The sequence below is a fragment of the Pedobacter montanisoli genome (assembly GCF_022809115.1).
Taxonomy (GTDB): domain Bacteria; phylum Bacteroidota; class Bacteroidia; order Sphingobacteriales; family Sphingobacteriaceae; genus Pedobacter; species Pedobacter montanisoli.
The window spans coordinates 1-115,343 of record NZ_JALGBH010000002.1 but is presented as its reverse complement, the minus strand read 5'-3'; the positions used below and the strand labels follow the sequence as shown (position 1 = coordinate 115,343).

Genomic DNA, 115,343 nt, shown 5'->3' with positions numbered 1-115,343 from the left:
TTGGCATAATATAAGGTAAAAGGCACCAGCAAGAAGGAAAATGCCAGCAAAGCAATTACAATATCCCTGAACCATTTTAGCCTGAGCTCTTCTGACCTGGCATAGGTCTGATTTATTTTTTTAAGGTAACGGTTAATCACATTTATACTGGCCAACAGATATACGGTAAAACATAGTAACATGCCACACAACAACAGTACATTTATAGAGGTATAACGTTTTGCTTCTGCTGTACCTGTATAATAATAATCGGCAAGGCTCTCTCCTTTTTTAGAGAACAGCAACATTAAAAGGTGTATAACTGCCGGTAAAACAATAAGGAGATGAAAAGCATCTTTTTTTACCAAAGGCTGTGCCGTTAAAGCACGTGTATAAAAATAGAACAGCGGGCCCAACCCACTTAAAATAACACCACACAAAGGATCGAAAAATGGTATATGACTTAACCAGCCCATCTGTAACAGTACATGTTGCACATGTATAAATGAAAAGCAAAAAAGAAAAAGTGCCAAAAACCGATTGGCCGTATGGTTATTTCTTTTTACTGCCAAAACCACAGCAAAAAACCATAAGTGCGCCCAGCAAAATAAAGACAGGTAGAATGAAAATGACGGAGACACGTTGCTATACATCTGTTCTGGTTATTGAATTTAAAAGTACAAAAGTTTATGTTCATTTTTTCATGTATCACTTTATAAAATGAGCCGGTTTTGTACTTACAGGCTTATAATTTTGGTTTCATAAAACCGACTTAAAACAAAAAAACATGAAAAAATTATTCATTCTAAGCTGTGCATGTGTGTTACTTTTTACGCTTTCATGCAAAAAGAAAAAAGATAACGTTGAGGAAGTGTACGTATGTACCTCATGTTCTCAAACCCCTGAAGGTGTGGCTGCTAATGACAACAGCAGTAAGGGTATTTATAAAGGCGTGATCATAGGCCCATCTGGAACCATTAAGTTTGATATAGCCAATACCAGCAGTAATTCTATTACAGCAAGTATGGTTATAGATGGCACAAAGGTTACTTTAACCTCTACCGTAGCCTGGGTTGCAGGTCAGCTTTATGTAGCACCATTTAAAGGTACCTTAAACGGACAGGAAGTCTCTGTTACCTTTTCGGTTAGTGCTTCAGGAACCGGAGCTACCATTGTTGCGGCAAGTATTCCCGGCCATTCAAATGCCATATTCAGTATAGCCAAAGAAACCTCTACCGCATTGGTAAGATGCTTTGAAGGTACTTACCAAACTTCTACCAATAAAAAAGGCACGTTCAATATCATTGTCTCTACCCTATTAAAAGGCTGGACAGGTAAAGCAAGAGAAGATGGCGCACAATCTACTGAAGATATATCCGGAACTTATGTAAACAATATTCTGATTGATGCATCGGGAGCTACCATAGCACCTATTAACGGTGATGAGTTTTCGGGTTCTTTTAAAGACAGGAGCAATACCACCATTACTGTAAAAGGGAAAAGGACTTTGTAAGAAGATAGAACAGGTTCATAAATTCAATTAAAAAACGATGAAAACAAAAACCCTTTTTAAAATCTTTCTGGTAGCCGTATTAATGGTTACATGCAAATTGGCTACCGCACAAATATACCTTACAAGTAGTTCCAGTAGCACTTTTGAATTTCCAAATGGCCCTACAGAATGGTCTAAGCCAGTATTATTAAAATTAACCTCCGAAAAATTTGAAAAGAAAGGCTTGGAAGGCGTTCCACTTGAGTTCAAGATCAAAGTGACCAAAAAGGCCTCGTCTAAACTTGCTCCCTGCAAATATGAAGTTGAGGTAAAAAATTTATCCGATAAACAAGGAATTTCTTTCGAAGCCAGAAATGATTATACCGACCCATCTAACAAATACATCTACCACAAAGTAAAACTCAAAGCAGGCGAAACCGCAACTTTTGATATTGCCTATTGGCATTTGGGCTGGGATGTAAAAACCATGGAAGGTTGTACCACCTGCAGTTGGAACTTTGTTTTTGTAGAGGTTAAGCCTAATTAACCTCTACATGAAAAGATTTATAAAAATTTCAGGTAAAATAACGTTAGGGTCTGCTATCGTAGCAATTATTGGCGGAATCTGTTATGAATTATTAAGGAATACTTCACTAAATAAAGGAAATGCCTTAAATGTTATTTTTATAATCTCTTTTTACTTTATGTTATTGAGCATTTTAGGGTTGATTATTTTTTTAATTTCATTATTCATCAGTCTAATCCAGAAAAAAACACTTTAGCAATTCATATAAAAATCTAACTCTTAAATTATCTAGAAAGAAACTAATGGCTAATCCATAAATAATAAGATTGTGCCTATTAAACCCTGTCAATTAGTTTAGATCGATTGTATTTTTCCCGGTATTCTAAAGGCGACATCCCGGTATTTTTTCTAAATACTTCTCTAAAAGCTTTTGCATCTGAATAACCCACATCGTACATCACTTCATGCACGGTTTTGCGATTGGTTTCAAAAGCCTTTTTAGCTGCTTCAATTTTTACCCTTTGCGCATATTCAAGCGGCGTATTACCTGTGGCTTTGATAAATCTCCTGTCAAAGTTACGCCTGCTTACTGCAAAATTAGATGATAAGGCTTCAACAGAGATCCTTTCTTGTAAATGAGTTTCAATATGCAATTGTGCCCGTTCTACCATTTCATCACCATGCAGTTTTTGCCCGGTAAAAATGGCAAATTCAGATTGACTGTTCCTGTCAATTTCAATTTGAAAAACCTTTGCACAGAAAACTGCAGTTGAACGGTCGTAATATTTTTCTATCAGATAAATCATAAGATTTAAAAAAGAATAAGCCCCTCCATTGGTATAAATACCATTCTCGTCTGTAATTAAACGGTCGGTTTGTAAATTTACCTGCGGAAACATTTTTCTGAAATGATCTGCAGCAGCCCAATGTGTAGAACAGCTTTTGTGATTAAGCAATCCCGATGAAGCCAATAAAAAGGCTCCCGTACAAATACTGGCTACTTCTGCCCCGTTTTTATATTGTTTTTCAATCCAGTCTGTAAGTGCACTATTTTGTGACAGGGCCTGTTCATAATTGTGATTTAATGAAGGAATAATGATCAGGTTGGTTTTGCTGATTGCTGAGATGTTTACATGTGGTTTTACAGCAAATAAGCCTTCATAGTAATCTACCTGTTGCGAAACCCCTGCCACTTCAATTTTATATAGCTCATCTTTTCCTGTACTTTTACAATAAGCATTAGCCCGCATAAACAGCTTATACGCACCTACAATGCTGCTCAGGTTATTTCCTTCTCCCTCGGGTACTACTATGGTTATATGTTTCATCAGCTCTTTTTTACAAAAATAAGAAGATATAAAGTCCAAATCAACCCGTCATAAAGTCTTATTTACACACCAATCAATTCATTTTTAGCCAGCATCTTTGTTAAACAAATATTTTATTTATTCTTAAAAAACTGAGTTATGACAGCTATTCTCCACAAATTATCTATAAATGCTCCCATAGAAAAGGTTTATGAAGCCATTACCACTCAAGAAGGTTTATCTGGTTGGTGGGCTAAACAAACCACAGCCAAACCTGAATTAAATTTTATCAATACATTTACTTTCGGCAACAGCCTTACAGAAATGAAAATCGTTCAGCTTATTTCCAATAAAAAAGTAGAATGGTTATGTATCAACGCTAATGAGGAATGGATGAATACCCACATTTCTTTTGATCTGGAAGAGAAAGATGGAAAAACCATTGTACGTTTTTCTCATGGAGGCTGGCAGGCGGCCACAGATTTTTTTGCCGATTGTAATTTCAATTGGGCAAAATTTTTGTACAGCTTAAGACTATTATGTGAAACAGGCTCAGGAAATCCAGTTTAAAAATTATATAAATCATGGAAAACAAGAATTACACAGCAAGCTTTCTCGTAGATCAGGATGCAAAGACTACTTTTAATGCCATCAAAAACTTTAGAGCCTGGTGGTCTGAAGACATAGAAGGAAACACGGATCAACTTAACGAAACATTTTTCTATCATTATAAAGATGTTCATTTGTGCAAACTGAAACTGATTGAAATGATACCCGATCAAAAACTGGTTTATCTGGTATTGGACAACCAATTCAACTTTATTGATGATAAAACCGAATGGGTAAATACCAAACTTATTTTTGAAATCGATAAAGAAGGTGAACAGACAAAAGTGGTTTTTACGCACGAAGGACTTACACCTGCAGAAGCTTGTTATGAAATCTGTAATGAAGCCTGGAGCAATTACATTAACAACAGCCTATTTAAATTGATTACCACAGGTAAAGGCTTACCCAATCCAAAGGAGAAAGAGGGTTTTAATGCAGAAATCGTTAAAAAATGGCAACTTGAATAGTTACTTATTCCCGCTCATCATATCTATCATTTTTTCAATTTTATTTTAACCGGTGTTAATTCACCGGTTATTTTCTGCATTTGGCTGGATTTTTAAAGGCGTTAACTTAAAAATTCATTTTCTTTTCATGCAAAGCTTCTTACTTTTACAGGTATGAAAAATAACCGTGCTATAATTAGCGTAAAAAACTTGGTTAAAAACTACGATGCCTTTGAAGCTGTAAAAGGTATCAGTTTTGAAGTTTATGAGCATGAGATCTTTGGTTTATTAGGTCCTAACGGTGCAGGCAAAACCACTACACTCGAAATTATTGAGACCTTACGTGAAAAAACATCAGGAGAAATTCTGGTTGATGACTTAGATGTTGACAAAGATGCCAGCGCCATTAAACGCATTATAGGCGTACAGTTACAGGCTGCAGGCTATTATCCTAATCTTAACCTTACTGAACTTTTAGAGCTTTTTGGCGGCTTGTACAATGTAAATATCAACCCGGCAGAAATGCTGGCTAAGGTAAACCTTCAGGATAAAGCTAAAGCCAAGTACAAAGAACTTTCTGGTGGACAAAAACAACGTTTCTCTATTGCCACCACTCTCATCAATTCTCCTAAAGTTATTTTTCTAGATGAGCCTACCACTGGATTAGATCCACAGGCCCGTCGCAATTTATGGGATCTTATTATCGAGATCCGCAATAATGGCACTACCGTTGTAATTACCACCCACTACATGGATGAGGCAGAGCAGCTCTGCGATAGAGTAGCTTTTGTAGAATCGGGCGAGATCATTGCTTTAGATACGCCTGATCATTTAATTGATAATTTGGTTGCCAGTGGATTTGAACGCAAAAAAGAAGTGAAGAAAGCCAATCTGGAAGATGTATTTATCAACTTAACCGGCCGGGCATGGCGTGACAATTAATCCTTAAAAATCAAAAGACTGAAAAAGAATGCAACAAAAATACAATAACACCAAAGCAACCCTAGCACTAGCTAAAGCCAGTTTCCGTTCCATTACCCGCAGCCCTTCGGCTGTAGTGTTTACACTGGCCTTTCCCTTAATCTTTATCCTGGTTTTTGGATTCTTAGGGAGCGGAGGCACTAAAATAGATGTAGCCGTAGATCCTAAATCTGATATGCAAAATCCGGTCATAGCGGCTTTACAGAAGATTCCGATGATAAGGTTAGCCACCAATGATACCGAACAGAATATTAATAGCAGCTTGCAAAAAGGCAATTACGATGCAGTAATCAATATACAGAAAAATCCTTCGGGCTTACCTGCTTATTTTACCAATGTAACCTATACATCTGCTTCTTTAGATAAAGGCAACATCTTAAAATCGGTATTAAATGAACTTACCTATCGTTTAAATATGGTAAATCAGGTACCTGCGGTTACCGAGATCAGAGCCAGCACGGTTACAGGCCGAGAATACCGTACAATTGATTTTATCTTACCCGGACAATTGGGTTTCTCTTTACTGAGCACAGGCGTTTTTGGTACTGCTTTCGTGTTTTTTAGTTTGCGCCAAAACCTAGTGATCAAACGCTTTTTTGCTACTCCTGTAAAACGTTCGAGCATTGTTTTTGGCGAAGGTATTGCCCGTATAGGTTTTGCCTTATTGGGTGCCTTATTTATCATTTTGATAGGTCATTTTCTCTTTAAATTTACTTTAATAAACGGGGCGGTCACTGTGATCAATATGCTAATCATGGCTTTGCTTGGGCTCATTGTTTTTATGGGATTTGGTTTCGTTGTATCGGGGCTTGCCAAAAATGAAAGCACCATACCTCCTATTTCAAATATCATTACACTGCCTCAGTTTTTGTTATCAGGCACGTTTTTTTCAATCAATGCTTTTCCTAACTGGCTGCAACCTATTAGTAAAGCCTTGCCATTAACCTATTTAAATGATGCCATGCGCAAAATTGCTTTTGAAGGTGCAGGCTTATGGGATGTAAAACACCAGATCTTAATTATGTTAATTTGGGGTGTGGTTATTTATGCCGTAGCCGTAAAAACATTTAAATGGGAATAAACTTGTGTATTAATCCATATGTTATTGTAATTTAAGGGTATTAAATTACAATAACATAAAATATGGAAAGTAAACACATCTTAATCATATCTGCCAGTGTACGTAAAGGCCGCCGTAGTCATAACGTTGCCTTATTCTTTCAGAATTTTTTACAGGAGAAGTATCAGATAAAGGCTTCTATAGCTGATCTGAAAGATTACCATTTTCCCATCTTTGAAGAACGTTTAAGGTTTTTAGAAAATCCTTCAGCGCAAGTTCTTGAATTATCTGATCGGATAAAACAGTCCGATGGACTGATCATTGTTTCACCGGAGTACAACGGCGGTTATCCTGCCAGTTTAAAAAACGTTATTGATCTTTATTATGATGAGTGGAAACGTAAACCCATTGCTATTTCTACGGTATCAGATGGAGGTTTTGGTGGTGCGCAGGCACTTACTTCCTTACAATTTCAGTTATGGAAAATCGGAGCACTCACTATACCGGCCATGTTTCCAGTACCTAATGTAGGGAACAATTACAATGATCAAGGCGAGCCCACGGATAAAGAAGGCGCACATAAACGAGCCACTAACTTTATCAATGAGCTTTTTTACTGGATCGAAGCTAAAAAATTGAAAGAGGCGAACAGTTAGTTATTTAATAAGATACTGTCCGTTTTGCTGGCTTATTTGCAGCAAACGTTTATGTTGGTTAAAATAATCATAGCCTTTTTTAAGATTTTGCCAGAATGTTAGATTTTGCGGAAAGCTTTTAGCATACTTCTGCATATTATCATCTTCCATTTTAAATGGGAAAATATAAACTGGAATATTTTCCTGTCCGGCATTTTTGGCCTCTACTGCCAACACATATACCTCTCTTATTTTATCGTCTGTTAAAGGTATGCAACCTACGGTTTCGCATGCGCCATGAATATAAATATCTCCTCCCGGTTTACGGTCTTTTCCTGTACGGGCAAGATCAACCTGGTTAGGGTAATCAACCCCTAATGATAAGTGAAAACTACTTAATGGATTAAATACATTGATGGTATAAAAACCTTCAGGTGTTTGCAGGTCACCTTCCATTACTTTAGGGCCTAAAGTACCCGAGAATTTGCAAAAATCATATGTTTTAAACAGCCTGAACTGCTTTTCATCTCTTGATTTAAGCCATAATTCCAGTTTATTTTCTTGTTTATAGGCAATCATTAACAACTGGAACGAGTTACCTGCTTTGAATTGTTTCAGTTCATTACTTAACATGTTCCATTTTAGCTCATAAGCAGTCTTTACACGGTCAAAACCGATTTGATAGGTTTTAAAACTGTTTTGGGCATCAACTTTCATAGCCAACATTAAAATATAAAGGAAAACAATAACTTTTTTCATCTTTTTAGTGAACTTACCGATAGGCAATTTAGTTTAAAATTAGCATCTTTACGCTAACGGCTATGAATAATTTTTTTACGGCAGGTACAGCTTTAGCAATTTTAGGATGCCTGATTTTAGGTAGTTTGTACGCATGGTTAATGTATTACAGTAACCGTCAACTCGACCATCGTCTTAAAATAGCTTTGACCATAGCCAGAGCTTTGGCCGTAAGCTTAATTGCTTTCCTTCTATTTGCACCCTTAATTAAAAAGGTATCTCATACACTTGAAAAACCACTGATTGTAATTGCGCAAGATAATTCACTTTCGGTAGTGCAGGCAGAAGCACCTTCTTTTAACGCAAAAAAATACCAGAATGACCTGCAGCAGTTAAGTAAAAAATTAAGCGAAAAATTTGAAGTAAAAACTTACAGCTTTGGCGATAGTGTAAGGCAGGGCCTAAACTTTTCTGGAAAAGACAAGACTACCAATGCAAACGCACTTATTACTCAGATTAACGATGAGTTACTCAACCGTAATGTAGGTGCTATCATATTGGCTACCGATGGTATTTTTAACCGCGGCGGAAATCCGGCTTATGAGCTGAATAAAATTAAAAGTCCGGTTTACACCATAGCACTTGGCGATACGCTTCCTAAAAAAGATGCTTTGGTGGCCAATGTAAACTACAATAACTTGGTTTACCTTGATAACGATTTTACTTTGGATATACAGGTGCAGGCTACAGATAGCAAAGGTGAAGAAACCCGACTTACCATTTTAGAGGATGGAAACAAAATAAAAGAAGAACCTATTAGTATCAATTCTTCTGCTTTTGTAAAAGATATTGCTGTTAAATTAAAGGCAAGCAAGATGGGTATGCATAAATATACCATCAGCATTGCCCCGCTCAAAAATGAAATTACCACCCGCAATAATAGCCAGACCATTTTTGTAGAGGTTATAGATGGCCGACAGAAAATTCTTCTTGCCGCAGCTTCGCCACATCCGGATCTGGCTGTAATCAGGCAGGCCGCAACACAGAATAAACATTACGAAGTAGATGTAGTTTTAGCTGATGAACTAGATAACATCGATCTCAGCAAATACAATTTGGTCATTTTACATCAGCTACCAAGTGCAGTATTTAACAACAATGCTTTTTTCAATAAGTTACAGCAAAGCAAATTATCCTGCTGGTTTATTTTAGGCGCACAAAGCAATGTCAATGCTTTAAATCAGATACAAAAAAGCGTACAGTTTGTCAGGTCGTCTAACAATACACAGGAAGTTTTTGGTTACCTGACCAATAACTTTACCTTATTCAATATTGAGCTACCTGATGTTAAACAGCTTCAGCAGTATGATCCACTGATCAGCCCAACTGCTAATTTCCGTATTAACGGAGCAAATTATACGGTTTTAAACCAACGCATTGGTAGGGTAAATACCGAAAGTCCTTTATGGTTCTTCATGACAGATGATGATAAAAAACTAAGCTTTTTACTTGCAGAAGGCATCTGGAAATGGAAACTGGAAGAAGCCAAGAGCGAAAAAAATTATCCTTTTGTAAATGAGCTGATCAATAAAACTATTCAGTATTTATCTGTTAAAGATGATAAGCGAAAATTTAAGGTTTATCCCGCCAAAAGTACTTTTGAAGAAAATGAGAACATTGTATTAAATGCAACTTTATATAACGATGCTTATGAACCAGTAAATACACCTGAAGTAAACGTGGTTTTAAAAAATACTGAAGGCAAAACATTTAATTATGCTTTCTCTAAAACTACCAATGCCTATCATTTAGATGCAGGCATGTTACCTAAGGGAACTTACAGCTATACGGCTTCTACCACATTAGGTGAGAAAAAATATGAAGCCAAAGGATTAATTTATATCAATGAAACAATTGTTGAATATCAGCAGACCACCGCAAACCATCAGTTACTGAGCCAGATTTCTGTGCAGAGTGGTGGAAAAATGTACCTGCCTGATAACCTGCTTAAGATTGCTGATGAAATAGAGAAAAGTGATAAAGTAAAAACAATAAGTTACGAAGACAGAAAGTTTGAAGAACTGATCAGTTTAAAATGGCTTTTTATACTGATATTGCTTTTACTAAGTGCCGAATGGTTTTTGCGTAAACGTAATGGAGAAATTTAATGGAGATCACAACCACTTATACCATTGAAACTTTAGGTACCATAGCCTTTGCTATCTCAGGTACATTTGCGGCCATGCAAAAGCGCCTGGATCCTTTTGGTGTGCTGATCATTGCCTTTGTAACCTCTATTGGTGGCGGTACTGTACGCGACATGCTTTTGGGAGACACTCCGGTAGCCTGGATGCGTAACGTAAACTACTGTCTGTTGATCTTGTTCACTTCAATTGCTACCATATTTTTTAAAACTCATATCAAAAAATTCAAGGTAACACTTTTCCTGTTCGACTCGCTGGGATTAGGTTTATTTACGATGGTTGGTGTAGAAAAAGGATTACTTTTTGGCCTGAGCCCAGGTATGTGTGTGGCTTTAGGCACCATTACGGGTTGTTTTGGCGGGGTTATTCGTGATACCTTATTAAATACTATTCCACTTATTTTCAGGAAAGAAATCTATGCAACAGCCTGTATCATTGGGGGGGCACTTTATTTTGCGCTTGTCTATTTTAATGTAGAAAATAATTTAGCCCGCTTTATTGTAATCGCTTTTATTTTTAGTTTACGTGTAATTGTAGTGAGGTATAAATTAGCACTACCTAAATTTACGTACTGATAGTTATCGATCTATTTGTTTCAGAAATTCAGCAGTTTTATTCTGCTGGTAAGCATCATTTAACTGCCAAAGCAGGTTGGGCCATCTTTTTTTATCACTTTCTTTATTCAGATAGGGCAATACAATATTAACGGCCCCAAGAGTCTGCTCGTTTTTATCTTTTATCTGCGGATGTTCAAGCATAAATTTAGTAAGCGCAGCCATGTACATTAACAGTATATCAGAATCGAAACCAAAAAGATTCATCTCTCTGTCTTCAACATAAAAAGTGTAATCGGTTGTACCATTCATCCAGCGGATCAGAAAATTACCGGCTTCAATGCGCTGCTGGTTTCTCCTTTCTATAGAAGTAGCAAAAAGATAGTTACTTACTTTTAAAGCTGTAGGTTCGGCAGTTTTATAGTTTGCACTTTTATTCAGCTTTACAGCTTTGAGATTAGGCAGCTCCTGTGCCCGGCAAATAGAAAATCCTAACAGAAATACAGTTACCAAAATAAAAAGCTGTTTCATGCTATTCTTAAACATATGCCTATTGTAATGTTAAAAGCAGGCTTTGCTATCGCTTATTTTTTCTCTTCAGCTTTTACAACCACAAAAACATCTTCATTATCTTTTTTCATGAAATATTTTTCGCGGGCAAATTTTTCAGCTGTGGTGAGATTGCTGTCTAACTCTTTCAGATCTTTTTTTACCTGGTCTGTTTCTTTGGTATAAAAGTCTTTTTCCTGTTTAAGTTTATTCAACTGTGTACTGTATTCATATTGTGAAATCACATCGTTTTTATCAAAAAACAACATCCACACGGTAAAAGCCACCACAGCTATGAAGTACTTATTTTTAAAAAGATCTAAAAGCTTTTTCATTCAAAACAAAGATATAAATAAAAAACGTTCGAAGATTTTATTTCTCCGAACGTTTTGCAAATCTGTTTTTCAACATATTAACTTTTACTTTCTGGCATATTTAAAGTTTTTACCGATAAATTTTGCCGCACTACCCAATTCTTCTTCAATACGCAATAATTGGTTGTATTTTGCAATCCTGTCGCTACGCGATGCAGAACCGGTTTTAATTTGTCCGCAGTTTAAAGCCACTGCTAAATCTGCAATGGTTGTATCTTCAGTTTCTCCTGAACGGTGGCTCATTACTGAAGTATAGCCGTTGGTTTGTGCCAAACTAACCGCATTAATGGTTTCTGTTAATGACCCGATCTGGTTTACTTTTACCAGGATAGAGTTTGCGGTATGTGTATCAATTCCTTTTTGTAAACGCTTAACGTTCGTTACAAACAAATCGTCTCCTACCAATTGTACACGGCTTCCGATTTTCTCTGTTAATAATTTCCAGCCATCCCAGTCATTTTCATCCATTCCATCCTCAATAGAAATGATCGGATATTTTTCACTTAACTGAGCCAGATACGCTGCTTGTTCTGCGCTGGTACGAACGGCACCTTTATCGCCTTCAAACTTGGTATAATCGTATTTTCCGTCTTTGTAAAACTCAGATGATGCACAGTCTAAAGCCAGGCAAATATCTGATCCCGGTTTATAACCTGCTTTTTCAATCGCTTTAAGTACAGTTTCAATGGCATCTTCGGTACCTTCAAAAGTTGGTGCAAAACCACCTTCGTCACCTACAGCAGTAGATAAACCTCTGTCGTGTAAAATAGCTTTCAGGTTATGGAAAACTTCTGTACCCCAACGCAAAGCTTCAGAAAACGAAGCTGCACCTACCGGCATGATCATAAATTCCTGGAAAGCAATAGGCGCATCTGAGTGCGAACCTCCGTTAATAATGTTCATCATCGGGATAGGTAAAGTGTTGGCATTTACCCCACCAATATAACGATATAGAGGCTGCCTGCTTTCTTTTGCCGCAGCTTTTGCCACTGCTAAAGAAACACCAAGAATGGCATTAGCTCCTAAATTTCCTTTATTTTCAGTTCCGTCTAAATCAATCATTAACTGATCGATCAGGTTTTGTTCAAAAACATCAACACCCTGCAAAGCCTGGGCAATTTTTGTATTTACATTTTCTACCGCTTTTAACACGCCTTTACCTAGGTAAGTGCTTTTATCTCCATCACGTAACTCTACCGCTTCGTACTGCCCGGTACTTGCACCCGATGGTACGGCTGCACGTCCCATGAATCCGTTTTCGGTCATTACTTCAACTTCGATTGTTGGATTGCCTCTCGAATCGAGAATTTGCCTTGCATGAACATCAATAATTAAACTCATATGAAAGATTTTTTTGAATAATTAACTTAGTGTAAAAAGTACAATTAGTAAGCTTTACCCAAAGTTAAACTATTTTTTAAATTTTGCTAAGCAAACCTAAATATTTTTGCATTAACAATGCATAAAAAAAGCGGAAATCTTTGTGATTTCCGCCTGTATATCTGTTGGTTCTGTTTTAAAAATTTTAAAGCATACCTCCACAAACCGATAAAGTCTGTCCGGTAACGTAAGCGCTCATATCTGAAGCCAGGAATATGCAAACATTAGCTACATCATCCGTTTCGCCAGCACGTTTTAAAGGAATTCCTGCTTCCCATCCTTCAACTACTTTAGGATCTAAAACATCTGTCATCTCTGTGCGGATAAATCCTGGAGCAACTACATTTGCACGGATATTACGTGAACCCAATTCTTTTGCTACAGATTTGGTAAATCCAATGATGCCTGCTTTTGAAGCCGCGTAATTGGCCTGTCCGGCATTACCCTGCACACCTACTACAGAACTCATGTTAATGAAAGTACCCTTACGGTTTTTCATCATAATTTTTGAAGCCGCTTTGGTAACATTGAAAACCGATTTAAGGTTTACATTGATCACTTCATCCCAGTTTTCTTCTGTCATGCGCATCAACAAACCATCTTTAGTGATACCTGCATTATTTACCACGATATCAATTGTTCCAAAGTCTGCTACAATATCGTTGATCAATTGTTCTGCTTCTGCAAATTTAGAAGCGTCAGAACGGTAACCTTTTACTTTTGTACCAAAACTTTGCAGTTCTTGCTCTAAAGCCTGTCCTTTTTCTACTGATGACAAATAAGTAAAAGCCACATTTGCACCTTGCTCGGCAAATTTTTCAGCAATTCTTCTTCCTATTCCTTTAGATGCACCTGTAATTAAGGCGGTTTTTCCTTCTAATAATTTCATTTATAAAATGTTTTTATTTGGTTTTGTCAGGCTGACAATATTATTCATTTATCCTTCGACAAACTCAGGATGACAGCGGCAATCGTTTGTCAGGCTGAGTTTGTCGAAGACTGTACAAAGTTATTATTTCTTTTTAAGGTTGGATAATCTTTTTATCTCGTTCCAATCTTCATTAAAAAGCGCCTCTTTCTTTTTTCTATTCCAACCTTTTAATTGCTTTTCAAATGCTATGGCTTGCTCTATGAATGTAAAACGCTGATAATACCTCAGAATTACTGGGCGTCGATTAAAAGTATAAGCCGTTGGGTTATAACCCGAATTATGTTCTTCTAACCTTCTTTCCAAATCATTTGTTACGCCTACATAATAACTTCCATCAGTACATTCTAAAATATAGACAAAGTAATTGTGAATGTTAGGCATAGTTTAATTTTAGTTAAAGCTTGTGCTGGATTTATCCTTCGACAGGCTCAGGATAGCACCTATTCAAGGAATTGGTTCTCTCCGTGTCAGTCTGACTCTTTGCAACTTACTATTCAATCAAAATCATCATTAAAAACACCTTCAGCCTAAGCTTGCCAAGCCTTTTTCAATGTACCCTTCGACAAGCTCAGGATGACACATAATCCGAACTTGTCAACTTCAAGCTAAACCGCTGGTTCTTGCTGGCTTAGACAATGGAAACTGCCTAAACCCCAAATGATGTCGGTTGAATCAATACCGATCACATCTCTGTCTGGAAATGCTTTTTGTATAATCTCTAAAGCAATTTTATCGTTCACATCTTTAAATGTAGGCACAATTACGGCAGCATTGGCAATATAGAAATTAGCATAAGAAGCCGGTAATCTTGTGTCTTCATAAATAACCGGCGATGGCATGGGCAATTCAATGATATTCAGTTTTCTGCCATCCAATAACGTCATTTTTTTTAAACGTTCCAGATTTTCCTGCAACAGCAGATAGTTTTCATCCAAAGGATTACTTTCTACTACTGTAAGCACTGTATCTTCATTCACAAAACGGGTAATATCATCTATATGCCCATCCGTATCATCTCCAACAATACCGTCGCCCACCCATAAAACCTGTTCGGCTCCATAGAATTCTTTAAGATAGCTTTCTATTTGTTCTTTATTAAGATGAGGATTGCGGTTTTCGTTCAACAAACAAGCTTCGCTGGTTAAAATTGTACCTGCGCCATTAAATTCTACCGAACCACCTTCCATTACAATATCCGGTGTAAATAAAGGTAAGTTGAAATGTTTTGCAATTTTGGTCGGAATAACATCATCCAAATCGTACGGAGGATATTTGTCTCCCCAGGCATTATAACCCCAATCTACTACCGCTTTCTCGTTTCCTTTTACCACGAAAGCAGGTCCGTGATCGCGACACCAGGCATCATTACTTTCGTTAAAATAAAATTCGATCTGACTCAAGTCTGCTTCTACTTTTTCTAATTGAGAAACTGCAAAAGCTTTCATGGCCTCATCTTTTACATTGATACGTACTTTTTCGCCTTTTGCCACTGCTTTAATGAACAGGCAATAAGGTTCATAAATAGTTTCTATTTTTCCCGGCCACGAAGCTTCTTTATGTGGCCAGCTTAACCAGGTTGCCTCATGCTTAGCCCATTCTGCAGGAAAAGTGTAACCTTGAGCTTTTGGGGTGTTAGAAAAGTCGGATGTCTGATGTCCGATGTCCGATGTTAAATCGTTCATATTTATTTAAGTGTTTTTATTAGTGCTGATAGCATTGCTAAGATTTCTTCGCAGCTAGCATAATATTTATCGAAAATCTCTTGTGAGATATAACCTCTCTTTAAAGCCAGGTGAAGACAGTTGACTACTTCTATATCGCTTCTTAAAGCATAACTCAAAAATCTTTTAAATTCGGGATTACTTTGTCCGGTACTACCTTCGGCAATATTGAGTGAAATCGAATCAGCAGCTCTTTTCATTTGAGAAGTTAAAACATAAATCTCATCCTTTGGAAAAGTCTTGGTCAACTTATCTATCTCATCAGCCAAATCAATTGATTTTTGCCAAACTTTTAGTTTTTCAAATTTAAACGACATAGATTGTAATTTAGATAAACCTGAATATACAACTTTGCCTTGAAAACTCTCTTATGACTTACGGACTAAAAACTTCCCGACTCTAATCATCGGTCTTCCGCCTATAAACTAATCCTCATCAATATATCTCTTCGTAATGGGCTGATAAGAATCAATCCTTCTGTCTCTTAAGAAAGGCCAGTGCTTGCGGATATAGTCACTTTGTGTAAGGTCTATATTCACTACTTCCGTTTCTTCATTTTCATGCGACGCCAGGTACAACAATTTACCTTGTGCATTGGTAGCAAAACTACCTCCCCAGAATTTCATGCGCCCTTCTTGTTCAAAACCAACACGGTTTACACTGATTACTGGTAAGCCGTTGGCCACAGAGTGCGAACGCTGTATGGTTTGCCATGCATTGTACTGATCTTTGTTGGTCTCTTCATCCTGATCGGTAGCCCAGCCAATAGCCGTTGGATAAAATAATATCTCTGCTCCCATCAATGCGGTAATCCTTGATGCCTCTGGATACCATTGATCCCAACAGATCAAGATGCCGATTGTAGCGAATTTGGTTTTAAAAACTTTATAACCCAAATCGCCCGGAGTGAAATAAAACTTTTCGTAATAAGCCGGATCATCAGGAATGTGCATTTTACGGTATTTACCTAAATAACTACCATCTGCATCTAATACGGCGGTTGTATTGTGGTATAAGCCTTCTGCTCTTTTTTCAAAAAGAGAAGCCACGATAACTACGCCCAGTTCTTTAGCTACAACCTGCAAAGCATCTGTAGAAGGTCCCGGAATACTTTCTGCAAGTTCAAAATTATCGTAATCTTCTACATCACAAAAATACAGAGAAGTGAACAGCTCTTGTAAACATACAATCTGTGCGCCTTTTGCAGCGGCTTCTCTAACTTTTACAATTGCTTTCTCTAAATTTTCCTGTTTATCTTTAGTACAGCTCATCTGTACCAAGCCAACTTTTACCTGTTTCATTTACAAAAAATTTAAATGCAAAGGTAGGCAAAAAGGGGGATAGTTTAATATAAAGATCGCCAAACAGGTAATTGCCCACAGGGTAATCTCTCGGTTTTACTTTATCCTTTCTTTAATTTTCTCTTTATAAGATGATCCGCCTATGGATATTGGTATTTGATTTACATATAACCTGTTTTTTTCTACAGAAGTTAGGTAATTTATGTTGATCAAATAAGACCTGTGAACCCTCAAAAACTGATCAGCAGGAAGCAATTCTTCAAGATGTTTCATGGTCATATAAGTTATAATGTTGCCTTTAAGCGTATGCAGCAAAATGTAATCTTTTACCGATTGTGCATAGTACAACTCATGATGTTCTACTTTAAGCAACTTGCCCGACGCTTTAAAATAAGTATAAGTTTTATCTGACTGTTCATTTCGGGGTTGTTGCTTTAAAACCCTCTCCATACTACGATTAAATCTTTCGAGTGTAATGGGCTTTAACAGATAATCTATTGCATCTAATTCATAGCTCTGTACTGCATATTCTGAATAGGCAGTGGTAAAAATAACTGCCGGCGGATTTTTTAAAGTCTTGATAAAATCTATGCCGCTGATAGAGGGCAGTTTAATATCCAAGAAGATCAATTGAATATCATGCAGATGCAAAACTTCAAAAGCTTCTAAAACGGTACTGCATTTCTTGATCAGATTTAACTGTTCATATGCATTAATGTAATGTTCCAGTACATTCTGGGCCAAAGGCTCATCATCTATAATCAGGCAGTTGATCATAATTGTATGCTTAAATTAACATAAAAAGCCAATTCATCTGACTGTACTGTTAAAGTATATTTATCCGGATAAAGCAGAGCAAGGCGCTTTTTCACGTTCACAAGCCCTACTCCTTCTCCTGTATGTTCTTTTTGTGCTATGCTGTTCTCTACTTCCAAAATCAGCTCATTGGCAATCTTACATATTTTTATGGTAATGTATCCTGTAGTCACTTCTTCCTCTACACCATGTTTAAAGGCATTCTCTATAAAAGGCAAAAGTAATAAGGGTGCTATAGTTGTATGTTCATCAATTCCCTGAATATCTAAACTGATATTGATGTTAGAGCGGTACCTGATCTGCTCAACCTCCACATAATTTTTCACAAAAGCAATCTCATCTTTTAATAACACCAAAGGCCGATCTGTTTTATAGAGTATATAACGCATCATATCTGCCAGTTTAGCCACCAGAGGTGCAGTATCTTCAGACTGTTTTAAAGCAAGCGAATAAATATTATTTAAGGTATTGAAAAAGAAATGCGGCTGTAACTGACTTTTCAGATAAGTCAATTCTGACATGAGCTGCTGCTCCTTAAGTTGTCTTACTTTTTCATCTTGCTTCATAGAATGGATTACAAAAGCCAGACAACCCACTGCCAGAAATTCTTTAAACATATAAGCGAAACTATAGCCTATAGATTTAGCTCGATAAGCATTCGTTGCTAAGCGTCTGAATTCATCTGAAAGAAAAGGCAATTGACTGTAGGTATAGTTTACAGCTTTCTGATACAAAGCATAAGCTACAAGAAATAAAACAAGGCAAGCAATCAATCTGAAGAATTTTCTATTAACTAAATAGAATTTGATGATCTGATAAAAAACAATAAAAGCCAAAAGGCCCGAAGTGCCGTATAAGAAGGAAAACTCTATATCAATCCCTGAAAATCCTTTCAATTTTCTTTCCCAGAAATTATATTCTAGGTTACTCAGCAATTTAAAAACATAAAAATAGACGATAAAAAAAGTTAGCTCTATTTTTGCGTACTTATCTAATTTCATGATCTGCATCTAAGGTAAAAAATTATGCAATCTTGTCATGTTTATGCAACTGGTTTTAGACAAAGGTTATCTTTTTTTCGACAAAAATACATTTACAGGTATTCTTCTAATTTTAGATCTGCTACATCTAAATTGCTTTGTATATAAATTGCAATCTCCCTATGTTTGGTTAAAAATACGGATATGAAAAAGTTCATTCTTTTGGTTTTTATGACAACGGCTTACCATGGTTTGTCGTTTGCACAGAGTTTTAAAATTAATGGCACCTGCGAAGGTCTTGCAGATGGCACCTGGCTCTATTTGAAAGAGGCAAACACCAACCGAACATTAGATTCTACCCAACTCCTAAAGGGTAATTTTGCTTTAAAAGGCAAAATGAGTGAAGAACCTGCCAAAGTATTGTTGCATACCGATAAGTTTAGTAATTATGTTTTTTTCTGGTTAGAAAGCACTCCGCTAAGTATGCATCTAAAAGCAGGCGAATTTAAGAAAGGAAGCATTAAAGGTTCAAAAACCCAGGATGAAGATCATAAGCTGATGTCGATCATACAACCTATAAAGGATGAACAGGAATCATTAACTGCATCGTTAAAGAAAACTACTGATTCTAATGCGCAAAAAGTCCTTAAAAATCGCCTCAAACAAACCAATGATAGCGAAAAACAGGCCTATATGAATTATGTAAAAAATAATCCCGGCTCTCTCATAGCCGCAAATATTCTAAACATCTATGCTTCTACATGGGGCAAAAAAGTAACTGAAAGCCTTTATGCAGCATTTACTCCTCAAATAAAACAAAGCAGATTTGGCAAAGACATTAAAACATTTATCAGTCTTAACCGCGAAATTAAGATTGGAAGTAAGTTTGTTGATTTTGAGCAAAGCAATGCTGCTGGCAAGAACATTAAACTATCTGACATTAAAGGAAAATATATTTTATTAGAATTTTGGGCTTCATGGTGTGGTCCATGTCGTGAAGAAAACCCTACGCTGGTTAATACCTTTAAGGAATTTCAAGACAAAGGTTTTAATATATTAGGTGTTTCGGCAGATAATGATAAAAACAACTGGCTCAATGCCATAAAGCATGACGGTTTGTTATGGGAAAATGTAAGCGACTTACAGGGCGATAAAAATCATGCTGCTTTAATGTATGGCATTAGTGCTTATCCTACTAACTTTCTCATTAATGATAAGGGAATAATTATTGCAAAAAACCTGAGAGGAGATCAATTAAGAAAAAAATTACTGGAATTATTACCTTAAAAAAGACCTGTAAAATTAAATAGAAAATAATTTCTCTCACAGCTCTGTTTAACTTTAAAGGCATTATATTTTCACGTATTTTTGATATAGTTATTAAAGTCTTTTTACTTCATTAGCTATGATCAATTTCAAAGATAATTTTTCAAAACAGGCTGATATTTATCGCCAATACAGACCTTCATACCCAGAAGAGTTGTTTAATTACCTGCAATCGCTTACTCCAGAGCATGATCTGGCCTGGGATTGCGGAACAGGTAACGGACAATCTGCGGTAAGCCTTGCCAAATACTTTAAACAGGTTTATGCCAGCGATCCGAGTGAAAACCAAATCAGCAATGCCACTCTTCATGAGCGTATTACTTATAAAGTTGAAAGAGCTGAACATAGCGAATTAAACGACCATTCTGTTGATCTGGTAACCATTGCACAGGCCATACATTGGTTCAACTTTGATCAATTTTACAAGGAGGTAAAAAGAGTACTCAAGCTCAAAGGCATTATTGCTGTATGGACATACGGGCTAACTTTTATTACCGATGAAATAGATGCGGTTACACAACATTTTCATGACCATGTGGTTGGCGATTTTTGGCTACCCGAAAACAAACTGGTAGAACAGGAATACAAAACCATTCCTTTTCCTTTTAGGGAAATCACTCCACCTTCGTTTACAATTGAATCAACTTTAAATCTCGATGATTTATTAGGTTATTTCAGAAGTTGGTCTGCAACCCAAAAGTTTATGGATAAACACCATAAGAACCCTCTTGAACAATTAAAGAAAGACCTATTACCTCTGTGGGGTGAAGAAAATACCAAGAGAAATGTTACCCGAAAGCTGATTTTAAAGGTAGGACAAGTTAACTAGCATATAACATGGCCTATTACGACCTATCTAAAGAACAACGGGCAGACTTATCTGCTGCCATTAAAGCAAAACTATTAGAAGAGCTTCAAAATAGCCAATATGAACATGCTATTACCTATTTCGCAGATGAAGATACTTATATCAGAAAAGCCGCTTATTTAGCAATAGGCCGTATCTATTTAGAAAACAATAAGCTAAGAACAGAAATTGTTAAGTTGTTGGAGGCTTTATTAAACCACGATGATTTTAAAGTAAGGCAAACAGTGATCAATGCTGCCGGAGAAATTGGCAAAAAATATTTTGAAGAAGTTTCTCCTTTCTTTGATAAAGGCCTATTTGATTCGCATCATTCGCCCCGAAATGCAGTAATTGGCTCAATTAAAAAAATGGGTGAGGTAAATCCCATTCCGGTTCTAAACTGGGCAAAGAACTATCTTCACCACCCCGATAAAGAAATAAGAAGAGAAATTTGTCATGGCATAGAACTGCGGGGAAGAAAATATCCCCAAGATATTTTACCCCTGCTCAAAGAGCTCGAACACGATAAAACAGCCCGGGTACGTAATACGCTTGTTCATGTAATTGGCCAGATTGCTTACAAGAAAGGTTGTATTGAAACGGTAATTGCACATCTTAAATCATGGCAAAACAAGCCTTTAGTTGCCCAGGCCATAGAAGAAATTATTGATGTGCACCATCGTTACCGTAATTTTTCGGTATTAACCCAAGATCAGGCCCGTCAATATATTATAGACCATTACCAGGAACATAACAATAGTTAATCCTAGAAGAGATTGCTATAACCATGAATTATGAAAACAATCCCTTAAAAGATATTGTTAGTTAATGCATATGTCTTTTTCAGTATCATAATTTATAACCATGAAAAAATTATTCTTGTTAGGCGGTCTGGCTATAGTTTTACTTGCTGCCTGCACTTCAAATACCAGGAAAGAAACTTCTTCTACTCAAGATACCACAGCTATTGCAACGGATACCGTACATACCTCACAAAATTCTTTGGATTGGAGCGGTACTTACAAAGGTATTCTACCCTGTGCAGATTGTCCGGGTATTGAAACCACAGTAGTTTTAAATGCTAACGATACCTTTAGCTATATGGCTAAATACCAGGATAGGGATTTTAAAACAGAAGATAAAGGTAAGATCATGTGGCACGACAACGGTAGTGTAGTACATTTAAAAGGTCAGGAAACCGACTTGAAATACAAAGTTGGCGAAAACCAATTGATCCAGTTAGATACCGAGGGTAAAGAAATAACAGGAGCACTCAGCAAATACTATATTTTAGCGAAACAATAGCATGAGCCCTATAAAGCAACAGCCCAGGCATATTGCCCGGGCTGTTACTATGATTTTCATTTGTATTGAGTATTATTGACCCATTCCGCCCATCTGGCCACCACCCTGTTGCTGCTGCTGGTCTTGTTTAATATCATCATTTTTGATCTTTTTCTTCTCAGTAAACTTCAACTTACCAAAACTGTAGCTAAAGTTAATGCCGAACGATCTTAAAGGATAGTAAATATTCTGAGTTTGGTAACTATCTGCAGAGGTAGTTTCCATTTTTATATGTAGATTTTCTGTAAATGGATTAAGCACATTTAAGCCAATAGAACCTTTTTTGTTCAGAATTTCTTTTTTCACTGCTGAACCATAAAAAATCATACCATCTGTTTTACCTTGCGATGTTCTGCGAGGTGAAGTAGCTACCCCAAAGAACTCCAGGCTCCATCCTTGTTTAAAGGAAGTAGCAGATCTAAGGAAAAAGTTGTAGTTATAAAACACATCTGATTTTACATGTGTAAGCTTGTTATCGATCTGGTATGTATTTAAACCTACGTTACCCATTAAAGTCCATTTTGGCAACGGATTGTATGAACCAAAAAGGTTAAATCCATAACTATCAGAAATACCTACGTTTTCATAAGTGGTTAAGATCTTGGTTGGATCTTTGTCGTAAACCAAGTTATAATTTTCAATAATTCCGTTTGTACGACGATAAAACACCGAAGCATTGATCATAGAACCTCCTTTTAAGAAAGTTGAATAACCTAGCTCAACGTTATCACTCAATTCAGGGTCTAAAGTTGGGTTACCTTTCATTACGCTGAACTGATTAGCCTCATTTAAAAATGGGTTCAGATAAGCTAAACTTGGGCGTTGTACCCTGCGGTTGTAGCTCAATTTAATTGAACTCATTGGGCTAATTTCTTGTGATAAGATTACACTTGGGAACAAGTTAAAATAATCATTCTTATCGTTTTCAAAATCTATGGCAGTGTACTCTGCTCTTAAGCCACCTTTAAGTTTCAATTTTTTGGTCAAGTTAAATGCAATGGTACCGTATGCCGCACCTACATTTTGATGGTAGTTAAAATCTTTAGCCGAGTTTACACTGTATTTACTCAAAATATTTCTGAAAATACCTTTAGCTCCGGTTTCAAAAATTACGGTTTTGCTAAACGGATAAATATAATCTGTTTGCGCGGTGTACTCGTAGTTTTTACCTACGTTTGAACTGGCTGAAATAATACTACTTGGAAAACCTACAACTTGATAATTGTTATCAAAATCATTGGTATTTCTTCCACTGGTTAACTGACCTGCAATAGAAAACTCTTCGCCTTGGCGTTTAGATGTTTTTCTATAATCCAAGTTCCAGTCTAAGTTACCCATACTTGCATCTGTTTTAGAAGTAATGGTAGCTGCAGTTCCATTGTTATCTACCTGCGAATGGCCAGGACCGCCATTGTAAAAACGGTTATATTTAGCGTTAGTACTAATATTGTTATAAGCATTAAAATCATAATCCAGACCTAAACTACCGTTAAACATTTCGCGTGTCCAGTCTGAAGTACCATCTTGCAATACGCTATTGGTATTGCCATTAGATTGTGTACGGTTGTAAAATACCACTCTTGTACCCTGAGGATAAGCATACATAGCACCTATAGCCGTATTCATACTTAAACGTCCGGTTTTTGCGGTAAGGTTAAAGTTACCTGTATTTTGACGGGTACCTGCAGAAACGTTTGCCGATCCACTTACACCCTGAGCATTTGATTTTTTAGTAATGATGTTAATGATACCTCCCGAACCTTCTGCATCATATTTAGCAGATGGGCTGGTAATTACCTCTACACTTTTAATCTGATCAGCCGGGATCATTTTCAAAGCATCGGCAACACTGTTTGCCATAGTACCAGAAGGTTTACCGTTGATAAGCACTTTTACCGCACTTCCTCTTAATTGAACGTTTCCGTTAATATCAACAGATAACATCGGCACTTTACGCATTACGTCTGTTGCATCGCCACCAGCATTGGTTGCATCGGCTTCGGCATTGTAAACCATACGGTCGATTTTATTTTCGATCATGCTCTTTTTACCTTCAATGGTAACCTCGCTAAGCGTATTGGCAGTACCTTTCAATTCAATATTTCCTGCATTGCCATCAGGTTTTTCAGGTGTGGTTTTAATTTCTACGCTTTTTGCAGTATATCCAATAAAACCTATTACAAGCTTATATTCATCAGGTGTGATATTTTGTAAGGAAACCTTACCTTTTGCATCAGTTACCGATCCGTTTACAGTTTTATTATCTTTTTTCTTTACTAAAGAAACGGTAGCATACTCAATAGGTTGCTTAGTAGCTGAGTCAATAACGGTCGCACTTATTCTTCCTGTAATCTTCGGGGCGCCACCACCTCCTGCCATCGGGAATTGGGCTTTTGCACCTAAAATCATAAATACTGCAACAAATAGAAGTATTAGTCTTTTCATATAAAATGGTTGTCTTTTTGTGTTATTATGAATTAGTCTGCCAAAATTAAATTTTGTTACATCATCTTTAAATCATTTTCTAAAAACCACCCTAAAATTATCGGTGAACGCCTGTTTTTATACGGTAAAAACAATTCTGCTTTATTTACAATTAATAAATAGTAATTTCTGCCGCAAAAGAAATTTAAATCGGCTAATTTTGAACGCATCATAAAAATCAATCGCCCTACCTATGAAATCTGCATTTTTATGGATTATCCTTTTATCATCCTTTAGCTGTAATAAAGAAAAAGAGACACCTACGGACCATGCCAACAATGGCAACCTCGTAAACACCGCCATTCCTTTTAAAAATTACCTGGGCATTAATCTCTTTGAATGGGATTATGTAGAACCCCAACAGGAAAACCTGATCAGTGAACGAAAAATGCAAATCGTTAAAGCATTTGGAGGCATACGGCATTATCTAGATTGGGAAAGAATAGAGCCCGATCAGGGAAAATTTACCTTTAACCCTTCTCATTTTGGCAACTGGCGTTATGATCTGATGTACGATCGTACCCGAAAAGAAAATATAGATATTCTAACCTGCTTAAAAACTATCCCGTCATGGCTCATGAACACCTATCTTGAAAATGAGCGTGATTATGAAAATGTTCCTATGCCTTACGGTGCAGATAAAAGTGATCCTGCATCTTATATTTTACAGGCAAAAGCAGCATTCCAATTTGCAGCAAGGTATGGTTCTAATTCTAATGTAGATAAGAGTCTAATCCAGCTAAACACTAAGTTACGCTGGCCCGGCGATGAACCCAATACCATTCAAACAGGTTTGAATCTGGTTAAATATTTAGAATGCGATAATGAGCGTGATAAATGGTGGAAAGGCTCGCAGGCCGAGCAAAGTCCCGAAGAATATGCTGCCAATCTTTCTGCTTTTTATGATGGGCATAAAGGTAAACTGGGCAAGAATGTGGGCGTAAAAAATGCCGATCCTTCCATGAAAGTGGTTATGGCCGGTTTGGCTGTACCCAATATCGATTATGTGATAAAAATGATCGAGTGGTGCAAAAAAAACCGGGGATTAAAGGCCGATGGAACCGTAGATTTATGTTTTGATGTGATCAACTATCATATTTACCCTAACGATTCGGATTATAGCAAAAACAGTGTTGCTACCGTTGGCGTAGCGCCTGAGCTTTCTCTAATTGGTAAAATAGCCGACGATTTTCTAAACATGGCTAAAAAATATGCAAATGGCCTAGAAGTATGGATGACAGAAACCGGTTATGATATTGGCGAAAAAAGCCGACAAAGAGCTGTACCTGTAGGCAATAAATCTGCTCTGATTACCCAAGCCGACTGGAACTTGCGTACAGCCTTGTTGTATGCCAGACATCAAATAAACAGGGTAATGTTTTATATGCTGGATGATGTAAATGCCAGCAACGATATACAACATCATTCATCCGGCTTTGTCAATCCCGATTTTACCCCGAGACCTTCATGGTATTATATGCAACAAGCCAAAACCATTTTGGGCAATTACCATTATACCAAAACCCTAAGTGATGACCCTGTTGTTGATCTGTATAAGTTTAACAATAAAGAAATGTATGTACTTACCATTCCTGATCAGAAAGACAGAAAAGCCAGCTATGTCTTAGATTTAGGCAATGCCAAGCAGGCTGTGATCTATGATCTTCAAACCAATAAGGACAAAGCAAATGCTACTACAGTTAATACCAATGATGGCAAGTTAACTATAACGGTTAGTGAAACCCCTCTTTTTGTAGAAAAGTTATAAAAGAAAAAGGCTGTCTGGAAACCTTACGTCATTCCGTACTTGATACGGAATCTTTAAAAGCATTTGCTTTGTTTTAAGATCCTGAAATAAATTCAGGATGACGAAAATAACTCTTCAGACAGCCTATTAAATAAGTTTTATCAGGCTTAAACTACAATATTTACAATTTTGCCTTTTACAAAAATAATCTTCTTAGGTTCTTTATCTTCTAAGTAACCCTGTATTTGCGTATTGCTCAATACAGCTTCTCTTACCTGTTGCTCATCTAAAGTTAAAGCAAGATTAAGGTTCATCTTCATTTTACCGTTTATCGAGATTGGGTAGGCAAATTCATCTTCTACAAGATAAGCAGCATTAAATACAGGATAAGCAGCATAAGATAAAGTTCCTGCCGCATTACCCAATAAGCTCCACAATTCTTCACAAATGTGAGGCGCATAAGGAGATAAAACGATAACCAGATCCTGTAATATGCTACGGTTTTTACATTTCAGATCTGTAAGTTCATTTACAGCAATCATAAAGCTTGATACCGATGTATTGAATGAAAAACGTTCAACATCATCCTGTACTTTTTTAATGATTTTATGTAAGGCTTTTAATTCTGCTTTAGAAGGTTCTGCATCAACTACGCTAAATTCCCATGCATCGTTATGGAACAAGCGCCAGAATTTGCGCAAGAACTTAAACACGCCTTCTATACCATTGGTATTCCAAGGTTTACTCTGTTCTAATGGTCCTAAGAACATTTCGTACATTCTAAAAGTATCTGCGCCGTACTGTGCAATCAAAACATCGGGATTAACCACGTTATATTTTGATTTAGACATTTTTTCTACTTCAACACCGCAAATGTATTTGCCATTTTCAAGAATAAACTCGGCATTGGCATATTCATCTCTCCACGCTTTAAACTTATCTACATTCAGCACATCATTCTCTACAATGTTTACATCTACGTGAAGCGTTATAGTCTTATACTCATTGCGCAAGCCCGCACTTACAAAGGTGTTGGTTGCTTTGCCTTCCTCATCAACCAGTCTGTAAACAAAGTTACTTCTACCTTGTATCATGCCCTGATTAATCAGTTTTTTAAACGGTTCCTCTTCTTGTACCAGACCCAAGTCTTTTAAGAATTTGTTCCAGAAACGGCTGTACAACAAATGACCTGTGGCGTGTTCTGAACCACCTATATACAAATCAACATCTTTCCAGTAATTAACTGCTTCCTTCGATACAAATTCTTTATGATTTTGCGCATCCATATAACGGTACCAGTACCAGCTACTACCTGCCCATCCCGGCATTGTACTCAACTCATACTCATATTTTCCGTGGTATTTCCAATTTTCGGCACGGCCCAAAGGTGGTTCTCCGGTTTCCGTTGGTAAATATTTATCAATTTCAGGTAGCACCAAAGGCAATTCTTCTTCTTGGATCAGATAAGGTAATCCGTCTTTAAAATATACCGGAATAGGTTCGCCCCAATAACGCTGACGACCAAAAATGGCATCGCGCATACGGTAGTTTACTTTCGCTTTACCTATGCCTTCTTCTTCTAACCAGTTGTTTAATTTAGCTACAGCTTCTTTATAATTTAAACCATTGATAAATCCAGAGTTAATGTATTTTCCTTCTTTGGTTGGATCTGCCTGTTGATCCAGGTTTTTTTGCGCATCCGAAACCTGTATAATCGGCAAATTAAAATGCGTTGCAAAAGCAAAATCACGCTGATCTCCGCTCGGTACACCCATAACGGCACCCGTTCCGTAACCTGCCAAAACATAATCGGCAATCCATAACGGCAAACGCTCATTATTTGCAGGATTGATTACATAACTACCTGTAAAAGCTCCCGATACGGTTTTGGTATCGGCCATGCGGTCTAATTCAGATTTCTTTTTAGTTTGCGCAATATAATTCTCAATCGCTGGGCGTTGCTCATCTGTGGTTAACTCTGCCACCCACTCATGTTCAGGTGCCAATACCAGATAAGATACGCCAAAAATGGTATCTACACGGGTAGTGAACACTTCTATATAGTCCAATGCCTGATGTCCGATGTCTGATGTTTTATCTTCCGAATGATGATTTTCAATCATAAGACTTCCGTCTTCGGTCTTCGGTCTTTCTATTTTGAACTTTACAGATGCACCTACGCTTTTACCAATCCAATTACGTTGCATCTCTTTAATCGGCTCAGGCCAATCAATAGTATCTAAACCTCGCAACAAACGATCGGCATAAGCAGTAATACGCATGCTCCATTGCATCATTTTCTTTTGCTCAACCGGGTATCCGCCACGCTCAGAAAAACCACCTATTACTTCATCATTCGCTAAAACGGTACCTAAAGCCGGACACCAGTTAACCGTACTTTCTTTTAAGTAAGTTAAACGGTATTTTAATAGTTCGGCCTGTTTTTCTTCTGATGTAAAGTTAGCCCAGTCGCTCGGTAAGAATGATTGGGTATCTTCATCGCATACGGCTCTTATACCTGCGCTGCCCGAAGCATTGAACTTTTCAATTAAGGTAGAAATATCTTCTGCTTTGTCTGTTTCAAGGTTGTACCATGAATTAAAAAGACGCATAAAAATCCATTGGGTCCATTTATAGTACTCAGCATCAGAAGTTCTCACTTCTTTGCTCCAGTCAAAAGAAAACCCAATCTGATCAAGCTGACGACGATAAGTATCGATATTGGCTTTGGTTGTTACCGCCGGATGCTGCCCGGTTTGGATCGCGTACTGTTCAGCAGGTAAACCAAACGAATCATAGCCCATCGGGTGTAAAACATTAAAGCCTTTTAAACGCTTATATCTCGAAAAAACATCCGAAGCAATATAGCCCAGCGGGTGCCCTACATGTAAACCCGCTCCAGATGGATAAGGAAACATATCTAAGACATAATACTTAGGTTTATCGCTTTTGCTATCAGCTTTAAAAGTTTGATTCTCGGCCCAATGTTTTTGCCACTTCTGCTCGATCTCTTTAAATTGGTAATCCATTAATATACGTTTTTAAATCGTTTGCAAAAGTACAGAATTAAAGCATTTTAACGAATAAAATTGGTGCTTTAAGCAATAAATTCGACATCTGCTTTGCCTTGATTATACAGAAAGTTTACCCTGTGCATACAACCGAAAAGTAAATCTTCAGCAACAAGCTATGTTAAACAATCACAATAAACAATGCACTTATAATCAATAGCTTAAACAACAAATACTCAAACAAACAAGTATAAAGATTCGTATATTTGGTGTAGTACGTGTGTATTCTATGCAAATTATATCTTCAACCTAAATGGCATAAAAATGAAAAATAAAATCTTCATTACCTCATTATTTTTATCCCTTGCCTGCACGGCTTTCGCCCAAAAGAATTGGTTTAGACTACAGAAAGACTCAACTGCTTTGATACAGGAAGCAACGTTAATTAAAGACCTATTCGTAAGTGATATTAATTCTATAAAGCCTGGATGGAATTTTTCTTTGAAAACAACCATAAAAACCACCCCTATGCTCGTTTATTACGACTCACAAACTGCACATCTGCCATTATGGAGTCAACTTCCTGAACAAATACAGAACTGGTTTTATGAAATAGGGGAAAATAAAAATGATGGACAGGAGATATTTGGACTATTTTTCAACGGTTTTTACCTGCCTCATGAATTAGCTCATGGTTTTGAAGATACGCTTGGAAAATTAAATCGTTCTTATAAAAATGAATATTTTGCAAATACCATCGCTATTCTTTGGTTTCGTAAACACGGCTACTTGAAAGAACTGGAAAAATGTTATGAAACCGCAAAAGTTATAATGGCTAAAACTCCCAACCCCGTACCAAACGGTCAAACAGCTGAAAACTTTTTCACTAAAAATTACAATGAAATTCTTCTAAGCGGCAACCCATCTGTTTACGGCTTTATGCAATTTGGGCAGTTCATTAAAATATATGAAGATAAGACCCTCCCTGATTTTGACACTTTTATTAAAACTTATTTAAGTAACTGACCCAAAACAATCTACTCATCTGTTTTATAGGGCCTACGGGGGCAAACTATTGTACTATTGTTAAATAACGTTAAATAGATTTACCTTGCATTGCTTTAAATATGGGCTTTGCTAACTTTGAACTGCGTTAGTAATTTATCGTGGATTTATACCCTATTTTTACTTATCTTTCTTTATTTTCGCAAAAACAAAAGTATATACATGGAAGAATTTGAAGTAAGTACAGCCTCTAAAAAAACCAAAACCGTATATGTATCAACCATATTCAGCATTGCTTTGGTTTTGTTAATGTTGGGTATGCTAGGGTTAATTCTGGTACATGCCAAAAACTTATCAAACTACGTTAAAGAAAACATTGTTTTAAACATCATTGTAGATGAAGGTGCAAAAGAAACCGAAATCCTGGCTTTTCAAAAAGAGCTGAACAGCAATGCTGCCGTAAAACAAACCCAATACATTAACAAGGAGCTGGCTCAACATAATTTAACCAAAGATCTGGGTGAAGATTTTGTTAATTTCTTAGGTTATAACCCACTGCTTTCTTCTATAGATGTATATCTAAAAGCAGATTATGCCAACAACACCAATATTGAAACTTTAAAGGCAGAGATTTCTAAAAACCCGATTGTTAAAGAAGTGGTTTACCAAAGTTCATTGATAGACATGGTAAACAAAAACATCAATACCATTACTTTAATTGTTTTAGGTTTTGCACTTATTTTATTGGTAATAGCCATTGCATTGATCAACAATACCATTCGTTTGGCTATCTTCTCACAACGCTTTTTAATTAAAAGTATGCAGTTGGTAGGCGCTACCAAAAACTTTATCAGAAAACCATTTATTCTGGTGGCAGCCCTGCATGGGTTAATTGCTGCTTTTATAGCTATTCTTATTTTATTAGGCCTGCTAACTTATGCACAAAAGGAGTTGGGCGAAATAAAAATATTAGAGAACTATACTGAATTTGGCTATGTATTTATCAGTTTGGTTGTGGTAGGCATTTTTATTGCCGCAATCAGTACCTGGTTTGCAGTAAGCAAATATTTACGTCTAAAAATTTACGACCTGTACAGATAATGACACAAAAACATACAACTCCAAACAAAGAAAACCAAAACACCGAAATGGTTTTTACCAAGAAAAACTATCAGTTATTGCTGATCAGCATAGCTATTGTAGTGGTTGGCTTTTTATTAATGATGGGTTCTGAAGGTGATATTTATGACACACGCCGCACTTTAATTGCGCCTATAGTGGTGTTATTTGGCTTCACCTTTGGCATTTACGCTGTATTAAAAAAATAAGCATAAATGAACTACTTACAGGCGCTTATCCTTGCAATTATTGAAGGATTAACGGAGTTTTTACCCGTGTCATCAACAGGGCACATGGTACTTACCAGCTCTATTATGGGTATTGCCCATGATGATTTTGTTAAATTATTTACCGTTGCCATACAGTTAGGTGCTATCCTTGCAGTGGTAGTAGTGTACTGGAAAAAATTCATCAACCTGAACAGCATAGATTTTTATGTAAAATTGGCCATTGCTGTTGTTCCGGCCCTGATCTTCGGTTACCTTTTAAATAACTTTATAGACGATAAATTGGGTAATCCCATATTTATAGCCATTGTATTGTTTTTAGGTGGTATTATTCTGCTTTTTATAGACAGGTTTTTTAAAAACCCGACTATTACCAGCGAGAGTGAAATATCTTACCCCAAAGCCTTTAAAATTGGTTTATATCAGGTATTGGCCGTATGTTTTCCGGGCTTAAGTCGCAGTGCAGCTACCATTATTGGTGGTATGCAACAAAAGCTGACCAAAAGTGCCGCAGCAGAATTTTCTTTTTTTCTGGCTGTTCCAACCATGATTGCAGCCACCGGTTACAAGTTGTTAAAAGGCCATGAGCTGTTAAATGCACAAAACATCAAAATACTTCTTTTTGGAAACGCAATTGCATTTATAGTGGCCATTATTGCCATAAAATCATTTATAAACTTTTTAACCAAACATGGTTTCCGTATTTTTGGGTGGTATAGAATTGTTGTGGGATTGCTGATCATAGGATTATATCTTGCCGGCGTAGAGATTAATGTATTTTAATGGTTGAAGAAACAGAAATCCATCATTTTCCTGATTTTAACTTTGCCGAAGGCGAGTTGCTTTTAATTGATAAGCCTTATCAATGGACTTCTTTTGATGTAGTGGGTAAGATCAGGAACTCATTAAAACCCCAAAAACTCAAAGTTGGTCACGCAGGTACTTTAGATCCCCTGGCTACAGGTTTGTTAATTATTTGTACAGGTAAACTAACCAAACAAATAGATACTTACCAGGCCGAAGAGAAAGAGTACACCGGCACCATGGTTTTAGGTGCCACAACGCCTTCTTTTGATTTAGAGACTGAAATAGACCAGACTTTTGAAATAGCTCACATTACAAGCGAACAGATTTATGCTAACTGCCACCAGTTTATAGGTAATATAGAACAATACCCTCCTGCCCACTCTGCTGTAAAAGTAAATGGCGAACGCTTGTATGTTAAGGCTCGCTTAGGAGAAGAAGTTGAACTTAAAAAACGGGCTGTAACTGTTAGCACTTTTGAGATTACCCGTATTGCCCTGCCCGAAATAGATTTCAGAATTATTTGCAGCAAAGGCACTTATATAAGATCTTTAATATCTGATTTTGGAAAAGCACTGAATAACGGAGCATATTTAAGCAAGCTTACGCGTACCCGCAGCGGTAACTTTAAGCTGGAAAATGCTTATCAGCTTCCAGATTTAATTGCACATTTACGTAAATTAAGAGAAGAACAAAAAGCAAGTTCATAAAGCAATGAAAGAAAAACTGAGCTTGAAAAACACCTTAAAAAGTTTCTTTTTAATAACCTTGGGGGTATTGTCTGCTACCTTCGGATTAAAGAGTTTTTTATTACCCGAGCATTTTATTGATGGTGGCGTAACAGGTATTTCTTTATTGGTAAGTACTTTAACCGGGTGGAATTTATCCTACCTTATTATCATTATCAATATTCCTTTTATTATTTTGGGCTATCACCAAATCGGGAAATTGTTTGCATTTAAAACCACTTTAGCCATTGCGGCACTTTCTATTGGTTTGCTCATTTTACCTTTTGAACCTATTACGCATGAAAAAGTACTGATTGCCTTTTTCGGTGGTTTTTTCCTTGGAGGCGGTATTGGTTTGGCTATGCGAGGCGGAGGTGTAATTGATGGCACAGAAGTTTTAGCTCTGTACATCAGCCGTAACAGCCGCTTAACTGTGGGTAATATCATTTTCATTTTAAATGTTATAATTTTTCTTTTTGCCGCTTATTTCATCAATATAGATACTGCGCTATATGCTATATTAACCTATCTTTCGGCCACAAATACAGTAGATTTTATTGTAAACCGTTTAGAGGCTTATACAGGCGTAACCATTATTTCTGAAGAGAATGAGGCCATTAAAGACTTTATCATTACCGAAATGAAGCGTGGCGTTACCATATACAAAGGCAAAGGTGGTTATCAGGAACAAAATGATATCGATATCATCTACACAGTAGTAACCAAACTTGAATTGGGCAAACTGCAAGACAAAATAAACGAAATAGATCCAAGCGCTTTTATTGTACAGCAACAGATTTCTGATATAAGAGGCGGCGTAGTAAAAAGACAAGCTCTCCATTAATTTTTTAAGACCTTGAAAATTTATCATCAACTAAGCGAGTTTAAAAAATTGGATAATGCCATTGTTACCATTGGCACTTTTGACGGTGTACATTACGGACACCAGAAAATTATCAAAAGGCTTTGCAATCTGGCTAAAGCTTCTGGTGGAGAAAGTGTACTTTTAACTTTCTTTCCTCATCCCCGCATGATCATCAATCCTGAGAACCAGGAATTGAAAATGATCAACACCATTAACGAAAAAGCTGAAATACTGGCCAATCTGGGGGTAGATCACTTGATCATTACACCTTTTACCCGCGATTTTTCTAATCTCAGCCCTAAAGATTATATCAAGAATATTCTGGTTGATGCCATAGGTACCAAAAAAATCATTATTGGTTACGATCACCGCTTTGGTAAAGACAGGGAAGGTAATATTAAACTACTCGAAAGTTTTGGCAACGAATATGGTTATGAAGTAGAAGAAATTCCTGAGCAGGATATTAACGATGTAGCTGTAAGTTCTACCAAGATCAGAAATGCCCTGTTACAGGGTAATGTAGATCTGGCAAACGATTATTTGGGTTACAATTTTTCACTTTATGGCCCGGTAATTAAGGGCGATAAAATAGGTCGTACCATTGGTTTTCCAACCGCCAATATTTTTATTGAAGAAACTTATAAACTTATTCCCGGCGATGGTATTTATGCGGTTACGGTAGAAATGTATGAAGTTGAAAGTCCAAAGTTGAAAGTTGAAAGTTCAAAGTTGAAAGTTGAAAGTCAAAATACCAACCCGAATACTGCTCTTTCAACTTTAAACGCTCAACGCTCAACCTACAAAGGTATGGCTTACATTGGACACAGGCCTACCATTAATGGAATGACCCGCAATATAGAAGTCAATATTTTTGATTTCAATAAAGAGATTTACGGTCAGAACATTAAAATGAATTTCTTACATTTTTTAAGACCCGATGTTAAATTTACAGGGCTTGATACTTTAACCCAACAATTACAGGCAGATAAAGAGGCAACGCTTGCATACTTTAACGGTAAATAAACTTTAAGGTATTTTTCTTGTCAAGGTCATAAAGCGGCCGATTGCTGAATTGAGGTCGATTTCATTCCCAAAAACGAGTATTTTTTCTTATATTGGGGCAATGAGGGGTTTATTTGTTGTAATCTGTTTTTTTCTTTTACAAGGTTTTACAATAAGCAAGACCGGCTCTCTTTCATTGGATGATACTCATCTGGTTAGGGTTGATACACAAAAGTTTATTATAGGGACCAAAAACTTGCCGGGTACCAACAGGAAAAAATTCTCGCCTGTAAACCAACATAAGATAACCAGTAAGACTCAGTTCCATGCACAACAAATCAGTGATGATGTTAAGCTAAATACAGCAGACAAAAGGAGCTGGTTTATCTACACCAAACAAAAAATCCGTACAATCTTTAAATTTAATTTCAGGTTTCAATATATTTTCAATCATTTATATCCTAAGCACGTTTTTTGGTGATTTTTTTTCTAGAACAATACCTATGACTAAAAATCTCATATGCTAAAAAACTTTATAAATGACACACTTACCCGTACTTATTACCGATTTAGGACTTATACTTGCCGCCGGTGGGATTACCACCATTATTTTCAAAAAAATTAAACAACCTTTGGTGCTGGGCTATATTTTAGCCGGTTTGCTGGTTGGCCCTCATTTTAAATTTGTGCCTACTGTTTCAGATAATGCGAACATTACAATCTGGGCAGAGATAGGTGTTATTTTCCTGCTCTTTAGTTTGGGCCTCGAATTCAGCTTTAAAAAGCTTGTAAAGGTTGGCGGTTCATCGTCTATTACGGCTCTTGTAGAAATTATAGGCATGAGCATTATCGGTTATTTTGCCGGTAAGCTCATGGGTTGGCAAACAATGGACAGCATATTTTTAGGCGCTGTGCTTTCTGTGTCTTCAACTACCATTATTATCAGGGCATTTGAAGAATTAGGCGTTAAACATAAGAAATTTGCCAATCTGGTTTTTGGGGCGCTTATTGTTGAAGATCTAGCCGCCATTCTCATCATGGTTTTATTGACCACTTTAGCCGTTAGTCAGCAATTTGCAGGCGCCGAAATGTTCAGTTCTATTTTAAAGCTGGGCTTCTTTTTAGTGCTATGGTTTTTGGGTGGTATTTTTATCATCCCCACCTTCTTAAAATACACCAAAAAATTAATGAATGATGAAACCTTACTGGTGGTTTCTCTTGCTTTATGTTTAAGTATGGTGTTATTAGCTGTTAAAGTAGGATTTTCTGCCGCTTTGGGTGCTTTTATTATGGGCTCCATTTTAGCAGAAACTACCTTTGCCGAAAAGATAGAACATCTTACTAAATCGGTAAAAGATCTTTTCGGGGCTATATTCTTTGTTTCTGTAGGCATGCTTATAGATCCCAATATCTTATTGCAATACTGGCAGCCCGTTCTTATCATTACAGCTGTAACCATTGTGGGTAAACTGATCACTACAGGCGGAGGCGCTTTAATATCAGGGCAACCGCTCAAAACATCGGTGCAAACCGGAATGAGCTTAACACAGATTGGTGAGTTCTCCTTTATTATTGCCACTTTGGGCCTTACCTTAAAAGTTACCAGTGATTTTCTTTATCCGATTACAGTAGCCGTATCTGCCATCACTACCTTTACTACTCCGTACCTGATCAAGTATTCAGAAAATTTCTATAATGCATTAACCAAAATACTACCTGCAAAATGGTTGCGAGGCATAGATAAATATTCATCAAGTACAGAGGGGATCACCACTACAAGTGATTGGAAAATCCTGTTGAAATCTTACCTGATTAACCTTGTTGCACATAGCGTAATCCTAGCAGGTATCATCTTACTTTCTACCAAATATCTTTATCCTTTCATTAACAACAATATAGCTGATGGCAACAAAGGTATTATCATCAGTCTTATACTGATTTTGTTCTTAATGAGCCCGTTTTTATGGGCACTATCCATAAGGCGTATTTCTCGAAAAGCTTATTCTCATTTGTGGCTGAATAAAAAATATACCCGTGGGCCTTTGGTTGCTTTTGAACTATTCAGGATTGCACTGGCTATTTTATTCGTATCTGTAGTGATCGTGCAATTTTACGATACCTGGATTGCCGTAGCTACGGCTATAATCCTGATTGTAGGGGGTATGATTATTTTCAACCAACGTTTACAACGTTTTTACGAACGCATGGAAAGCCGTTTTCTGGGTAACCTAAATGCCCGTGAAGAAGCTAGCAAACAACCCGAAATTTTGCCCTGGGATACGCATTTATTAGAGCTTACCGTAGCTCCCGAATCTGAAATGGTGGGTCAAACGTTGATAGATCTTTCCATCAGAGAAAAATATGGAATCAATATTGCATTGATTGAGCGCGGTAAAATTATGATCCCTACACCAAAACCAACCGAAAGGCTGTACCCTAATGACAAGGTACTGGTAATTGGAACAGATGATCAGTTAAGTTCGGTTAAACCCTTATTTGAAGGCAGCGGCATAACGGTAGATGAGAATATTTTTCCTAAACATGACATGGCACTCCAGAAAATTGTGGTGAACAGTAAATCTCCCGTATATGGGCAAAGCATCCGTAATTCGGGTATAAGAGAAAAAACACAAGGATTAGTGGTTGGTATTGAACGGAAAGACCAGCGTATCTTAAACCCACCTTCTGACTTTGTTTTTGACAACGAAGATATTGTGTGGGTAGTAGGAAACAACAAAAAGATAGCAGAATTGTTAAAATAAAATCCAGACAGGATTGTTTGATTAAAAACGATCCTGTTTTTATATCCTATAATTAGTAAATATGAGAAAGGTTAATGCAGATAAAGCTCAGTTCTTAGACGAAATGATAGATTACTGGAAAGCAGAAGATCTTATTGATGAGCAAACTGCAGATAACCTTCAAAAAAGCTTTATCTCCAAAAGTTTTGATTGGAAAAGACTTGCCAAATATTCTTTTTGGATTGCCTTAGCCTGTTGCTTTATTTCATTAAGCGCTCTGTTACTGGACGAGAAATTGTTAAAGTACCTGAAAAAGATTTATAATACCCCTGATATTGTAATCAGTTTACTTTCGGCAGTCGGTGCAGCTATAGCTTATTATTTTGGCCTGAAATTTAAGCAGAGCAAACCCCAGAATATATTTAGCAACGAAGCCTTGATCCTTACAGGTGTTATACTCACGGCAAATGCCATTGCTTATTTTGGGAAATCATTGGATAAACAATCTGGTCATTTTTCATTGCTTATTTTATTTGCCCTCCTACTCTACTTATTATTGGCTTATAAGTTCAAATCTGTTTTGATATGGCTCTTCTCCATGTTGGTTGCAGGTATCTGGTTCGGAACAGAAACCGCGTACCTATCAAATTATGGTGGTCATTTTATAGGCTTAGGTTATCCTTTGCGCTATGTAATATTCGGAGCAATAATTATCCTCATTTCAAGATGGGTCAAAAACAGCAAAATCAGCTTGTTTTATGAAGTAACCTATTTTAGCGGATTGCTCTATTTCTTTATGGCTTTGCTCTTTCTCTCCATATTTGGAAACTATGACAGTTTTGAGGAGTGGCACAGGATAAGACAGTACAGTTTATTCTATTGGGCTATTTTATCGGCAGGGCTTTGTTTATCTGCTGTTTTTTATGGCTTAAAATATAACGACAAGATGGCTCGTGAATTTGGGCTTATCTTCCTCTTTATTAACCTTTATATACGTTATTTCGAATATTTCTGGGATAATATGCATAAAGCCATTTTCTTTTTGATTTTAGGTCTATCTTTCGTTTTCATTGGCCGTAAAGCAGAGAAAATCTGGAATTTGGAGTTTATCAAAAAGAAATAAGTTTGCTCTTTTAGCTTAGCGCAGATAAATAACAACTTGTTTAATGATTAGATAAGCAGCTAATACGTAAAGAAAAATAGCAATACTTTTATTGATCAGTCTGCTGCTCAAAGCAAATTTTTCCTGTATGTAACGGGCAAAATGTGCATAACCATAAAGTGCCAGTCCAGACCCTAAACCAGACCCTATGCTAAATATGATCAAAGAGAGATAATCTACCTCTATCCACTCATGAAGGATTACATAATTACCAAAGAATAACCAGAATGGAATTTGCACCGGGTTAAGTACCCCTAAAAGCAGACCGTACAAAGCACTGTCTCTTTTATTTCCATCTTCTTCTTTGGTTACCGGGACTTTATTGCGGTGTTTCCAGGTTATGGTAGCCATTACCAAGAATAGACTGATCATGAAAGCATCCACAAATGTGCTGATCCGCACATCGCTCACTTTGCTGTCTATATTTACATCGCTAGATACCCAACGGGCAAAACGCATCATACCAAAGGTAAAGGCCACCTCTACACATGAAAATGCAATGATAAAAGACCATGCCTGACGCATGCCTTTATTGATGGCTATTTTGGCTACGGTAAGGTTAATATTACCCGGAGGTATATAACCCATAGCATTTATGATTATGCCTAAAAATAATGTCAAAATGAGCATAGCCCGCGAAGTTAAGGTTTCAAATGCGCTTTTAAAAATTGACCTGTATAAGATTTTTCAACGTTCAGCAGATCTTCTGGTTTTCCTTCAAAAACAATATCTCCGCCTTTGTCTCCTCCTTCAGGGCCAATATCAATTATCCAGTCGGCACATTTGATCATATCCATGTTATGCTCAATAACAATTACGGTATTTCCCTGCTCTATTAATGTGTTTAAAGCTTTCAATAATTTATTGATATCATGAAAATGCAATCCCGTTGTAGGTTCATCAAAAATAAAAACTGTTTTTTCGGCCTGATGTCCCTTGATTAGAAAAGAAGCTAGCTTTATACGTTGCGCTTCTCCGCCCGATAAGGTATTTGACGACTGGCCTAAATGCACGTAACCTAAACCCACATCAACCAAAGGTTTCAGTTTGTTTAATATTTTAGTCTCTTTTGCAAAGAAATCAACAGCTTCATCAATGGTCATATCTAAAATATCAGACACATTTTTATCCTGATATGTTACATCCAAAACTTGCTGTTTAAATCGTTTTCCGCCACAGGCTTCGCAAGGCAAATAAATATCTGCCATAAATTGCATTTCAATCTTTACTTCTCCTTCACCTTGGCAAACATCGCAACGTCCACCTTCTACATTGAAAGAGAAAGCGGCAGGCTTTAATCCATTGGCTTTAGCCGCTGGCAAATTGGCAAATAAAGTACGGATATCATCCCAGGCTTTTACATAAGTTACCGGGTTAGATCGCGATGAACGTCCTATTGGGTTCTGATCTACCAGCTCTACCTGCCCCACCAATTCAATGCCACCAAAAATTCCATCATAAGATCCGGTTTGTTCGCCCGCATAATTACCAATAGCTTTTTGCAAAGCAGGATATAAAATACGTTTCACCAAACTGGTTTTACCTGACCCCGACACTCCCGTTACACAAGTGAAAATGCCTAAAGGAAATTTAACATTGATGTTTTTAAGGTTATTTTCTCTGGCTCCTTTGATCAGGATATGATCTCTCCACTCTCTACGTTTTGCCGGAACAGGAATTTCGGCCTTGCCCGATAAATATTTACCGGTTAAAGAGTCTGTATCTTTTAGAATTTCTTTAAATGTACCGCTAAAAACAAGATTACCACCATGTGTGCCCGCTTCCGGACCTATGTCTATGATATGGTCTGCAGCACGCATCATCTCTTCTTCATGCTCTACCACCAAAACCGTATTGCCTACATTACGCAGCGATTGCAGAACACCAATGAGCCGGTGCGTATCACGTGGATGCAAACCTATGCTCGGCTCATCTAATACATAAACAGAGCCCACCAAGCTACTACCTAATGAAGTAGCCAGATTAATACGTTGGCTTTCTCCACCCGATAAAGTATTAGACAAACGATTTAAGGTTAAATAACCCAAGCCTACATCATTCAAATATTGTATCCTGTTTTGAATTTCGGCAAGTAATCTCTTGGCTATTTTTTGTTCAGATTGGTTCAGCTTAATTTCGTCAAAAAATTTGAGCAGATTTGCAAGTGGCATCAATACCAAATCTAATATAGATTGATCATTCACTTTTACGTACGAAGCATCTTTACGCAAACGTGTACCTTTACAATCGGGGCATTTGGTTTTGCCACGATAACGTGACAACATTACACGGTATTGGATTTTGTAAGTCTGTTCTTCCAATTCCTGAAAAAACTGGTCTAAACCAGCAAAATATTCATTTCCTGTCCATAACAATTGTTGCTGTTCGGCAGTCAGCTCGCTATAAGGCCTGTGTATAGGGAAATCGAACTTAGCGGCGTTCTTGATAAACCTTTTTAACCACTCTCCCATTTTCTCGCCTCGCCATGGCGCTATGGCACTATCATAAACGCTTTTGCTCTTATCAGGAATAACCAGATCTTCATCAATCCCTATTACGCTACCAAAACCTTCGCAACGTTTACATGCACCATAAGGATTGTTAAAACTAAAGAAATTGGGCGTAGGCTCTTCAAACCTAAGTCCGTCTAATTCAAAACGGTCTGAAAAATGATAGGTTTGATCAGCATGTTCTATATAACAATCGCCCTTACCTTCAAAAAAGGCAGTCTGTACCGAATCTGCAATACGGCTTAAAGTTTCGTCACCATTACCTATCGTAATCCTATCGATAATAATCTTAACGATATCAGTATCATTTAACGTAAAATCTTTAATGGTACTGTCTTCTAGGATGTCTTCTATTTTCCTGATCTTCTGATCAAAATAAACCCGTAAAAAGCCTTTTTGCAATAAAACAGCCAGTTCTTCTTTTAATGTTCTGTTGTTATGCGGATGCAAAGGTGAAAAAACAGTAATCGTTTCATCATTACCCAATTTAAGCACAAAATCTACCACATTGCTTACGGTATCTCTTTTAACCTCCTTACCTGATATGGGCGAAAATGTTCTGCCTATTCTTGCATATAGCAATTTAAGATAATCGTAAATTTCTGTAGAGGTACCTACTGTAGAACGCGGATTTGAAGTGATCACTTTCTGTTCAATAGCTATTGCAGGTGCTATCCCTTTGATGTAATCTACATCAGGCTTGTTCATACGCCCCATAAACTGCCTTGCATACGATGAAAGACTTTCTACATAACGTCTCTGCCCTTCTGCATACAAGGTATCAAAAGCTAAACTCGATTTACCCGAACCTGAGAGGCCGGTAATAATGACTAATTTATTTTTTGGTATGGCAACGTCTATATTTTTTAAGTTATGTACTCTTGCCCCTTTTATGATGATATTCTGGTGTGGATCTTTTTCTGTTTCCTTACTCATAGGTAACCCTTTGCGGTAATTTACAAAGATAATATCTTTTGCAATTCGGCCCTTATTATTCGATACTTTAGAAGAGGTTAAATTACAGTTTTTAGCGATGATAAAATTTGAAAAGGGTATTTTTATATGGTTATTTTATCAATTAATTAACACTCTTTTTTAGAATTTAAGACAAAGTCAACAATATGTAAAATTCTATATCACAAATAGTTACAAAAGCAGCAAAAACTTACATTTTTGTGGAGTCTTTATAACTATCCGCATTTTTTAACATAAAATTTGTTGTTTTTTCGCAAAAAAACCTTTCTTTTGAAAATATAACACAAATTTAACATTCTAAAAACAATAATAGGAGAGCATTTATAGGTTAAACATCTACGCGTTTATTCATTTAACATTTGAGTTTTAATATGCGCACGCCTATAAGAATTGGTGAAGCAAGCGATCACGATTTAGTAACGTTCTATATAAAGGGCAACGAGTCTGCTATTGAAGAATTGCTTCGAAGACATAAGACAAAAGTTTATACTTCTATTTATTTACTGGTTAAAGACCAGTATCTGGCTGAAGATATTTTTCAGGATGCTTTTATTAAGGTAATCAATACCCTACGTAGTGGCAGGTATAACGAAGAAGGTAAATTCTTACCTTGGGTTATGCGTATTGCGCATAATCTGGTAATAGACTATTTCAGGAAAGAAAAACGTTCGCCTACTGTTACCAGTGCCGATGGCACTACAGATGTGCTTAACTTTATACAAATACATGAAGAAAGCGCCGAAGAACGCATGTTACGCGAACAAACCCATGCCGATTTACGTGTAATGATTCATCGTTTACCTGATGAGCAAAAAGAAGTGCTGATCATGCGCCATTATGCAGACCTGAGTTTTAAAGAAATTGCAGAGTTAACTGATGTAAGCATCAATACCGCATTGGGACGTATGCGTTATGCTTTGAGCAATTTACGTAAAATGATGAATGTGAAAGAGCTGAGTAACAGCAGGCCAAACCTTTAATTTACAACGAAATAAAGTTCATACCATAAAGCTGCATAAAATATGCAGCTTTTTTTATTATATTTAAATTAGCTGAACAGTTCGTTAATTATTTTTTATAATCAGCATAAAATAAACCCCTAACACGGGCGTTTAATTAATAGTTTAACATTAAAAAAATTATTGCGTATGACAAAAACCTCTACCCAAACAAACTTTACTGAACAGACAACAACTCAAAGCACAATTATTGTTGATCATCTAATGAATGAAGAACAATTTTACGAAAACATTAAGTCTAGGTTGAACGAGCTGAAAAAAGATCCTTCGGATGAAAGCGTAGCCAAGATATTAAAGCATGCTCAGCTCAAGTAAAGAAAAAACCGGTTTAAAGACCGGTTTTTTTTATAAATATTGAATTTATTTCAACTGTTATTTCTCATCAGGAACAAAACGCATTGAAATAGAATTTACACAATGGCGGGTATTTTTCTTGGTGAACATTTCTCCTTCAAATACGTGCCCTAAGTGTCCTCCACATTTAGCGCAAACTATTTCAGTACGCTGACCATCTGCATCGGGAATACGTTTAACGGCGCCTTTAATTTCATCATCGAAAGCCGGCCATCCACAATGTCCATCAAATTTGGTTTCTGAACGGTATAAAGGCGCATTACACCTTTTGCAAACATAAGTTCCTTTCTCAAAAAACTTATCATATTTACCTGTTCCAGGATATTCTGTTCCTTTGTTTACAATTACGTATTCTTCTTCGGGGGTTAACTTATTCCATTCCATTTTCTTCGTCATTTTATGCGGTGTGGTCTCGTTGTTCTGTTTTTGCGCACAAGCTACAAGACTTGTACTTAATACCAGCAAGCCCATAATTACCACGCTATTTAAAATCGATTTCATTTGTAAATAATTTTGTTCCATCAATTAAGGTGAAGCTCTAAACATTAAAAAAGACTTTATGTCTTCAAACAAATATAATTATTAAACTCCTTCTGATTTTCATGTCAGTGTATAATTATCGAGAACTAAATATCAGATATAACTCGTTACCAAAAAAGAAAAGCGTTCCATAATGGAACGCTTTTCTATATATTTTTGTTGTTGATATTATTTTTTTAACAAAGCAGCCATAGCAGCACCAATTTCTGCCGGGCTCTCTACTACTGTAATACCACACTCACGCATAATTTTCATTTTTGCAGCAGCAGTATCATCAGCACCACCAACAATAGCACCTGCGTGGCCCATTCTACGTCCCGGAGGCGCAGTTTGACCAGCGATGAAACCTACTACTGGTTTAGTGCCATGTTCTTTGATCCAACGCGCAGCTTCGGCTTCCATACCGCCACCAATCTCACCAATCATGATGATACCTTCAGTTTCTGGATCGTTCATTAATAATTCTACTGCTTCTTTAGTAGGTGTACCAATAATTGGATCACCACCAATACCAATAGCTGTAGTAATACCTAAACCTGCTTTAACCACTTGGTCTACCGCTTCATAAGTTAAAGTTCCTGATTTAGAAACCACACCTACATTACCTTTTTTGAAGATAAATCCAGGCATGATACCAATCTTAGCCTCATCAGCAGTGATGATACCCGGACAGTTAGGGCCAATTAAACGACTATCTTTATCTGAAAGATAAGATTTTACCGCGATCATATCTTTGGTAGGAATACCTTCAGTAATACAAACAATTACTTTAATTCCAGCCTCAGCAGCTTCCATAATGGCATCAGCTGCAAACGGAGGTGGTACGAAAATAATAGATACATCAGCACCAGCTTTATCAACCGCATCTTTAACGGTATTAAAAACAGGTCTGCCTAAATGCTCCTGACCGCCTTTGCCGGGAGTTACACCACCAACTACGTTTGTACCGTAAGCTATCATTTGCTCAGCATGGTAAGTACCTTCGTTACCGGTAAATCCCTGAACAATTACTTTAGAATTTTTATTTACTAAAACACTCATTGTATCTATATTTTTGTGCAAACTTAAGGTAATTGCGATATAATGTCAAATGCAAAAGCCAGTTTTTTGTATTAATGGCTTTACTGAAATTTTATTTGCATAAAAAAATCATCTGTACATGGCTAAAAGCTTACAAAGTACTTTTTTAGCAAAGCATATTTAATAAACAATCATTTGATTTTAAGAGTTGTACAAATCTGTTTTGAGCGTTTATCTGGTCTTCACAAACTACTATATATGATACATTATTGAAGCTTTAAATTTACTTTATTTATATTTGATCCTATATCAGTACTGATGAGAATGTATAAATTGAGATATTTTTTACTTTGCGTTGTTCTTTTAGGCTTTGGCTGCAAAAGAGAAAAGTTAGACGATCAGCAGTTTGTGCAAAAATACCTGACCGGAAAATGGAGCACTCCGTTTTATGTGAAAATTGACTTAAAAAACGGAGACACAGTTAAAAAAGATACGGTAAAATTTAAGTCTGCCGATACCGTTTTCTTTACATCTTCGCAAAAGTTTGTGAAGCATAATGACAGTATTGGTTTTCAGATAGATGCTGCCGGTGAGAACATTGCGTTTATGACCAATCCCGACAGCACCTGGTATATTCCTTATGTAAGAAGTACTTATTTTAAGTTGATTTATAGTCGTAAAGTAGTTTCAGGCACCGATACTTTTTACTATAAAATAGAACAGCAGTTTAATAAATAACTAAGGTTTAATCTCAAACACATCTCCGTTTGTAAACAGACCAAATTGTACTTGGCTAAACTTAATCAGTTTACGATCTGTTTTAAGGTTAACGGGATTTGCTATCCTGATAACCTGACTATCGCCACTTACTCTTGCCTGATTTCCTTTTACTACAATAGCCGTTCCTTCATCTATGCCCACACAGGTAAATGTTGGTTTATCTGCAAGCGCAGAAATTAACCTGTTATAACGGTTTCTTTTGATGAAATGCTGGTCTATAATGGTATTTTGCAATAGCCCCAATCCTTCTGAAAATTCGATATTCTTATCTAAAAGCTGATTAAATGTTTCTTTATACTCGCTTTCGAGCAATTGTTTTCCTGTAATCATATACCTGCTCATCACAGCAGCTCCCGCACTTGTTCCCGCAATGGTAGAGCCATTTTTATAGGCTTCATGAATTGCTGTATAAACAGGTGTATTCAATACCGATTTCATGAAGCGGCTCTGATCGCCGCCCAATATGTAAATCATTCTGGCCTTTTTTAAAGAATCTATCCATTTGCTATCATTCACATCATGCTTGGCAAAATTGAAATTCCTTACTTTTAGAGCTGTATGTTTTTTTAATTGCTGATTAATATATTTAAAACCTGTATCGGGCTCCTCGCTTGCCATAGGTAAAACAATGATATAATCATTGGCACGAAATTCGGCAGTATTCACCAGATCTTTAATCAATGCATCAGAACGGGTACCGCCACCAATAATAAATAGTTTACCTTTTTGTGTTTGCTGGGCAAAAGCTAAAAAGCTCATCAGACTAAAGGCAACCATTAAGAAATAAATCTTTTTCATGCTATCTGTTTGTTTATTTACGGTTAATATTTATTGTGCCTTTTTATGTAATATGCCATTACTGACCCACCACCAATAACGTGTACCACCTTTTGCCTGATCAATGGCAAAGTTCTTTACGTCAAACTCTCCACCTCCGTTTTCTGAAGCTGCAATTTCATATACATCTAAAGCTTTTTCTTGTTGGCTCCAGTTCACTTTATTATTCGGTACAAAATTTTCAGGTTGTTTGTTTTTATCTAAACGGATAAAATAAGCGTAACTATAAGGTCGGCTGGTAGAGTAATCGCCATATACCTTAGCAACACCGTTTTGATCAATACATACAGCCACTCTTTCATCTGCGGCAATGGCATTTGCAGCGATATTCCAATCTTTTAATATCCTACCTAAAAACACAGCTGATCTGCCTTCTCTGCTTCTGGTAAGGTAATGCTGATCTGTAATTACATTTTCAAGATAAGGTGCTTTTAGAAAATCTTGCTTATATAAGGTTACGTTAGCATTGTAAGGATTTTCCAGTGCTTCTGCAGAAGTAAGTCCGCCTGTTTCTCCACTGTAATAAAACGCACCTAAAATAGCACATCCTGCGCTTGTACCTCCTACAGGCGCTTTCTTTTCTGTTAAAAGATAGTTTAATGCTTTATCTACTTTTGTACCTTTCCAGTATTTCATGTAATCAGATTGGTCACCGCCAGCGATAAATACCATTTCTGCATTGCGGATAATATAGGCTACAGTGTCATTATTGGCCAATTCTCTGCTATTGATCAGTAAAGTTTCTACAGAATTTACATTACCTAATCCGTTGATATAGCTGTTATAAGCATCTGTACCAGATGCCCTCAAAATAACGACATCGCCTCCCCCACTTTTTTCAATCATCCATTTAAAAGCAGCCGATACATCTGTTCCACCTCCCATTAAAACCATGCCTCCTGTTACGGCCTTGTTTACATTAGCTGTATCACCTATAATGCCTATAGATGCGGGCCGTCTTTTTACATTTCCAATTCCATTATTACCATTTCCTGGTTTTGTGTCTGGTTTGTTTTCTTCTGATTTACCGCAACCGTAAGCCACACCACATAAAAGCAGTAAAAAAGCCACTAATATTCTTCTCATATTAATTTTTTAAATAGGTACTGTAAATGTTCATCCCTCTTGGCGGGATGAACATCAGATTAGTAGTCAGGGTTTTGTTTTGTATTTTTGTTAATCAGCATTTCTTGTGCTGGTATAGGGAAAGCATACTGGGCTTTTGTTGGCAACAATTCAACAGCTCCTGATGCATTTACCGCATCTGCTGCCAGCCTCTGAACCGGCATACTCCTTCTTCTCAGGTCATAAAAACGATGTCCTTCAAAAGCAAGCTCTTTAAATCTCTCCGCATAAACCGCTTCTATAAGTGCATTTTTATCTGCAAAATTCTGATCGGTATAACCATTAATTCTTGCCGCACGTAAGGTATTGATATCTCCGGCTGCATCTCCTGAAGATTCTGCTCTTGCTTCGGCTCTGATCAGGTACATTTCTCCGGTTCTGTAAAGTTTAATATCAGTTAAGCCTGGTGCAGTGGCCGTACCACCTATATATTTATTGACAAGATATTTTGATTTGGTACCTGTACGCGTAGCATCATACTTAATGTAGGCCGTATAACGTAAATCGTTAGTCTGATCAAATGTATTGATTAATTTTTGGGCTGGCGCATACAATACAATACCTCCCGTCTGTCTGTAATAAAAATCGCCTACTCTCGAATCAGTAGTACCCACACGTTTAGCTTTCCAGATGACCTCGCTGTCATTGGCATCTGTCCATAACCCCGGAAACTGTGTTTTTGTTGCCAATGGAAAAGCATTGATCACTTCTGTAGCATAAGTAATGGCATCGCCCCAGTTTTTTTCATATAAAGCAACCCTGGCCTGTATAGCAGAAATAGCTGTTTTGGTAATACGTGTTTTATCATTAAAAGCAGAAGGCATCAATGGTTTAGCTTCTACCAGATCGTTTTTAACTTCTGTTATTACCTGATCAAAATTTAACCTCGCAGGATAGATTACGCCTGAGCTTTTCATATATGGAATACCCAAAGCTCCGGTTTCGTACTTAGCCGCATAATTACGTAACAGCTCAAAATGAAAATATGCTCTAAGACCTAATAATTCTGCCTTGTAACGATTAGCTAAAGCAAGATCTCCTGATGCTATTTCTAATTTGCTCATACCTTCAAGAGCCCTGTTAACTCTGTCTATACCTCTAAAATATTCATAATAAAGTGAGGTAACAGAGCCATAACTGGCATTGTATAACCACCTGAAGGCATCGCTATTTCCAACTGTATTTTCAGTTGGATACATGGCTTCATCTGATACAGTTGAAACCAGGCTTATAGGTGTATAATCTACTACTGCGTATGCACCTATGATACCCATATTTACATCATTGAGATTTCTGTAGGCTTTATCAGGTGATATACTATCTGTTGGTGCTAAATCTAATTTAGCACATGATATTGTTAAGATTAACAAAGAAAATATAACGCTATATAATTTGTTTTTCATTGCTATCGTAATTAAAAGTTAACATTTAAACCTGCTGTATATGTTCTGGTATTCGGATATTGAAAACGGCCATATATTGCATTATTTTCAGGATCAAGTCCTCTCCATTTTGTCCAGGTATATAAATTTTGCCCCTGTACAAATACTTTTACAGCTTTAATAAAACCTGTTTTGTTGAGAAGTTGCTGAGGAACCGCATATGAAATATTCACATTTCTCAATCTCAGGAATGAAGCATCCTGAATATCTTTTGATGTAAAGTTTCTCGGAATATCAAATCGCTGTAAGGTGGCATTGTCTCCAGGCTTTTTCCATCTGTCGTTTAACATTCTTACCGTTTGATTACTGGTTGCATAGCGTTGATTCTCGTTATAAAAATCTTCATTGTTCCAACGCATTACATTTGATACGAAAGAGAATAAAGCAGAAGCCGTAAAACCTTTATAGCTTAATGAGGTATTAAAACCACCTGTAAAGCTTGGGTATAAACTTCCTGAATTGGTATTGTTTTGAGTAGCGGCATCATAAACTGTAGTAATAGTACCGTCTAGTTTATAATATTGAGCTTCTCCTGTTTGTGGATTTACTCCCGCCCAATCCGGAGCATAATATGTACCCACAGGATAACCAACTTTATAAACACGGGTATCACCATCAAGTAATAAATCAGCTAAAGGAGTAAGGTATAGTATCTTATTTTTGTTATATCCGGCGTTTACTCCTACCGACCAGGTAAAAGTGTTATTCTTGATCACATCTCCATTAATTTCAAACTCTATCCCCCGGTTGCGCATTTTTCCGGTGCTTAAAGGTAAAGAGCCTCCGGCACCGGCACCAGCAACTGCAGAAACCGGTTGGTCAAAAAACATATTAACCGTTTTTCGATTGTAATAATCAGCTGATAATCTTAATCTTTTTGATTTGAGCAAAGACAGGTCAAAACCTATGTTTAATTCATATACATATTCCCAGTCATAATCTGGATTACCTATTGCTGATGGCCTTATCCCGGCAACTCCTCCATAGCTGGTACCCACAAACGTTGGAAGATAAGAAAAATCACCAGACAACGGACTAGCTGTTTTTCCATAACTGGCACGTAGTTTTAAGTCTGATATAAATTCAGCTTTCTGCATAAAATCTTCTGCTTTGGCATTCCAGCTTGCACCAAATGAATAAAATCCTTTCCATTTGTTTTTAGGAGCTACTTTTGTTGATCCATCATAACGATAACTGGCATTAAGGGTATAACGGTTATCATACGTATATCTACCTATACCTATAATTGAGGCCAAGGCACTTCTGGTTTTATTACCTTTAATAGCAGGTAAGAAAGTTGAACTTGAGGTTACTCCGGCTGGCGTTTCAGGCAAACGTCCATCTATGCCATAAGCATCAAATCCAAAAGAAGAGAAATTATTATAAACATATTCATAATAACCTGCCAGCTCCACATCATGTTTAACATTAAATGTTTTATTAAAGACTAAACCCGAGGTAGAAATAATATTAAAATTCCTGCGACTAACATCTGTAAGCCTGCCTTTTCCGCCCAAAGTATTGGAATTACTCCTTGAGCCATAATAAGAATCAGGATTGATAAAAGTCTGATCTGCTGAATTACGGTAATCGATACCCGCCCTTGTTGTAATTTTTAATTCGGGTAAAATCTGGTATGCAAAAGAGGTACTGAGAATGGTCTTTAATTGATCCGTTTTATCAGATGAGTTGTACAAACGTTCAAGTCCCTGGCTCCCTTCTCTTTGATCCAAGATAAAATATTTAGATTGGTTACCCGGATGTATCAACGTTCCATCAGGTGCGTAAGGGTATTCATAAGGTAGTGCATAATATACCGATGCCATTGCCGTACCAGCTCCCGTTCCTCCTTCTCCTTCTGTAAAGCTTGATTGAGAATAACCTAAAGAAAGGTTTACGTTTCCTGAAAACTTGTTATCATTAAAATCTACATTGCTGCGTAAAGCATACCTGTCCATACCGGTACGTTTAGCCACGCCATCTTGTTTATAATAGTTTAATGAATTGTAAAAACGGATTTTTTCATTACCTCCACTAATACTTACCTGTTGCTCTTGGAACTTACCTGTCTGGAAAAACATATCTCTCCAATCTACATTGATATGCCTTAAACTATCTAATATACGATCTGCATTTGCCTTGAAAGCAGCTGTTCCTGAAATATAATTTGGATTTTTTGGTGAGTAGGTCCACCCTGGCCCCAGATTTCTTCCGTAATTTAACCCTATTTCTTCCTCAAATTGAAGTCTTTGGGTTGTATTCATCATCTCAAAATTTGGGCGACTTAAATTAGAAAAACCATATTGTGAATTATAATTAATAGATAATGCTCCTGATTTTCCTTTTTTAGTTGTAAGTATAATTACACCATTTGATCCTCTTGATCCATATAAAGCTTTAGCCGAAGCATCTTTAAGTACTGAAGCACTTTCTATGTCCTCAGGATTTATCGTTTGAAAATAATTACCTTCAATAGGTACCCCGTCTAAAACATATAAAGGTGTTGATGAACCGTTTACACTACCTATACCTCTGATTACCACAGCAGCGCTTTGCCCTGGCTGACCAGAAGTAGAAATTACACTCATACCCGGAACACGACCTTGCAAAATCTGATCTACCGTTAAACCCGGAACCTGATTAATTTTATCTGCACTTACGGTTGATACCGCTGTTGCAGATTGCGATCTGGTGTAATTGGTATATCCCGTAACAACCACATTTGCCAAAGTATTGGTTTGTGGGTTAAGTTTAATGTTTCCCAATTGTGCTTTTGCCTTAACTTCTCGTTCTTCGTAACCAATGTACGAGATGACCAGTGTAGCCTGCTCATCTACATTTTTCAGAAGAAAATTTCCCTGATTGTCTGCAATTACTGCAACAGAACTTCCCTTTACACGTACAGATGCTCCAGCCATGGGCAATCCGTTTTCATCTACCACTGTACCCCTTACATCGATATTGGCTACGTTAGCTGGCAACAAAGGTTTGATTAAAATTGTGTTGGCCTTAATTTCAAAATCAAAAGGCTGTGTTTTTAATGCCAGCGTAAGTACTTCTTTGATATCGGCATCTTTAACCGAAATATCTACCGGTTTTGATTTTTGTTGCAATAAATCGAGGTCATATAGAAAAAAATATCCCGTTTGACGTTTTATTTCTTTAATAACCTTTTCTAAAGGCATGTTTTTTTGATTAATGGTTACTTTCTGTGAAAAAACCGCCGCATTTAACTGCAAACAAAAAATGGTAAAGAAAACAATGGTTAATTTCATCACTCTTAATAATTTAAGGTTAACAATCTTTTTAAAATTGTAAGTAAGAGGACCTGCGTTTGCTTGATGATTTTTTAGGTAATCTTTTAGCATGTGATTTGGTTTTGGTTTGTTGATTAGTATTCTATTATCGGGTTTGGTTTATATACAGTTTTCTGTCTTGCGTAAGCTCAAATTCAATGTTTCCTGTTAACGACAGCATGTTTAACACTTCAGAGAGATTAGCCTTGCGTGATATAACTCCATTGTATCTCTTATTGGGCACATTTTTCATGTCTGCATCTATGTTATACCAGCGTTCTAATTGTAAAAGAATAGATTGCAATGAAGCGTTATTAAACCTGAACAATCCGTTTTTCCAATCTATTTCATCTTCTACATTTACAGGGTACACCTGTATTTGGTTATGTGTTAGGATAGACTGGTAAGACGGTGCTAAAATTTTTGATACATTTCCATTAGAAACTCTAACGCTTCCTTCTGCAAGTGTGGTTCTTATAGCAGAATCATAACTGTTAATGTTAAAATGTGTTCCTAAAACTTCTACCTCCTGCTTATTACCTGATATTAATGAGCTGGTTTTTACGATAAAAGGGTGTGCTTTATCTTTTTCCACTTCAAAATAGCCTTCTCCCTGTAATTCTACTTCGCGAGTTTTTCCATTAAATACCTCTGGGAAACGCAAAGAGGATAAAGCATTTAGCCATACCTTAGTACCATCGGCAAGGATGAGCTGAAATTGATTGCCTTTTCTGGTTTCTATGGTATTAAAGCTATGTGGGTTTTGTGAGCCAGAATTAGCTGCATTTACTTGATATACCAATTGCCCTTCTGCATTGGCAGAAATACTCAACCTGCTATCTTTTAGCAATTTTTCGCGGTTATTTTCATTTAAAGCGATGGTTTCGCCGGTTGACAGTGTTAAAAGAGCAGCATCTTCACCCGGTAAAACATCCAGCTTGCCCTTATGTACCACCAAAGAGTTTACCTGTGACTGCTTTTGGGTATTCAAATAATAAAAACCTGCTGCTGTTATGCCCATCAACAATACTACCGCAGCAGTGTATTTTTTCCAATTAAGGTTTCGATTGGGCTTATGTGCCAACTTTATTCGATCCTGGATCGCACTTAATCCCTTATGCTCTAATTGGGCAAATTCTTCTGCTCCCAATGCTTTTTCTGCATCTTCTTGAGCATCAAGAAAACTATAATAGCTTTCTATGAACCTAATTTCGTCTTTAGTCGCTTTTCCTTTAATGTATTTATTGATGATCTTTCGAAGTTCTTCTTCCGAATCAAAAAAAGTGCTCATGATACATGGGTTTATATACTATGTACCATAAGTAAGCATTTATCCCGTTTTTTTTTTGAAAAAAAGAAAAAGAATAGGTTGTTAAAACAAAAAGAAAATAATAACCAATAACAGAAACATGTTGGTTATCCTCAATTTTAATAGTCTTCCGGCAGCGGCTAATTGGTTTCTAACCGTCTTTTCTGAGATATCAAGTGTAGTGGCTATCGTTTCAACCTTTAATCCATCTAAGTAGTACATTTCAAAAATCTGCCTTCTTTTTTTAGGAAGTGTTGCAATAAAAAGTTCAACGATCAATTTAACCTCTTTCTCTAATACTGCCTCATCTGTTTTTAAAGGAGAGATAATTTCTTCATCAAAAACATTAAAAAACTTACCTTTTCTGCTATCTCTGCTAATGAATTTGAGTACCTGGAATCGTACTGCTGTATGTAAATATGCTAAGGGCTTTTTTAAATCCAGTTCGTTTCTTCTGTTCCACAGATCTACAAAAACATTTTGGATAATATCCTGGCATTGCTCTTTTTCAGGCAGCCTTTTATAAGCTGCATTAAATAACTCTTTCCAATATTTATGATAAATTTTGACAAAAGCATTTTCATCGCCCTGCTTAAGCAAAGCAAAAAGAGTTGCATCGTCATTATTTTCAAAATGAATTTTCAAAAAGAGTTAGTATTTAACCAAATTTAGTTATTTATACTAATCTTTTGCAATGCCTACAGACGAAAACTGCAATTCATAAAGCTTTTTATAATAACCATTTAATTTTAAAAGCTCTTGGTGCGTTCCCTTTTCCTTGATTTCTCCTTTATCTAAAACAATAATCTGATCGGCTTTTTGTATGGTTGATAATCGGTGTGCGATCACAATAGATGTACGTCCGTGCATAAGATTTTCTATGGCGTGCTGTATCATCAGTTCTGTTTCTGTATCTACAGATGAAGTGGCTTCATCTAACACCAAAATAGCTGGTTTGTAAACCAGTGCTCTGATAAAAGAAATCAATTGAGCCTGTCCGGCAGAAAGCGTAGCGCCACGCTCCATCACATTGTAATGGTAAGCTCCGGGCAAACGTTCTATAAATTCATGAGCACCTACTTTCTTTGCAGCCTGTATCACTTCTTCCAAAGAAATATCAGGATTATTTAACGTAATGTTATTAAAGATGGTATCTGAGAATAAGAATACATCCTGAAGCACTGTAGCTATTTTACTTCTCAAATAACCCAGTTCATATTGTTTGATATCAACATCATCTATGGTAACAGCACCTTTTTGAATTTCATAAAACCTGTTCAGAATATTGATGGTTGAAGATTTGCCTGCTCCTGTTGCTCCCACTAAAGCAACGGTTTGTCCGGCTTTAACCTCAAAGGTGATATTTCTTAAAGCATATTCGTCTTCTGCTACTTCTGTATCTTGGTTATAGCTAAACCACACATTATTAAACTGAATATGTCCGTTAAGATGTACCGGTTTTAATGTTCCTTCATTGGCGGTTGTTTCCTGAGTGTCTAATACACTAAATATACGATCTGCACCCACCATACCCATTTGCAGCGTATTAAATTTATCTGCCAGCTCACGTATTGGCCTAAACAGCATGTTGATGTACATGATAAAAGCCGTAATTACACCCGGCTCTACATCTAAGGGTTTTAGCAATACATTTTTAGAACCGTACCATATCAACAGACCTAAAGACATGGCAGAGATAAGCTCTACAACCGGAAAGAAAATAGAATAATACCAGTTTGAGCGAATGTTCGCATCGCGATAGCGGGTATTGATTTCTTCAAATTTTTTATATTCCTGCTTTTCGCGGGCAAAATATTGTATAATGGCAATACCGCTGATATGTTCCTGTAAGAAGGTATTGAGATTAGAAACTTCTGCTCTTACTTCTTGAAATGCCTTTTTTATGGCCCGCTGAAATATACGGGTAGCAATGATCAAAAGTGGCATAGGGAGCAGTACCACTAAAGTAAGTTCCCAATCTATGTAAATCATTACCCCAACAATTACGATCACCTGCAACATATCGCCAATCATGGCAATCAATCCTTCCGAAAAAATATCGGCAATGGTCTCCAGATCAGAAACGGTTCGTGTAATTAGCTGCCCAATAGGAGTTCTATCGAAATATTTTAGCCGCAACCTAGAAATATGGTTAAATACATTTATACGCAAATCTCTTATAACCGATTGGCCTAAAGTATTGGTAAGTAAAGTATGCAGATATTGAAAAACAGTTTGCAGTAGCAATAGTACCAGAGCAAGGATGCTCATTTTGATCAGACCGTTATAATCTGCCTTTAAAATATATTGATCTAAAGTATAACCTACTAAAAATGGTCTTACAGGAGCTAAGGCCGCCAAAATTAGCGTTAGTGCTACCGACCATACAAAAATGCGCTTATAAGGTTTTACATACGTGAATACACGCTGTAATAAGTTTACATTAAAGGCATCTCCGGTAACTTTAGACATGAGGCAAGAAAGAATTAAATTTTAACGGGATATGTTTCAAATTTAAGGCAAATGCTTAAAAAGAAAAAGGTATCCGGAAATATATTAAACATTACCAGATACCTTAAGCTCTATAATATGATTGGGTATTAAACGCCTTTTTTGCTGGTCATATTAGCTTTTTTAGCTGGTGCCGAAGCTTTAGTTGTTGGTGCTTTGGCATTTGTCGGTTTTGCCTTTGGTGCTTTAGCTTTAGTTTCGCCCTTAGCTTTGATTTCTGATTTTTCTTCAGTTTTTGAAGCTTCGGTTGCTTCTTCCACTTTCTCAGTAAATAAAGGCAAGTCTTTTAACTGGTTATACCATGCTAAGATTTTCTTCATATCTGAAGCATATACCTTTTCTTGATCATGACCAGGTGCTACTTCCAGGAAAAACTTTCTAAGCGTAGTACCATCAGCCTTTGCATCAGGCACAGCTGTTTTGGTTTTTGAAATAGCTCCCAATACATCAGAAAGCTTTATTTCTTCTTCTTCGCCGTAAACCGTAATATCTTCTAACGATGCTAATTTTGTATTGGCAAGGTTAGCAACAATTTTTAATTTCTGCTCGTCAAGACCTTCTAAAACATACCCTGCTTTATTTTGACCGATCAATTTAAATAATCCCGGTCGGCCAGAAACAGCTACAATTCCTCTTAAATTCATATGATTTGGATATTAATCTTCAATTACTTCAATTGTTAAAATTCTATCGCCCTGACGGATGTCATCAACAAGGTCAACATTTTCAACCACTTTACCAAAGCAAGTATGGTTTCTGTCTAAGTGAGCTGTATTATCCCTGCTATGGCAAACAAAGAATTGTGAACCTCCGGTATTTCTTCCGGCATGAGCCATAGATAAAACCCCACGATCGTGATATTGGTTATCACCTGTTAATTCACAATCAATTTTATAACCCGGACCACCTGTACCCGGTATGCCTGTAGCACCTTCTTTAGAGTTTGGACAACCGCCCTGTATTACAAAATTAGGAATTACACGATGGAAAGTTACTCCATCATAAAATCCTTCTTTAGCTAATTTTTTAAAATTGGCAACTGTATTGGGAGCATCTTTTTCGTAAAACTCCACAGTCATGTTACCTTTTTCAGTTTTTATAATCGCTTTACTCATAATCTTTTTTTAAGGTTTCAAATTTAGCAATTTGCCTGATATATGCCATTAAATAAAAATATCATCATATCATTTAATAATTTTTAACGTTTTTAGCATACATAAATTTTAAATACGGCCTTTTTACGTTATTTTTAGCTTCATACTTTATCATGGTTTTTAAAAAATTAGGTTTATGGCTGTTTCTTATGACCGCCGCTGTAATAGCTAAGGCTTCTTCTATCCTTATCCATATGGATGAAGATCAGAAAAATCACCTTAAAGCTTATGGTATTGCTTATTGGACCATTAAAAATCAATTAGAGGTTGACTGGCTACTAAACTATCGTGGCGGAAGCTTTCTGATCAAATATGCCAAATCTGTTGAAGATGAATGCAAAATAAGAGGAGTTTCTTATGAAATTTTAGCAGATGGCAAGGTAACTTCCATCTTAAATGAAATTAACAAGCCCGATGTGAATATGGAAATGGTGAAACTTGAAAAAGCACCAAAAATTGCTGTTTACTCTCCTAAAAGCAAATTACCCTGGGATGATGCAGTAACCTTGGTACTCACTTACGCCGAAATACCTTACGAAGTAATCTATGATGATGATATCTTAAAAGATAAATTGGTTGCATACGACTGGTTGCATTTACACCATGAAGATTTTACGGGTCAATACGGCAGGTTCTGGGCTGCTTATCAAAATGTAAAATGGTACCAGGACGATGTGAAATATCAGGAAGAGGCTGCCAAGAGAAACGGATTTAAAAAAGTATCTGAAATGAAACTGGCAGTTGCCAAACGCATTAAAGAATATTGTGCCGGAGGAGGCTTTTTATTTGCCATGTGCTCTGGTACAGACAGTTTTGATATTGCTCTTGCAGCAGAAGGTGTGGATATTGCAGACCGCATGTTTGATGGTGATGGTGTGGACCCGCAGGCACAAAGTAAATTAGATTTTAGTAAAACCTTTGCCTTTACAGATTTTAGATTGGATATGAACCCTTATAACTACGAGTTTGCAGATATTGATGTTACCCAGACCCGCAATTTTAATGTAACCAACGATTTCTTTACCTTATTTGATTTCTCTGCCAAATGGGATCTCGTACCTACCATGCTTACTCAAAATCACGAAAGGGTAATCAAAGGTTTTATGGGACAAACCACCGCTTTTAGAAAACGTCTGGTAAAACCAAGTGTTACGGTTATGGGCGAAAATAAGGCTGGTGAAGAAGTACGTTATTTACATGGTGAAACCGGCAAAGGCCAGTTTACTTTTTATGGCGGGCATGATCCCGAAGATTACCAGCACCAGGTTGGTGATCCTCCTACAGATTTAAGCCTTCATCCAAACTCTCCGGGCTATAGGCTCATTTTAAACAATGTGCTTTTTCCGGCAGCTAAAAAGAAACCACAAAAAACCTGATTAGAAATCCTGCTATTAAACAATCTGGATTAAATTTTTCTATTTAAACTTAAAAAATTCAAAACAATATTAAATCTTAAAAACATGGCTACTGTAAATGTTTATTTAACTTTTGAAGGAACTTGCGAGGCTGCATTTAACTTCTACAAATCTGTTTTTGGTGGTGAATTTGCGCATATTGGTAAATTCAAAGATATTCCACCAAGTGAAAATATGCCACCAGTGGCTGGTGCTGATGCTGACAAAATCATGCACGTGAGTTTACCCATCAGTAAAGAAACTGTATTAATGGGCAGCGATACAGCAGGCGAATGGTCTGGCACCCTTACAGTTGGAAATAATTTTGCAGTTTCTATTAATGCTGAAAGTAAAGCAGAGGCCGACAAATTATTTAATGGCTTATCTGCCGGAGGTAAAATAACCATGCCTATGGCAAATACTTTCTGGGGTGCTTATTTTGGTATGTTTACTGATAAATTTGGCATAAGCTGGATGGTAAATTTCGATGAAATGCCTCAAAAATAAATTCTGATTCGATAGGTATTCAAAAAGGAAGATAGTCTAATTTTTTGAATACCTTTTTAAAGGTAAGCGTTATTACTTTCTCTTGTTAAAGCATTTGCACCACGTCACTTTAAAAACCTTTTCTTTGTATGCTTTACAGCTTTATATTCTTTTAAAAATTAGTATTATTAGCCAATGTGGTTAAAAAGACTTGCTTCAGTGCTTTCCTCTATACTTATTTATTCGATAAGTATTGCTCAAAGCAATCAGTCCAGTATTTGGTCTCCACAAGTAAGGATTGACGGTTCTGATCTTCCTGTTACTGGAGTAACCATAGATATTAATTCAAAAAATTATTTCCCTTCAAATGAGCTCGGTGTTGTTCCTATTCCTCTTGCAATACTAAAAATTTCTGATACGATCAATGTCAGGCACATAGGGTTTGAAACAAAGAAAATCATTGTTACAAATTTAAATGAGCTACTATCAGTTATACTACTTAAGGAGGCAGCAATAACATTAAATGAAGTCAAGATCATAGAGAACAAGAAAAAGAGCAAAACGCTGGAATATGGGCCAAATAGCTTTTCAATAAGTCATTACCTAACCGCATTCAACAGGAAATATGCTTTATACCTACCTAAATATGAAAATGAGGGCTACATAAAAGAGATTATTATCAATATGAGTAATAAGGCTAATGGCATCAATGCTCCTTTCAAAATTAGTTTATATAAAAAGAACAATAAAAGCGAATTTCCATCTGAACAATTAATGGAAGGGTTTATTGTAAGTAATAAAAAATCGGAAAAATCATTTAGCATCGACATTTCTTATTTAGGGATAAAAATCCCCGATGAAGGGGTTTTTATTGTATTCGAAACACTTCCTCAAGAATACTATTCAAACGATATTTTAAAAATCCATGGATGGCAGCTAAATAAGCTACCCTCGTTAAAATACAGTTCGTTTCCTAAAAAATTTAACAAAGATTTTTATTCATTAATTCATTTTGGCAATGCTGGATGGGTAAAAATGCCAAACTTAGAATTTCAATTTCAAGCAAAAATATTAACCTTAAATGATTAATATTACTCCTATTTATGTTACAGCATTCGTCCTGTGTAAACATATAAATAACATGAATGAAAAAATTAAGTGCTTATGTTTTATCCAACATTAATTTAGCTCTTCTTTCAAATTCTGACCTGTTTTAAGCACTATATCTGAAAATTAGCACATCGCTTAAAAACCTTAAAAAACACACTGAAAACCAATACCTTACAACAAAAACACGCAAATAAATCTCGTTTTTGGCACAGCTTTTGGAACTTCTTTACTGTTTTAATATTTAAAAAATTAGACATCAAAACAGAAAGTTATGAAAAATTTAATTGTAGCAACAGCATTTACGTTTCTCTCAATAGGGACCTTTGCACAAACCACTAAAATGTCGGGAAACGATGCCCGCTTTGGCGTAAAAGCAGGGGTAAATTTATCTAGTTTAAAATATAGCGGAGAAGACGCAGGCCAATTAGATCAGTATTCAAAAAATATTGTGGGCTTTAACGTTACTGCTTATGGTGATTTTGGTGTAGCCAATAACTTCTTTATCCAGCCAGGTATTTCATTACAGAATAAAGGCGGAAAAATAGAGGGCAACATATTTGGTGGCACAGGTAAAATAGAACAAAATGTAATGGCTATCGAGGTTCCGGTAAATGCCGTACTTCGCATTCCTACCGGCGATGCAGGTGCATTTCAGATTAGTGCCGGTCCTTATGCAGCTTTTAATATCTCAGGGAAATACAAAAACAGCGTAACCGGGTCTTCTTCAACCATTTCTGGAGACAGGGACATGAATTTTGGCAGTAAAAACTCTGACGATATGAGCAGCATGGATTTTGGTGCTAACTTTGGTTTGGGTTACCGCCTTGCCTCGGGATTTTCACTGGGTGCTAATTACGGTTTAGGTCTAAGTAACTTAATTCCAAGCGACCAAAAATCAAGTGATAACAAAATAAGTAACCGTGTATTAGGTTTTACTGTAGGTTATTCATTTTAAGCTTTATTGAAAGCTATAAAAAAAGCAGACCGAACTGGTCTGCTTTTTTTGTTAGTCGTAAAAATTCCAGCTTACCCCTACTTTAAATAACCTATCAGGCATTGGGTATTGGTTAACTGTATAATATCCTTTGCTAAATACGCCTTGGTTTACATATTCATACTTTGCAAAAAGGTTAGCTCTTCTCAAACCTGCTTTGATCCATACATCTGCTACGGGTTTTGATCCAAATACCACATTATCGCCGTTATAAAACTGTGCAACTGCCGGAGCGTAAGATTTGGCTACATAGGTTGAGTTATATCTTACATCGAAACCAATTTGTGTTTTTAGGGTTTTAAAAAAGGTTTGGTCTTTATAGATACTTGCAAAAGCATAAAACTCAGGCGTTCTTAAAATATTAGCATAATCTGTTTTCTGGTACACGCCATAAACATCAAAATGAAAACTTCCTAAACTTGTGCTTTTACCTAAATTGATCTGCAATAAGCTGATGTTTCCGCTCTCTTGTGTCGGACTAATTACATTAGGTGCAGTTTGCGTGAAATAAGTATAATTTGAAATGAGATAATAAGAAGCTTTTGTATCAAGCCCCAGCAATGCATTTATGTATCTGAAAGAAAAACTAGCTGTTTTGGTTCTGTCCAGGTCTCTTCTAAAATCCCAGTTATAATAATTACTGTTGTAAAAGGTATAGATACTCTCTGGCGATTTATTCTGAATATAAGCATCCATAATAATCTTACCTGCCTTATCACCTAAATTTATATTAGACTTTGCTTCATACAGAAAATCTCCGGCATATTTACCCTGAAAGATCTGTTGTACATCTAAATTCAAATCGATCTTATTGCTAAACCTATAACCTAAAGCTCCCAATAAGGTAAGGTCTTGAAAAGTTGTTCTATCGTCAAAAAACGATGTTTTATCTTTCTTCAAAACAGACTGTCCAAAACTATAGTAATTATGCCTAATTCCTGCATCGATTTTTAATTCATTTTTGATGAAAGAACTTGATTTAGATCTTAGAAAAAATGAATACACAAATTCATTTTGTAACTGCTTTACAAATGTAGTATCGTTGGTAAATACCAGATCTCTGGCTGTGGTAGGCAATACCTTAAACTCATCTTCTTCATCTTTTTTAAAGTTATACGAGTTGGTATTATAAATCAGCGTATAAGATATTTTATTGGTTGGCAATATATTTTGCGAATTCTGGGTCTGCGTACTGTCTATACGGCCCACAAAATAATCCTGCTTAATCATGATACTGGTATTCCTGTACAGCTGCTTAGCTGTATTCAGTTTTACCGGTTCAGCCTTTTTGCTTACCAAGTTATCGCCCTCATACGCAAATATATCTCCTTTTACCACCGACCCGTTTTCCTGGGCTTTTAGCGTATTAAAAATCACATCGGCCATCAGGTTATAGCGTTTATTAGGTGATTGATACCATGTAAAGATTGCGGCATTCAGATCATCTCCACGCTGGTGGGTATAAAATCCGTTAGCACCTATACGGTTGAAATTAGCCCCAAAATTCCAGTTACGTTTGATGTTTTGCGAATGGATAATCTTTAGAGTCTGCTCATTATCAGATGCGGCAGTATAATTTAAGCTGGTAAAGGGTGATCTTGCTCTATAAAATTTAACCTCATCATGTGTGAGTTTATAAAAATCAAGCGAATGAAAGCCTGCATCAAAACCTATATTTTTTAAGGGCGCATACAGCATGGGTGCAGCTGCTAATCCCAAAACTCCCGTGCCTATAGTGGGCATATGAGGTTGTTTAATAGGACTAAAATTCTGGATCCCTGCCAATGTGGTATCAAGAGGTATGGTTTGCACACTATCTCTCATTAATTTGAGTGTAGTATACCTGATATATTTTGAGTTAAAAATAACCGTATCTTTTCCTGCTTCTTCCTGTTTCCTTAAAGAATCTAATTCTTTGTTACGTCCCACAGAAGTTTTCAGATCCTGTGCCTGTACATAACCAGCGCTTATTATAAGCAGCAAAAGAATAATAGATGCAATGTGTTTACGCATTATAAACCAGATATAAGCTTGCTTAAGATAAGAGTCATTTTAGGCTCTGCTTTTGCGGCTGTTTCAATAATTTCTTCTACGCTTACCGGTTTAAGATCGGCAGGAAAACCTTCATCTGTTAATACAGAAATAGCGAAAACAGGTAAACCCATATGGTTAGCCACAATGATCTCGGGTACAGTACTCATCCCTACCGCATCTCCGCCAATTACTCTTAAATATTTATATTCTGCTTTTGTTTCAAGATTTGGTCCGGTAACGGCTACATATACACCTTTATGACAGGTTATATGGGCTTCTCTAGCTATGTGCAATCCTTTTTCAATCAAATCGTGGTTATAAGGCTGACTCATATCCGGGAAACGGGGTCCTAAATTGGTATGGTTTAATCCTCTTAACGGGCTTTCGGGTTGCAGATTGATATGATCGTGAATGATCATCAGCTCACCTTTTCTGAACTCTGGGTTTAAAGATCCCGCAGCATTTGATACAAATAAATGCGTAATGCCCAGCAGTTTCATTACTCTTATAGGAAAAGTAATCTGCTGCATACTATAGCCTTCATAGTAATGTAATCTGCCTTGCATGGCTACTACTTTTTTACCATTTAATGTACCAAAAATGAGTTTTCCTGAATGGAATTCCAGCGTTGATATAGGGAAATTAGGAATGCTTGAATACATGATGCTGTGCGGAATATCTATTTCATTCACTAAAGCACCTAATCCTGTACCTAAAACAATACCTACTTCAGGTGTAAAATCTCCTATTTTATGTTTGATATATTTAACTGAATCTTCTAAAGCTTGCAACATAGTTTAAAATTTTTTGGTCAAACGTTTGCTTATCTTCCTCTTGTACAACCATGCTTATAGGCAGGCAGTAAACAGGCAAATTTAAAAGTAAATCTCTTAAATTATTATTTAATAAACGCTGGGCATCCTTTTCTGTTGTAATTATTATTTTTTCCTGCGCAGGGTTTTGTTCAAAGGCCTTAACCAGTCTGTTTATTTCATTTACGGTAAAGTTATGGTGATCTGCATATTTAAAATGATGCAGATTAACCGGAAATTTATTTAAATATTCTACCAGTGGTTTGGAGTTGGCTATAGCGGTTAATAAAAAGACTTCTCCACCAATGCTTTTGTTATACACTTCTCTTTTGAACAAATGAACTGGTTTTTCATAAGCAATACCTGCAAAAGCAAGGTTTTGATGACTGGTAAGTTCAAATTTATGTGATACAGCCAGCTTTAAGTTTAATGATGACAGAGGCGGACATTTGGTTACCAGTACACTATCTGCTCTTGTTACACCATCAAAAGTTTCTCGCAGGTTTCCGGCAGGCAGTATAAATTGAAAGCGGCTAAGCTTGTCAAATTCAAATAGCAGAATGCTAAAACCTGGCTTAACTCTACGATGCTGAAAGGCATCATCCAATAAGATGATATCATGCTGCTCTTTTAGTAAAGAAATTCCTTTGATCCTATCTTCGCAAACGGCAACGGTTACCTGTTTAAATTTATGGTAATACTGCATAGGTTCATCACCAATGGTAGCAGCTGTTGCATGTTCATCGGCAAGAATAAATCCTTTGGTTTTACGCCCATATCCCCTGCTTAAAATAGCAATTTTATAACCACTTAAAAGGCGAACTAGATATTCTGTTGCTGGTGTTTTGCCCGAACCTCCTACGGCCAGGTTGCCCACACTAATTACAGGTATATCAAAACTAACTGATTTCAACAGGCCTTTATCGTACAACCAATTTCTTATTGTTGTAACCAAACCATAAATGAATGAAAGGGGCAGAAGGATTAAACGTAAATATTTTAGCATGCAGGTTTCAAAAGTAAATAATTATTTGATGGCAATGAAACAAAAAAGCCATCCCCGATGGCGAAAAATATTGCCTGCCCGGGGATGACTCTGCTTTTAACTATTTGTCTATATTTTGGGTGGCATCAATTTATAAACTACCGGCGTTACTATTCTCGACAATAAAGTTGAACTAATCAAGCCGCCAATCATTACAATAGCCAATGGCGATATCAAAGGATTGCTCGACAAGGCAATAGGCAACAAGCCTCCTATTGCAGTAAAAGTAGTTAAGATGATAGGCAGAAATCTCACCTCGCCTGCTTCTTCAATTGCTTGGTTTAACCCCTTACCTTCGGCCCTCAATTGATTGGTAAAATCTACCAGCAGAATGGTATTTTTCACTTCTATACCCGCCAGTGCAACAATACCGATGGTAGCTACAAATGACAAGGAATTTCCAGTAACCAGAAGCGCCAGAACAGCTCCTACTATGCCTAAAGGAATAACCGAAAGTACAATAAGTGTACTTTTAAAGGTTTTGAACTCAAGCACCAGCACCGCTATAAACAAGAATACCGTGATTAAAATAATACTACCAAAACCACCAAAAGATTGATTTCTACTTTCTACCTCTCCGCCCATGGCAAACTCATATCCCTTAGGCAATTTCATTTTTTGCATTTGCTGTTCGACCTCTTTAATTACACGATCATTTAAATAGCCTCTTTTTACAAACGCATTTACAGAAGTAGTTCGCTCTTTATTCTGGTGATTGATGCTGATGGCAGAGGTTTCTAGCTTTAGGGTAGCAATTTGTGATAAAGGAATAGAAACACCTTGGTTGTTATTCACATATAGATTTTCTAAAACCTTAAGCGTAGGATTTGCAGGCCTACTGGTGGTAAGTATAATGCTATAATCATCGCTGTTTGCATTAGGATTTACAAACTTCCCTACTTCTACACCCGCTAAAGCCATACGCACAGTACGGTCTATATTAACCGTAGCAATGCCTAAAGCATTTGCTTTTTCTTTATCAATTTCTACCTTAATATCAGATTTTAGATTTTTAAGCGGATTATTTACATAAATAGTTCCTTCTGTCTGCTTTAAGAGCTCTTCTACTTTCGCCGATAAATGTCGTAATGTATCCAGATCATCGCCAAACAAACGCACCTCTACTGGCGAAACAATAGGCTGCCCTTGTTCAAAGTCTTTTACTTCTATTTTAGCTCCCGGATAAGGCGACCATTTCTTACGAAGATTTTCAATGAGTTTTACCTTTTTATCGGCCGTGATATCATCTTTTAAGAGCACAAATATTTCCGAAAAATCTGATCGTTCGTTTTGCTGTAAAACATTATAATAAATTCGTGGATTTCCTTTACCCACATTTGTAGCAAAGTATTTTACTTCTGGAATGGTTTTAAGCTCTTGTTCTATCTGCTTTGCTATAGAATCTGTATAATGTAGATTAGATTGTAAAGGCGTAGATATATTGATCAAAAACTGTGGTTTTTCTGATGAAGGGAAAAGACTGAAACCAATAACCGGTATTAATGCCAATGATCCACCAAAAATTATTACGGCAACAATGATGGTTACCACAGGTTTATGCAAAGCTTTGTCTAACAATCTGGCATAGGTACCATGAATTATTTTTTGCAGGGTTTTTAAAACGATGTTTCCAGCAGGATCTTGGTGTGGTTTTAAAATTTTGCTGGATAAGAATGGCACAATGGTCAATGCTACAAACATAGAACCCAGCACCGAACTCATTACCGCTACAGGCAAGCTCCTGATAAATTCTCCTGATGCCTCGGGCATAAACATTAAGGGCATAAAGGCAATAATGAGCGTTGCCGTACAGCCGATAACAGCTAAGCCAATTTGCTTGGTGGCTTTAAAGGTTGCTTCTATACGACTATGCCCCTCACGCATCCAGCGTTCTATATTTTCTACTACAACAATGCTATCATCAACCAACAAACCCAATGAAACCACTAAGCCTACAATACTCAACTGATTTAAGCTAAAGCCTAATAAATTAACCAGGATAATACCGATAGCTAAAGATAGTGGAATAGAAACCATTACTACAATTGATGCTCTGGTACCTAAAGGCAGCAAGGTAATCAGTACTAAGGTAATGGCAATCATAAAATCGACACCTAAACCACTTAATCTTGTATTTACATTTTCGGCCTGATCAAACATGACCTGCATATCTATATTATTGGGTAAGGTATCTTTAAACTGATTGATTGCCGGTAAATATTTATCCTGCGATTGTGATATGTTGCTTCCTGATTTTAACGCCGCCACTACAAACACACAACGATAACTGTTTAAACGGGTAAGGTGTTTATCCTGCGAATAATCAAAATAAACATTAGCCACATCTTTAAGCATAATGTTTTTACCTCCTGCACTAAATACAATGGTATTTTTAATCTCATCTATATTCTGATAATTGCCACTGGTTTTAATGTTAAACGATTTATTGCCTGCATTTACACTACCTCCGGGGATATTAGCCACCTCGCTTTGGATAGCGTTGGCAATAAAGGTTACGGGCAGCCGCAGCTGGGCCATTTTATCCAGATTTAAATCTACCCTAACTTCCTGATCTGGCAAACCCACAATAGCTACATTTTTTAAGGTGGGAACTTTTTCAAGTTCACTTTGTAATTTTTCTGCAGCCGTTTTCAGGTTACTTCTCGATGCATTCTGAGAAATGAGTGCGATTTGTAGCACATTAACATCAGATGGACTTACTTTCTGTACTTCGAGACTGTAAATCTCTTTTGGCAGATTTGCTCGTTCTATATTGATCTCTCTAATCAGCTCCTGATACTTGTTCTCTACATTTACATTGTATTTATATTCTACAAAAATTACCGCTAAACCATCTCTTATGGTAGTTTTGATGCTTTTTATATTATCTAGTCCGTAGATCCGTTTTTCAAGTGGTTTAACCACCAACTCCTCCATGTCTTTAGGACTGGCTCCCGGATAAACTGCCACCACCGGAAAATTAGGTGCGTTCATATCGGGATCTTCGGCACGCGGCATGTTCAGTACCGTTGTAATACCCAATACCAATAACATGAGCATGATGATGAGGGTAAACTGGTAATTTTTTACGGCATATTCAGATATCTTCATTTTCAGTTTAAGCTTAGTTTAACACCTTGATCTTTGAATTGTCTTCTAAATAAGCGCTCCCCGAAATGATAACTGCTTTCGCTTGTTCTAAACCTCCGGTTATTACCACTCTGTTTTGCTGTAAAGCTCCTAAAGAAACCTTGATTTTCTTGGCTGTATGGTTATCATTGGTGATAAAAATATAGCCTTCGTTTTCATTGGCATCTAAAAGTGCATCATAAGGAATACTGTATTGGGTAACTGCTAATGTTGGAAAAACTCTGGCCTTACCAAACAAGCCGCTTGCCAAGCCTTTTACAACAGCATCCTGCAACTTCAATTCTACACCGAAAGTTCCGTTTGAAGGATCTATACTTTCGGCTTTCCTGCTTAATACAGCCTCAAAAGTCTTACCTAGTAGTGCATCTGTACTGATTTCTGCTCTATCGCCTATTTTTAAAGCAGCCCATTGTTTATCACTCAAACCAGCTTTTAAAATCCAGTTATTCTGTCCTGCCCCATTAACCTGCAAAACCGGAGTTCCAGGACCTACGACTTGACCTTCGTTTGCTATTTTTCTAAGGATATATCCATTTTTCTGTGCTCTTATTTCTGCATAACCCACATTGATATTGACTGCATTTAACTGTTGTCTGGCAACCTCCAAAGCTGTTTTGGCATTTTGCATCTGTTCTAAAGTAGCTACGCTGTCTCTAAACAATTTCTGCGCTCTGTTATAATCTCGTTCTGCCTTTTGAAAAGCCAGTTTAAGCTGATTAGCCTGTGCAGAGATTTCATTTTCGCTTACCGCTGCCAGTAATTGCCCCTGACGTACTGCATCTCCCTCTTTTACATAGATCTTTTTAATTACGCCACCATTTTTAAATGACAGAATGGTTTCATCATCGGTAGAGAATTGTCCCGATACAGCAATGGCCTGTTTAACATTTTCTGTTTGTAAGGTTTCTACTTTTACAGGAATAACATTTTCATTGTTTATCGTGCTTTTACTTTCCTGGGCATGCCTGCAGGCCAGGCTCATCAGCACAGCAAAAAAGCCTAAGGCGTAAAGTCTTTTATTTGTGATAGCTTTCATGATCATTTTATAGCATAAGCGGCAGTTTCTCTTTCCAGATCTGCAATCGCGATTAATACTTTATATTTATTTATTTGAGTTAATATTCTAGAGCCTGTAAACTGATTACGGGCATCGATGGTTTCTACAAAAGAATTGGAACCAGCCAAATAGCCTTTATCTATTAAGCGCTGGTAAGCTGCAGCAGCTTCAAATTGCTTTAAAGATGCCTGATAATTCTGATTAGCTGACAGGAGGTTATTCTGTGCCACTTTTACAGCCAGGTTTAATTGCTGTGTTACTAAACCGCTGTTTAGTTCGGCATTTTTAAGGTCTAAGTTACTTTCCTTGATTTTATAGTTATTCCTGTTACCAGAAAAAATCGGGATTTCTAGTTGTAGGCCTGCCATATAATACCTCGAATTTTGATTAAACTTAAAACCCTCTGCTTGCGAACCCGCATCGATAAAAGCGCCAAGTTTAGGTACTGCATATAGTTTATTCAGTTTGTTTACATCCCGGTTAATGGCCACAGCCTGATTTGTAAGCTTAATCTCTTCACGTAAATCAGCCCCATTTCCGGTTAAAAGCAAAGTATTCACTTTATTCAGTTCATCATCAACTTTAAAATCGGCCTCAATCTCTTTATCCTCTGTTCTGTTAAGTAAGAAATTAAAATACATTTTGGCATTTTTAACCTGCTGTTCTGCAGTAACAATCTGGGCTTTAACATTTTCTATTTCACTTTTAGAACGTAGCACATAAGCGGGCAATCCTTTGCCATTTTCTAACAGTTTCTCATTAACCCGTAAGGCTTCCTGCGTTAATTTCATAGCCGATTGATAGATTTCTACAGCCTGCAAAGCACTTAAATAGTTATAATATGCGGTTTTAACATTTCTAACCAGTTCTCTCTTGTAAATAGCCACTTCATATTCTTTAAGTGTATATTGCTTCTGTGCAATTTTTTTATTGTAAGTTAAATCAGCATTGATCAATGGCATTGTAGCCCGCAGCTTGGCATCATAAAAATTTCTAGGAAAAAAATTAATCTGTTCATTCTCCAGCATAGGAAACTTATCAGATTGAGTAATCTGATTCAAAGTGCTATATACAGGATTTAGTAAATCGCCAAGTGGCAAAGGAATATTTCTTCCTCCATCTGCGGTTTGGTAAGTACCTTGAAAACTTAACGAAGGTAGAAATAGGCTGTTGGCAGTTTTAAGTGCCATCTGCGCTTTTTCCAAGCTTATATTTTTCTGCATCAGTACAATATTGTTTGTACAGGCCTGCTCTATATAAGCATCTAATACGTTCTGCGCCTTTAAAAAAGCCGTACTACCGCATAAAAGCATTATGTTGATAGTTAGAAAACCATTTTTTATTAACACCGTTAATTTCATTACCTTAAGCTGCTTATCATTAATATTAAACCATTATAGGCATCATCTAATACATCTCTTTGCATATCTTCTCCTAAATGTGCTGCCGCAACATGATCTAAATGTCCTTGTAGTTTTAAACTACATAAACCATGTACAAGCGCCCAGATGTTAAGTGCTACTATTCTTTCGTCCATTTCCTTAAAAAAACCCTCTTTTTTGCAATCTGCAACGGTATTGAGCAAGCTGTTAAAGGCTTGTTCTCCTTCTTCCCATTCACACGTATCTTGTTTGCTCAAAAATTCTATGGGCTCTTTCATAATGAACATAATTTCATAAAAATCAGGGTTTTCTAAAGCAAACCGAAGATAAATCTTCCCCATAGCTTTTAATCGTTCAAAAGCATTCTCTACACTTTGCAATACCATAAATTGCTTACCCAGTATTTTAAAACCTTCTTTATGCAAGGCATAGGCCATATCGCTTTTATCTTTATAATAGAGATAAATAGTTGTAGGACTTATACCTGCCCCCTGTGCAATTTTTCTCATAGATGTAGCTTCGTACCCATCTTTAAGAAACAGGTTTTTAGCCTCTTTTAATATCATTTGCCTGATACCTTCGCGCTGTTGTTCATTTTTTTCTTTTCTACCCATAATGCAAAAATCAAACAAATATAATTAACACTGTTAATTTAAAAAATAAAATGATAAAAAAAGAGGAAAGATTTGGTCTTTCCTCTTTTTCATAGCTCAGGTAAACTTAGAGTTTTACGATTTTCTTAGCTAAGTCGCCTGTATTTTTCAGTATTCTCAATGTATATACACCTGGTTTAGCATCGCTGATATCAAATGCGATAGGTTGCGAAGTATCTGCCTGTTGTACCTTAAGAATTCTACCGGTTACATCTACCAGTTGTAATTTAACCAGCTCTTTTTCTGCCGAAGTTACATTTACAAAAAGCTTTGATGTAGTAGGATTTGGATAAGCGGTTACGCTTACACCATCATTCAATCCTTTTACAAATCTTGTTAACTTATCGTAAGTGGTAGGTTTTCCATCTGCATCTATCTGTGTTAATCTATAATAAGCAGAATTTAAGAAAGTTAAATCGGTATAACTATATTTTCCTGCACCTTTGGCATCCAGTCTTTTCAGTTCAAAGAATTTCTTACCATCAAAGCTTTTTGTAATCACAAACTCTTTATTCTGGCTTTCAGCCACCGTTTCCCAGGTAATTAAAGCTCCGTTATTCGCACGAGTTGCTTCAAAAGCAACAAGGTCTACCGGAAGAGTAGTTCCTGTTCCAAAAGTAAATTTACCAGAGATGGTATTAATAGGGTTTAAATCAGAAGTTACACTAAACTTATTACCTGAAGCAGTTTGTGAAGTTCCGCCATAGCTAACCCACTCTGTACCACCATAAAATGCCACTTCTGTAATTAAGGTACCCGAAATGCCACTACCGCTTTTATCGAAAGTAGTTAACGAGACACTCCCTACTGTACCTGTACTGCTTACATCCCAATATTCTTTATTACTTACAGCTGTAAGCGAAGATCCTGCCGCAATAGTTGAGGTATTACCTGCATCTGTATTAAAATACTCGGCAGTTATGGCAGCTGTAGGGTTATTAAACGAAATTAAAGTCTGTACACCTCCTTTTCCTAAAGGCATATCGTAAATAGCAACAGCACCTGTCAATTTTAAGGGACCATCAACATAACCTGCGCCACTAACAATAGAATTAGATGCAGTTAAAGTATTGGTTGCTGTTGATTTAATGTTACTGCCCGCAAATTCTATAGTACCATTAAAAGTAGCTGGTTTTGCAAGGGTTAACATCGTGTTATTTCCGTTCAGTTTTAAATTTCCATTCACAACAATTGTAGCATTATCTGCATCAAGCGTTGCATTTACTGGAATATCTCCTCCCGAATTTATGGCGGCATCTTTTAATAAAATAGTTCCTCCAGGGTTTACAATTTTAGCTGCTGATGAAAGTCGTGGTGACAATGTAGCCAAAGGGCCTCTCTCAAAAACCCAAACCTTAGTATCATTAGGCTGGTAACCTATTACCGGATCCGTATCTGTGTAATTTTCCAAATCAGCTGAATAGTCTATTCTGTCTGAATGAGCTCCGCAAATCATGTAGGAACTACCAGGTGCAGTAGCTGATCCACCAAAAGCAACAGGAATTTGTGCAGCATAACCCGGTTCGCCCGAAGGATTTGTAGAAACTGAAGGTGCCACTCCTGGAGTCTGACCTAAATTATTTGCACCAAAATTAAGTACATTAATATTATCTCCCCTGAACTCTACTTGCGAGTACCAATTATCTGTGATATTATTTTTAACAATATCTGCTGCCGTAGCTTGTGCTGTTACTGGAGGATTGGGAGGACTAGAAGGATCATTAAATAAGAATCCCATTGTCCAGTTATTGGTTATATTATTGTTTCTGATAATAGTTCCAGATATATTGTTTGCAACCTGTACACCTGTACGGTTATTGCTTATATCACAATATTCTACCAGTACATTTTGACGTCCGTTAATATACATCCCATTTCTGTTACCTGTAATAAGCAATTTTCTGGCGGTAGTATTGTTGGCATCCATAGAGACTCCTTGTTTATTCAGAACTCCATAGCTATCATTCCAATCTGTTATGTTATTTCCTTCTCTTGTAATGGTAAAACCTTCTACTATAGCCCCATCGGCAGCAATAGACAATGTAGTTGCGGAAGAATTTCCTTTGATACCAATAATTTTTGTAGTCTGTTCATTTGCCCCTATAAGTTTAAGCCCCTGTTTATTTACCACAACATCTTCAAAATAATTACCCGCCGAAACATTTATTGTATTTGCTGCACCTGAATTGTCTATTGCATCTTGAATGGTGATATAGCCCGTAAAAGATGGAGAGGATGAGCTAATTGCTCTGCATAATGCTGGCCCACTTATGTTAGCAGTGGCAGCATTTAAAACTCCTATTGTTGTAATTTTAGCAGTTGCATCTCCTGAAACAGCATTAGGATAACCAGTACTACTATTATCTGTAAAGTGATATTTATCGTTATCATAATCACTGTTTATGTTATGATCATCTACCGTAAACCCACCATTGGTACGGCCATTGCGAATGGTATTATTTGTTTCATCAAAATAATTACCCTGAAGAGTAATTGCAGTTGTAGGGTTTGATGAGTTTAGCTCGAAACCGCCAGCAAGATTCCCAATAAAATCGTTATAAGCAATATTTGCCGTTACTTGTTCAGTTATAGCCGCATTATCTGACGACCCCAAAAATATAAACCCGTAACTTCTGTTCCTGAAAAATTTATTACGCTCAATTTTAAGACCAGTTACTGATGGACTACCCGAAGGATCTATAACGAGCCCCGTCCTGTTATTTTCAAATTCGTTGTCACTGATTACGTGATTGCTACCTTGTAAATAGATAGCCGTACGATTTCCAATAAATTTACATTGAGTAATAGAAATATTATTGCTCCCACTATAAGTTGAAACAGATATTGAGTTACTTATACCAGGCCTGGTAACGGTAACACCGCTCAAGGCACTATTTGATTGCAATTGAATATTTCCCGAAGTTTCCAGAGTCGTTAAACTGGCACATTCACCTACCAACCTTACTCCCGAAGGAATAGAAACACCAGATGTTGTGTAAGTACCTGCAGACAGCTTAATATATTTCAATGTTATTGATGGATCCACTATAGCTGTTATGGCAGCAGACAAAGATGCTTTAGCCGTGGCTAGGGTTTTCCCATCATTTCCATCATTTCCTGATGGCGATACATAAATCTGTGCCCTTATGCCAAAAGAGCAGAGCAACAGCAATGCAAGTAAAAAACAACATTTTTTTAAGTAAAGTTTTTTCATATTATTTCAGTTTATTGGTGATTGGATTGATTTTTTAGTGTTAAAAATTAAATTACAGGCCATAAGGAATAGGAAAAAAGATAGCAAATGCCATCAAGCATAACGATGATTTGGCCTGGCCGTTCAGGTAGTTATTTTACCAGGCACTAACCGTATAAATGGTAATTCCCCTGGAATTGTATCGCAGTTAAAAAGAGCATTAAAACAACAAATAGCATAGGTAGCGCTTTTTGTAGATTTTCTTTCATGGAACCTTATTTTAAAGGCAAAACTATTTTGTTTAAAGGTAAGAATTAACTATTTAAAAATAAACAACTTAACCTACTTTTTTTTCAAGACATCATAAACATTTAAGTTTTAGGCCCTGTAAGTACTCCCTATGCCATAAACCGGAAGAAAAATTAATAATTGATCTTTTTAAAAGATGATAAATTGACCGAGGTTGTGCTATTTACAAACAAAATGATCCACAACTTAATACAAAGGAAAAACTAACTGTAATTAACCAGTATTTATCGTTAATTATCATTTCAGTTTACTTTTACATACTCATCAGACTTTTTACTTCATAAAAAGCTATATTTGTACATTAACTACTTATTTCACGCATGTTAAAAGGATTTTTTAATGTACCGGCTCCGGTAAATGAACCTGTTTACAATTACGCTCCGGGTTCTCAAGAAAGAAAGCTGCTTAAAGAAGCTTTGGCTGATGCCCGTTCTAAAGTTTTAGACATACCTATGTATATTAACGGTAAAGAGGTTTTTACCGAAGACAAAGGAAAAGTTAACCCTCCACATGATCATCAACATTTATTGGCTACTTACAGCAAAGGAACCAAAAAACATGTTGAGCAAGCCATTGATGCCGCCCTTGCCGCTAAAGCTGACTGGGAAAACCTAGCTTGGGAGCAAAGAGCAGCCATTTTCTTAAAAGCTGCTGATCTGATTGCTGGACCTTACAGATATAAATTAAATGCCGCCACAATGTTGGGGCAAAGTAAAAACGCTTATCAGGCTGAGATTGACTCTGCCTGCGAGATTATAGATTTCTTACGTTTTAACGTAAGTTACATGGCCGAAATCTACAAACAACAACCTCCTGTATCGCCTAATGGCAGTTGGAATCGTGTAGAGCAACGCCCTTTAGAAGGATTTGTATTTGCGCTAACACCATTTAACTTTACCGCTATTGCAGGTAATTTACCTTCATGTGTGGCAATGATGGGCAACGTAGTGGTTTGGAAACCCGCAAATACTCAAATCTATGCTGCCAATGTATTAATGGAAATCTTCCGCGAAGCAGGACTTCCTGATGGCGTAATCAACCTGATCTTTGTTTCTGGCCCTGATGCCGGTGATGTAATCTTTAACCATGCCGATTTTGCCGGTATTCACTTTACCGGATCAACTGGTGTGTTCCAGGATATTTGGAAAACCATTGGTAACAACATCCATAAATACAAAACCTATCCTCGCATTGTAGGCGAAACGGGTGGAAAGGATTTCATTTTAGTTCATGGTTCTGCTGATATAGAAGCCGCCAATACGGCAATTGTAAGAGGTGCTTTTGAATACCAAGGACAAAAATGCTCTGCTGCTTCAAGGGTTTACATTGCAAAAAGCATCTGGCCGCAGTTAAAAGAGCTGATGGTCAGTGATCTTGCTTCATTGAAAATGGGACCGACTGAAGATTTCAGCAACTTCATCAATGCAGTTATCGATGAGAAATCATTCAATAACCTGGCAAAATATATAGATGCTGCTAAGAAAGACAGCGGTGTTGAAATCATTGCCGGAGGTAATTACGATAAATCTAAAGGTTATTTCATTGAACCTACTGTTTTAGTGGTTAATGATCCTAAATATACGACCATGTGCGAGGAACTTTTTGGCCCCGTACTTACCGTATATGTATATGATGACAAAGATTTCGATCAAATTTTAGATATCATTGATACCACATCTATTTATGCTTTAACAGGAGCAATTATTGCTCAGGACAGATATGTGATTGCACAGGCTACTCAGGCATTAAGAAATGCGGCTGGTAATTTCTATGTAAACGATAAATGTACCGGAGCTGTTGTTGGTCAACAGCCATTTGGCGGAGCAAGAGGCAGCGGTACCAATGATAAAGCGGGTTCTATGATCAATTTATTGCGCTGGGTTTCTCCTCGCACAATCAAAGAAACATTTAACCCTCCAAAAGATTACAGATATCCCTTCTTAAGCGAAGAATAATATAAAAGCCCCGAATTCGGGGCTTTTTTGTTTTTATAACTATATATTTTCCAATTAAAAGTAGTATAACAGGTCGAAATAAATAATAATAAAGTAGTTTCAATAATCAATAAAATCCTTAAGTTTTCATTCATTCTTATTTCTTTGTTAAGATGGCTATTCTTTAACCAAAATGATTCTACAAAATATAATGAGTAGCAAAATCTAACAATCTTTAATTTTATCTTATAAAGTATTTGTATATAGCATAGCTCAAAGAGAGAGTACCAACAATCACAAAGTATTTCCAGTATTTTTTTATTGGTACCCATCCATCATTAATTGAAAACCTAGCCATAATCCCAATCAACAAAAATCCTATAGATGATAACAACTTAATTATTAATCCAACGTTCATAATAGCTTTAATCAAATATGTGACGGTAAAGATTGCAGTAAGAATATTATGCCTAAGATAGCAAATACTATAACCCCACCCCATAAGCTAACATAATTTGAACCTGTCATCCCATTCCAGTTAGTTTCTTTAGAGGATGGTCTCCTCCCTTTAAGCATAAAACGATAAGTTAAATATGCAATTAACAAACACCCTATTCCTTCAAAAAACAATTTAATGTCCATTTATTTTTTATCTGTTTCTTTTAATTTTTCTACCGTTTTATCCGTTTCTTTTTTAAGTAATCTTTCAAAGATACCCATAGTTTGTTTAGTTGCTTCTTTAATTTCACCTGAAAGACCGGGTATATTTATAGGAATTGCCTGATCCACAGCTTTAGAACCTATTTTTCCTACAGTTCCGTATATCAATTCATTTCCTGCTGTTGTAACTGCGTTAGTTTTACTTCCTGCCGCACCCTCTACTACTACCTCCAATCCTATTCCTACCCAAGAGACGGCTTCTCCAAATGTTGCAATTGCTGCTCCTGGAGTAGCACCTACACCGGCAATAGGAGCTCCTGCAATGGCTGCAACAGCTCCCGCATTAGTTGTTTTTTCTCCAAAATCCTGTAACGTTTTTGCCGTAGTTAAAAGGTTTTCCTTATTTTCTACAGTCCATTTTTTAACTGCCGTTCCGGCATTTGATACGGCTTTCGCTGTCTGGTTATAGGCACTTTTAACACTTGCTTCCGCTTTCGCATAAGTAGACTGGACTTTAGCAACAGTATTATTAAATAGAGATTGCGCACTACTCCAAGGATTTGGCCATGGCCACATTCCATCTGGGTCAATAAACCTTATAGGGTTGTTGAACGCATAGCTGTAAGGATTAAACCTCCTACCAAGCTCTGCTTTGGGGTCTATCACGTTCCATCTTCCGATAACCGGGTCATAGAACCTAGCCCCGTAATCGTACTGCCCCAGTTCATCCTGCAGCTCCTTGCCGTTGTAAAGGTATTTATTTGTCCCCCCTGCCTTTACTTCCTTACGCTTGCCAAAGGCATAGTAGTCATCACGCTGCAGCATCCGTACAGTGTCCCCATAAATATCGAAACTTACACGCACATTTCCAAGGTGGTCCATAAGGTTGTACTGGTAACTGTAAGTCCCGCCACTGTTCAGTGCACGCCCTTCCTCGGTCTGAATAAAGTCTATTGCTCCATTGGTGTACTGGATGCCATTTACATAATCTGTAGTGGTGGTACTAGTACCTGTAGATATCTTCTTCAGTTTTTTGCCCGTGGCATCATAGGTGTAAACCATATTCAAGCCTGTCTTCTTTGCCGTATCCGGCAGGTTCAGGTGGTTATAGGTCAGGGCTACGCCATTTCTGCCATCGGTGGTCGCGTTGCCGTTGCCGTCGTAGCCATACGTCCCTGTCAGGCCGCTTACCGAGGACAGCCTGTTGCTCAGCCCTCCGTTCTCATAGTTATAGGCCATCGCCCCGGCATTGTCCCTGTTCAGACTCGCGATGTTGCCCATCTGGTCATAGCTGATGGTTTCATTCATGCCCGTTGCCGCTGCCGTTACCAATCTGTTCAGCCTGTCGTAGCCGTAGGCAAAGCTGTTGCTGCTGCCGTTGGTATAGGCCTGACCCGAGATGTTGCCGTTGTACTGCGGCTGGGTGCCGTTATCGTACTTCAGCTCCATACTAAACTCGCTGCTATTGCTCTTGGTCAGCCAGCCACGCTCATTGTAGGCGTAGCTCGTGACCTGTTTGCCATCGGCCAGTTTCTTCTCTTTCAGCTGCCCCAGCTCGTTGTAGGCATATTCAGAAAGGGTGACCTCAGACTGGCCGTTGATCTGCTGCCTGGTCCTGAGCTTCCTGCCCATATGGTCATAGTCATAAGTAGTGGCTATGGTGGTAACCGTGCTGCCCTTGGTATGGGTACGGGTACTGCTGTTCAGGCTGCCGTCAAAGTTGTAGGTGTTATCGGTTACATCGGTACCGCTTAAATGGTGCTGGCTCTTGGTCTGCACTACCCTGGCCTCATCATCATAGTAATGGGTGCTCAGCAGCAGGATACTCGTGCCCAGGGTATTTACCCTGGTCCCGGTCAAAAGGCCTTTGGTCCTGGTACCGCTTACCTGGCTGCCTGTTGGCAATCCAAAACTGTTGCTGTAAAAGTCATAATCGTCATAGTAGTTCAGCGTATGGTACACGGCGATGTCCGTGGTGGGAAGGCTCAGGTTGCTGTAGCCCGTCCCCGTACCGTTGCTGTTGGCATTGTCCCTGCCCTCCCAGAGGGTGCCCTGGCCGTCTATGTCCTGCTGCAGGCCTGTACGGCTTTTGCTGCTGGTATGGATGCCCGTCATAATGTTCCTGCCGAATGCATCGTATTTGCTGAACAGCCACTCGGGGCTGCTCTTTGCCCGCTGGTTGCTGTCCTGGCTCAGTACCAATTGGTCCAGCTTGTTGTACACCATGTACTCCCAGCCTTTACCGGGTAGTTTCTTCTCTACCAGCCTTCTCCTGCCATCGTAACGGTACTGGTAGCAGTAATTATCGAGCAGGGCCTGGGTAGGAACATTTGCATCGGCACCGGCTCCCGGTGGCAGCACGTAGCTCAGGTTGCCAAAATCATCATATACATAATAGGTGCTCAGAATTTCGATCTGGCCGGCCTTGTAGTTGAAAGCCCGCTTGAGTACTACCCGGCCTTCCTTGTCCTTGTATTCTTCAATGGTACCGGCCTTGCCATCGCTGCCCTGCCAGTTCTCATCTTTGCTGATGGTCAGGTACAGCTGGCCCGTACCATAGTACCCGTCGCTGCCCAGGTTACGGGTATAGCCGGGCGTGCCCGGGTTGGCTCTGTACAGCCTTACCGCATGGCCCGTGGTGCCATAGTTGGTATCGCTGTTGTTGGTGCCGTAGCTCAGCCTGCCTGTATGCTCGGTGCCTGCGTTGCCGGTAGGCTGCCAGCTCGTTCCGGGATAGCCCTGTCTTTCTACCCGGTTCAAGGGACTGGGCTCGAATACCGTCACACTGAAGGGACTGCCGGTGGCCTTGATGCTGCTGCCCGTGCCCTGCCCTGTATAGTAGCCCAGCTGGCCGGCTATGGCCGCAGCGCGGTAGCTGCCATCGCCGCTGCTCTCCATATAGGGCTGGTACTTGATGGCTTCCCTCCCAAGGGCATCGTAGGCCACGGGGGTTACGATATCTTTATAGCTTGGGCTGGCGCCTATGGCAATGTTCTGCAGAGGGCGGCCCAGGCCGTCAAGGTACTGGATGCTATGGGTCTCCTCCCCGTAGGTGCGGGCATCGTTAAGATTGACGGCATTTACCCCCGGCACCTTGAAGGTGCGGGTGAGCACGTAGTTCTGGCTGCTGCTGGGTGCGGTGGCCAGCGGGGGCGCCGGTACCCCGATGTACACCCGAAGGCTGCTCCCCGAAGGGGCATAAAAACCCGGCAGCAGGGTAACGCTCCCTGATGCCGACAGTACCGCCTCCCCGTTATACTGTGAATAGCTCTTGTGGTCCTGCGCATCGACTGCTAGGCATAAAGTCAATTGGGTCAAGAGGGCTAATATATATTTCTTCATCTTCCGGTTATTTTTGAATGATAAGGTATCTCGTTATATATGTTAAAATCAATTCATACAGTATTCAGCAACAACAATAAGTTTGTTTCCTGATGCCGTAAATTTCACATTAGATAAGCTGATTATCGTACTACTCATCCCAATTTGAGCACATACCGTAGGCTTTGAACTAACGATGCTGAGCATTCCATTATAGGGTGTACCACTTCCATCTATAGTAAATTTTACCGAATTGTATTCGCCCTCGGGGATACTGATTGTTTCTGAACTGCCAGAATTAGATGGAAAAACCTCATATGATGGGCTTGAGCTACCATCTTTGTAAAACTGTATCCTGCTAATGGTACCATTCCAATCTGTAATTTTCTGGATTTCTACATCTACATAAGGTACGGTACATGTTCCATTTGCATCTGCATAGTTCTGACCATTTGCTGTTATATCTGCCAAAGCTTGATTATCGGCATCTGCCTGACTGATCGCTGAACTGTATTTACCCGCTGGCACAAGATAAACCACTTCGCTACCTTGCCCGGTTGTACATGCCTTGGTAAAGCTTTGCGATTTTTGGACACTGTGATAGAGCACTTCAGGTTGCTTAAAGTTATATACAAAGCTATTGATGATATTTCCTTGCTGATCTTTAACAAATTTCAAACGCTGAGAAACGTCGTACTCATAAAAGGTTTTCATCCCTTTGGCATCTGTTTGGCTACTCATACCCACTAAAGGTTTATAGGTAAATGTGGTAATCTGAGCATCCTTTAACAAAGCATTTATGCGTAAAGGTGACAAGAAGGTATTTATTTGAAGATCAGTAGGCCAGTTTTCTGCAAAAGAATCTATATAAATTTGTCCCTGTATATTTACCAATGTATTATAATCTGCATTCTTGATTTCAGCTATAGGATACTGACCTCCATAGCTCCACAAATAGCTTACAGGTATACCTGCCTTTGATTTTAATTCCAAGATATTGCCCTTATTGTCATACTTACTAATTCTTAGTTCCTCTGTTTTTAGATTAGTCTGCATATCATGAACCTCAAATAAATAAGGTAATATCAATCCTTTTGATATTACAGGGTCGTTTGTATAGTTATTTTTCTCTAAACTTACCATGTTTCCATTAACAGAAACTGTCTTTTCTATTATTGGACTTAGCATATTTTTAGCAACCATAGTTTGATAAACAGGATCTACATAGTTTTCAGGGTATTTATAATCTGTAGATACAATTCTCTGGTCTATACTGGTTCTTTCTTCAGTTCTAATAAGTTGAGGGTCGTTATAAAAAAAATCTTTATAATTTGATATTGTATCTACACCATGATATTCATTAATAATGCTTCTTTTTAAGCGGTTATATTTTACACTTATGTTATACAACAATATGTTGTATTGTGGGTTAAACGACGAATAGCCATCTGTAGGTAGTACACCACTATTTCCATAAAATGAATAAGGATATAGATCTGGTCCCGGATGGATCAGCGTGTTATAAATTAAATTTCTATCTATAATTGCTGAAGGAATACTAACAGAAGGATTAACAACTTCATATACATTTTCTTCCTTCTTAACAGGTTCGTAAATGGCGCTTTTCTTTTTAAAGAAAGTTGTACTTATCAACTGTGCGCCTTCATTAAACAAATTATCATAGCGAAACCTATATGGGCTTTTAACCGATTTAGCGTTTAGCCCCCATGTAAGGTTATAGGTTTCTTCTAATGAAAAATTATATTGGGTTTTAAGTTCATCATTTACATATTCTGTTACTTGGCTATACCATATGGGGTTTTCATATACAAGAAATTTAGCATAGTTTGATAAGGCATTAATATTCATAACACGGCGTGTTCTCCAGTATGCATTTACACAATTGTTTGGCCCGGGAGGATTTTCATTTATTTCCCAATATTCATCTATAAAAGTATCGAGAGTAGGTACCACGCTATTATTAGCTAATCCATTTTCATTAATTCCATATTTATAAGTTTTAACGATAGGATTTCCATTAAGTGAGCTATATATTTTTATTTTCGAGACTCTTAATCCTCCACCAAATTTTATTGGCTCGGGTTCTACTGTAAACAATGGATCTGTAGAAACAGAATGTACTGAATGGCCAGGAAATTCATGGGTCTCATACTCATATTCTGAATAGCCTCCTGTAGGATAATAAATTTTATTTAATATAAAAGCCTTCATATGTTCTTCGCTAATCGATCTATCAGCATGTCCTACTATAAGATTTACATCAGGGGGTAAGCTCATGTTTACAGGAAAGGAGATATTTGACCTAATTTTAATGCCCATTTTAGGTAGCAATGTATAATTGTTATCCTTACCATTATAATACCCCCAATAGTCTAGACCCGTTGCATTTTTATAAAAACGATGAGAATCATATTGAAATCTATAGGTTTCGCCATTTACATTTAGTGATTGAAGAAGCAAATGATCCTGTTGTGAATTATTGGCTCCATATGTAAAGTTGATATTTTTGACAGTAGTATTTAATTTATCTTTAACTGTTATTGTTTGAAGCATCGGGTCAATGCCCAATTTATAATCAAGTTCTACTGTTCCGTATGGATATTCAATTTTTTTTAACATTAGAGCCTCAACATAAGTAGATGAGAAATAATCTACCTTACCTCCTATGTCTATCACTTCATAATTTCCAACGTCACAATCCCAATTTTTATAATCAACTACAGAAATAGGAATATCTGTTTGAACGGGAATGCCATTTGTATTTCTCTTTATCCAAGCGTATTTGATTTTCTCATTGTTAAGTAAAGTAATCTCTTTCAATGCCCAAGTAGTTGTTACACCCGTACTTCCAACATACTCTTTATAATCAGATAATGTTTGTTGGTAAACATCATCTCCAAATATGTAAACCAGTCCATTTTGGTCGGTTACCTTAAACCCTAAAATATAAGCATTGCTCTTATCTGGGGTAGCCCAGTGTATTAATTCAATTTTTATTTGGTGCCCAATCGTAACTGCTTCATAAATATTTCCCGTTCTTACGAGAACAAACTTAAAATTTCCTGAAGGCAGGCTCAATGTAAAGATATCTTTTTGTGTATCATATAAATCATCGCTACTAAGTCCATGAATATTGGCTATCTGTTCATCTAAAATCCCTTTTTTCACAGTTTGATATTCTTCGCTCCCATATAGTTGTTTAAATTCAAACCTATCATCTGGCCGTCCTAAAACAGTTCTTGTAATTCTATACCCTGCTGAAAAATTCCAGCCATAACCCAAAGGATATGGGCTATCCATTAAATTAATTCCTGCAGTATGGTAACGAATATTTAAAGGAATGCTAATACCCGGTGCTTTTACTTCAAACAGAGAGATTGGAATATCAACATTACCAGATTGTAAACTAGGTTGGTTGTTTCCATACATTGTAAAGGCATATGAGGTAGGAGAAGGACCGATAACAGGTGTTCGATAATCATTTTGCCCAAATGCAGTTAAACCTGTACTTATAAAAAATAGTATAAAATATATTCTAAAAGGGATTATGTTAATTTTCATATAAATTTACAGTATAATAATATTTTTAAAGTCTTTTTTTATTTTCAAGCTTCTTTAGCCTTTTTTCTATTTCCTTATTTAAGATCAATTGATTTTCAAGTTGTTTGTCCTTCTCTATCAAATGCAAGGTCAGCTCCTCTATCTTCTTCAACAAGATCTTGTTCATCTCGCCCAGTTCGATGCCTTCTTTCTCTGCCATTGCCGCTGATGGTACACCGGGCAAGTGCTTGTTCGTTTTGATGAATGTTTCTGTCTCTTTTAGATCTGGCAGTTTGTAATCGTTACTGAATACATAGTCTGGCCAGTTGGCGGTTTCTACCTTGATCTCCTTGGCCCTGATCTTGCCGTTTACAGATAGTTTTTCTTGGGGAATATCTGTGCCGATACCTACAAAATCGCTGGAATTGATGTGAAGCGGAACTTTCTGTGTCGTAGAATTGTAAAGACCAAAGCCAGAATAATTAGCATATAGAGAATAATAACTGGTATTATCCTGTTTCTTCATTACAATTTCTGTAGAGTTTACCCCGTTAGAATTCATAATGATAGTTTGTGTAACCGTTTGCTGGCCTTTAGCGTAGGCCATAACTGTAATCAATAAGAAAAAACTAATTTTAATTTTCATAAAAGTTTGTTTTAGTGTTTATAGTATTTATTTATTACTTAAGCAATAGAAATAGCCAAAGTATTGAAACTTAATATCCTTAATTTTATAGAAAGAAAGTTAGATTACCCTAACTTATACGGAGTAAACAAAGCGTTAATCATAATCATATCAGGGTGTTGGTTTATAATTTTGAGCCAATATAGGCATAAAACAGCAAACCCCTAAAAGGAATATTTAATTACTCTTTTTAGGAATAAAAATTACGGTTTTGTATATCTTCTATCATCAAGTGCTTCAATCATTTCTGTTATAATTCTTTAGATGCATCAGAAAGCTTAATTTTTTGTTTTCTAAAGTAGTATTTTAGCCCCCCAATTAGACGTACAAACTTTAACCATCTGTTTCTTTGGAAAATACTGAAAACAAGAAAGAGCTGAAAAGAGGCTTACAGAACAGGCACATACAGCTTATTGCATTGGGCGGTGCCATTGGCACGGGATTATTTTTAGGTATTGGTCCGGCAGCGGTATTAGCTGGTCCTTCTGTTATTTTAGGATACGCCATTGCAGGTTTTATTGCCTTTTTTATTATGCGCCAGTTGGGCGAAATGGTAGTACAGGAACCTGTTTCTGGTAGTTTCAGTCATTTTGCTTATAAATATTGGGGACCTTTTCCCGGCTTTGCCTCGGGTTGGAATTACTGGATGTTATACATTTTGGTGAGCATGTCTGAGCTAACTGCAATTGGTGTATATATTCAATTCTGGTGGCCTGATATTCCGCTGTGGGTATCGAGCTCATTTTTCTTTATTGTAATCAATGTACTCAACCTGGCTTCTGTAAAAGTATATGGCGAGGCCGAATTTTGGTTTTCTATTATTAAAGTAGTGGCTATTATAGCCATGATCCTGTTTGGTTCATATCTGCTGATTAGCGGCACAGGTGGCGAACACGCTAGCCTTTCAAATTTATGGAACGATGGTGGCTTTTTACCTAAAGGCTGGTTAAATACAAACGGTAAAGGCGGTTACGAAGGTCTTTTAGCCGCAATGGCACTCATCATGTTTTCTTTTGGAGGTTTAGAATTGGTAGGAATTACTGCTGCCGAAGCCGAAAACCCTGAAAAAAATATTCCAAAAGCAACCAATCAGGTCATTTATCGAATCCTGATTTTTTATGTGGGTGCTTTGATTATCCTGTTCTCTTTGTCACCCTGGAAAAACATTACCGATGGCAGCAGTCCTTTTGTAATGGTATTTGAAAGATTAAAAGGTTTCCAATTTGATCTTTTTGGTCGCACTGTTTACTTTACGAGTCTTATTGCCAATGTTTTAAACGTTATTGTGCTTACAGCAGCATTATCTGTTTACAACAGCAGCGTTTACAGCAATAGCCGTATGTTATACGGACTGGCTGAACAAGGCAATGCGCCTAAGTTCTTATCTAAGCTCAATAAGAATTACGTACCTGTAATGGCTATCTTGGTTTCGGCTGTGTTTGCAGCTATTTGTATTGTTGTAAATAAAGTCATTCCTGAAAAAGCACTGAGCATATTAATGTCGTTAGTAGTATCGTCATTAATCATCAACTGGTTAATGATCAGCTATACCCATATTAAATTCAGACAGGCATATCGTAAAGGAGCAACTAAATTCCCTTCTTTTATGTACCCTGTAACCAATTATATCTGTTTGTTCTTTTTGTTAGGCATACTAATTATTATGTGGCTTACCGGTTTAAAAATGTCTGTTGAACTTATTCCGTTATGGCTGGTGTTTTTATACCTATGCTATTTACTGGTTAAGCGTAATAAAAAGAAGTCTGCAAACTAAAAAAGCCCCGAATTTCGGGGCCTTCAGACTAAAACAAAAACTAAAAAATTTAATCGAATTTGAGCTTAAATACCGGAGAAACATCATCGGCACTTGAAGCACTAACTTTTAAATCGGTTATCAGACCTGTTTTTAAGCTGTATGCCCAGGCATGAACTGAAAGTGATTGCCCAGTTGCCCAGGCGTTCTGTACAATTGAAGTGCTCATTACGTTTGCAGCACCTTCTATGGCATTCAGTTCTACCATTCGGTCTGCTCTTCTTTGCGGATCTTTAATGGTCGACATTTCTCTTTCGTGTATACGGTAAATATCTTTGATGTGGCGCAACCAGTTATCAATTAAACCAAATTCTTTATTACTCAAAGCCGCAGCTACACCGCCACAGCCATAATGACCGCAAACAATAATATGCTTTACCTTTAATACATTAACTGAATAATCCAGTACACTGAGTAAACTCATATCTGAGTGCGTTACCACATTTGCAATGTTACGGTGCACAAAGATGTCGCCCGGTAAAGTATTGGTGATCTGATTAGCTGGTACACGGCTGTCTGAGCAACCAATCCATAAAACCGGAGGATTCTGCCCCGCAGCCAATTTATCAAAGTATCCTTTATCTAATTTAAGGGTTTCTTCAACCCATGCTTTATTGCCTTCTAATAAGCTATCGTAAGTGATATTTTCCTGATGTTTATGTTGATTTGCCATAAATTAATTTACGTTTTCTTCTATTTTAATATTTAATTTTGGGATGGTATAACTCTTCTGTATGTTTTCTAAAGTTACAATTATGCCTTTAGAATAAGCGCTGTGTTTGTAATTAAAAATCGTTTCCAAAACGTCAGGATCAATATATCTTGAGTTAGATCCATCAATAATTACATTCGTTTCTTTAGGCACTTCTGATAACAAAACCTGAATGGATGCCTTGTTCAAAAACGAAACCTCTTCGGCCAGTTTAATTCTTAAATTTTTCTTACTGCCTTCGTGCTGTATTCTGTAGAAATATGGGTTACGCATATTGTTGCGCAATAAATAAAAGACAGATACCAGCATACCAATAGCAACTCCTTTGAGCAGGTCGGTAAATACAACTGCAAGAACAGTTACCACAAAAGGTACAAACTGATCCCAGCCTTTATGATACATATGTTTAAACAATGCAATACGGGTAAGTTTATAGCCGATAACCAATAAGATAGCAGCCAAAGCAGCTAAAGGTATCATATTAATTAAACCCGGAATAAACAGCAAGGATAGTAACAACCAAAAACCATGAAATACTGCCGACATTTTTGACTTTGCGCCTGAGTTTACATTGGCAGAACTGCGTACAATTACCGATGTTATAGGTAATCCGCCGATCATGCCGCTGCTAATATTACCAATACCTTGTGCAATAAGCTCACGATTGGTTGGGGTAACTCTTTTCTTAGGATCTATTTTATCTACCGCTTCAACACCCAGTAAAGTTTCGAGACTGGCTACAATAGCTATCGTACCTGCTACAATCCAAACTTCCTTGTTTAAAATTTCATTGAAGTTTGGCAGACTGAACAAGCCCATAAATTCATTCCATCCGCTAAACAAAGGTATATTTACCATCTGCACTGTTTTAAGCCCGTAAGATGTACCTGCAAAAGCAAAAGATAAAACAACACCCGTTACTACTACAATCAACGGAGCCGGAACAACCGATAGTTTTTTAAACTTAGGCCAATAAATTAAAACCAGAACCGACAATAAGCTAATGACAAAAGCTAAAGGCGTAATCTTACTCAAAGCGCCTAAAATTGCACTGAAAGTATTCTCGTGATTGCCTTGTGCAAACGCTTCGTCTCCAAAAAAATCGCTGTTTACCCCAAGTGCATGTGGCAATTGTTTAAGGATCAAAATAATGCCAATTGCGGCCAACATTCCTTCAATTACACTCGAAGGAAAATAATTACCAATGGTGCCTGCTTTAATCATTCCCAAAACCAATTGGAAAACTCCGGCCAGAACCAAAGCCAGTAAAAAGGTTTGATAACTACCTAACTGTGCTATAGAACCTAAAACAATTACGGTTAATCCCGCGGCAGGTCCGCTCACACTTAGTTGAGAACCGCTTATAAAACCTACCACTATTCCACCTACTATACCTGAGATTAATCCGGCAAAAAGCGGAGCACCCGAGGCAAGCGCTATTCCTAAACATAAGGGCAATGCAACTAAAAATACAACTATACTCGATGATAAATCGCTCTTTAAGTTTCTTTTAAGCACATTACTTTTTGCTCCGAACCTAAAAAAGTTCGAATTTTTCTTTTTCATAAATTAAATTCTTAATCATATCCATCTGCGTTACAGGATCTGATTAGACAAAACATATCTGTCCTCATAAAACGCAGTTTTACTAATACCATTTTAAATTCAGATTAAGCGCATTGGCTTAACCCTAAAAATATTGAATTAAGAAAAGTTAGGAGGAGGTGTGGGCACCTGTGGATGGTATGGATCTACATACCGGCGCGAATGTTCAATAAAGCTATTGGTTACGCCATAATCGATATCTTCACTTACATAGGTAAGCTCTGTACGCTCAAAATAAGCCTTATGATCGGCATATTTAATACTCGATTTGCCATCTTCACCATGATGCTCGTTTTCAAGCTGCATGATAACGGCATTCATAAACTTGTTGTCAAGTTCGCCAGAAAATACAGGAGCAATCGATATAACCATCTTAGCTACAAAGATGCTTATAAACGCAATTGCAATAAAAACCTTAAATTTTCTAACTGTCATCGAGTTCGATTTGATACAAAAGTAAGACCGCAAATTAAAAATCAAATAAAAAAATCGTAATTAAATTGTAATTTATCTTTAAATCTCACTTGAAATCGGTTTAATCTTTATGCATTTTTTATGCATTTCTAATTCAATACAGCAAAATTTGCAGTAATTTAACACCCTCAAAATCTGACGAATGAAAAAGATAATTGCTTACCTCATTACCCTTACACCTTTTACACTTTTTGCCCAGAACAACAATGCACCCTCATCAAAAGATATACACGATATTAAAATAACGGGTTACCTGCAAACACAATATCAAAAAGCGCAATCTAACGGTATTGTATCTTTTTCTGGAGGAGATTTTTCGCAAAACAGCGATAGCAGGTTTATGATCAGGAGAGGTCGCTTAAAAATAGATAGGGTTGATGAATACTCTAACATTGTTTTCCAGTTAGATGCTACTCAAAATGGTGTAAATTTAATGGATGCTTTTATACAGCTTCACCTACCCAAAGTTGAAAGTTTTCTTTTAACCGGCGGATTATTTAACCGACCTTTCGGCTATTCAATTATTTATTCATCGGGATACCGGGATTTTCCTGAGCGAGCAAGGGTATTTCAAACCTTAATGCCCAGAGAGCGTGATTTAGGTGCAATGATTAGCTACAAACCTCATCAGGTTTTAAAATATTTATCGGCTGATCTGGCTGTAATCAATGGCAGCGGCCTTACAGCCCGTGACTACGATTCTAAGAAAGACATTGTAGCTAATCTGGCTTTCGATTTCGATAGTTTGGCCAATAAAACCATGTCTCTAGGTTTTGGTGCTTCTTATTACGGCGGTACGGTACGTAGCAATACAGATACCTATTTTACTTTTAAAGACCATGGTTTTGTAGCTTTAACCAATAGCCAGAATGTTGGAAAGAATTTAAAAAGAGAATATTATGGTGCAAACCTACAGTTTCAGTTTGCCAATCCACTGGGAAAAACCAGCTTTAAAACAGAATATGTAGAAGGTACCCAACCCGGTATTGCAGCATCAACAACTGTTAACGGCCCAACGGCCAGCACCAGTTTTAACAGTCAGCCGGCAAGCAATCTTTACCTCAGAAAATTTAACGGCTACTATTTCTGGTTTACTCATCAGATTGCAAAAACCAATTTAACCGCTCTTTTAGCCTACGATGTTTACGATCCCAATACCGAAGTAAAAGAAGCTGAAATTGGTAAAGCGGGCAACAATACCACTGCCGGCGATATAAAATATGCTACATTGGGTTATGGCCTTACCTATGCCATCAATGGTCGCATAAAATTAACTTTATACAATGAACACGTTAAAAACAATCCTACACAAGCTAACGGTTATCAGGAAGATCTGAAAGATGATGTGTTCACTGCCCGCTTACAATATAGATGGTAAATTATGGAAAATAACAGACCAAAGTTAAAGCTTAATTTAAGCAAATTCGATATTATAATTGAAGTGATTAGTATAATTGTACTCTTAACATTGGCTGTTTTTACTGTTGTAAACTATAAAAATCTTCCCGATACGGTTCCTGTTCATTTTAATCTGGCAGGTGAAGCAGACAGGTTTGGCAGTAAAAAAGAAATCTTTGCCCTGCCTTTAATCGCTATTGCTATTTATACCTTATTAACTATTTTAAACAGGTATCCTCATATTTTCAATTACCCCACACAAATTACAGAAGCAAATGCCTTACGGCAATATACAAATGCTACCAGATTGCTACGCTACCTGAAACTCATTATAGTTAGCATTTTTTTACTGATCTTTTATTTTACAACAAAAGCTGCAGATGTAAAAAACACCGCATTACCTCCATGGATTTTATTATTGGCATTTGCCAGTGTTACTATTTTAATTATTACATTCGTTGCTAAATCTCTCAAAAAAACCGATAAATAACCTGTATAATGAAAAGTAAGATCGACTTATTACAAGATAAAATAAAGAAAGCACACCTTGGCGGCGGACAGGCCCGCATAGACAGTCAGCACAAGAAAGGAAAACTTACCGCTCGCGAACGTATTCATTTCCTGTTAGATGAGGGAAGTTTTGAAGAAATTGGGATGATGGTTACGCACCGCAGTACCGATTTTGGCATGGAGCGCGAAAAATATCTTGGCGATGGGGTTATTACAGGTTATGGAACCGTAAATGGTCGTTTAACTTACGTTTTCTCACAAGATTTTACCGTATTTGGAGGTTCACTATCTGAAACACATGCCGAAAAAATCTGTAAAATCATGGATATGGCCATGAAAAATGGTGCTCCTATTATAGGTTTAAATGACAGCGGCGGTGCCCGTATTCAAGAAGGGGTGGTTTCTTTAGGCGGTTATGCCGATATTTTTTACCGTAATGTACAAGCTTCGGGCGTAATTCCGCAGCTTTCTGCTATTATGGGTCCATGCGCTGGCGGAGCCGTTTATTCGCCGGCAATTACCGATTTTATTTTAATGGTAGAACATACTTCATATATGTTTGTAACCGGACCAAATGTGGTAAAAACGGTAACTCACGAAGAAGTTACTTCAGAAGAATTGGGTGGAGCCTCAACACATGCCACCAAATCGGGTGTAACCCATTTTGCCTGTGCCAATGAAATTGAGGCTATCGGTCATATTAAAAAACTCTTAAGCTATATCCCTCAGAACTGTGAAGAAACTGCTGTGCAGCTTCCGTATGAAAATGCAGATGAAACAAGATCATCTTTAGATGAATTGTTACCTCAAAATGCAACCCAACCTTATGATATCAGAGATGTAATTCATGAGGTAACGGATACCAATAGCTTTTTAGAAGTACATGCCGCTTATGCAGAAAACATTGTAGTAGGATTTGCACGCCTTGCTGGCCGCAGCATAGGTATTGTAGCCAATCAGCCAGCTTATCTGGCAGGTGTATTAGACAATAATGCTTCGGTTAAAGCTGCACGTTTTGTACGTTTCTGCGATTGTTTTAACATTCCTTTACTTGTTTTTGAAGATGTACCAGGTTTCTTACCAGGAACAGATCAGGAATGGAATGGAATCATTACAAACGGAGCCAAATTGTTATATGCTTTTAGTGAAGCCACCGTACCTCGCGTTACAGTAATTACCCGTAAAGCCTATGGCGGTGCTTATGATGTAATGAACTCTAAACATATTGGTGCCGATATGAATTACGCATGGCCAAGTGCTGAGATTGCTGTAATGGGTGCTAAAGGTGCTGCTGAAATTATCTTTAAGAAAGAGATCAGTGGAGCTGAAAACCCTGAAGAAAAATGGTTGGAAAAAGAGAAACTTTATTCAAACATCTTTGCAAATCCTTACCGTGCCGCAGAACGAGGCTTTATAGACGAAGTAATTGAGCCTTCGCAAACAAGAGCAAAATTAATTAAAGCCTTTAAAATGCTGGAGAACAAAGTGGTAAATGCACCTCGTAAAAAACACGGCAATATTCCTTTATAAGATTTATGTTATTTTTTTAAATCATAACCCCTATTCAAAAAGCCAAATGCTAAATTTGGCTTTTTATTTTTTATGCAAGTTTCAACTACCTTAAAAAGAGCCGATATTCTATTGATGGCTTTTTGCACCGGTTTAATTGTAGCCAACATTTATTATTGCCAGCCTCTGGTAATTTTAGTGGCTAAAGAGTTCAATCTTACCGAAAGCAGAGCCGGGAGTATCACATTTTTAACACAGGCCGGTTATGCAGTGGGCTTATTTTTATTGGTACCATTGGGCGATATGTTTGAAAGAAAAAAACAAATCCTCATCATTACCGCTTTGGCCATAGCTTCTCTATTAATGGCCGCCGCCGCCAAAAGTTTTTTGGTACTCGAAATAGCCAGTGTATTAATAGGTGCATGTTCTATTGTTCCGCAGTTAATATTACCCTTAGCCGCTAATTTAAGCAGCGATGAAAATCGCGGACATAACATTGGCATTGTAATGAGTGGTTTATTGGTAGGCATTCTGGCATCAAGAGCTGTGAGTGGCGCGGTGGGCGATCTGCTGGGATGGAGAGCCATGTTTCTCATTGCGGCAGGTGTATGTGCCTTACTGATTGTACTGATGGCCCTTCGTTTTCCTAAAAGCTTACCTTCTTTTAAAGGAAGTTACAAACAGCTCATGGGTTCCATGTTTTCTTATATCAAAACGCAGCCGGTTTTACGCGAAGCTTCTTTAATTAATTTCTTTGCATTTATTGTAATCATGGGTTTTTGGACCACCATGGTACTGTACCTTGCCAATCCTCCTCATGAGTTTAGCGCTTACCAAATTGGTTTGTTTGGTATTGCCGGAGCCGCAGGTGCATTAGCAGCCCCATTAGTAGGTAAATTAAGTGGCGGAGGTAACAATCCCCGTAAAAACATCATGATTGGTTTTATTTTAGAATTAGTCAGTGTGGCTTTGTTTTACTTTACCGGTCATAGTGTTTTCCTTTTTGTGATAGGAATCATCCTTATAGATATAGGTCAGCAGGCCATTCACGTAACCAATCAAACCCGCATCTACACTTTGGTTCCTGAAGCCAGAAACAGGTTAAATACCATTTTTATGTCGGTAAGTTTTGTGGGCGCCAGCTGTGGTTCTGCTTTAGGCTTATGGCTATGGTCTGTAGGCGGTTGGGCTATGTTTTGCTATGGTATTACAGCTACTATCATTTTAAATATACTGATCTATCGCTTGTACTCCAGAAAATTATACGCAGAATAAACAGGTAATTTTCCTGCTTCGATCATGAACGTTGTCATAGAACAGACTTTCCCTTCGCTTACATGGGCCATAAGACAAGAGGCCATGTATCCCGGCAAAGATCTGGAAGCGGTAAAATTAGATGATGATTTTAACGGAATACATTTTGGCCTTTATGTAAACCATGCATTGACCGGAGTAGTTTCTTTATTTATAGATCAAGACCGGGCACAGTTTAGAAAACTGGCTGTTTTACCGCATATGCAACGAAAAGGTTTAGGAAACCTAATTATACAAAACCTCATCAGTTTCTGCAAAACTGAGAAGCTTTCTAAAATCTGGTGCAATGCCAGAGTTGATGCCATTGGCTTTTATGAAAAAAATGGTTTCGTAACTTCAGGAGAACCTTTTTCACGAAACCATTTACAATATATCAAAATGGAATTACTGCTTGGGTAAAGTTTTATGTATATCCATAACCGGAGTTAACCCTTCTGATGGTACATAAATAATCTGCGGAAGGCTTCCTTTGTCTGCCAGTTTCTCTAATGTTCTGATAAATAAATACTGGTTGTAAGTAGGGGATAAAGTGCCATTTTCTACTTTCATCGCTTCGGCCATACCTTTAGCTCTTTCAATTTCGGCAGCTGCGTTTAAGCGTTCGGCCTCTAAACGAGCTTTAGCTTCTTCCACTAAAATTCTACGGTTCTGCTCGGCCTTAGCCATTTCTGCTTTACCCGCCATTTCTTGTTGCCATACATTGTATCGGGGCAGCCCCCACATTAAGCCCACAATCACCAATACAATGAATACAAATCCAGGAATAATAATTTTTGTCATGTTCATACCTATCTATTTTTTGGCCTTAAAATAATGATTTTGCTGTCAAAAATCAATAAATTGGTTTCAAAATATGGGTCTAATATGTACATTTACTCATTATCATAAAAAAACGTTATGGCAAAGAAAGAAGCAGACGAAAAAAAGAAAAAACATACTCCTGTAGTAACTAAAAAATCATTACAATTTTTTGAAGAATATATCAATAATGCATCGCCTACCGGATATGAATGGCAGGGACAAAAGCTTTGGTTAGAATATTTAAAGCCCTATATTGATGATTATTTTGTTGATAATTATGGTACTGCGGTTGGCGTAATCAATCCTAAAGCCGATTATAAAGTAGTTATTGAAGCGCATGCCGATGAGATTTCATGGTATGTAAACTATATTACGCCCGATGGCCTGATCTATGTAATTCGTAACGGCGGTTCAGATCATCAGATCGCACCTTCAAAGCGAGTAAACATTCATACAGAAAAGGGTATCGTAAAAGCTGTTTTTGGATGGCCCGCTATACACACCCGATCAGGCGAAAAAGAACAGGCTCCTGAATTAAAAAACATTTTCTTGGATTGTGGTTGCACCACCAAAGAAGAAGTAGAAGCTTTAGGCGTACATGTTGGTTGTGTAATTACTTATGAAGATGAATTCATGGTGTTAAACGATCGTTATTATGTAGGCCGCGCTTTAGATAATCGTGCAGGTGGCTTTATGATTGCCGAGGTAGCCCGTTTATTAAAGGAAAATAAAAAGAAACTGCCTTTTGGCTTATATATCGTTAACTCCGTACAGGAAGAAATTGGTTTACGCGGTGCCGAAATGATTGCACAGCGCATTAAACCAAATGTGGCTATCGTTACCGATGTTACGCATGATACCACTACGCCTATGATCAACAAAAACACACAGGGCGAATTATTTGCAGGTAAAGGACCGGTAGTTTCTTATGCTCCGGCAGTACAAACTAATTTGAATAAGCTCCTGATCAAAACCGCTGAGGAAAATGAAATTCCATTCCAGCGCCAGGCTTCTTCACGTTCAACAGGAACCGATACAGACGCTTTTGCATATTCAAATGGTGGTGTACCTTCTGCATTGATCTCTTTACCGTTACGCTATATGCATACCACAGTAGAAATGGTTCATAAAGAAGACGTAGATAATGTAATCCGTTTAATTTACGAAAGCTTATTGAGCATTAAAGAGGGACAAGATTTTAGAGAGTTTTCTAAACTATAAGGTTTATTTAAAAACATATCTTAAAAGAAAAGCCCGGGTTTTAAATCCGGGCTTTCTTTTTAATTTTATCAATGATTATTTGCTGAACTCAGCAAAATACTTATGGAATAACGGTAAGGTCTCAATACCTTTATAGTAGTTGAACACATCGTATTTCTCGTTTGGAGAGTGTAAAGCATCGCTGTCTAATCCAAAACCTAATAATACAGATTTAATACCTAACACATCTTCAAACAATGCTACAATAGGAATACTACCACCACCTCTTGTAGGTATAGCTTGTTTACCAAAACTATCTTCAATTGCTTTTTCTGCTGCTTTGTAAGCAATACTATCGGTTGGCGTTACCACAGGCTCGCCACCATGATGAGGAGTTACCTTTACCTTTACATAATCAGGAGCAATACTTTCAAAATGCTTAGTAAACAAATCACTGATCTCTGTAGAGTTCTGATTTGGCACCAAACGCATTGAAATTTTAGCATTGGCTTTACTTGGCAATACGGTTTTAGCACCTTCGCCAATGTAACCGCTCCAAATACCATTAACCTCCAAGGTTGGTCTTATACCTGTACGTTCTAAAGTAGTATAACCTTTCTCACCCCATTCGGCATCAATATCAAGGTCTTTTTTGTACTCGTCCAGATCAAACGGAGCAGCATTTAAAGCTTCTCTTTCTTTAAGAGTAAGTTCCAATACTTTATCATAAAATCCCGGTACGGTAATATGGTTGTTCTCGTCATGTAGAGAAGCGATCATTTTACATAAGATAGTTGCCGGGTTAGCTACAGCCCCACCATAAACGCCAGAGTGCAAATCGCGGTTTGGACCGGTAACTTCTACTTCCATATAAGCTAAACCACGTAAACCCGTTTCGATAGATGGATTTTCCATGCTGATCATCGAAGTATCAGAAATCAACACGATATCTGCTTTTAAACGTTCTGTATTGGCTTTTACAAAAGTAGCCAGATTAGCAGAACCTACTTCCTCCTCCCCTTCTATCATGAATTTAACGTTACATGCCAGCGTATTGGTTTTCATCATCAATTCAAACGCCTTAACATGCATATAGAACTGGCCTTTATCATCGCAGGCACCACGTGCATAAATTTTACCATCTCTTATTGTAGGTTCAAAAGGAGGTGTTTTCCAAAGCTCCAAAGGATCTGGTGGTTGTACATCGTAATGACCATAAATTAAAACGGTAGGTAAACCTGCATCGATGATTTTTTCACCATACACTATCGGATAACCCGCTGTAGGGCAAATCTCAACTTTATCAGCTCCCGCATCTTTAAGTTTTTGCGCCACAAAATCGGCGGTCTTTAAAACATCGTCTTTATATTTAGGATCGGCACTTACCGAAGGAAAGCGCAATAACTCAAACAACTCGTCTAAAAAACGTTGCTTGTTATCCTCCACATATTTTTTGATTTCTTGCATGAGATTTTGTTTTTTGTAGAACAAATATAGCTTTTTTGTAATAAGCCTAAGGAATTAGCCAGAGCTTATTTAAATTATTAGAAGTAGCTGATAATTTATTTCTTTATTAGCTATATTTGCTTTTGAAGAGATATGTTGCTGAGCAAATGAATTTTAGATATTTTGCCTGTACCCTGGTTTTAGTTTTAAGTAGTTTTCTTTATACCAAGGCTCAAACTACAGGTGCCAGTTGTCCTGATGCGGCACAATATTATGCCAAAGACAGTATTAATGTGGTAACTTTTGGCGCAAGTACTGTTGAAGGCGTTGGGGGTACAAATTTTCAATCTTATTTAACCAATAGCTTTACATCATGCTATCAGGGTAAAGTAGTTAATGTACAGAATTATGGCGTGGGTGGCGAAACCACTATACAGGGTTTACTAAGAATTGATCAGGTAATTTATGGCAAAACCGGCTTTATTGTTATTTTAATGGGTGCCAATGATGCTATTCAGATCGAAGATGGCAAACAAACCTTGGCAGATACGGAAGCCAGTATGCGGCAGATCATCGTAAAAAGCCTGAACCAAAGACTTATTCCCATTATCTGTACGCTACAAAATTTTGATGACCGTAACAACCGGAGGCTTTTTAGAATAAACGGCCATGTACGTCTCATCAACAATTTATACCGGAAATTAGCCGTTGAGTACAAAATTTATTTGTGTGACCTTAATCAGGTACTTAAGCGTGATTTCTCACTATATCAGGATATTGTGCATCCCAACGCAAGGGGCAACAGGTTAATCAGCTTTGCCATATTTGACACCATTAATAAGATTATTGCCGAACGTTTCCTGCAATTTACAGTTACCCAGAATTATCCTAATCCTTTTGCCTCGCAAACTAAAGTAGATATTGTAATGCCCGAAGCTGATAAGGTAGAATTGAAAATATACGATATACAGGGCCGGGTGGTTAAAAATGTTCTGAATGAGTATATGAATGCGGGTAAACATGTGATACAAATGGATTTGAGTAATCTGCCTCCTGGTATCTATATATATAAGGTCACTTCTTCTTCTGGTACATACAGGGCTATTAAGAAACTCATCCTGGCCGCTCATTAAGTACCTGCTCCATCTTTCTGCTTAAAAATTTATTGATTATCTTGTATTAGATATATCATTAATGCTCTTAAAATGAAGAAATTATTTTTATACCCGGCTTTATGCTGTTTGGTAGTACTTTGTACCTCTTGGGGATTTTTTGCGCACAGAAGAATTAACCAACTTGCCATTTTTACCTTGCCTCAGGATATGATCAGGTTTTATAAAGCCAATCATAAATACATTACTGAACATGCTATAGATCCGGATAAACGCAGATATATCAATCCAGCCGAAGCCGCCCGTCATTATCTGGATGTTGAAAACTATGAAAATCATATAGATAGTATTCCTGAAAAATGGGATGATGCAGTAAAAAAATATGGTTCGAAAAAACTGGATGAAGACGGTATAGTTCCCTGGCAGATACAACGTACTTATTATAATTTGGTAAAAGCTTTTAAAGAACATGATTCATTAAAAATTTTGAAATATTCTGCAGATCTGGGTCATTACATTGCAGATGCCCATGTACCTTTACACACTACCCGTAATCATAACGGACAACTTACCGAACAAGTAGGCATACATGCATTTTGGGAAAGCAGAATACCTGAGTTGTTTGCACAGAACTATAATTTTATAGTGGGCAAAGCCTATTATATTAATAATCCTTTAAAAGAAGCCTGGGATATTGTAAGGCAATCTCATACTATGGTAGATTCTGTTTTAAGATTTGAAGCAACGCTGAATAAAGCATTTCCTTCTGATCAGAAATATGATTTTTCTCAACGAGGTAATGCCGTAATGAAACAATATTCTTCTGCTTACTCTAAAGCTTATCAGGATAAGTTAAACAGTATGATAGAACGGCGCATGAAAGCTTCCATATTAAAAGTTGGCTGTTTCTGGTACTCTGCATGGATAGATGCAGGACAACCAGTACTTAAAAACCTGGTAAAAACAGAGCCTACTATTGAAGAACTGCAACAGCAGAAAGCAATTGATCAAAAATATAATGAAGGGAAAATATTAGGCAGAGATATTTAATTCTCTTCAGATACCTCTGTTTTCTTTTTAAACAGCGGTTTAATTGCTGCCCACACTACCGGAGCAAAAGTACCCAATGCAATTGCTACAATCACAAGTTCAAAATTGCGCTCTATAAAAGGCATTTTACCCAATAAGTAACCGGCAAATAGTAAACTGAATATCCATGCAATACCTCCTACAAAATTATAGAACGTAAATCTGCCAAAAGACATACGGGCTGCTCCGGCCACAAAAGGTGCTATAGTTCTGAATATAGGTAGAAATCTGCTGAAAACTACTGCTTTTGAACCATGTTTTTCAAAATACTCATGCGATTGATGGTAGTATTTAAGTTTGAGTATTTTATTTTCTTCTTTAAAGACCTTAACCCCGAAATATCTGCCTAGTCTGTAATTTAAGGTATTACCTAAAATTGCAGCAGCACTTAATAGCAGAGCCATATACCAGATATGTAATCCTGTATCGCCGGCTGCAATCAGTGCGCCCATAGCAAAAAGTAATGAATCTCCGGGTAAGAATGGCGTAACCACAAAACCTGTTTCAGCAAAAATAATGATAAAAAGTATAAGATAAGTCCAGGTTCTATATTCTCTGGTAATTGCCGCTAAAGTATCTTTAGTATCGGTAATAAGTTTTAATAACAGGTCTAAAATTTCCAAGGTTACAATTTTTGCGCTAAAATAGAAATATAGTGCTATTAAACAAGTACCTTGTTTGCATTTTGACACTAATTATATGATAATTTATTAACCGTAAGATTAGTATTTGAGGTACCACTTAACCATAACAGGTAATTCTTTCCTTCCTCAAAATCGTTAGCATTAAGTGTTTTAATTGTTGAACCGGCAACAATTTTGATTACTGTACCCTTTTCTATAATAAAATTATCTGTATAGTTTTTAAAAGGCAAGGTACTTACTAAAAGTTCTTCATCAGGTAATAAAACATTGATATTAGAAGTTACTGTAGGGCTAAGATTTACCAGCTTTAATTTAAATTTACCAACTGGTGCAGCTCCCAGATCATCTTCCATGATCAAAACATCAGGATTAGAATTTCTGTCTGTCAGGGCAAATAAAGTATAAGAAATACTGGTAACAAAAGTAAACTTATTATCAGGGGTTGTTTTTGTATTATTTGAGACCGATACGTTACGTTCTCCCGAAAATACATCCAGATAGCCTGTACTTTCACCAAAGGTTAAGTTATTCTGAATTACTTTCTGATCATCTAAAAAAAAGTTTACCTCTCCAGATGCCTGTACAGCATTTACAACCCTTACTTTAGCTTTAGGCTTTTCTATACCCTCTGGTGTATCGTTTTTCTTACAGGCAGTAGCACTAAGTAGTACTAAAAAAACTACAAGAGCCTTAGTCCGGATAAATAATTTCTGTGTTTGAGAGGCCATTTTCATTACAATTTAGTTTAAAACAACAATGGCTCGGTCAAAAACCAAGCCACTATTTTAAAATATGATACAATAACTATTAATAGCTATTGTTTAACATTACAGGCATTACAAGCATAAGAACATTTTCATTCTCATCATTAGTTTGAGGGATTAATAGACCTGCTCTGTTAGGTGTAGAAAGCTCTAAAGTAACTTCCTCTCCATTTAAATTATTTAACATTTCTATCAAGAAACGAGCATTAAATCCGATCTCTAAATCTTCACCATCATACTGGCAGCTTAATCTTTCATGCGCTTCATTTGCAAAATCTAAATCCTCAGATGAAATATTCAATTCGCTTCCATTGATTTTTAAACGCACCTGATGCGTAGTCTTGTTTGCAAATATCACTACCCTGCGTAATGTATTTAAGAACAGTGCTCTGTCAATAATCAGTTTATTTGGATTATTTGCAGGTATAACCGCTTCGTAATCAGGATAACGCTCATCAATTAAGCGACACACTAAATTGATGTTATCAAATTTGAAGAAAGCGCTGGTAGCATTGTAATCAATAGCTACATTAACATCGCTGTTTGGTAACGCAGATTTTAAAAGGGTAAGGGCTTTTTTAGGTAAGATGAAAGAAGATGCCTTATCAGCTTTGCAATCATTACGGGTATATCTCACCAATTTATGTGCATCAGTAGCTACAAAAGTAATATTTTGAGGTGAAAGCTGACAAAAAACACCTGTCATTGCCGGACGTAACTCATCATTACTTACAGCAAAAATGGTTTTGGTAATGGCTTCACTCAAAACAGAGGCTGGTACGTTTAACGACGACGCATTATCTACTACAGGAATTTTTGGGAAATCATCTGCATTCTCGCCGCTTAACTTATATTTACCATCTCCGGCACTGATCTCGATAGCGAAATTATTATCGTCTATAATAAACGTAATAGGCTGGTCTGGTAATGTTTTTAAAGTATCCAACAAGATTTTAGATGGAACAGCTACTCTTCCTTCTTCTTTAGATTCTACTGATAAAGAAGTCGTCATACTGGTTTGCAAATCAGTAGCTGAAATGGTCAATAATCCATCTTTGATTTCAAACAAGAAATTTTCTAAGATAGGCAGAACCGTACTGCTGCTCGAAGCACCATTAACTATTTGTAAATGTTTTAATAATGTTGAAGTTGATACTATAAATCTCATAGCTTGTTAAGTATAAATTCAAAAGTATGAAAATTACTTTGCATACTTAAGTTTACGGTAATAATGTTGAAAAATTGCAAAAAATATTAACAAAGTAAGCGGCAAAAGGGTGTTAATCAGTTGCCATTTTATTTTTTCTTTTCTGATTAATGACTTATCTAACAATCTGATCTTAACTTCCTTATTTCGCAGTTCTATCAGGTTATCGTGATTTGCCAAATAATCTACCAAGTTTAACAGTAAGGCCTTGTTTCCATAGTTTTGCTGAGTAAATCTATCAAAACCCAATGAGAAAGGTGACCCATCTGTATTACTGATCTGGTTTACAAAAATATCTCCATCTCCTATAACTACCATTTTGGCAGGTTTACTAGTTTCTGCAGGATTAAATTGCTCAGTAATTTTGGCGGGTACAGACCTGTTTAAAAATACCGATTTAAAGTTACCTTCAAGCAAAACACCTACAGTTTGAGGTTTACCACTCAGCTCGCGGGGTTTAGGTTGCTGTTCAAGCTCCTGCAAGGAAAGTACTTTAGGTATATTATGTAATTTATTGTAAGGAGAAGTGGTTAGAATAATATGCTTTACAACATGCTTAACCGCAATGGTATCAACAGTACTTGCAAATTCACCTTTAACATGATCAATATTTTTAACCACACTTTGTGCGGTATCAGGAAATAACAAGGGGTAATAAACCCAAGGAGCCAATTGAATGTCGCCACCCGGGCTTCCCGGTGTCGATACTGGAATTTCGGCACAATTTAGATCTGCTATCAGATTGTAATTAATTCTGGCGCCATATTCAAACAGCATATCATCCAAATTGAGATCATGGGCAATAGCCATGTGAGGTTTGCCATCAGCCAGTTCCTGCAAATCAAAGCGTACCTGATCTAAAGACCAGATCACACTTCCGCCTTTCATCACAAAATAGTTGAGCTTATATTTCTGTTCTTCTGTAAATGCTTTTTGCGGTTTAGCAATTACCAGAACTCTTAAACTGTCTAACCCTTCTTTAGTAATCTCATCTAAATTTACCCTGCCTACAACGTAACTTTCTGAAAGTGTACTGATGGCATCATATAAATAAGCATTAGAAGGCTCTCCATTTCCTTCGGTAAAACCAATACGTGGATTGTATCCCGATATTACTTTTTTAATAGACGAAGTAAAGATGTACTCAAGGTTCTGAATGGAGTTATTGATGCTTTGCTCATAACCTGAAGCTTCTCCACCCAAGTTTTGGAGGAGTTTTACAGGCATTTGTTTACCATTGCTTTCTATTAAAGCCATAGGAAATACTAATTTTTCTGCAAAACCAGCATCACTTTTGATCTTAACATTGGTAGGCTTAATACCCAGTTCAAATAAATTATGAATAACAGTATCTCGTTCTTCTGCATTAAGACCTGCCAGAGGGTCAACAAAAACTATTTTAAAATTGCCTTTGGCATAAGCCCTGTAATCATTTAAGATATCTTTAGTTGCATTTTTCAGTCTTTTAAAGGCCGCAGGCATTTCCCCATCCAGAAATACAGTTATGGTTACACCATGCTTATTGTCTTTTAAAAGTTCTTTTGTTTTTTGTTGTAAGGTAAACTTCTTTTCTTTGGTAAAATCTATCCGTGTATAAACAAAACCTGCACCCCAATTAACAGCAATGATTAACCCGATAAATAAAATTACTTTAATGAGTTTAACTTTGTTTACCATTTTCTACCTCCTAAAATCAATCGAGTAAGTCCCAAAAACACCATGATAAACGATATGAAATAAACAACATCACGGGTATCTAATACACCTCTGCTTATAGACTGATAATGTTCATTAATTCCCAGATTTGCAATAAAAGCTTCAATGCCCTGCAGAGCCTGAATCTTACTAAGTGAATTAAAACCTGTATAAGTAAAAAAGCACAAAAATACTGCTATGGCAAATGCAACAATCTGATTTTTGGTAAGGCTGGAAGAAAATACACCTGCGGCTGTAAATGCACAACCCAGTAAGATCAAACCTATATATGAACCAGTTACTGCTCCGCTATCTATATTTCCTTTGGGTAAACCCAACTGATAAACACTATAATAATAGATTAGCGTAGGTAATAAAGCGATCAGTATTAAAACAACACAAGCCAGATACTTAGCCAGGATAATCTGGAGATCTGTAACAGGTTTGGTAACCAGCAAAACATAAGTACCTTCTTTTCTTTCTTCGGCAAAAGAACGCATGGTTATGGCGGGAATTAAAAACATAAATAAAAATGGCACTAAAGAAAAGAAACCATCCAGCTCGGCATATCCATAATCTAAAATTGAAGTATCGGGAAAAAACCAAAGCATTAAACCACAGGCCAGAAAAAAGAGGCCAATAGTAATATAAGCCGTTAATGAATTTAAAAAACTAAATAATTCTCTTTTAAATACTGATAGCATGCGCCTTTAAATATGGTTGACGAAGTTATATATTATATGTTTAAAACAAAAAAGCCCCGGCAAAATTGTCGGGGCTTTTTTACTTGCAGTATTTTATCTTAGAACATAAATCCTAAGCCAACAGAAAATACCTTATTTTTAATTTTAGCATCAAATCCAGAACCACTCTCATTACCTAAATTACTTAAGCCTAAACCATAGCCAGCGTGAATATTTAAGCCATTATTTAATTGATAGCCAGTTAAAAAGTTAAGACCAAAATCCATTCTTTTCATGTCATCTGGTCCTGAACCAAATTTAATATCCTCTTTAACACCTCCGTCTTTAGTGTTTCCATTTAATGCATAAGCAACATATGGTCCTGCACCAATAAAGAATTTACCAGTACCAAGTTCAAAGTTACCTATTGCGTTTACAGGAAGCTCAAGATAAGAAACATTAACACTAGAGCTTTCTACTTCAATTTTCATATTTTCATCACCAAAAGTCTGGTTGCTTGATTTAGTACCTTTGCTCATAAAAGTTAAGCCAGGTTGTACAGAGAAAATATTAGATACTTTAAAATCAGCTACAGCTCCTACATAAAAGGTAGTTTTAGCATCTGCACTTGCAGATATTCCCATAGTAGAAATAGTCATGTTAGGAAAAGCAACACCTGCTTTAACACCAAAAGAAACAGATTTGTCTTGTGCGTTTGCAGCAACATTAAGGCCAGTGGCTAGCGCTAATAATAGAAAGATTTTTTTCATTTTTTTATTATAATTCATTGATGAACTGCAAAACTAATAAATTAGTCGATAAAGTTGTATAATTTTTAAAAACAATTAGCTTTTAACCAATAAAAAAGCCTCAGCTAAATAGCTGAGGCTTTTTTATTTACACTTTTAAATCTGGCTTACAACCCAAAATTCAATGCCGCTCTTAAACCAATGAAAGAAGTAGTCCCGTTATTTGACCAGCCTTCATAGCGTGCTCCTAAATCGACAGCCATTTTATTTGCTACCGGAAACTCAACTCCTAAAGTAGGTGCATATAAAAAAGCTGTACCTCCACCAGTTTCGGTTGAGAAAGCTGCTCCTAATTGCGCCTGACCATAGAAATTTTCTGCAATGAAATATCTTACACCAGCTTTTACAGGTATTGAACCTGAACTAAATGTATTTCCAAAAGCATCTTTCTTAGTGGTAAAACTTAAATATCCAGCTTCACCTACAAAATTCAATTTACTTGCTATCGGAGCCTGATAGTTTAACGAACCTCCTACTCCAAAGTTGTAAAAGTCTCCAAAGCTTCCCATTGGAAATGCAAAATCAGCACCAATCCCAATTTTTGAACCGCTCATAGCTGGATCTTTTTTGCTTTGTGCATTAGCTGCAAAACCTAAAGTTGCTACAAATGCTAATGATAATAAAATCTTTTTCATACAATGTTTTTATAGTTTTATTTCCCTTAACGCTGCAATTTTTAAACCAGTATATATTCCTAAAATAAATATTCCTGAAAATTGACAAACAAATTACTATTAAGCGCTGTTTTTTAAGCTTCAAACAGCTTACATATTAAAGTTGTAAGCTGCCCTCAATGCCATGAAGCCAAAGTTTGTACTTTTTAACTGAGTTTCATTATTTGGGTTTTTCACAGTCCATGCCTCATATCTTAAACCCAAGTCAATCAGATTGTTGTTTGTTTTAGATTTTAACAAAGTGCCCAAACCAGGTGACCATATAAATGAATTTTTAGTATTATCAGAACCAGATAATGCTACACCTAACTGTCCTTCAAAATATACGCCTGCTGTCGGATAATATTTTACACCTCCTTTAAGAGGAAAAGCATGGATAGATTGTAATTTGCTTCCAAAATAATTACGGCCAAAGAAATTAGAAAAACCAATGCTACCAGTTAGCGCTATGTTTGATTTTACAGTTACTTCCAGTTTAGCACTTGCACCGAGTCCAATAGCGCTTACATTAGATGCGTTACCTGAGGGCAATAACATTTCTGCTCCCAAGCCCATATAAGTTTGTGCCTTTATCTTAACCGTACAAAAAAAGAAAAACAGTATAGATAACAGGCTTACAGTTCTGATAAACTTCATGATGTTGTAAGTTGTTTAAAAATAGATTCGAGATGATCGGTATGATATTGCTCTTTGAGTGCCTGTACTGATGAATTAGCTACCAGCTTTCCCTTATTTATGATAATGATATCATCGCAAAGAGCTTCAACCTCCTGCATAATATGAGTAGAGATGATAAGGGTTTTATTTTTTCCTAGGTTTTTAATGAGATTCCTTACTTCTGTTAACTGATTAGGATCTAAACCCGAAGTAGGTTCATCTAAGATTAACACTTCCGGATCATGGATAATGGCCTGTGCCAAGCCAACACGTTGTCTGTAACCTTTTGAAAGCATACCTATTTTTTTATGCTGTTCAACGGTAAGACCAACCAGTTTAATCACTTCTTCTACCCTTTGTTTTATCTCTTTAATTCCATAAGTCTGTGCAACAAAGCTCAGAAATTCTTTTACATACATCTCTGTATATAAAGGTGTATGTTCTGGTAAATACCCTATTCGTTTTTTTACTTCTAGGGGTTGCTTAAGTATATGTTTACCACAAATTTCTGCATAACCAGAGCTAGGCGTTAAATAACAGGTCAGCATTTTCATGGTAGTAGATTTTCCTGCTCCATTAGGTCCCAAAAAACCTAAAATGCGCCCCGGTTTAGCCGAAAAACTGATCTCATCAACTGCTTTTTGGTTATTGTAATGTTTAGCTAAATTAAATACTTCAATACTCACTTTATTTTACAATTAAATTCTTAAACTTTAGCTGATGTCTCGCTCTGTAATCATCAAGCTGTTTGCCTGCCAGCGCTAATTCATCTGTTGATAAAACGTCTGCTCCGTTAGCTACTAAACGCTGAAAAATATTCTGGGGTAAATTAGCCTTTGCACTGCGGTCTAAGTTGCCCATAGTACCTAAAATAGTGCTAATCCCCTTCTCATTCAACAACTGATACAACTCTTTATCCGGTTCTGATACACCCACAAATGCAATGATCTTATCATTTGGTACGCCCATATCATTCAAACGTTTCAAATCTTCAGCATTTTTAACTGTTGCAGAAATCATAAGATCGGGAGCAAGCTGGTGTACTTTGGCTGCCTGATTGGCATTATAAGTAATGATGATAGAATTATTTTCTGATTTGGTTTTACGAACAGTCGCTATGATCTTTTCATAAGGAACGCCTTTTTTAATATCAATAGTAAACAATACTTTATTTTTACCCCAAGTTAAAACCTGTTCTAGGGTAGGTATTTTAAAAGTGGTTACTTTACCTCCATTATCTTTAAGTGTTAGCTTTTGTAGCTCTTCATAAGTGTAATTGTTAATAGGCCCTTTACCGGTACTTGTTCTGTCAAGGTTATCATCATGCATAATTACCAGAGCAGAGTCTTTACTTAAGGCTACATCAAACTCTATAATAACTGGATTATACAATGTTGCGTTTTCAAATGTTTCTATAGCATTTTCAGGGTATCCTGCCATGGGTCCACCTCTGTGTGCGCTGATAAGTGGGTATTTATCGATTTTACGGTTTAAAAAAGATTGAAATTCCTGAGCCGATTTAAAGCTGATATAATGATGTTTTGTTGCTGTTTTAGGTGGTTGGCATGAGGCAACAACAGCCACCATCATCGCTAAGCATAGATTAAAAAATTTCATATTCAAATGTAAATATTATTGTTGTATTGCCTAAATTTTAGTCCCTAACAATGAGATTAATTATAAAAAAAGCGGGAATTAATTCCCGCTTATATTTCATTTGTTAATAAAAACTTCCGTCTCCCCTACGTCTAATTTGCATGCCATTTCTTGCTTTGGCTCCTGTCCATTTTTGCAACCTTACACTGGCTTTGAGCATAAAATATCTGCTTAATGCGTTAGATTTGGTTTCGGTGGTAACCAGACCGTTTACATCTACATTTACAAAGTTATTTTGTTTTAAAATATCAAATGCCTGGAAGCTAACTGTAGCTCTACGTTTCCATAATTCTTTTTGTACATACGCGTTGATTACCAAAGGATTTGAAGTAAGGTTTGCACGAATTCCGCTTACAAAATTCTTACTTGCACTGTAACCGAGTATCAACGTTTGCCACATATAAAAACGTCCATCTACATTTAAAGCCCAGGTTTTTGTATTAACCTCGCTCAAATCAAGGGTATTGTTGCTTTTTAACAACGTATAAGAAACACTTGGGTTAACTTCCATCCACTCTGTTGGATTGATACGTGGCCCAAAACGCTGGCTTACATTCCAGGTTTGCGTAACGTTCTTTACATCATTACTCATGGCAACACCATTATTATAAGATATATTACCACTGTAAGAAAGGTTGTATTTTCTATTGTAAAATTGCTTTGATATCGAATAATTTCCACCTGCACGATATGCACCGTTCATATTTAAAAAACGGGTTTCATATTTAAAACTACCATAACTATCCGGAATGGTTACCCGGTTTCTTACAACAGAATTATCAATGAAAGTTACATTGGCACCTATGCTGTAATTTAATTTCTGGTTAGCTAAGTAATTATTGTAATTCAGGTTAATTGCATGGTTAAACGTTACTTTCAAATCTGGATTACCAACCACTGGGTTTTGAGGATTTGAAACATCTCTTACAGGTTGTATCTGGTCAAAAGTAGGTTCGGTGGCATTTCCCGAGTAATTAAGCTGGATGCTATGCTGTCTTGAAAACATATACTGGAACCTGGCAATAGGTATCAGATTAAAACTGTTTCGATGCGTAGTTGTACCTAAACTTACTTTTGTTCCGCTTAAAACTCCCGGAACCGCAGTTAAACCTGCAGAAAAACGAACTTTTGAAGTGTTGTTAAGCCCATAACGGTAATTAAAAGCTAAACGTGCCTGGGTAAATGAATAATCATAAATATTACTCAATGAATCAATTGGTTTAGAAATCCCTGCAGAATTAATATTACTTGTTATTGCCGTATTATCATACCCGTTATAGTTTATCTGTCCATTAAACTCAAATTGCGTATTTGCAGATAAAGGTTCTGTAAAAGTTACACTGGCTCTGTAATTTTTGGTCAGATTATCTCGCTCTACTATGCGGTGTACCAATGAGTCTTTAACCACTGTATTACTCGCATTAGCATAATAAATAATATTCGAATTTCTTTCCTGATCGCTTTCTTGCTTACGGCTATTTAAGCTGAGTTGTAAGCTGAAATTACGCCTAGGTTTCTTAAAAACATGCTGGTAAAATGCCGTAATACCTAAACTTGGATTTTTACTGGTACTGCTGTTTCCTCCTATCTGATCCTGATGTATAAAACCTGTTTGTAGCGTAGAGAAATTACTTCCGTTTAATGAGTTTGATAAAGATATCTCGGGTGTTATACGGAGAAAATTATTGCTATCTAAGTCTGCCTCCAGCTCAAAACTAAAACGATGATTTTTTGAATTGCTGGTACTTTTGCTTTCATTTGAAGAATAAGTAGGTGCATCTGTACCTACAATGGTTGAAATACTGCTATTTAAAGAAGTTGAATTATTATAATTATAGCTGTAATTGGTATTGATCTGAACTTTCTTACTCAACTGATCGCGATAAGAAAAACCGGCATTACCTGTGGTGGTAGTTCCGCCACTGCCGCCCGAAGAGCCTCCGCCACCCATATTTCCACCCACCATTCGTGGACTGCCACCGCCCTGGCCGCCAATAGAAATTACCTCCATACTACCACCACCCATATTTCCTGATGATGAATTAGCAACCCCTGTTACGGTATTATTAAGTCTGAAATTGGCTGTAATATTCTGATTCCCATTAATCCGGGTTCCAAAAGCAGATCCCTCATATCGTTTATTGTTACCTGCACCTGCTGAAATATTTGCCGTATTTCCCACTGATTTATCTGTACGGGTTACAATATTTAAAACCTTTTGAGGATCGCCATCTTTGATTCCAGTTCTTGCAGCCTGATCTCCATAATCATCAACAATCTGTATCTTATCTACAATGGATGCCGGCAGGTTTTGTATAGCGGTGTTTACTTCTCCACCCGAATAGGTTTTCCCGTTAATTTTGGCCTTGGTTACATTATTACCTTGATGTATTAAACTGCCATCATTACCCACTTCCATGCCTTCCATTTTTTTGAGCAATTCATCCACTGTAGCATTTTCTCTAACAATATAATCACTCGCTTTATACTCTACAGTATCTGTTTTGTAGGTAATTGAAGGGCTGCCATTTATTTCAATCTCTTTCAGCATATTAGCTGAATTGTGCATAATAACAGGATCCATTACAATTCTTGGAATGGCATCATTTTGTTTGTATTTAGTAATCAATGGCTTATATCCTAACATCGTAATGTTTAAGGTATAAGTAGCCATCTTCACATTTTTAAATACAAATATACCATCGGGATTAGTGCTGGTTACTAAAGTATCTTTTTCTGAAGTTAACCTGATGGTTACCCCAGGTAAACCCATATCCAATGAATCTTTTACAATACCACTAATTTCACGCGTAGGTAAAGCATTGGGCAAAGTTTTTGGCTTTGCCTGTGGGTTTTGCGCATAAACTGTTCGAGGTAATAAAAGCGAAATAAAAAGACAGGCAATTAACAGCAGATACCCTGCTTTAATTTGAGTAAATATAGATTTCATATGGCTGTCTATTTATTTTTTTGAAAAATATATTTACCCCAGAAATCAGTTGCCGCAAACATATCCTGTCTGGATGCATTGTTTTTAGTGTTGCCTCCTCCACCACCACCTCCGGATACTCCACTTACTGGCACTGCTCTAAAAACCATCTGTCCACCAAAACCTGCACCCATATCTATTCCATTTAATTTAATCTGATAGGCAATTTCAGGAGCTTGATCTAATTTGACACCTAAAAGTTCTAAAGGAACAGCGAATTCACAAAAGAAAAGACCCTTATCATCAAATGAAGCAGCCGCTTTTAAGCCATATTCGTTATAAATTGAAAGTGTGCTATCGGCAATGCTTTTAAACCCTGAAATCCGAATTTCTTTAACGCTTGCCAGTTGCGATTTGTGTAATGCTAATTGAATTGAATCTCGTTGAGCCTGAGTTCTTTCAACTCCTACTTGTCCACCCCCAATAATAGCTATCTCTCTTGACATCTGCATACCTTGTCCACCCATTACTTGCACACTACGTCCTCCGCTATTTCTTCCAGTGGCATTTCTAACCACTAGGGGATAGGTAATTACAAAAGCATCGTTATTTTTCTTTTTTCCTTCGGTATTTATCGTGAATGAAATACCTCCTCTTAATATTTTTGTAGCCATTTCTGTATTAGTAGCTCTTAAAGCTAAATACAGGTTTTTTTCGTCATTACATACAGTATATTGCAATTCTGTACGTTTGTTTTCGGCAGCAAAACCTGCTCCCCACTCTTGTAGTTTTCCATCGGCTTTTAAATTGGCTGGTGCCCAAAGCGATGTATTTTGTATATCAGGCAGTTTCTGCGCATAGGCGCAGTTTGTGAGTGCCATCAAAAGCAAAAAATAAAATGGTTTTCTCATAATAAATAGTTTTAGGTTTACATTTGTTTGTGTTGATTGGTTTATAGACTTATAAAAGCCTTAAAGGATTAATATCTCAAGAAAAACTCCTCAAAAATTTGAGGAGTCTATAATTTCATATCTTATTTTTTGTATTGTTCAGCTAATTTTAGCGCATTATAAGCATTCACAATTCCACCACTTACACACAGATCAGAAAAGTTTACCCTAATCGTTTCATCCCGTTCATTTTTGTATTTTATTTTATGATTTACTTTGGTTACAGATTTCATGATGATATCTTTAATCTCCAAAGCAGTTAAATGAGGATAATAACTCCATATCAAAGCGGCTAAACCTGATACTACCGGAGCAGCCATACTTGTACCATCAAATTCATCATATTTATTTCCCGGAACAGTAGAATTGATCTTAAATCCCGGAGCAAAAACATCAACTGTATATTTTCCATAGTTAGAAAATGAAGCTTTTAAATTATCATCATCCTTATAAGTACTTGCACCAACCTCAATCCAGTTTTGTGCTCTTGGCAATTTAAATTTGGCAGAATCCAAAGCAGGTTCCTTATTGATCAGGTCCTGTTTTCTCATATAAGGATTATTGGTCCCTTGCTGCATATTATCTCTTTGTATCAAAGGTATAAAAGGTTTATCTTCTGCTTTTTTATGCTTTTGAGCATATTCCTTAGCTTCAGGACTATCATAAAATTTAGTAGGATAGCTCTCAACAACATCAATATTTTCATTATCATTTCCAGCAGCGTGAACCAATAGAACGCCCTTACTTTCTGCATATTTTACAGCCTCGTCCACTACCTTTTTATCCCATTTATAAGCTTTTCCAAAGCTCATGTTAATGATTTTAGCCCCATTATCAACCGCATATCTTATTCCATTAGCCACATCTTTATCTCTCTCATCACCTGCAGGAACTACTCTTATACTCATAATACTTACATTATCCGCCACGCCCATTATACCCATATTATTCTTACGGTTAGCACCAATAATACCCGATACATGCGTTCCATGCTCAGCATCCGGGCCAATTACATCATTATTTCCATAATATCTTTCATTAGAATTACTGTAGTCATCGCCTACTAACTCTGCACGCATGTCATATTTCTCATTAAGGTTGTAATTTAAGGTCTGGTCTAATTCTTTGTTACCTTTAGCAATATTGTGGTAAAATTTCTCGATGTTCCCATCTTCTTTAGATCCCTTTCTAATCACTTTCTTAATAAAATCATCAAATTCATCATCTGTTTTAAAGCGATCTATGTCTTCTAATGAAGGAATGGTTTTCTTGTTAAGAACAGCCGCAGAATCCATCATTTTTTTAATGGCAATATAGATAGGGTAAGCCTCACTGGCTTCCTGATACTTTTTACCAAAATCGCTAACTACGCGTCTGTAAAGCTTATATTCTTCTTTTTCTGCACTATCTAAATTAGTGCTTGGAAGTGTCGATTTATATTTAGGCTCTAAATATCTCTTTATCCTTACCAGCTCTAAATTATCGTAATGTAAGTTTCCTTTCTTAGAACCTATGAAATTCCAACCATATACATCATCTACATACCCATTTTTATCATCATCAAGCCCATTTCCTGCCATTTCTTTTTTGTTGGTCCAGATTACATCTTTCAAATCTTCATGATGTACATCAGTTCCGCCATCTATAACTGCTACAATTATTTTTTGTTTAGGCTGCTTATTCTTTAATAATTCCTGGTAAGCCTTTTCTGTGCTGATACCAAAATAGCCATTGGCTGTAAGATCTAAATTGAACCAGTTTGGCGGCAATACTACATTTTTATCTTGTGCAGCTACAAATTGCACCGATATAAAAGACAACAGTATAACTAAGAAAGATCTAAAGAATTTCATAAAGCATAATTGATTTTAAACAAAAATAAGGGTTTAACACAAATAGCATGTAACAAGTCTGGGATTTAACAGACGTTAACACTTTTCTGTTTGCGCGGGGAGGTGCTGTCGGGGGAAGGGGACGGTCACGGCTGCCCCTGGGCTGGAACGCCCTTAAACAGAAAAAGCCCTCCGTCAATGACGAAAGGCTTC

General features: G+C 37.0%; 97 protein-coding genes (1 of these 97 running past the window's edge). 40 read left to right on the top strand and 57 right to left on the bottom strand.

Annotated features, from left to right (window positions below; translation table 11 throughout):
- Window positions 1-632: the 5' portion of a helix-turn-helix domain-containing protein gene (locus MMF97_RS08210; protein WP_243361387.1), read on the bottom strand. It extends 526 nt beyond the left edge of the window; only the first 632 of its 1,158 coding nucleotides appear in the window; the start codon lies at window positions 630-632; its stop codon lies beyond the left edge, outside the window.
- Between the two features lie 134 nt (window positions 633-766).
- Between MMF97_RS08210 and MMF97_RS08205 the strand changes: the two genes are divergently transcribed.
- The gene (locus MMF97_RS08205; protein WP_243361385.1) at window positions 767-1,492 is read left to right on the top strand and encodes a hypothetical protein; all 726 of its coding nucleotides are present in this window, start codon (window positions 767-769) and stop codon (window positions 1,490-1,492) included.
- A gap of 37 nt (window positions 1,493-1,529) precedes the next feature.
- Window positions 1,530-2,018 (top strand): hypothetical protein, encoded by a 489-nt coding sequence (locus tag MMF97_RS08200; protein ID WP_243361384.1) that lies wholly within the window; start codon window positions 1,530-1,532, stop codon window positions 2,016-2,018.
- Window positions 2,019-2,332: 314 nt separating this feature from the next.
- Here the strand turns inward: MMF97_RS08200 and MMF97_RS08195 are convergent, their stop codons facing one another.
- Entirely contained in the window at window positions 2,333-3,325 is a 993-nt protein-coding gene (locus MMF97_RS08195) for a GlxA family transcriptional regulator (protein WP_243361381.1), read from the bottom strand.
- Window positions 3,326-3,463: 138 nt separating this feature from the next.
- Between MMF97_RS08195 and MMF97_RS08190 the strand changes: the two genes are divergently transcribed.
- The 5 genes from MMF97_RS08190 (at window position 3,464) to MMF97_RS08170 (ending at window position 7,056) form a co-directional block, all read left to right on the top strand.
- Window positions 3,464-3,874 (top strand): SRPBCC family protein, encoded by a 411-nt coding sequence (locus MMF97_RS08190; RefSeq protein ID WP_243361379.1) that lies wholly within the window; start codon window positions 3,464-3,466, stop codon window positions 3,872-3,874.
- A gap of 14 nt (window positions 3,875-3,888) precedes the next feature.
- Window positions 3,889-4,380, top strand: coding sequence for an SRPBCC domain-containing protein (locus MMF97_RS08185; protein ID WP_243361377.1), 492 nt, complete (start codon window positions 3,889-3,891; stop codon window positions 4,378-4,380).
- A gap of 153 nt (window positions 4,381-4,533) precedes the next feature.
- Window positions 4,534-5,301 carry an ABC transporter ATP-binding protein gene (locus MMF97_RS08180; protein ID WP_243361375.1) on the top strand — a complete coding sequence of 256 codons (768 nt, stop codon included), beginning with the start codon at window positions 4,534-4,536 and terminating at the stop codon, window positions 5,299-5,301.
- A gap of 28 nt (window positions 5,302-5,329) precedes the next feature.
- A complete protein-coding gene (locus MMF97_RS08175) occupies window positions 5,330-6,421 on the top strand; it encodes an ABC transporter permease (protein WP_243361373.1) in 1,092 nt (363 codons plus the stop codon).
- A 62-nt stretch (window positions 6,422-6,483) separates the two neighbouring features.
- Window positions 6,484-7,056: an NADPH-dependent FMN reductase gene (locus MMF97_RS08170; RefSeq protein WP_243361371.1), complete on the top strand. Its 573-nt coding sequence runs from the start codon at window positions 6,484-6,486 to the stop codon at window positions 7,054-7,056.
- On the opposite strand, the gene MMF97_RS08165 is transcribed toward MMF97_RS08170, so the two are convergent.
- On the bottom strand, window positions 7,057-7,794 hold the full coding sequence (locus tag MMF97_RS08165) for a L,D-transpeptidase family protein (protein WP_243361369.1): 738 nt from the start codon (window positions 7,792-7,794) through the stop codon (window positions 7,057-7,059).
- Between the two features lie 62 nt (window positions 7,795-7,856).
- On the opposite strand from MMF97_RS08165, the gene MMF97_RS08160 reads away from it, so the two are divergent.
- The gene (locus MMF97_RS08160) at window positions 7,857-9,941 is read left to right on the top strand and encodes a vWA domain-containing protein (RefSeq protein WP_243361367.1); all 2,085 of its coding nucleotides are present in this window, start codon (window positions 7,857-7,859) and stop codon (window positions 9,939-9,941) included.
- Window positions 9,941-10,552 (top strand): trimeric intracellular cation channel family protein, encoded by a 612-nt coding sequence (locus MMF97_RS08155; protein ID WP_243361365.1) that lies wholly within the window; start codon window positions 9,941-9,943, stop codon window positions 10,550-10,552. The genes MMF97_RS08160 and MMF97_RS08155 overlap by 1 nt, the downstream gene beginning before the upstream one ends.
- A 3-nt stretch (window positions 10,553-10,555) precedes the next feature.
- Here the strand turns inward: MMF97_RS08155 and MMF97_RS08150 are convergent, their stop codons facing one another.
- The 10 genes from MMF97_RS08150 to MMF97_RS08105 all read right to left on the bottom strand — a co-directional run bounded on the left by MMF97_RS08150 (window position 10,556) and on the right by MMF97_RS08105 (window position 18,604).
- Complete coding sequence (locus MMF97_RS08150; RefSeq protein WP_243361363.1) at window positions 10,556-11,062, bottom strand: hypothetical protein; 507 nt, start codon at window positions 11,060-11,062, stop codon at window positions 10,556-10,558.
- 53 nt (window positions 11,063-11,115) lie between these two features.
- Window positions 11,116-11,415, bottom strand: a complete 300-nt coding sequence (locus MMF97_RS08145; protein ID WP_243361362.1) for an FtsB family cell division protein — start codon at window positions 11,413-11,415, stop codon at window positions 11,116-11,118.
- Window positions 11,416-11,499: 84 nt separating this feature from the next.
- Window positions 11,500-12,795 (bottom strand): phosphopyruvate hydratase, encoded by a 1,296-nt coding sequence (gene eno, locus MMF97_RS08140; RefSeq protein ID WP_243361360.1) that lies wholly within the window; start codon window positions 12,793-12,795, stop codon window positions 11,500-11,502.
- A gap of 184 nt (window positions 12,796-12,979) precedes the next feature.
- A complete protein-coding gene (fabG, locus tag MMF97_RS08135; protein WP_243361359.1) occupies window positions 12,980-13,723 on the bottom strand; it encodes a 3-oxoacyl-[acyl-carrier-protein] reductase in 744 nt (247 codons plus the stop codon).
- 123 nt (window positions 13,724-13,846) lie between these two features.
- Entirely contained in the window at window positions 13,847-14,146 is a 300-nt protein-coding gene (locus MMF97_RS08130) for a GIY-YIG nuclease family protein (protein WP_243361357.1), read from the bottom strand.
- Between the two features lie 224 nt (window positions 14,147-14,370).
- Complete coding sequence (locus tag MMF97_RS08125) at window positions 14,371-15,447, bottom strand: agmatine deiminase family protein (protein WP_243361355.1); 1,077 nt, start codon at window positions 15,445-15,447, stop codon at window positions 14,371-14,373.
- A 2-nt stretch (window positions 15,448-15,449) separates the two neighbouring features.
- Window positions 15,450-15,803 carry a four helix bundle protein gene (locus MMF97_RS08120; RefSeq protein ID WP_243361353.1) on the bottom strand — a complete coding sequence of 118 codons (354 nt, stop codon included), beginning with the start codon at window positions 15,801-15,803 and terminating at the stop codon, window positions 15,450-15,452.
- Window positions 15,804-15,911: 108 nt separating this feature from the next.
- Window positions 15,912-16,787 carry a carbon-nitrogen hydrolase gene (locus MMF97_RS08115; protein WP_243361351.1) on the bottom strand — a complete coding sequence of 292 codons (876 nt, stop codon included), beginning with the start codon at window positions 16,785-16,787 and terminating at the stop codon, window positions 15,912-15,914.
- A gap of 96 nt (window positions 16,788-16,883) precedes the next feature.
- Window positions 16,884-17,564 (bottom strand): LytR/AlgR family response regulator transcription factor, encoded by a 681-nt coding sequence (locus tag MMF97_RS08110; protein ID WP_243361349.1) that lies wholly within the window; start codon window positions 17,562-17,564, stop codon window positions 16,884-16,886.
- A complete protein-coding gene (locus tag MMF97_RS08105; protein WP_243361347.1) occupies window positions 17,561-18,604 on the bottom strand; it encodes a sensor histidine kinase in 1,044 nt (347 codons plus the stop codon). The genes MMF97_RS08110 and MMF97_RS08105 overlap by 4 nt, the downstream gene beginning before the upstream one ends.
- Before the next feature lie 183 nt (window positions 18,605-18,787).
- On the opposite strand from MMF97_RS08105, the gene MMF97_RS08100 reads away from it, so the two are divergent.
- The 4 genes from MMF97_RS08100 to MMF97_RS08085 all read left to right on the top strand — a co-directional run bounded on the left by MMF97_RS08100 (window position 18,788) and on the right by MMF97_RS08085 (window position 22,061).
- Window positions 18,788-19,870, top strand: a complete 1,083-nt coding sequence (locus MMF97_RS08100) for a TlpA disulfide reductase family protein (protein WP_243361345.1) — start codon at window positions 18,788-18,790, stop codon at window positions 19,868-19,870.
- A 118-nt stretch (window positions 19,871-19,988) separates the two neighbouring features.
- On the top strand, window positions 19,989-20,738 hold the full coding sequence (locus MMF97_RS08095; RefSeq protein ID WP_243361343.1) for a class I SAM-dependent methyltransferase: 750 nt from the start codon (window positions 19,989-19,991) through the stop codon (window positions 20,736-20,738).
- 8 nt (window positions 20,739-20,746) lie between these two features.
- The gene (locus tag MMF97_RS08090; RefSeq protein WP_243361341.1) at window positions 20,747-21,520 is read left to right on the top strand and encodes a HEAT repeat domain-containing protein; all 774 of its coding nucleotides are present in this window, start codon (window positions 20,747-20,749) and stop codon (window positions 21,518-21,520) included.
- A gap of 100 nt (window positions 21,521-21,620) precedes the next feature.
- A complete protein-coding gene (locus tag MMF97_RS08085) occupies window positions 21,621-22,061 on the top strand; it encodes a copper resistance protein NlpE (RefSeq protein WP_243361339.1) in 441 nt (146 codons plus the stop codon).
- 72 nt (window positions 22,062-22,133) lie between these two features.
- On the opposite strand, the gene MMF97_RS08080 is transcribed toward MMF97_RS08085, so the two are convergent.
- The gene (locus MMF97_RS08080; RefSeq protein ID WP_243361337.1) at window positions 22,134-24,545 is read right to left on the bottom strand and encodes a TonB-dependent receptor domain-containing protein; all 2,412 of its coding nucleotides are present in this window, start codon (window positions 24,543-24,545) and stop codon (window positions 22,134-22,136) included.
- A gap of 232 nt (window positions 24,546-24,777) precedes the next feature.
- On the opposite strand from MMF97_RS08080, the gene MMF97_RS08075 reads away from it, so the two are divergent.
- A complete protein-coding gene (locus MMF97_RS08075; protein ID WP_243361336.1) occupies window positions 24,778-26,352 on the top strand; it encodes a hypothetical protein in 1,575 nt (524 codons plus the stop codon).
- Window positions 26,353-26,498: 146 nt separating this feature from the next.
- Here MMF97_RS08075 and leuS read toward each other — a convergent pair whose 3' ends face one another.
- The gene (gene leuS, locus MMF97_RS08070) at window positions 26,499-29,360 is read right to left on the bottom strand and encodes a leucine--tRNA ligase (protein WP_243361333.1); all 2,862 of its coding nucleotides are present in this window, start codon (window positions 29,358-29,360) and stop codon (window positions 26,499-26,501) included.
- A gap of 306 nt (window positions 29,361-29,666) precedes the next feature.
- On the opposite strand from leuS, the gene MMF97_RS08065 reads away from it, so the two are divergent.
- The 9 genes from MMF97_RS08065 to MMF97_RS08025 all read left to right on the top strand — a co-directional run bounded on the left by MMF97_RS08065 (window position 29,667) and on the right by MMF97_RS08025 (window position 38,956).
- Window positions 29,667-30,368: a hypothetical protein gene (locus MMF97_RS08065; protein WP_243361332.1), complete on the top strand. Its 702-nt coding sequence runs from the start codon at window positions 29,667-29,669 to the stop codon at window positions 30,366-30,368.
- A gap of 201 nt (window positions 30,369-30,569) precedes the next feature.
- Window positions 30,570-31,448, top strand: coding sequence for a cell division protein FtsX (locus MMF97_RS08060; protein WP_243361330.1), 879 nt, complete (start codon window positions 30,570-30,572; stop codon window positions 31,446-31,448).
- Complete coding sequence (locus tag MMF97_RS08055) at window positions 31,448-31,675, top strand: DUF3098 domain-containing protein (protein ID WP_243361328.1); 228 nt, start codon at window positions 31,448-31,450, stop codon at window positions 31,673-31,675. The genes MMF97_RS08060 and MMF97_RS08055 overlap by 1 nt, the downstream gene beginning before the upstream one ends.
- Before the next feature lie 6 nt (window positions 31,676-31,681).
- Window positions 31,682-32,476 (top strand): undecaprenyl-diphosphate phosphatase, encoded by a 795-nt coding sequence (locus MMF97_RS08050; protein WP_243361326.1) that lies wholly within the window; start codon window positions 31,682-31,684, stop codon window positions 32,474-32,476.
- A complete protein-coding gene (gene truB, locus MMF97_RS08045; protein ID WP_243361324.1) occupies window positions 32,476-33,207 on the top strand; it encodes a tRNA pseudouridine(55) synthase TruB in 732 nt (243 codons plus the stop codon). Before MMF97_RS08050 ends, truB begins: the two co-directional genes overlap by 1 nt.
- Before the next feature lie 4 nt (window positions 33,208-33,211).
- On the top strand, window positions 33,212-34,069 hold the full coding sequence (locus MMF97_RS08040; protein WP_243361323.1) for a YitT family protein: 858 nt from the start codon (window positions 33,212-33,214) through the stop codon (window positions 34,067-34,069).
- Between the two features lie 12 nt (window positions 34,070-34,081).
- Window positions 34,082-35,113, top strand: a complete 1,032-nt coding sequence (locus MMF97_RS08035) for a bifunctional riboflavin kinase/FAD synthetase (protein ID WP_243361321.1) — start codon at window positions 34,082-34,084, stop codon at window positions 35,111-35,113.
- A gap of 518 nt (window positions 35,114-35,631) precedes the next feature.
- Window positions 35,632-37,854 (top strand): cation:proton antiporter domain-containing protein, encoded by a 2,223-nt coding sequence (locus MMF97_RS08030; RefSeq protein WP_243361319.1) that lies wholly within the window; start codon window positions 35,632-35,634, stop codon window positions 37,852-37,854.
- 61 nt (window positions 37,855-37,915) lie between these two features.
- Window positions 37,916-38,956, top strand: coding sequence for a DUF2157 domain-containing protein (locus MMF97_RS08025; protein WP_243361317.1), 1,041 nt, complete (start codon window positions 37,916-37,918; stop codon window positions 38,954-38,956).
- Between the two features lie 15 nt (window positions 38,957-38,971).
- On the opposite strand, the gene MMF97_RS08020 is transcribed toward MMF97_RS08025, so the two are convergent.
- Window positions 38,972-39,625, bottom strand: coding sequence for a LysE family transporter (locus MMF97_RS08020; protein ID WP_243361316.1), 654 nt, complete (start codon window positions 39,623-39,625; stop codon window positions 38,972-38,974).
- Between the two features lie 11 nt (window positions 39,626-39,636).
- Window positions 39,637-42,441, bottom strand: coding sequence for an excinuclease ABC subunit UvrA (gene uvrA, locus MMF97_RS08015; RefSeq protein ID WP_243361314.1), 2,805 nt, complete (start codon window positions 42,439-42,441; stop codon window positions 39,637-39,639).
- A gap of 410 nt (window positions 42,442-42,851) precedes the next feature.
- Between uvrA and MMF97_RS08010 the strand changes: the two genes are divergently transcribed.
- Both MMF97_RS08010 and MMF97_RS08005 read left to right on the top strand, forming a co-directional pair.
- Complete coding sequence (locus MMF97_RS08010) at window positions 42,852-43,460, top strand: RNA polymerase sigma factor (protein ID WP_262916114.1); 609 nt, start codon at window positions 42,852-42,854, stop codon at window positions 43,458-43,460.
- A gap of 168 nt (window positions 43,461-43,628) precedes the next feature.
- The gene (locus MMF97_RS08005; RefSeq protein WP_243361312.1) at window positions 43,629-43,814 is read left to right on the top strand and encodes a hypothetical protein; all 186 of its coding nucleotides are present in this window, start codon (window positions 43,629-43,631) and stop codon (window positions 43,812-43,814) included.
- Window positions 43,815-43,871: 57 nt separating this feature from the next.
- Here the strand turns inward: MMF97_RS08005 and MMF97_RS08000 are convergent, their stop codons facing one another.
- A complete protein-coding gene (locus MMF97_RS08000) occupies window positions 43,872-44,354 on the bottom strand; it encodes a methionine-R-sulfoxide reductase (RefSeq protein ID WP_243361310.1) in 483 nt (160 codons plus the stop codon).
- Window positions 44,355-44,561: 207 nt separating this feature from the next.
- Window positions 44,562-45,434: a succinate--CoA ligase subunit alpha gene (gene sucD, locus MMF97_RS07995; protein WP_243361308.1), complete on the bottom strand. Its 873-nt coding sequence runs from the start codon at window positions 45,432-45,434 to the stop codon at window positions 44,562-44,564.
- A gap of 303 nt (window positions 45,435-45,737) precedes the next feature.
- Between sucD and MMF97_RS07990 the strand changes: the two genes are divergently transcribed.
- A complete protein-coding gene (locus tag MMF97_RS07990; protein ID WP_243361306.1) occupies window positions 45,738-46,151 on the top strand; it encodes a hypothetical protein in 414 nt (137 codons plus the stop codon).
- Here MMF97_RS07990 and MMF97_RS07985 read toward each other — a convergent pair whose 3' ends face one another.
- The 9 genes from MMF97_RS07985 to MMF97_RS07945 all read right to left on the bottom strand — a co-directional run bounded on the left by MMF97_RS07985 (window position 46,152) and on the right by MMF97_RS07945 (window position 57,828).
- Entirely contained in the window at window positions 46,152-46,991 is an 840-nt protein-coding gene (locus MMF97_RS07985) for a cyanophycinase (protein ID WP_243361305.1), read from the bottom strand. It lies immediately after the preceding gene.
- Between the two features lie 30 nt (window positions 46,992-47,021).
- Window positions 47,022-48,116 carry a cyanophycinase gene (locus tag MMF97_RS07980; RefSeq protein ID WP_243361303.1) on the bottom strand — a complete coding sequence of 365 codons (1,095 nt, stop codon included), beginning with the start codon at window positions 48,114-48,116 and terminating at the stop codon, window positions 47,022-47,024.
- Between the two features lie 59 nt (window positions 48,117-48,175).
- Complete coding sequence (locus MMF97_RS07975; protein ID WP_243361301.1) at window positions 48,176-49,558, bottom strand: RagB/SusD family nutrient uptake outer membrane protein; 1,383 nt, start codon at window positions 49,556-49,558, stop codon at window positions 48,176-48,178.
- A gap of 11 nt (window positions 49,559-49,569) precedes the next feature.
- Window positions 49,570-52,965 (bottom strand): TonB-dependent receptor, encoded by a 3,396-nt coding sequence (locus MMF97_RS07970; protein WP_243361298.1) that lies wholly within the window; start codon window positions 52,963-52,965, stop codon window positions 49,570-49,572.
- Between the two features lie 34 nt (window positions 52,966-52,999).
- A complete protein-coding gene (locus MMF97_RS07965; RefSeq protein ID WP_243361296.1) occupies window positions 53,000-54,184 on the bottom strand; it encodes a FecR family protein in 1,185 nt (394 codons plus the stop codon).
- An 81-nt stretch (window positions 54,185-54,265) separates the two neighbouring features.
- Window positions 54,266-54,847, bottom strand: coding sequence for an RNA polymerase sigma factor (locus tag MMF97_RS07960; protein WP_243361293.1), 582 nt, complete (start codon window positions 54,845-54,847; stop codon window positions 54,266-54,268).
- A gap of 36 nt (window positions 54,848-54,883) precedes the next feature.
- Window positions 54,884-56,674: an ABC transporter ATP-binding protein gene (locus tag MMF97_RS07955; protein WP_243361291.1), complete on the bottom strand. Its 1,791-nt coding sequence runs from the start codon at window positions 56,672-56,674 to the stop codon at window positions 54,884-54,886.
- A gap of 128 nt (window positions 56,675-56,802) precedes the next feature.
- Window positions 56,803-57,357: a DUF5606 family protein gene (locus MMF97_RS07950; protein WP_243361289.1), complete on the bottom strand. Its 555-nt coding sequence runs from the start codon at window positions 57,355-57,357 to the stop codon at window positions 56,803-56,805.
- Window positions 57,358-57,369: 12 nt separating this feature from the next.
- The gene (locus MMF97_RS07945) at window positions 57,370-57,828 is read right to left on the bottom strand and encodes a peptidylprolyl isomerase (protein WP_243361287.1); all 459 of its coding nucleotides are present in this window, start codon (window positions 57,826-57,828) and stop codon (window positions 57,370-57,372) included.
- 233 nt (window positions 57,829-58,061) lie between these two features.
- Between MMF97_RS07945 and MMF97_RS07940 the strand changes: the two genes are divergently transcribed.
- The 4 genes from MMF97_RS07940 (at window position 58,062) to MMF97_RS07925 (ending at window position 61,812) form a co-directional block, all read left to right on the top strand.
- Complete coding sequence (locus tag MMF97_RS07940) at window positions 58,062-59,243, top strand: asparagine synthetase B (RefSeq protein ID WP_243363291.1); 1,182 nt, start codon at window positions 58,062-58,064, stop codon at window positions 59,241-59,243.
- An 84-nt stretch (window positions 59,244-59,327) separates the two neighbouring features.
- Entirely contained in the window at window positions 59,328-59,768 is a 441-nt protein-coding gene (locus tag MMF97_RS07935) for a VOC family protein (RefSeq protein ID WP_243361286.1), read from the top strand.
- Window positions 59,769-59,942: 174 nt separating this feature from the next.
- Window positions 59,943-60,836, top strand: a complete 894-nt coding sequence (locus tag MMF97_RS07930) for a hypothetical protein (protein WP_243361284.1) — start codon at window positions 59,943-59,945, stop codon at window positions 60,834-60,836.
- Window positions 60,837-61,128: 292 nt separating this feature from the next.
- Window positions 61,129-61,812, top strand: coding sequence for a porin family protein (locus MMF97_RS07925; RefSeq protein WP_243361281.1), 684 nt, complete (start codon window positions 61,129-61,131; stop codon window positions 61,810-61,812).
- Between the two features lie 51 nt (window positions 61,813-61,863).
- Here the strand turns inward: MMF97_RS07925 and MMF97_RS07920 are convergent, their stop codons facing one another.
- The 8 genes from MMF97_RS07920 to MMF97_RS07885 form a co-directional block, all read right to left on the bottom strand.
- Window positions 61,864-63,864: a putative porin gene (locus tag MMF97_RS07920; protein ID WP_243361279.1), complete on the bottom strand. Its 2,001-nt coding sequence runs from the start codon at window positions 63,862-63,864 to the stop codon at window positions 61,864-61,866.
- Window positions 63,864-64,679 (bottom strand): purine-nucleoside phosphorylase, encoded by an 816-nt coding sequence (locus MMF97_RS07915; RefSeq protein ID WP_243361277.1) that lies wholly within the window; start codon window positions 64,677-64,679, stop codon window positions 63,864-63,866. The genes MMF97_RS07920 and MMF97_RS07915 overlap by 1 nt, the downstream gene beginning before the upstream one ends.
- Window positions 64,651-65,703 carry a tetraacyldisaccharide 4'-kinase gene (gene lpxK / locus MMF97_RS07910; protein ID WP_243361275.1) on the bottom strand — a complete coding sequence of 351 codons (1,053 nt, stop codon included), beginning with the start codon at window positions 65,701-65,703 and terminating at the stop codon, window positions 64,651-64,653. The genes MMF97_RS07915 and lpxK overlap by 29 nt, the downstream gene beginning before the upstream one ends.
- 108 nt (window positions 65,704-65,811) lie before the next feature.
- Window positions 65,812-68,853, bottom strand: coding sequence for an efflux RND transporter permease subunit (locus tag MMF97_RS07905; protein WP_243361273.1), 3,042 nt, complete (start codon window positions 68,851-68,853; stop codon window positions 65,812-65,814).
- A 13-nt stretch (window positions 68,854-68,866) separates the two neighbouring features.
- On the bottom strand, window positions 68,867-69,928 hold the full coding sequence (locus MMF97_RS07900; protein ID WP_243361270.1) for an efflux RND transporter periplasmic adaptor subunit: 1,062 nt from the start codon (window positions 69,926-69,928) through the stop codon (window positions 68,867-68,869).
- A gap of 2 nt (window positions 69,929-69,930) precedes the next feature.
- Window positions 69,931-71,262, bottom strand: coding sequence for a TolC family protein (locus MMF97_RS07895; RefSeq protein ID WP_243361269.1), 1,332 nt, complete (start codon window positions 71,260-71,262; stop codon window positions 69,931-69,933).
- 47 nt (window positions 71,263-71,309) lie between these two features.
- Window positions 71,310-71,945 (bottom strand): TetR/AcrR family transcriptional regulator, encoded by a 636-nt coding sequence (locus MMF97_RS07890; RefSeq protein WP_243361267.1) that lies wholly within the window; start codon window positions 71,943-71,945, stop codon window positions 71,310-71,312.
- Between the two features lie 106 nt (window positions 71,946-72,051).
- Window positions 72,052-75,198: a right-handed parallel beta-helix repeat-containing protein gene (locus tag MMF97_RS07885; RefSeq protein ID WP_243361265.1), complete on the bottom strand. Its 3,147-nt coding sequence runs from the start codon at window positions 75,196-75,198 to the stop codon at window positions 72,052-72,054.
- 608 nt (window positions 75,199-75,806) lie between these two features.
- On the opposite strand from MMF97_RS07885, the gene pruA reads away from it, so the two are divergent.
- Complete coding sequence (gene pruA / locus MMF97_RS07880; RefSeq protein WP_243361263.1) at window positions 75,807-77,441, top strand: L-glutamate gamma-semialdehyde dehydrogenase; 1,635 nt, start codon at window positions 75,807-75,809, stop codon at window positions 77,439-77,441.
- Window positions 77,442-78,062: 621 nt separating this feature from the next.
- Here the strand turns inward: pruA and MMF97_RS07875 are convergent.
- The 3 genes from MMF97_RS07875 to MMF97_RS14625 are packed head-to-tail and all read right to left on the bottom strand — an operon-like array spanning window position 78,063 to window position 85,608.
- A complete protein-coding gene (locus MMF97_RS07875) occupies window positions 78,063-81,422 on the bottom strand; it encodes a DUF6443 domain-containing protein (protein WP_243361261.1) in 3,360 nt (1,119 codons plus the stop codon).
- A 48-nt stretch (window positions 81,423-81,470) separates the two neighbouring features.
- Window positions 81,471-84,983, bottom strand: a complete 3,513-nt coding sequence (locus tag MMF97_RS07870; RefSeq protein ID WP_243361259.1) for a DUF5977 domain-containing protein — start codon at window positions 84,981-84,983, stop codon at window positions 81,471-81,473.
- Between the two features lie 25 nt (window positions 84,984-85,008).
- On the bottom strand, window positions 85,009-85,608 hold the full coding sequence (locus tag MMF97_RS14625) for a hypothetical protein (RefSeq protein WP_317228604.1): 600 nt from the start codon (window positions 85,606-85,608) through the stop codon (window positions 85,009-85,011).
- A gap of 388 nt (window positions 85,609-85,996) precedes the next feature.
- Between MMF97_RS14625 and MMF97_RS07860 the strand changes: the two genes are divergently transcribed.
- Window positions 85,997-87,421: an amino acid permease gene (locus MMF97_RS07860; RefSeq protein ID WP_243361258.1), complete on the top strand. Its 1,425-nt coding sequence runs from the start codon at window positions 85,997-85,999 to the stop codon at window positions 87,419-87,421.
- A 49-nt stretch (window positions 87,422-87,470) separates the two neighbouring features.
- Here the strand turns inward: MMF97_RS07860 and MMF97_RS07855 are convergent, their stop codons facing one another.
- From MMF97_RS07855 to MMF97_RS07845, 3 genes are all read right to left on the bottom strand, one after another.
- A complete protein-coding gene (locus tag MMF97_RS07855) occupies window positions 87,471-88,133 on the bottom strand; it encodes a carbonic anhydrase (protein ID WP_243361256.1) in 663 nt (220 codons plus the stop codon).
- A gap of 3 nt (window positions 88,134-88,136) precedes the next feature.
- Window positions 88,137-89,738: a SulP family inorganic anion transporter gene (locus MMF97_RS07850; protein ID WP_243361254.1), complete on the bottom strand. Its 1,602-nt coding sequence runs from the start codon at window positions 89,736-89,738 to the stop codon at window positions 88,137-88,139.
- A gap of 138 nt (window positions 89,739-89,876) precedes the next feature.
- Window positions 89,877-90,212, bottom strand: coding sequence for a hypothetical protein (locus tag MMF97_RS07845; protein ID WP_243361252.1), 336 nt, complete (start codon window positions 90,210-90,212; stop codon window positions 89,877-89,879).
- A 181-nt stretch (window positions 90,213-90,393) separates the two neighbouring features.
- On the opposite strand from MMF97_RS07845, the gene MMF97_RS07840 reads away from it, so the two are divergent.
- From MMF97_RS07840 to MMF97_RS07820, 5 genes are all read left to right on the top strand, one after another.
- Window positions 90,394-91,629, top strand: a complete 1,236-nt coding sequence (locus tag MMF97_RS07840; RefSeq protein ID WP_243361251.1) for a porin — start codon at window positions 90,394-90,396, stop codon at window positions 91,627-91,629.
- Between the two features lie 3 nt (window positions 91,630-91,632).
- Window positions 91,633-92,139 (top strand): DUF1648 domain-containing protein, encoded by a 507-nt coding sequence (locus tag MMF97_RS07835; protein WP_243361248.1) that lies wholly within the window; start codon window positions 91,633-91,635, stop codon window positions 92,137-92,139.
- Between the two features lie 8 nt (window positions 92,140-92,147).
- Window positions 92,148-93,689 carry an acyl-CoA carboxylase subunit beta gene (locus tag MMF97_RS07830; RefSeq protein ID WP_243361246.1) on the top strand — a complete coding sequence of 514 codons (1,542 nt, stop codon included), beginning with the start codon at window positions 92,148-92,150 and terminating at the stop codon, window positions 93,687-93,689.
- 72 nt (window positions 93,690-93,761) lie between these two features.
- Window positions 93,762-94,943, top strand: a complete 1,182-nt coding sequence (locus MMF97_RS07825; protein ID WP_243361244.1) for an MFS transporter — start codon at window positions 93,762-93,764, stop codon at window positions 94,941-94,943.
- A gap of 24 nt (window positions 94,944-94,967) precedes the next feature.
- Entirely contained in the window at window positions 94,968-95,381 is a 414-nt protein-coding gene (locus MMF97_RS07820) for a GNAT family N-acetyltransferase (RefSeq protein ID WP_243361242.1), read from the top strand.
- Here MMF97_RS07820 and MMF97_RS07815 read toward each other — a convergent pair.
- On the bottom strand, window positions 95,367-95,768 hold the full coding sequence (locus MMF97_RS07815) for a hypothetical protein (protein WP_243361241.1): 402 nt from the start codon (window positions 95,766-95,768) through the stop codon (window positions 95,367-95,369). The genes MMF97_RS07820 and MMF97_RS07815 overlap by 15 nt on opposite strands.
- Before the next feature lie 111 nt (window positions 95,769-95,879).
- On the opposite strand from MMF97_RS07815, the gene MMF97_RS07810 reads away from it, so the two are divergent.
- Window positions 95,880-97,004, top strand: coding sequence for a M42 family metallopeptidase (locus tag MMF97_RS07810; RefSeq protein ID WP_243361239.1), 1,125 nt, complete (start codon window positions 95,880-95,882; stop codon window positions 97,002-97,004).
- Between the two features lie 75 nt (window positions 97,005-97,079).
- On the opposite strand, the gene MMF97_RS07805 is transcribed toward MMF97_RS07810, so the two are convergent.
- Window positions 97,080-98,450: a dipeptidase gene (locus tag MMF97_RS07805; protein WP_243361237.1), complete on the bottom strand. Its 1,371-nt coding sequence runs from the start codon at window positions 98,448-98,450 to the stop codon at window positions 97,080-97,082.
- A 146-nt stretch (window positions 98,451-98,596) separates the two neighbouring features.
- Between MMF97_RS07805 and MMF97_RS07800 the strand changes: the two genes are divergently transcribed.
- Window positions 98,597-99,562, top strand: coding sequence for an SGNH/GDSL hydrolase family protein (locus MMF97_RS07800; RefSeq protein ID WP_243361235.1), 966 nt, complete (start codon window positions 98,597-98,599; stop codon window positions 99,560-99,562).
- 72 nt (window positions 99,563-99,634) lie between these two features.
- Window positions 99,635-100,591: a zinc dependent phospholipase C family protein gene (locus MMF97_RS07795; protein WP_243361234.1), complete on the top strand. Its 957-nt coding sequence runs from the start codon at window positions 99,635-99,637 to the stop codon at window positions 100,589-100,591.
- On the opposite strand, the gene MMF97_RS07790 is transcribed toward MMF97_RS07795, so the two are convergent.
- From MMF97_RS07790 to MMF97_RS07725, 13 genes are all read right to left on the bottom strand, one after another.
- A complete protein-coding gene (locus MMF97_RS07790; protein ID WP_317228603.1) occupies window positions 100,588-101,322 on the bottom strand; it encodes a VTT domain-containing protein in 735 nt (244 codons plus the stop codon). The two genes, MMF97_RS07795 and MMF97_RS07790, sit on opposite strands and share 4 nt — an antisense overlap.
- Window positions 101,322-102,002, bottom strand: coding sequence for a DUF4397 domain-containing protein (locus MMF97_RS07785; protein WP_243361232.1), 681 nt, complete (start codon window positions 102,000-102,002; stop codon window positions 101,322-101,324). Before MMF97_RS07785 ends, MMF97_RS07790 begins: the two co-directional genes overlap by 1 nt.
- 79 nt (window positions 102,003-102,081) lie before the next feature.
- On the bottom strand, window positions 102,082-103,206 hold the full coding sequence (gene dnaN / locus MMF97_RS07780; RefSeq protein WP_243361230.1) for a DNA polymerase III subunit beta: 1,125 nt from the start codon (window positions 103,204-103,206) through the stop codon (window positions 102,082-102,084).
- Between the two features lie 33 nt (window positions 103,207-103,239).
- Window positions 103,240-104,922, bottom strand: coding sequence for a gliding motility-associated ABC transporter substrate-binding protein GldG (gene gldG, locus MMF97_RS07775; protein ID WP_243361228.1), 1,683 nt, complete (start codon window positions 104,920-104,922; stop codon window positions 103,240-103,242).
- On the bottom strand, window positions 104,916-105,644 hold the full coding sequence (gene gldF / locus MMF97_RS07770) for a gliding motility-associated ABC transporter permease subunit GldF (protein WP_243361227.1): 729 nt from the start codon (window positions 105,642-105,644) through the stop codon (window positions 104,916-104,918). Before gldF ends, gldG begins: the two co-directional genes overlap by 7 nt.
- Window positions 105,645-105,742: 98 nt before the next feature.
- Window positions 105,743-106,393, bottom strand: coding sequence for a porin family protein (locus MMF97_RS07765; RefSeq protein WP_243361225.1), 651 nt, complete (start codon window positions 106,391-106,393; stop codon window positions 105,743-105,745).
- Window positions 106,394-106,539: 146 nt separating this feature from the next.
- On the bottom strand, window positions 106,540-107,067 hold the full coding sequence (locus MMF97_RS07760) for an outer membrane beta-barrel protein (protein WP_243361223.1): 528 nt from the start codon (window positions 107,065-107,067) through the stop codon (window positions 106,540-106,542).
- Window positions 107,068-107,196: 129 nt separating this feature from the next.
- Window positions 107,197-107,742 carry a hypothetical protein gene (locus MMF97_RS07755; RefSeq protein ID WP_243361221.1) on the bottom strand — a complete coding sequence of 182 codons (546 nt, stop codon included), beginning with the start codon at window positions 107,740-107,742 and terminating at the stop codon, window positions 107,197-107,199.
- Window positions 107,739-108,449 (bottom strand): ATP-binding cassette domain-containing protein, encoded by a 711-nt coding sequence (locus tag MMF97_RS07750; RefSeq protein WP_243361220.1) that lies wholly within the window; start codon window positions 108,447-108,449, stop codon window positions 107,739-107,741. The genes MMF97_RS07755 and MMF97_RS07750 overlap by 4 nt, the downstream gene beginning before the upstream one ends.
- Before the next feature lies 1 nt (window position 108,450).
- Window positions 108,451-109,380, bottom strand: coding sequence for a glycerophosphodiester phosphodiesterase family protein (locus MMF97_RS07745; protein ID WP_243361218.1), 930 nt, complete (start codon window positions 109,378-109,380; stop codon window positions 108,451-108,453).
- Window positions 109,381-109,483: 103 nt separating this feature from the next.
- Window positions 109,484-112,369 carry a TonB-dependent receptor gene (locus tag MMF97_RS07740; RefSeq protein WP_262916112.1) on the bottom strand — a complete coding sequence of 962 codons (2,886 nt, stop codon included), beginning with the start codon at window positions 112,367-112,369 and terminating at the stop codon, window positions 109,484-109,486.
- 8 nt (window positions 112,370-112,377) lie between these two features.
- The gene (locus MMF97_RS07730) at window positions 112,378-113,259 is read right to left on the bottom strand and encodes a hypothetical protein (RefSeq protein WP_243361216.1); all 882 of its coding nucleotides are present in this window, start codon (window positions 113,257-113,259) and stop codon (window positions 112,378-112,380) included.
- A 122-nt stretch (window positions 113,260-113,381) separates the two neighbouring features.
- Window positions 113,382-115,151, bottom strand: coding sequence for a S8 family peptidase (locus MMF97_RS07725; RefSeq protein WP_243361214.1), 1,770 nt, complete (start codon window positions 115,149-115,151; stop codon window positions 113,382-113,384).
- Between the last annotated feature and the right edge of the window lie 192 nt (window positions 115,152-115,343).

What these genes read in the sequence shown, in the direction of transcription:
- MMF97_RS08205 (WP_243361385.1), top strand. Translation starts at nt 767, where the DNA reads ATGAAAAAATTATTCATTCTAAGCTGTGCATGTGTGTTACTTTTTACG.
- MMF97_RS08200 (WP_243361384.1), top strand. Translation starts at nt 1,530, where the DNA reads ATGAAAACAAAAACCCTTTTTAAAATCTTTCTGGTAGCCGTATTAATG.
- MMF97_RS08195 (WP_243361381.1), bottom strand. Translation starts at nt 3,325, where the DNA reads ATGAAACATATAACCATAGTAGTACCCGAGGGAGAAGGAAATAACCTG.
- MMF97_RS08190 (WP_243361379.1), top strand. Translation starts at nt 3,464, where the DNA reads ATGACAGCTATTCTCCACAAATTATCTATAAATGCTCCCATAGAAAAG.
- MMF97_RS08185 (WP_243361377.1), top strand. Translation starts at nt 3,889, where the DNA reads ATGGAAAACAAGAATTACACAGCAAGCTTTCTCGTAGATCAGGATGCA.
- MMF97_RS08180 (WP_243361375.1), top strand. Translation starts at nt 4,534, where the DNA reads ATGAAAAATAACCGTGCTATAATTAGCGTAAAAAACTTGGTTAAAAAC.
- MMF97_RS08175 (WP_243361373.1), top strand. Translation starts at nt 5,330, where the DNA reads ATGCAACAAAAATACAATAACACCAAAGCAACCCTAGCACTAGCTAAA.
- MMF97_RS08170 (WP_243361371.1), top strand. Translation starts at nt 6,484, where the DNA reads ATGGAAAGTAAACACATCTTAATCATATCTGCCAGTGTACGTAAAGGC.
- MMF97_RS08165 (WP_243361369.1), bottom strand. Translation starts at nt 7,794, where the DNA reads ATGAAAAAAGTTATTGTTTTCCTTTATATTTTAATGTTGGCTATGAAA.
- MMF97_RS08160 (WP_243361367.1), top strand. Translation starts at nt 7,857, where the DNA reads ATGAATAATTTTTTTACGGCAGGTACAGCTTTAGCAATTTTAGGATGC.
- MMF97_RS08155 (WP_243361365.1), top strand. Translation starts at nt 9,941, where the DNA reads ATGGAGATCACAACCACTTATACCATTGAAACTTTAGGTACCATAGCC.
- MMF97_RS08150 (WP_243361363.1), bottom strand. Translation starts at nt 11,062, where the DNA reads ATGAAACAGCTTTTTATTTTGGTAACTGTATTTCTGTTAGGATTTTCT.
- MMF97_RS08145 (WP_243361362.1), bottom strand. Translation starts at nt 11,415, where the DNA reads ATGAAAAAGCTTTTAGATCTTTTTAAAAATAAGTACTTCATAGCTGTG.
- eno (WP_243361360.1), bottom strand. Translation starts at nt 12,795, where the DNA reads ATGAGTTTAATTATTGATGTTCATGCAAGGCAAATTCTCGATTCGAGA.
- fabG (WP_243361359.1), bottom strand. Translation starts at nt 13,723, where the DNA reads ATGAAATTATTAGAAGGAAAAACCGCCTTAATTACAGGTGCATCTAAA.
- MMF97_RS08130 (WP_243361357.1), bottom strand. Translation starts at nt 14,146, where the DNA reads ATGCCTAACATTCACAATTACTTTGTCTATATTTTAGAATGTACTGAT.
- MMF97_RS08125 (WP_243361355.1), bottom strand. Translation starts at nt 15,447, where the DNA reads ATGAACGATTTAACATCGGACATCGGACATCAGACATCCGACTTTTCT.
- MMF97_RS08120 (WP_243361353.1), bottom strand. Translation starts at nt 15,803, where the DNA reads ATGTCGTTTAAATTTGAAAAACTAAAAGTTTGGCAAAAATCAATTGAT.
- MMF97_RS08115 (WP_243361351.1), bottom strand. Translation starts at nt 16,787, where the DNA reads ATGAAACAGGTAAAAGTTGGCTTGGTACAGATGAGCTGTACTAAAGAT.
- MMF97_RS08110 (WP_243361349.1), bottom strand. Translation starts at nt 17,564, where the DNA reads ATGATCAACTGCCTGATTATAGATGATGAGCCTTTGGCCCAGAATGTA.
- MMF97_RS08105 (WP_243361347.1), bottom strand. Translation starts at nt 18,604, where the DNA reads ATGAAATTAGATAAGTACGCAAAAATAGAGCTAACTTTTTTTATCGTC.
- MMF97_RS08100 (WP_243361345.1), top strand. Translation starts at nt 18,788, where the DNA reads ATGAAAAAGTTCATTCTTTTGGTTTTTATGACAACGGCTTACCATGGT.
- MMF97_RS08095 (WP_243361343.1), top strand. Translation starts at nt 19,989, where the DNA reads ATGATCAATTTCAAAGATAATTTTTCAAAACAGGCTGATATTTATCGC.
- MMF97_RS08090 (WP_243361341.1), top strand. Translation starts at nt 20,747, where the DNA reads ATGGCCTATTACGACCTATCTAAAGAACAACGGGCAGACTTATCTGCT.
- MMF97_RS08085 (WP_243361339.1), top strand. Translation starts at nt 21,621, where the DNA reads ATGAAAAAATTATTCTTGTTAGGCGGTCTGGCTATAGTTTTACTTGCT.
- MMF97_RS08080 (WP_243361337.1), bottom strand. Translation starts at nt 24,545, where the DNA reads ATGAAAAGACTAATACTTCTATTTGTTGCAGTATTTATGATTTTAGGT.
- MMF97_RS08075 (WP_243361336.1), top strand. Translation starts at nt 24,778, where the DNA reads ATGAAATCTGCATTTTTATGGATTATCCTTTTATCATCCTTTAGCTGT.
- leuS (WP_243361333.1), bottom strand. Translation starts at nt 29,360, where the DNA reads ATGGATTACCAATTTAAAGAGATCGAGCAGAAGTGGCAAAAACATTGG.
- MMF97_RS08065 (WP_243361332.1), top strand. Translation starts at nt 29,667, where the DNA reads ATGAAAAATAAAATCTTCATTACCTCATTATTTTTATCCCTTGCCTGC.
- MMF97_RS08060 (WP_243361330.1), top strand. Translation starts at nt 30,570, where the DNA reads ATGGAAGAATTTGAAGTAAGTACAGCCTCTAAAAAAACCAAAACCGTA.
- MMF97_RS08055 (WP_243361328.1), top strand. Translation starts at nt 31,448, where the DNA reads ATGACACAAAAACATACAACTCCAAACAAAGAAAACCAAAACACCGAA.
- MMF97_RS08050 (WP_243361326.1), top strand. Translation starts at nt 31,682, where the DNA reads ATGAACTACTTACAGGCGCTTATCCTTGCAATTATTGAAGGATTAACG.
- truB (WP_243361324.1), top strand. Translation starts at nt 32,476, where the DNA reads ATGGTTGAAGAAACAGAAATCCATCATTTTCCTGATTTTAACTTTGCC.
- MMF97_RS08040 (WP_243361323.1), top strand. Translation starts at nt 33,212, where the DNA reads ATGAAAGAAAAACTGAGCTTGAAAAACACCTTAAAAAGTTTCTTTTTA.
- MMF97_RS08030 (WP_243361319.1), top strand. Translation starts at nt 35,632, where the DNA reads ATGACACACTTACCCGTACTTATTACCGATTTAGGACTTATACTTGCC.
- MMF97_RS08025 (WP_243361317.1), top strand. Translation starts at nt 37,916, where the DNA reads ATGAGAAAGGTTAATGCAGATAAAGCTCAGTTCTTAGACGAAATGATA.
- MMF97_RS08020 (WP_243361316.1), bottom strand. Translation starts at nt 39,625, where the DNA reads ATGCTCATTTTGACATTATTTTTAGGCATAATCATAAATGCTATGGGT.
- uvrA (WP_243361314.1), bottom strand. Translation starts at nt 42,441, where the DNA reads ATGAGTAAGGAAACAGAAAAAGATCCACACCAGAATATCATCATAAAA.
- MMF97_RS08010 (WP_262916114.1), top strand. Translation starts at nt 42,852, where the DNA reads ATGCGCACGCCTATAAGAATTGGTGAAGCAAGCGATCACGATTTAGTA.
- MMF97_RS08005 (WP_243361312.1), top strand. Translation starts at nt 43,629, where the DNA reads ATGACAAAAACCTCTACCCAAACAAACTTTACTGAACAGACAACAACT.
- MMF97_RS08000 (WP_243361310.1), bottom strand. Translation starts at nt 44,354, where the DNA reads ATGAAATCGATTTTAAATAGCGTGGTAATTATGGGCTTGCTGGTATTA.
- sucD (WP_243361308.1), bottom strand. Translation starts at nt 45,434, where the DNA reads ATGAGTGTTTTAGTAAATAAAAATTCTAAAGTAATTGTTCAGGGATTT.
- MMF97_RS07990 (WP_243361306.1), top strand. Translation starts at nt 45,738, where the DNA reads ATGTATAAATTGAGATATTTTTTACTTTGCGTTGTTCTTTTAGGCTTT.
- MMF97_RS07985 (WP_243361305.1), bottom strand. Translation starts at nt 46,991, where the DNA reads ATGAAAAAGATTTATTTCTTAATGGTTGCCTTTAGTCTGATGAGCTTT.
- MMF97_RS07980 (WP_243361303.1), bottom strand. Translation starts at nt 48,116, where the DNA reads ATGAGAAGAATATTAGTGGCTTTTTTACTGCTTTTATGTGGTGTGGCT.
- MMF97_RS07975 (WP_243361301.1), bottom strand. Translation starts at nt 49,558, where the DNA reads ATGAAAAACAAATTATATAGCGTTATATTTTCTTTGTTAATCTTAACA.
- MMF97_RS07970 (WP_243361298.1), bottom strand. Translation starts at nt 52,965, where the DNA reads ATGCTAAAAGATTACCTAAAAAATCATCAAGCAAACGCAGGTCCTCTT.
- MMF97_RS07965 (WP_243361296.1), bottom strand. Translation starts at nt 54,184, where the DNA reads ATGAGCACTTTTTTTGATTCGGAAGAAGAACTTCGAAAGATCATCAAT.
- MMF97_RS07955 (WP_243361291.1), bottom strand. Translation starts at nt 56,674, where the DNA reads ATGTCTAAAGTTACCGGAGATGCCTTTAATGTAAACTTATTACAGCGT.
- MMF97_RS07950 (WP_243361289.1), bottom strand. Translation starts at nt 57,357, where the DNA reads ATGAATTTAAGAGGAATTGTAGCTGTTTCTGGCCGACCGGGATTATTT.
- MMF97_RS07945 (WP_243361287.1), bottom strand. Translation starts at nt 57,828, where the DNA reads ATGAGTAAAGCGATTATAAAAACTGAAAAAGGTAACATGACTGTGGAG.
- MMF97_RS07940 (WP_243363291.1), top strand. Translation starts at nt 58,062, where the DNA reads ATGGATGAAGATCAGAAAAATCACCTTAAAGCTTATGGTATTGCTTAT.
- MMF97_RS07935 (WP_243361286.1), top strand. Translation starts at nt 59,328, where the DNA reads ATGGCTACTGTAAATGTTTATTTAACTTTTGAAGGAACTTGCGAGGCT.
- MMF97_RS07930 (WP_243361284.1), top strand. Translation starts at nt 59,943, where the DNA reads ATGTGGTTAAAAAGACTTGCTTCAGTGCTTTCCTCTATACTTATTTAT.
- MMF97_RS07925 (WP_243361281.1), top strand. Translation starts at nt 61,129, where the DNA reads ATGAAAAATTTAATTGTAGCAACAGCATTTACGTTTCTCTCAATAGGG.
- MMF97_RS07920 (WP_243361279.1), bottom strand. Translation starts at nt 63,864, where the DNA reads ATGCGTAAACACATTGCATCTATTATTCTTTTGCTGCTTATAATAAGC.
- MMF97_RS07915 (WP_243361277.1), bottom strand. Translation starts at nt 64,679, where the DNA reads ATGTTGCAAGCTTTAGAAGATTCAGTTAAATATATCAAACATAAAATA.
- lpxK (WP_243361275.1), bottom strand. Translation starts at nt 65,703, where the DNA reads ATGCTAAAATATTTACGTTTAATCCTTCTGCCCCTTTCATTCATTTAT.
- MMF97_RS07905 (WP_243361273.1), bottom strand. Translation starts at nt 68,853, where the DNA reads ATGAAGATATCTGAATATGCCGTAAAAAATTACCAGTTTACCCTCATC.
- MMF97_RS07900 (WP_243361270.1), bottom strand. Translation starts at nt 69,928, where the DNA reads ATGAAAGCTATCACAAATAAAAGACTTTACGCCTTAGGCTTTTTTGCT.
- MMF97_RS07895 (WP_243361269.1), bottom strand. Translation starts at nt 71,262, where the DNA reads ATGCTTTTATGCGGTAGTACGGCTTTTTTAAAGGCGCAGAACGTATTA.
- MMF97_RS07890 (WP_243361267.1), bottom strand. Translation starts at nt 71,945, where the DNA reads ATGGGTAGAAAAGAAAAAAATGAACAACAGCGCGAAGGTATCAGGCAA.
- MMF97_RS07885 (WP_243361265.1), bottom strand. Translation starts at nt 75,198, where the DNA reads ATGAAAAAACTTTACTTAAAAAAATGTTGTTTTTTACTTGCATTGCTG.
- pruA (WP_243361263.1), top strand. Translation starts at nt 75,807, where the DNA reads ATGTTAAAAGGATTTTTTAATGTACCGGCTCCGGTAAATGAACCTGTT.
- MMF97_RS07875 (WP_243361261.1), bottom strand. Translation starts at nt 81,422, where the DNA reads ATGAAGAAATATATATTAGCCCTCTTGACCCAATTGACTTTATGCCTA.
- MMF97_RS07870 (WP_243361259.1), bottom strand. Translation starts at nt 84,983, where the DNA reads ATGAAAATTAACATAATCCCTTTTAGAATATATTTTATACTATTTTTT.
- MMF97_RS14625 (WP_317228604.1), bottom strand. Translation starts at nt 85,608, where the DNA reads ATGAAAATTAAAATTAGTTTTTTCTTATTGATTACAGTTATGGCCTAC.
- MMF97_RS07855 (WP_243361256.1), bottom strand. Translation starts at nt 88,133, where the DNA reads ATGGCAAATCAACATAAACATCAGGAAAATATCACTTACGATAGCTTA.
- MMF97_RS07850 (WP_243361254.1), bottom strand. Translation starts at nt 89,738, where the DNA reads ATGAAAAAGAAAAATTCGAACTTTTTTAGGTTCGGAGCAAAAAGTAAT.
- MMF97_RS07845 (WP_243361252.1), bottom strand. Translation starts at nt 90,212, where the DNA reads ATGACAGTTAGAAAATTTAAGGTTTTTATTGCAATTGCGTTTATAAGC.
- MMF97_RS07840 (WP_243361251.1), top strand. Translation starts at nt 90,394, where the DNA reads ATGAAAAAGATAATTGCTTACCTCATTACCCTTACACCTTTTACACTT.
- MMF97_RS07835 (WP_243361248.1), top strand. Translation starts at nt 91,633, where the DNA reads ATGGAAAATAACAGACCAAAGTTAAAGCTTAATTTAAGCAAATTCGAT.
- MMF97_RS07830 (WP_243361246.1), top strand. Translation starts at nt 92,148, where the DNA reads ATGAAAAGTAAGATCGACTTATTACAAGATAAAATAAAGAAAGCACAC.
- MMF97_RS07825 (WP_243361244.1), top strand. Translation starts at nt 93,762, where the DNA reads ATGCAAGTTTCAACTACCTTAAAAAGAGCCGATATTCTATTGATGGCT.
- MMF97_RS07820 (WP_243361242.1), top strand. Translation starts at nt 94,968, where the DNA reads ATGAACGTTGTCATAGAACAGACTTTCCCTTCGCTTACATGGGCCATA.
- MMF97_RS07815 (WP_243361241.1), bottom strand. Translation starts at nt 95,768, where the DNA reads ATGAACATGACAAAAATTATTATTCCTGGATTTGTATTCATTGTATTG.
- MMF97_RS07810 (WP_243361239.1), top strand. Translation starts at nt 95,880, where the DNA reads ATGGCAAAGAAAGAAGCAGACGAAAAAAAGAAAAAACATACTCCTGTA.
- MMF97_RS07805 (WP_243361237.1), bottom strand. Translation starts at nt 98,450, where the DNA reads ATGCAAGAAATCAAAAAATATGTGGAGGATAACAAGCAACGTTTTTTA.
- MMF97_RS07800 (WP_243361235.1), top strand. Translation starts at nt 98,597, where the DNA reads ATGAATTTTAGATATTTTGCCTGTACCCTGGTTTTAGTTTTAAGTAGT.
- MMF97_RS07795 (WP_243361234.1), top strand. Translation starts at nt 99,635, where the DNA reads ATGAAGAAATTATTTTTATACCCGGCTTTATGCTGTTTGGTAGTACTT.
- MMF97_RS07785 (WP_243361232.1), bottom strand. Translation starts at nt 102,002, where the DNA reads ATGGCCTCTCAAACACAGAAATTATTTATCCGGACTAAGGCTCTTGTA.
- dnaN (WP_243361230.1), bottom strand. Translation starts at nt 103,206, where the DNA reads ATGAGATTTATAGTATCAACTTCAACATTATTAAAACATTTACAAATA.
- gldG (WP_243361228.1), bottom strand. Translation starts at nt 104,922, where the DNA reads ATGGTAAACAAAGTTAAACTCATTAAAGTAATTTTATTTATCGGGTTA.
- gldF (WP_243361227.1), bottom strand. Translation starts at nt 105,644, where the DNA reads ATGCTATCAGTATTTAAAAGAGAATTATTTAGTTTTTTAAATTCATTA.
- MMF97_RS07765 (WP_243361225.1), bottom strand. Translation starts at nt 106,393, where the DNA reads ATGAAAAAAATCTTTCTATTATTAGCGCTAGCCACTGGCCTTAATGTT.
- MMF97_RS07760 (WP_243361223.1), bottom strand. Translation starts at nt 107,067, where the DNA reads ATGAAAAAGATTTTATTATCATTAGCATTTGTAGCAACTTTAGGTTTT.
- MMF97_RS07755 (WP_243361221.1), bottom strand. Translation starts at nt 107,742, where the DNA reads ATGAAGTTTATCAGAACTGTAAGCCTGTTATCTATACTGTTTTTCTTT.
- MMF97_RS07745 (WP_243361218.1), bottom strand. Translation starts at nt 109,380, where the DNA reads ATGAAATTTTTTAATCTATGCTTAGCGATGATGGTGGCTGTTGTTGCC.
- MMF97_RS07740 (WP_262916112.1), bottom strand. Translation starts at nt 112,369, where the DNA reads ATGAAATCTATATTTACTCAAATTAAAGCAGGGTATCTGCTGTTAATT.
- MMF97_RS07730 (WP_243361216.1), bottom strand. Translation starts at nt 113,259, where the DNA reads ATGAGAAAACCATTTTATTTTTTGCTTTTGATGGCACTCACAAACTGC.
- MMF97_RS07725 (WP_243361214.1), bottom strand. Translation starts at nt 115,151, where the DNA reads ATGAAATTCTTTAGATCTTTCTTAGTTATACTGTTGTCTTTTATATCG.